At 65.8% G+C, this 88210-nt stretch carries 91 protein-coding genes and 1 tRNA gene; 46 read left to right on the top strand and 46 right to left on the bottom strand.

What is annotated here, in order from left to right:
• From Q0Q36_RS11360 to Q0Q36_RS11350, 3 genes are all read left to right on the top strand, one after another.
• Positions 1-301 (top strand): hypothetical protein (locus Q0Q36_RS11360; RefSeq protein ID WP_293798230.1); only part of this gene is annotated, 301 nt, incomplete at its 5' end.
• 28 nt (positions 302-329) lie between these two features.
• A complete protein-coding gene (locus Q0Q36_RS11355; protein WP_293798229.1) occupies positions 330-710 on the top strand; it encodes a MerR family transcriptional regulator in 381 nt (126 codons plus the stop codon).
• Positions 694-1101, top strand: a complete 408-nt coding sequence (locus Q0Q36_RS11350) for a carboxymuconolactone decarboxylase family protein (protein ID WP_293798227.1) — start codon at positions 694-696, stop codon at positions 1099-1101. Before Q0Q36_RS11355 ends, Q0Q36_RS11350 begins: the two co-directional genes overlap by 17 nt.
• 23 nt (positions 1102-1124) lie before the next feature.
• On the opposite strand, the gene Q0Q36_RS11345 is transcribed toward Q0Q36_RS11350, so the two are convergent.
• Positions 1125-1553, bottom strand: coding sequence for a PaaI family thioesterase (locus tag Q0Q36_RS11345; RefSeq protein ID WP_293798225.1), 429 nt, complete (start codon positions 1551-1553; stop codon positions 1125-1127).
• 89 nt (positions 1554-1642) lie between these two features.
• Here Q0Q36_RS11345 and Q0Q36_RS11340 point away from each other — a divergent pair, with 89 nt between their 5' ends.
• From Q0Q36_RS11340 to Q0Q36_RS11330, 3 genes are all read left to right on the top strand, one after another.
• Positions 1643-2455, top strand: coding sequence for an enoyl-CoA hydratase (locus tag Q0Q36_RS11340; protein WP_293798224.1), 813 nt, complete (start codon positions 1643-1645; stop codon positions 2453-2455).
• Between the two features lie 87 nt (positions 2456-2542).
• The gene (locus Q0Q36_RS11335) at positions 2543-3073 is read left to right on the top strand and encodes a CoA-binding protein (RefSeq protein ID WP_367187171.1); all 531 of its coding nucleotides are present in this window, start codon (positions 2543-2545) and stop codon (positions 3071-3073) included.
• A gap of 88 nt (positions 3074-3161) precedes the next feature.
• Positions 3162-4439 carry an O-acetylhomoserine aminocarboxypropyltransferase gene (locus Q0Q36_RS11330; protein WP_293798222.1) on the top strand — a complete coding sequence of 426 codons (1278 nt, stop codon included), beginning with the start codon at positions 3162-3164 and terminating at the stop codon, positions 4437-4439.
• Between the two features lie 123 nt (positions 4440-4562).
• Here Q0Q36_RS11330 and Q0Q36_RS11325 read toward each other — a convergent pair whose 3' ends face one another.
• The gene (locus Q0Q36_RS11325; protein ID WP_293798221.1) at positions 4563-5627 is read right to left on the bottom strand and encodes a COX15/CtaA family protein; all 1065 of its coding nucleotides are present in this window, start codon (positions 5625-5627) and stop codon (positions 4563-4565) included.
• A 125-nt stretch (positions 5628-5752) separates the two neighbouring features.
• Between Q0Q36_RS11325 and Q0Q36_RS11320 the strand changes: the two genes are divergently transcribed.
• Positions 5753-5959 (top strand): DUF2842 domain-containing protein, encoded by a 207-nt coding sequence (locus tag Q0Q36_RS11320; protein WP_293798219.1) that lies wholly within the window; start codon positions 5753-5755, stop codon positions 5957-5959.
• Positions 5960-6303: 344 nt separating this feature from the next.
• On the opposite strand, the gene Q0Q36_RS11315 is transcribed toward Q0Q36_RS11320, so the two are convergent.
• Positions 6304-7356 carry a polysaccharide deacetylase family protein gene (locus Q0Q36_RS11315; RefSeq protein ID WP_293798218.1) on the bottom strand — a complete coding sequence of 351 codons (1053 nt, stop codon included), beginning with the start codon at positions 7354-7356 and terminating at the stop codon, positions 6304-6306.
• 203 nt (positions 7357-7559) lie between these two features.
• On the opposite strand from Q0Q36_RS11315, the gene Q0Q36_RS11310 reads away from it, so the two are divergent.
• Positions 7560-8786, top strand: a complete 1227-nt coding sequence (locus Q0Q36_RS11310) for a GNAT family N-acetyltransferase (protein WP_293798217.1) — start codon at positions 7560-7562, stop codon at positions 8784-8786.
• A 19-nt stretch (positions 8787-8805) separates the two neighbouring features.
• On the opposite strand, the gene Q0Q36_RS11305 is transcribed toward Q0Q36_RS11310, so the two are convergent.
• Complete coding sequence (locus tag Q0Q36_RS11305; RefSeq protein ID WP_293798216.1) at positions 8806-10971, bottom strand: exopolysaccharide transport family protein; 2166 nt, start codon at positions 10969-10971, stop codon at positions 8806-8808.
• Positions 10972-11644: 673 nt separating this feature from the next.
• Between Q0Q36_RS11305 and Q0Q36_RS11300 the strand changes: the two genes are divergently transcribed.
• Both Q0Q36_RS11300 and Q0Q36_RS11295 read left to right on the top strand, forming a co-directional pair.
• Positions 11645-12205: a polysaccharide biosynthesis/export family protein gene (locus Q0Q36_RS11300; RefSeq protein WP_293798215.1), complete on the top strand. Its 561-nt coding sequence runs from the start codon at positions 11645-11647 to the stop codon at positions 12203-12205.
• Between the two features lie 14 nt (positions 12206-12219).
• Entirely contained in the window at positions 12220-13386 is a 1167-nt protein-coding gene (locus tag Q0Q36_RS11295) for a glycosyltransferase family 4 protein (protein WP_293798214.1), read from the top strand.
• Between the two features lie 8 nt (positions 13387-13394).
• Here Q0Q36_RS11295 and Q0Q36_RS11290 read toward each other — a convergent pair whose 3' ends face one another.
• Positions 13395-13730: an SMR family transporter gene (locus Q0Q36_RS11290; RefSeq protein WP_293798213.1), complete on the bottom strand. Its 336-nt coding sequence runs from the start codon at positions 13728-13730 to the stop codon at positions 13395-13397.
• Entirely contained in the window at positions 13727-14080 is a 354-nt protein-coding gene (locus tag Q0Q36_RS11285) for a multidrug efflux SMR transporter (protein ID WP_293798211.1), read from the bottom strand. Before Q0Q36_RS11285 ends, Q0Q36_RS11290 begins: the two co-directional genes overlap by 4 nt.
• A gap of 522 nt (positions 14081-14602) precedes the next feature.
• Between Q0Q36_RS11285 and Q0Q36_RS11280 the strand changes: the two genes are divergently transcribed.
• From Q0Q36_RS11280 to Q0Q36_RS11270, 3 genes are read left to right on the top strand one after another with little or no spacing between them, the layout of a single operon-like run.
• Complete coding sequence (locus tag Q0Q36_RS11280) at positions 14603-16156, top strand: undecaprenyl-phosphate glucose phosphotransferase (RefSeq protein WP_293798210.1); 1554 nt, start codon at positions 14603-14605, stop codon at positions 16154-16156.
• Entirely contained in the window at positions 16153-17397 is a 1245-nt protein-coding gene (locus Q0Q36_RS11275) for an O-antigen ligase (protein ID WP_293798209.1), read from the top strand. The genes Q0Q36_RS11280 and Q0Q36_RS11275 overlap by 4 nt, the downstream gene beginning before the upstream one ends.
• Complete coding sequence (locus tag Q0Q36_RS11270) at positions 17394-18554, top strand: acyltransferase (RefSeq protein WP_293798208.1); 1161 nt, start codon at positions 17394-17396, stop codon at positions 18552-18554. Before Q0Q36_RS11275 ends, Q0Q36_RS11270 begins: the two co-directional genes overlap by 4 nt.
• A 50-nt stretch (positions 18555-18604) precedes the next feature.
• On the opposite strand, the gene Q0Q36_RS11265 is transcribed toward Q0Q36_RS11270, so the two are convergent.
• A complete protein-coding gene (locus tag Q0Q36_RS11265; RefSeq protein WP_293798206.1) occupies positions 18605-19444 on the bottom strand; it encodes a methyltransferase domain-containing protein in 840 nt (279 codons plus the stop codon).
• Positions 19445-19715: 271 nt separating this feature from the next.
• A tRNA-Pro gene (locus Q0Q36_RS11260) sits at positions 19716-19793 on the bottom strand.
• A 792-nt stretch (positions 19794-20585) separates the two neighbouring features.
• Between Q0Q36_RS11260 and Q0Q36_RS11255 the strand changes: the two genes are divergently transcribed.
• Positions 20586-20768: a hypothetical protein gene (locus Q0Q36_RS11255; protein WP_293798205.1), complete on the top strand. Its 183-nt coding sequence runs from the start codon at positions 20586-20588 to the stop codon at positions 20766-20768.
• Between the two features lie 366 nt (positions 20769-21134).
• Here the strand turns inward: Q0Q36_RS11255 and Q0Q36_RS11250 are convergent, their stop codons facing one another.
• Both Q0Q36_RS11250 and Q0Q36_RS11245 read right to left on the bottom strand, forming a co-directional pair.
• A complete protein-coding gene (locus Q0Q36_RS11250; protein ID WP_293798203.1) occupies positions 21135-21758 on the bottom strand; it encodes an alpha/beta hydrolase in 624 nt (207 codons plus the stop codon).
• 101 nt (positions 21759-21859) lie between these two features.
• The gene (locus tag Q0Q36_RS11245; protein ID WP_293798202.1) at positions 21860-22792 is read right to left on the bottom strand and encodes a ring-cleaving dioxygenase; all 933 of its coding nucleotides are present in this window, start codon (positions 22790-22792) and stop codon (positions 21860-21862) included.
• A gap of 203 nt (positions 22793-22995) precedes the next feature.
• Between Q0Q36_RS11245 and Q0Q36_RS11240 the strand changes: the two genes are divergently transcribed.
• The 3 genes from Q0Q36_RS11240 (at position 22996) to Q0Q36_RS11230 (ending at position 24685) form a co-directional block, all read left to right on the top strand.
• Positions 22996-23421 (top strand): DoxX family protein, encoded by a 426-nt coding sequence (locus Q0Q36_RS11240; RefSeq protein WP_293798200.1) that lies wholly within the window; start codon positions 22996-22998, stop codon positions 23419-23421.
• 47 nt (positions 23422-23468) lie between these two features.
• Positions 23469-24434, top strand: coding sequence for a LysR family transcriptional regulator (locus Q0Q36_RS11235; protein WP_293798199.1), 966 nt, complete (start codon positions 23469-23471; stop codon positions 24432-24434).
• A gap of 80 nt (positions 24435-24514) precedes the next feature.
• Positions 24515-24685 carry a hypothetical protein gene (locus tag Q0Q36_RS11230; protein WP_293798197.1) on the top strand — a complete coding sequence of 57 codons (171 nt, stop codon included), beginning with the start codon at positions 24515-24517 and terminating at the stop codon, positions 24683-24685.
• Positions 24686-24695: 10 nt separating this feature from the next.
• On the opposite strand, the gene sugE is transcribed toward Q0Q36_RS11230, so the two are convergent.
• Positions 24696-25013, bottom strand: coding sequence for a quaternary ammonium compound efflux SMR transporter SugE (sugE, locus tag Q0Q36_RS11225; RefSeq protein ID WP_293798196.1), 318 nt, complete (start codon positions 25011-25013; stop codon positions 24696-24698).
• 207 nt (positions 25014-25220) lie between these two features.
• Between sugE and Q0Q36_RS11220 the strand changes: the two genes are divergently transcribed.
• Positions 25221-25700 carry a translation initiation factor 2 gene (locus Q0Q36_RS11220; RefSeq protein ID WP_293798235.1) on the top strand — a complete coding sequence of 160 codons (480 nt, stop codon included), beginning with the start codon at positions 25221-25223 and terminating at the stop codon, positions 25698-25700.
• Between the two features lie 76 nt (positions 25701-25776).
• On the opposite strand, the gene Q0Q36_RS11215 is transcribed toward Q0Q36_RS11220, so the two are convergent.
• From Q0Q36_RS11215 to Q0Q36_RS11190, 6 genes are all read right to left on the bottom strand, one after another.
• Entirely contained in the window at positions 25777-26283 is a 507-nt protein-coding gene (locus tag Q0Q36_RS11215) for a MerR family transcriptional regulator (protein ID WP_293798234.1), read from the bottom strand.
• A 35-nt stretch (positions 26284-26318) separates the two neighbouring features.
• Positions 26319-26633: an integration host factor subunit alpha gene (locus tag Q0Q36_RS11210; RefSeq protein WP_047573001.1), complete on the bottom strand. Its 315-nt coding sequence runs from the start codon at positions 26631-26633 to the stop codon at positions 26319-26321.
• A 190-nt stretch (positions 26634-26823) separates the two neighbouring features.
• The gene (locus Q0Q36_RS11205; RefSeq protein ID WP_293798192.1) at positions 26824-27801 is read right to left on the bottom strand and encodes a beta-ketoacyl-ACP synthase III; all 978 of its coding nucleotides are present in this window, start codon (positions 27799-27801) and stop codon (positions 26824-26826) included.
• A 13-nt stretch (positions 27802-27814) separates the two neighbouring features.
• Positions 27815-28873 (bottom strand): phosphate acyltransferase PlsX, encoded by a 1059-nt coding sequence (gene plsX / locus Q0Q36_RS11200; protein ID WP_293798191.1) that lies wholly within the window; start codon positions 28871-28873, stop codon positions 27815-27817.
• A 114-nt stretch (positions 28874-28987) separates the two neighbouring features.
• Positions 28988-29545 (bottom strand): DUF177 domain-containing protein, encoded by a 558-nt coding sequence (locus Q0Q36_RS11195; protein ID WP_293798190.1) that lies wholly within the window; start codon positions 29543-29545, stop codon positions 28988-28990.
• A complete protein-coding gene (locus tag Q0Q36_RS11190; protein WP_293798189.1) occupies positions 29535-30080 on the bottom strand; it encodes a ubiquinol-cytochrome C chaperone family protein in 546 nt (181 codons plus the stop codon). The genes Q0Q36_RS11195 and Q0Q36_RS11190 overlap by 11 nt, the downstream gene beginning before the upstream one ends.
• A 136-nt stretch (positions 30081-30216) precedes the next feature.
• Between Q0Q36_RS11190 and Q0Q36_RS11185 the strand changes: the two genes are divergently transcribed.
• Complete coding sequence (locus Q0Q36_RS11185; protein WP_293798187.1) at positions 30217-30711, top strand: outer membrane protein assembly factor BamE; 495 nt, start codon at positions 30217-30219, stop codon at positions 30709-30711.
• Positions 30712-30790: 79 nt separating this feature from the next.
• On the opposite strand, the gene Q0Q36_RS11180 is transcribed toward Q0Q36_RS11185, so the two are convergent.
• The 10 genes from Q0Q36_RS11180 to nrdR all read right to left on the bottom strand — a co-directional run bounded on the left by Q0Q36_RS11180 (position 30791) and on the right by nrdR (position 40677).
• Entirely contained in the window at positions 30791-31714 is a 924-nt protein-coding gene (locus Q0Q36_RS11180) for an EamA family transporter (RefSeq protein ID WP_293798186.1), read from the bottom strand.
• Between the two features lie 199 nt (positions 31715-31913).
• Entirely contained in the window at positions 31914-34070 is a 2157-nt protein-coding gene (locus Q0Q36_RS11175; protein ID WP_293798184.1) for a sodium-translocating pyrophosphatase, read from the bottom strand.
• A 209-nt stretch (positions 34071-34279) separates the two neighbouring features.
• A complete protein-coding gene (gene allE, locus Q0Q36_RS11170) occupies positions 34280-35080 on the bottom strand; it encodes a (S)-ureidoglycine aminohydrolase (RefSeq protein ID WP_293798182.1) in 801 nt (266 codons plus the stop codon).
• Between the two features lie 29 nt (positions 35081-35109).
• A complete protein-coding gene (locus Q0Q36_RS11165; RefSeq protein ID WP_293798181.1) occupies positions 35110-36312 on the bottom strand; it encodes an MFS transporter in 1203 nt (400 codons plus the stop codon).
• A 37-nt stretch (positions 36313-36349) separates the two neighbouring features.
• Positions 36350-37345: a thiamine-phosphate kinase gene (thiL, locus tag Q0Q36_RS11160; protein ID WP_293798180.1), complete on the bottom strand. Its 996-nt coding sequence runs from the start codon at positions 37343-37345 to the stop codon at positions 36350-36352.
• Positions 37345-37812 carry a transcription antitermination factor NusB gene (gene nusB, locus Q0Q36_RS11155; RefSeq protein ID WP_257731627.1) on the bottom strand — a complete coding sequence of 156 codons (468 nt, stop codon included), beginning with the start codon at positions 37810-37812 and terminating at the stop codon, positions 37345-37347. The genes thiL and nusB overlap by 1 nt, the downstream gene beginning before the upstream one ends.
• Entirely contained in the window at positions 37809-38318 is a 510-nt protein-coding gene (gene ribH / locus Q0Q36_RS11150; protein WP_293798178.1) for a 6,7-dimethyl-8-ribityllumazine synthase, read from the bottom strand. Before ribH ends, nusB begins: the two co-directional genes overlap by 4 nt.
• Before the next feature lie 34 nt (positions 38319-38352).
• Positions 38353-39000 (bottom strand): riboflavin synthase, encoded by a 648-nt coding sequence (locus tag Q0Q36_RS11145; protein ID WP_293798176.1) that lies wholly within the window; start codon positions 38998-39000, stop codon positions 38353-38355.
• Complete coding sequence (gene ribD, locus Q0Q36_RS11140; protein WP_293798175.1) at positions 39000-40097, bottom strand: bifunctional diaminohydroxyphosphoribosylaminopyrimidine deaminase/5-amino-6-(5-phosphoribosylamino)uracil reductase RibD; 1098 nt, start codon at positions 40095-40097, stop codon at positions 39000-39002. Before ribD ends, Q0Q36_RS11145 begins: the two co-directional genes overlap by 1 nt.
• Positions 40098-40182: 85 nt before the next feature.
• Positions 40183-40677: a transcriptional regulator NrdR gene (gene nrdR, locus Q0Q36_RS11135; RefSeq protein ID WP_265058865.1), complete on the bottom strand. Its 495-nt coding sequence runs from the start codon at positions 40675-40677 to the stop codon at positions 40183-40185.
• 173 nt (positions 40678-40850) lie between these two features.
• Here nrdR and Q0Q36_RS11130 point away from each other — a divergent pair, with 173 nt between their 5' ends.
• Positions 40851-41810 carry a hypothetical protein gene (locus Q0Q36_RS11130; RefSeq protein WP_293798173.1) on the top strand — a complete coding sequence of 320 codons (960 nt, stop codon included), beginning with the start codon at positions 40851-40853 and terminating at the stop codon, positions 41808-41810.
• A gap of 30 nt (positions 41811-41840) precedes the next feature.
• On the opposite strand, the gene glyA is transcribed toward Q0Q36_RS11130, so the two are convergent.
• Together glyA and Q0Q36_RS11120 are read right to left on the bottom strand one after the other, a co-directional pair.
• Entirely contained in the window at positions 41841-43139 is a 1299-nt protein-coding gene (gene glyA / locus Q0Q36_RS11125; RefSeq protein ID WP_293798171.1) for a serine hydroxymethyltransferase, read from the bottom strand.
• A gap of 118 nt (positions 43140-43257) precedes the next feature.
• Positions 43258-43725 carry a helix-turn-helix domain-containing protein gene (locus Q0Q36_RS11120; RefSeq protein ID WP_293798169.1) on the bottom strand — a complete coding sequence of 156 codons (468 nt, stop codon included), beginning with the start codon at positions 43723-43725 and terminating at the stop codon, positions 43258-43260.
• A 68-nt stretch (positions 43726-43793) separates the two neighbouring features.
• On the opposite strand from Q0Q36_RS11120, the gene Q0Q36_RS11115 reads away from it, so the two are divergent.
• Together Q0Q36_RS11115 and Q0Q36_RS11110 are read left to right on the top strand one after the other, a co-directional pair.
• The gene (locus Q0Q36_RS11115; protein ID WP_293798168.1) at positions 43794-45005 is read left to right on the top strand and encodes an MFS transporter; all 1212 of its coding nucleotides are present in this window, start codon (positions 43794-43796) and stop codon (positions 45003-45005) included.
• Between the two features lie 153 nt (positions 45006-45158).
• Entirely contained in the window at positions 45159-45509 is a 351-nt protein-coding gene (locus tag Q0Q36_RS11110) for a hypothetical protein (protein ID WP_293798166.1), read from the top strand.
• Between the two features lie 78 nt (positions 45510-45587).
• On the opposite strand, the gene Q0Q36_RS11105 is transcribed toward Q0Q36_RS11110, so the two are convergent.
• The 5 genes from Q0Q36_RS11105 to Q0Q36_RS11085 all read right to left on the bottom strand — a co-directional run bounded on the left by Q0Q36_RS11105 (position 45588) and on the right by Q0Q36_RS11085 (position 50013).
• On the bottom strand, positions 45588-46832 hold the full coding sequence (locus Q0Q36_RS11105) for a L,D-transpeptidase family protein (RefSeq protein ID WP_293798164.1): 1245 nt from the start codon (positions 46830-46832) through the stop codon (positions 45588-45590).
• A gap of 296 nt (positions 46833-47128) precedes the next feature.
• Positions 47129-47641, bottom strand: a complete 513-nt coding sequence (locus Q0Q36_RS11100) for a winged helix DNA-binding protein (protein WP_293798162.1) — start codon at positions 47639-47641, stop codon at positions 47129-47131.
• Between the two features lie 374 nt (positions 47642-48015).
• Positions 48016-48456 (bottom strand): DUF6163 family protein, encoded by a 441-nt coding sequence (locus Q0Q36_RS11095; protein WP_293798160.1) that lies wholly within the window; start codon positions 48454-48456, stop codon positions 48016-48018.
• A gap of 2 nt (positions 48457-48458) precedes the next feature.
• Complete coding sequence (locus Q0Q36_RS11090; protein WP_293798158.1) at positions 48459-49514, bottom strand: enoyl-CoA hydratase/isomerase family protein; 1056 nt, start codon at positions 49512-49514, stop codon at positions 48459-48461.
• 127 nt (positions 49515-49641) lie between these two features.
• On the bottom strand, positions 49642-50013 hold the full coding sequence (locus tag Q0Q36_RS11085; protein WP_293798157.1) for a hypothetical protein: 372 nt from the start codon (positions 50011-50013) through the stop codon (positions 49642-49644).
• 180 nt (positions 50014-50193) lie between these two features.
• On the opposite strand from Q0Q36_RS11085, the gene hemB reads away from it, so the two are divergent.
• From hemB to Q0Q36_RS11030, 11 genes are all read left to right on the top strand, one after another.
• Positions 50194-51243: a porphobilinogen synthase gene (gene hemB / locus Q0Q36_RS11080; RefSeq protein WP_293798155.1), complete on the top strand. Its 1050-nt coding sequence runs from the start codon at positions 50194-50196 to the stop codon at positions 51241-51243.
• A 222-nt stretch (positions 51244-51465) separates the two neighbouring features.
• Entirely contained in the window at positions 51466-51804 is a 339-nt protein-coding gene (locus tag Q0Q36_RS11075) for a GatB/YqeY domain-containing protein (RefSeq protein WP_293798154.1), read from the top strand.
• A 202-nt stretch (positions 51805-52006) separates the two neighbouring features.
• Entirely contained in the window at positions 52007-53347 is a 1341-nt protein-coding gene (locus tag Q0Q36_RS11070; RefSeq protein WP_293798153.1) for a branched-chain amino acid ABC transporter permease, read from the top strand.
• 39 nt (positions 53348-53386) lie between these two features.
• Positions 53387-54631 carry a threonine ammonia-lyase gene (locus tag Q0Q36_RS11065; protein WP_293798151.1) on the top strand — a complete coding sequence of 415 codons (1245 nt, stop codon included), beginning with the start codon at positions 53387-53389 and terminating at the stop codon, positions 54629-54631.
• 56 nt (positions 54632-54687) lie between these two features.
• Positions 54688-55161: an RDD family protein gene (locus Q0Q36_RS11060; RefSeq protein ID WP_265058851.1), complete on the top strand. Its 474-nt coding sequence runs from the start codon at positions 54688-54690 to the stop codon at positions 55159-55161.
• A 115-nt stretch (positions 55162-55276) separates the two neighbouring features.
• The gene (locus tag Q0Q36_RS11055) at positions 55277-56041 is read left to right on the top strand and encodes an arginyltransferase (protein ID WP_293798149.1); all 765 of its coding nucleotides are present in this window, start codon (positions 55277-55279) and stop codon (positions 56039-56041) included.
• Between the two features lie 111 nt (positions 56042-56152).
• Positions 56153-56800 carry an RraA family protein gene (locus Q0Q36_RS11050; protein ID WP_293798147.1) on the top strand — a complete coding sequence of 216 codons (648 nt, stop codon included), beginning with the start codon at positions 56153-56155 and terminating at the stop codon, positions 56798-56800.
• Between the two features lie 30 nt (positions 56801-56830).
• Entirely contained in the window at positions 56831-57145 is a 315-nt protein-coding gene (locus Q0Q36_RS11045; RefSeq protein WP_293798146.1) for a UxaA family hydrolase, read from the top strand.
• A complete protein-coding gene (locus tag Q0Q36_RS11040) occupies positions 57142-58341 on the top strand; it encodes a UxaA family hydrolase (RefSeq protein ID WP_293798145.1) in 1200 nt (399 codons plus the stop codon). The genes Q0Q36_RS11045 and Q0Q36_RS11040 overlap by 4 nt, the downstream gene beginning before the upstream one ends.
• A 214-nt stretch (positions 58342-58555) precedes the next feature.
• Positions 58556-59578 carry a DUF2336 domain-containing protein gene (locus tag Q0Q36_RS11035; RefSeq protein ID WP_293798143.1) on the top strand — a complete coding sequence of 341 codons (1023 nt, stop codon included), beginning with the start codon at positions 58556-58558 and terminating at the stop codon, positions 59576-59578.
• Positions 59579-59673: 95 nt separating this feature from the next.
• Positions 59674-60273 (top strand): hypothetical protein, encoded by a 600-nt coding sequence (locus Q0Q36_RS11030; RefSeq protein ID WP_293798141.1) that lies wholly within the window; start codon positions 59674-59676, stop codon positions 60271-60273.
• Positions 60274-60445: 172 nt separating this feature from the next.
• Here the strand turns inward: Q0Q36_RS11030 and parC are convergent, their stop codons facing one another.
• From parC to Q0Q36_RS11015, 3 genes are all read right to left on the bottom strand, one after another.
• The gene (gene parC, locus Q0Q36_RS11025; RefSeq protein ID WP_293798140.1) at positions 60446-62692 is read right to left on the bottom strand and encodes a DNA topoisomerase IV subunit A; all 2247 of its coding nucleotides are present in this window, start codon (positions 62690-62692) and stop codon (positions 60446-60448) included.
• A 122-nt stretch (positions 62693-62814) separates the two neighbouring features.
• Entirely contained in the window at positions 62815-63576 is a 762-nt protein-coding gene (gene recO / locus Q0Q36_RS11020) for a DNA repair protein RecO (protein WP_293798139.1), read from the bottom strand.
• A gap of 63 nt (positions 63577-63639) precedes the next feature.
• A complete protein-coding gene (locus Q0Q36_RS11015; RefSeq protein WP_265058842.1) occupies positions 63640-64023 on the bottom strand; it encodes a tautomerase family protein in 384 nt (127 codons plus the stop codon).
• 112 nt (positions 64024-64135) lie between these two features.
• Here Q0Q36_RS11015 and Q0Q36_RS11010 point away from each other — a divergent pair, with 112 nt between their 5' ends.
• Complete coding sequence (locus Q0Q36_RS11010; RefSeq protein ID WP_293798136.1) at positions 64136-64975, top strand: LysR family transcriptional regulator; 840 nt, start codon at positions 64136-64138, stop codon at positions 64973-64975.
• Positions 64976-65194: 219 nt separating this feature from the next.
• Here Q0Q36_RS11010 and Q0Q36_RS11005 read toward each other — a convergent pair whose 3' ends face one another.
• The 3 genes from Q0Q36_RS11005 to Q0Q36_RS10995 form a co-directional block, all read right to left on the bottom strand.
• A complete protein-coding gene (locus tag Q0Q36_RS11005) occupies positions 65195-67405 on the bottom strand; it encodes a bifunctional (p)ppGpp synthetase/guanosine-3',5'-bis(diphosphate) 3'-pyrophosphohydrolase (RefSeq protein WP_265058840.1) in 2211 nt (736 codons plus the stop codon).
• Between the two features lie 258 nt (positions 67406-67663).
• Entirely contained in the window at positions 67664-68053 is a 390-nt protein-coding gene (gene rpoZ, locus Q0Q36_RS11000; protein WP_199092769.1) for a DNA-directed RNA polymerase subunit omega, read from the bottom strand.
• Positions 68054-68150: 97 nt separating this feature from the next.
• Positions 68151-69863: a DUF87 domain-containing protein gene (locus Q0Q36_RS10995; RefSeq protein ID WP_293798131.1), complete on the bottom strand. Its 1713-nt coding sequence runs from the start codon at positions 69861-69863 to the stop codon at positions 68151-68153.
• Positions 69864-70080: 217 nt separating this feature from the next.
• Between Q0Q36_RS10995 and Q0Q36_RS10990 the strand changes: the two genes are divergently transcribed.
• Both Q0Q36_RS10990 and acpS read left to right on the top strand, forming a co-directional pair.
• Complete coding sequence (locus tag Q0Q36_RS10990) at positions 70081-70830, top strand: pyridoxine 5'-phosphate synthase (RefSeq protein ID WP_293798130.1); 750 nt, start codon at positions 70081-70083, stop codon at positions 70828-70830.
• 80 nt (positions 70831-70910) lie between these two features.
• Positions 70911-71312, top strand: coding sequence for a holo-ACP synthase (gene acpS / locus Q0Q36_RS10985; protein WP_293798128.1), 402 nt, complete (start codon positions 70911-70913; stop codon positions 71310-71312).
• 104 nt (positions 71313-71416) lie between these two features.
• On the opposite strand, the gene aqpZ is transcribed toward acpS, so the two are convergent.
• Positions 71417-72130: an aquaporin Z gene (gene aqpZ / locus Q0Q36_RS10980; RefSeq protein ID WP_293798127.1), complete on the bottom strand. Its 714-nt coding sequence runs from the start codon at positions 72128-72130 to the stop codon at positions 71417-71419.
• Between the two features lie 233 nt (positions 72131-72363).
• On the opposite strand from aqpZ, the gene lepB reads away from it, so the two are divergent.
• The 5 genes from lepB to Q0Q36_RS10955 all read left to right on the top strand — a co-directional run bounded on the left by lepB (position 72364) and on the right by Q0Q36_RS10955 (position 76101).
• Complete coding sequence (gene lepB, locus Q0Q36_RS10975) at positions 72364-73131, top strand: signal peptidase I (protein ID WP_293798126.1); 768 nt, start codon at positions 72364-72366, stop codon at positions 73129-73131.
• 5 nt (positions 73132-73136) lie between these two features.
• Positions 73137-73859, top strand: a complete 723-nt coding sequence (gene rnc, locus Q0Q36_RS10970; protein ID WP_293798232.1) for a ribonuclease III — start codon at positions 73137-73139, stop codon at positions 73857-73859.
• A complete protein-coding gene (gene era / locus Q0Q36_RS10965) occupies positions 73852-74769 on the top strand; it encodes a GTPase Era (RefSeq protein ID WP_293798125.1) in 918 nt (305 codons plus the stop codon). Before rnc ends, era begins: the two co-directional genes overlap by 8 nt.
• 17 nt (positions 74770-74786) lie before the next feature.
• A complete protein-coding gene (locus Q0Q36_RS10960) occupies positions 74787-75332 on the top strand; it encodes a sugar O-acetyltransferase (protein ID WP_293798123.1) in 546 nt (181 codons plus the stop codon).
• A gap of 139 nt (positions 75333-75471) precedes the next feature.
• A complete protein-coding gene (locus Q0Q36_RS10955) occupies positions 75472-76101 on the top strand; it encodes an NYN domain-containing protein (RefSeq protein ID WP_293798121.1) in 630 nt (209 codons plus the stop codon).
• A gap of 9 nt (positions 76102-76110) precedes the next feature.
• Here Q0Q36_RS10955 and smpB read toward each other — a convergent pair whose 3' ends face one another.
• Together smpB and dapA are read right to left on the bottom strand one after the other, a co-directional pair.
• Positions 76111-76584, bottom strand: a complete 474-nt coding sequence (smpB, locus tag Q0Q36_RS10950; protein ID WP_293798119.1) for an SsrA-binding protein SmpB — start codon at positions 76582-76584, stop codon at positions 76111-76113.
• A gap of 165 nt (positions 76585-76749) precedes the next feature.
• Positions 76750-77643, bottom strand: coding sequence for a 4-hydroxy-tetrahydrodipicolinate synthase (dapA, locus tag Q0Q36_RS10945; RefSeq protein ID WP_293798117.1), 894 nt, complete (start codon positions 77641-77643; stop codon positions 76750-76752).
• 168 nt (positions 77644-77811) lie between these two features.
• Here dapA and Q0Q36_RS10940 point away from each other — a divergent pair, with 168 nt between their 5' ends.
• From Q0Q36_RS10940 to Q0Q36_RS10920, 5 genes are all read left to right on the top strand, one after another.
• Positions 77812-79890 (top strand): lytic transglycosylase domain-containing protein, encoded by a 2079-nt coding sequence (locus tag Q0Q36_RS10940; protein ID WP_293798116.1) that lies wholly within the window; start codon positions 77812-77814, stop codon positions 79888-79890.
• Between the two features lie 242 nt (positions 79891-80132).
• A complete protein-coding gene (locus Q0Q36_RS10935; RefSeq protein ID WP_293798115.1) occupies positions 80133-81287 on the top strand; it encodes an amidohydrolase in 1155 nt (384 codons plus the stop codon).
• Positions 81284-82579 carry an MFS transporter gene (locus tag Q0Q36_RS10930; RefSeq protein WP_293798114.1) on the top strand — a complete coding sequence of 432 codons (1296 nt, stop codon included), beginning with the start codon at positions 81284-81286 and terminating at the stop codon, positions 82577-82579. The genes Q0Q36_RS10935 and Q0Q36_RS10930 overlap by 4 nt, the downstream gene beginning before the upstream one ends.
• 26 nt (positions 82580-82605) lie before the next feature.
• Complete coding sequence (locus Q0Q36_RS10925; protein WP_293798112.1) at positions 82606-83031, top strand: MarR family transcriptional regulator; 426 nt, start codon at positions 82606-82608, stop codon at positions 83029-83031.
• Between the two features lie 70 nt (positions 83032-83101).
• Complete coding sequence (locus tag Q0Q36_RS10920; RefSeq protein WP_293798110.1) at positions 83102-83992, top strand: alpha/beta hydrolase; 891 nt, start codon at positions 83102-83104, stop codon at positions 83990-83992.
• 6 nt (positions 83993-83998) lie between these two features.
• Here the strand turns inward: Q0Q36_RS10920 and Q0Q36_RS10915 are convergent, their stop codons facing one another.
• The 3 genes from Q0Q36_RS10915 to Q0Q36_RS10905 all read right to left on the bottom strand — a co-directional run.
• Positions 83999-84769: a hypothetical protein gene (locus Q0Q36_RS10915; RefSeq protein WP_293798108.1), complete on the bottom strand. Its 771-nt coding sequence runs from the start codon at positions 84767-84769 to the stop codon at positions 83999-84001.
• Between the two features lie 9 nt (positions 84770-84778).
• The gene (locus Q0Q36_RS10910) at positions 84779-87112 is read right to left on the bottom strand and encodes an OmpA family protein (RefSeq protein WP_293798105.1); all 2334 of its coding nucleotides are present in this window, start codon (positions 87110-87112) and stop codon (positions 84779-84781) included.
• Between the two features lie 267 nt (positions 87113-87379).
• On the bottom strand, positions 87380-88210 hold an 831-nt coding region (locus Q0Q36_RS10905; protein ID WP_293798102.1), incomplete at its 5' end, for a porin.

The following is an 88210-nucleotide window of genomic DNA, read 5'->3' as shown; positions in this document are numbered from 1 at the left end:
CTTCGGTTGCGTAAAAAAGGACAAGCCGCCGGAGAGCCCGGCGGCGGTGTGGCGTCGGGATAGGGGCAAGGAAGCCGGCTGTCAAGCATTCTCGGAAGAGCAGAATCCGAAAAAATTCAATTTTCTCATAGCGATGAATGAAAAGGTATCAGAATACCGCTATTTACCCCTGCGACGTTCCATCCTCCGCCCCGTCACGCGCTCGCCTCGACCGGTTCGAGCACAAGAAGTGCTGGAGACATCGCCAAACCAATGCCGCGGCCCGGCCCTTGACTTAGAGCGCACTCGAAGATGTAGCTAGGTCTGCGTCACGACGCACAAGGCGAACCATGAAGATCGGGGATCTCGCGAGGCGCACCGGGTTATCGGCGCATACGATCCGCTACTACGAGCGAATCAAGCTGCTGCCCTATGCCTCGCGCGCCTCGTCCCAGCACCGCGAATACGACGCCTCCATTCTGTCCTGGATCGACTTCATCGGCCGTCTGAAGACGACCGGGATGCCGATCCGCGACATGCTGCGCTATGCGCGCCTGCGCGAACGCGGCCCGGTCACGGAGGAGGACCGGCGCATTCTGCTGGAGGAGCATCGGGCGAAGGTCCGGGCTCATGTCACCGAGCTCCAGGCCTGCCTTGCCGTCCTCGACACCAAGATCGCCGGCTATGCCGGCTTGGACACGGTGGAGACAAACCATGACGCAGCAGCATAGCGACACGAACGAGCGTTTCGAGCGGGGCTGGCAGGCCCTGGCGGCCATTGACGGCGAAGCCGGGACCAAAGTGGTCGACCAGCTTGCCGATATCGCACCAGACTTTGCACGCTACATCGTCGAGTTCCCCTTCGGCGACATCTACACGCGCCCAGGCCTCGATCTCAGGCAGCGGGAAATCGCGACGATTGCGGCCCTGGCCGCGCTCGGCAACGCGACGCCGCAACTGAAGGTGCATATCGAGGCCGGGCTGAATGTCGGGCTCAGCCGTGACGAGATCGTAGAAGTCTTGATCCAGATGGCCGTCTATGCCGGTTTTCCGGCTGCTCTCAACGCGCTTTTCGCAGCGAGGGAGGTCTTTGCGGCGCGAGCGCTCCAGCAAGCGGCCTGAGGCGGCGGGAAAGCGATGATGGCTTACCGCGCGGCCGGGATCGAATAGGTCCCGGTCGCGTGGCAGACCATCTCGGCCTCGCCCTGCGAGTAAAGGCAGACCTCGCCGACCGCGAGCCGCCTGCCGAGCTTGAGCAGCTTGGCCTCGCCGATCAGAGCAGCCTGGCCGGGCTTGCGCAGGAAGTTGAAATTGAGGCTCGTCGTCACCGCGAGGCCGATAGGGCCGATCTGGGCGAGGATCGCCGCATAGAGCGCGAGATCGGCCAGCGCCATCATGGTCGGCCCGGAGATCGTGCCGCCGGGGCGCAGGTGCTTCTCGTGGTAGTCGCAGCGCATGCGGGCCGTCATCGGCCCGACCTCCTCGATGAAATAGGTGCGCCCGCCGTAATGGAGCTGGGGGAAGACCTCGTCGAGATAGGCATCGATCTCGGAGGCGCTCATGCGGGTCGTCATGCGGAAAACCGAAGGCTGGAACGGGCTTATCCCCTTGCAGCATGGCCGGCCGGCTCCGACAATAGGCCGAAATACGGAAGGGAAGCGTCATGAATGCCCATCATCAGCCGGAGGCCGCGCCCGTCCTGCTGCGCGAGGATGCTGGGGGCGTCGCGACCCTGACGCTGAACCGCCCGCAGGCGCGCAATCCGCTGAGCGAGGCGATGCTGGCGGCGCTGAGCGAGACCTTCACCGCCATCGCCGCCGATCGCTCGGTCAAAGCCGTTATCCTGACCGCCGCCGGACCGGTCTTCAGCGCCGGGCACGATCTCAAGGAGATGACGGCCCACCGCGCCGATGCCGACCGGGGCCGGGCCTATTTCACGGATATCCTCGGGCGCTGCTCGGCCATGATGCAGCAGATCACTGCCCTGCCCCAGCCGGTCATAGCTGCCGTCGAGGGAACGGCCACGGCCGCTGGCTGCCAGCTCGTCGCGAGCTGCGATCTCGCAGTCGCGGGCGAAGGCGCGCGCTTCTGTACGCCCGGCGTCCATATCGGGCTGTTCTGCTCGACGCCGATGGTCGCGCTGTCGCGCAACCTCTCGGCCAAGCATGCACTCGAGATGCTGCTGCTCGGCGAAATGGTGCCCGCGACGGAGGCGGCCCGCATGGGGCTGGTCAATCGTGTCGTGCCGGCTGGCGAAGCGCTGACCGGGGCACGGCGGCTTGCGGCGATCATCGCCTCGAAATCGCCGGCTGCCGTGAAGATCGGCAAGCGTGCCTTCTACGAGCAGCGCGAGATGGGATTGAAGGCGGCCTATGACCACGCCTCGGCCGTGATGGTCGAGAACATGCTCGCGCGAGATGCCGAAGAGGGGATCGGCGCCTTCATGGAGAAGCGGCAACCCATATGGGAGGGGTGATCCCGCTGCCGCAGTTGCATTCGGGATGACGCGGTCTCCCCTACATCCTATACCCTGCCCCATCGTCCTTTCGCTGAGCCCGGCATGATGAACCACGACGCCTACCCGGACAGCCTGATCCGCGACATCCTGAAATCCGTGAAGCGGATCGCGTTGGTCGGCGCCTCGGCCAACGAGGCGCGGCCAAGCTGGATCGTGACAAAATACCTGCTCGACCGCGGCTATGACGTCATTCCGGTCAATCCCGGCCTCGCCGGCCAGACGATCCTCGGCAAGACGGTCTATGCCGCGCTCAAGGACATCTCGGGCCCGATCGACATGGTCGAGATCTTCCGCAACTCGGAAGCGGCCGGACCGATCACCGACGAGGCGCTGGCGCTCGACCCGCTGCCGAAGGTGATCTGGATGCAGTTGTCGGTCCGCAACGACGAAGCCGCCGCCCGGGCCGAGGCGAAGGGCGTCACCGTCATCATGAACCGCTGCCCGAAGATCGAATACGGCCGGCTCTCCGGCGAAATCGGCTGGCAAGGCATCAATTCGCGCATCCTCTCGGCCAAGAAGCCGGTGCTCGCCGGCAAGGGCTTCCAGAAGCTGACGATCCACCGGCCGGGCACCTGACGCGGCCAACCGCGCCGAATTGACGCCTCGCGAACCGTTCGTTAAATCGAACGATCCGTTTTCGACGTCAGATTGTCAGGGAGCAGCCATGACCGACCGCGCACCGGGTTTCAGCACACTCGCCATCCACGCCGGGGCAGCCCCAGACGCGGCGACGGGCGCGCGCGCCACGCCGATCTACCAGACGACCTCCTTCGTCTTCGACGATGTCGACCATGCCGCCTCGCTGTTCGGCCTGCAGGCCTTCGGCAACATCTATACCCGCATCGGCAACCCGACGAACGCGGTGCTGGAAGAGCGCGTCGCGGCGCTGGAGGGCGGCACGGCGGCGCTCGCCGTAGCCTCGGGCCATGCGGCCGAGTTCCTCTGCTTCCACGCGCTGCTGCAGCCGGGCGACGAGTTCGTCGCGGCGCGCAAGCTCTATGGCGGCTCGATCAACCAGTTCAACCATTCCTACAAGAGCTTCGGCTGGAACGTGATCTGGGCCGATCCGGACGATGTCGAAGGCTTCGCCGCCGCCGTGACGCCGAAGACCAAGGCGATCTTCATCGAGTCGATCGCCAATCCGGGCGGCGTCATCGTCGACATTGCCGCGATCAGCGCCATCGCGAAGAAGCACAATATTCCGCTCATCGTCGACAACACGATGGCCTCGCCCTATCTGCTGCGCCCCTTCGAGCACGGCGCCGACATCGTCGTGCATTCGGCGACGAAATTCCTCGGCGGGCACGGCAATTCGATCGGCGGCCTGATCGTCGATGGCGGCTCGTTCAACTGGGTCGGCGACGACCGCTACCCGATGCTCTCCAAGCCGCGGCCGGAATATAACGGCATGGTGCTCGGCGAGACCTTCGGCAACTTCGCCTTCGCGATCGCGACCCGCGTGCTCGGCCTGCGCGATCTCGGCCCGGCGCTCTCGCCCTTCAACGCCTTCATGCTGCTGACCGGCATCGAGACGCTGCCGTTGCGCATGCAGAGGCATTGCGAGAGCACGCAGAAGGTCGCCGAGCATCTCCAGAAGCATCCGGCGGTCGAGTGGGTGAGCTATCCCGGCCTGGCCGGCGACAAGTACGAGGCCCTGGCCAAGCGCTACACGCCGAAGGGGGCCGGCGCGGTCTTCACCTTCGGGCTCAAGGGCGGCTACGACGCCGGCGTCAAGCTGGTCTCGAACCTCAAGCTGTTCTCGCATCTCGCCAATATCGGCGACACGCGCTCGCTGGTGATCCACCCGGCCTCGACCACCCATCGCCAGCTCACCGACGAGCAGAAGATCGCGTCCGGCGCCGGGCCGCAGGTGGTCCGCCTCTCGATCGGCCTCGAGGATGTCGAGGACCTGATCGCGGATCTGGATCAGGCGCTCGCCTGATCGGAACTCGCATTCTTGGAATGACAAAGGCGCCGGAGACGGCGCTTTTCTCTTTGAGAGATGTTCCGATTGTCACTCCGGGTTCTTCTCTCCGCGAAGCCCCGGAATGACAAGGGATACGCCTTATCCCCGCGCCGCTTGCTCGGTGCGGGTGAGATGGACCACGCCCATCGCCAGCACCGCGAAGCCGAGCGCCTGATGGGCAAGCCCGGCCCAAAGCGGCACGACCAGCAACAACGTGGCCACGCCGAGCGCCGATTGCGCCAGGACCAGCCCGGAGAGGGCTGTCGAACGCTTCGCACTGCCCGATCCCGGCGCGGCGCGGCGTAGTCTCAGAGCGTTCCAGAGTGCGACGGCAAAGAGGAGATAGGCGCCCAAACGGTGGTTGAACTGCACCAGCGCGACATTGTCGACGAAGTTCTCCCAGAAGGGCGATTGCGCGAAGAGCAGCGAGCCCGGCGGCACCAGCGCACCGTCCATCAAGGGCCAGGTGTTGAAGGTGAAGCCCGCCTTGGAGCCCGCGACAAGCCCGCCAAGCGCGACCTGCACGAAGAGCAGGAGCAGGAGCAGCCATGCGGTCGCCCTGCCCCGAGCCGGCTCGATCCGGCGCAAAGGCGTCAGCGTCGTCGCGAAGGCCACGACCGAAGCGAAGAACAGGCCGGCGAAGGTCAGATGCAGCGTCAGCTTCACCGGCGCGACGGCGATCATGCCTGGCTGGAGGCCGGAGGCCACCATGATCCAGCCGATCGCCCCTTGCAGGCCGAGCAGCAGGCCCATGCCGAACAAGGTCGCGATCTGCCGGGCCGGCAGCAGGCGGCGCAGCGCGACGACCAAGAAGCCGGCGAGATAGATCAGGCCGATGAAGCGGCCGAGCTGGCGATGACCCCATTCCCACCAGTAGATGAACTGAAACTCGCCGAGGCTCATGCCCTCGTTGAGGAGCTGGTATTGCGGGCTCGCACGATACTTGCCGAACTCCTCGGCCCAGGCATCGGCCGAGAGCGGCGGCATTGCACCGGTGATCGGCTTCCATTCGGTGATCGAGAGGCCGGAACCCGTGAGACGGGTCGCACCGCCAACGACGACCATCACGAAGACGAGCCCGGCCACGATCCAGAGCCAGCGGCGGATGCCGGTATGATCGGTCCTGGCGCTTTCGCCGGCAGTCTGGTTGAGAGCAAGGGTCACGGGCGGGCTTTCGGTCGCAGACGCTGGCGCTTCACAAGCGCGCTCGCCGGTGACATAGACCCGTCGCTCCGGCGCGACAACGCCCGCATTGCCGCAGCAGACAGACCTGCGCGGTGGAGAGCCCGATGAAACAACGCAACCGCAAGCTGATCGGGACCGTGCTGATCCTCGTCTTCGTCTGCGTCTACGCGCTTGTGGCGATGGCGCTGGCGCAGGGGCGGATCACCGAGGCGTCGAAGCCGGTGCAGACCATCGCCTATATCGCGCTCGGCCTCGCCTGGGTGCTGCCTCTGCTGCCGCTGATCAAGTGGATGGAGCGCAAGGACAACTAGGTACCGCCCCTGATCACCACAGCGTCGAAAATGAAAATTATGGCATATGATAATATAAAAGTTAAAACACCCGCCTTTCTATTTAGATTAAATACTATTCCTGATAAATAAAATAGAATTAATATGAACCCTATTGCCCCATTGTCTTTGTTATATCTAGCATTATTCCAATACCATCCATAAATCGCAAATGAGAATAGACCTACAAAGCAGCCGGAGATCCTCTTTAACGCGGATACATACTTTCCCGACCCATCACTCGATAGCAGCCATCCGCCTAGAAACAATATGGCCGATGCCAAAAAAATTAGCCCAAGCGGAACCATAGCGACACCCCAATCAGCCTAACCAACATCCACTTTCCGCCCCCTGCTTCGCAGCCAAAACGGCAGCCCCGACAACAGTGCCCGCAGAGCCGCCTCGTTCTGATGGAGGCCGTTGAGCGAGACGCGCGGCAAGGCGTGGAGATGGGCGGCGTGCTCCGGCAGGAGATGGCCTGGTCGCGTTGTGACGGCGCTCTCGAAGCCAGCTTCCGCAGCCAGCTCGAAATCGCGCGGCCCGGCCGAACCGGGATCGCCGACGGGGTAGGCGAAATGGCGGATCGGGATACCCAGCTCAGCCTCCAGGCGTTGCTTGCTGTCCACGATCTCGCCGCGTGCAACATCCACGCCGTGCTTCGCCAGCATCGGATGCGTCAGGGTATGGGCGCCGATGGTGACGCCTGGCGCACCAGATAAAGCCCGCAGCGTCTCCCAGGGCAGGCACTCGCGCTCGACGAGGGCAGCGGGATCAATACCGGCCTGAGCCATCAGGGCAGAAATCGTCGACAGCAGAATCGCTTCGGGGCCGCGGCGTAGACGCCAGTAGAGCTTGGCGAAAGCGCGGGCCTTCTCGGCGTCGGCTTCGGTTCGGGCGATGAAGCAGCCATCCGGCAGGGCGAGATCGAGCCGTGGCAGCGCCCGGATCGCCTCCTCCAGCTCCAGCCACCAGAGCCGCGCCGTGCGGTCGGCGAAGCCCGGCGTCACGAACAAAGTCCAGGGCGCCTCGTGCTTGGCGAGGATGGGCCAGGCTTCCTCGACATTGTCGCGATAGCCGTCGTCGAAGGTCAGCGCGACGAAGAAGCGGCCGGGCTTCGGATTGCGCAGGCGCGCCAGCGCCTCCTGTAGCGAGACGATATCGTAGCCCTCGGCCCGGATCAGACGAAGCGCGCGGTCGAGGAAGTCCGGCGTGATGTCGAGCAGAGCATTTGGCGCGAACCCGCGCCGTTCGGCCGCCCGGACATGGTGGAGCGTCAGAATCACGCCCCGCCCCTGCGCGAAGCCGCGACTCCAACGGTCGGCGCCCGTCGCCGCCATCATCCGGAATGCGGCCGCGATGGCCCTGTGACGTCCGTTCATCACCGCCAAATGCAACTGTCCCCTAGCAACCGCCCGACTTTGATTGGTCGCATTGTCTTCACGCGAACCGGCATCCACTTCGCTCGACAATGCTTTAACGCTATCGCGCGATCGCGTGGCCGGGCCGGGGGATTGTGGCCGATCCGTTCACAATGACGGGTTAAGGAAGCGCCATCAGTCCTGCTCGCATGAGCGAAGGAAACATGCCCACCGCCACCGCCTCTTCATTGGCCACGCCCGACGCCATCCCGGCCAGCCACGCCGCGTCTCGTCCCTGGGCCTCGATCGCGATCGAGACGGATATTAAGGGCCTCGCCGAAACATGGCGCGCCTTCGAGGCCAGCGCGCTGGTGACGCCTTATCAGAGCTATGACTGGATCAGGCCTTTCGTCGAGACGATCGGCGCTGCCCATGGCATGGCCTTGCGCTACGCGCTGGTGCGTGGCGCCGACGGCGCGCTCTGCGCGCTGCTGCCGTTCGTCATCACCCGGCGCACTGGCTTCCGCTTCGCTGAATTCATCGGCGGCAAGCACGCGAACTATCATATGGGGCTCTATGCTCCGGGCTTCGCTGCGCAGCTCGATACGCAACTGACGACGCAGATGCTGACCGAAATCGGCATCGCCATCGGCGGGCTGGATGCGCTGGCCTTCGTCAACCAGCCGATCGCGTGGCAAGGCATCGCTAATCCGGCTGCGCTGCTTGCCGCAGGCCCGAGCCCGAGCCGCGCCTACAAGCTTGCCCTGATCGCCGGCGACGGCGAGGCCACGCTCAAGCGTTCGATGAGCAGCCACGCCCGCAAGAAGCTCAAGAACAAGTACAGCCGGTTCAAGGATTTCGGCTCGTCGGTGCTGACGCGGGCAACGACGCCCAGCGAGATAACGCGCACCATCGACGCCTTCCTGGCGCAGAAGGCGGAGCGCTTCCGCACCATGGGCGTGCCCGATCCCTTCGCCGAGCCGGCCATGCGCACCTTCCTGGAAAGCGCGGCCATGCCGGAAGGTGGCCGACCTCCGTCGATCGAGCTCTATTCCCTCGATCTCGGCGGCCGCTCGGTCGCGACCTATGTCGGTGCGGTTCAGGGCGCGCGCTTCTCGGGGATGGCGACATCGTTCGACATGGGCAGCGAAACCGTCAAGACCAGCCCCGGCGAGTTGCTGCTGGCCGAACTGATCCGCCTGAAGGCCGGCGAAGGCGTCACGGTCTTCGATCTCGGCGTCGGCGAGGCCCGCTACAAGACGACCTTCTGCGACGAGCATGACGATCTCGTCGACAGCTTCCTGCCGCTGACCTTCAAGGGCCATGTCTTCGCGCGGATCGCCCGGACGAAACGCGAGCTCAAGCGGCGGATCAAGCGCTCTCCCCTCGCGCTGAAGCTGGCTCATCGGGCCTCGGGCTGGCTGCGGAGCAAGCGGTCCGGGGACGAGTAGGACCGCCGCTTCTCCGCGATCAGGCCTCGACCGGCGCCTCCATGCGCGCAGTCGCGGACGTCGGCACGCCGCTCTCGGCATCCAGGATCAGCGTGACCGGAGCCTCGGTCAGCTCGCTCAGGCGATAAGCCGTTTCGAGCGCATGGCCGTTGCCGACCTGCCCGCTCATGACGAGCCCGGCCTGCGCGCGGCGGGCGATCGGCGCCAGCACAGCGCCGTCGTCATTGGAGGCGGCGGCGACCAGCACCCAGTCATAGGTCTCGCAGAGGGCATCGAGCGCGACATCGACAAGATCCGGCGCAGCCAGAACAGCGGCGCGGCCGGCGTGACCAGCACCGATGCGATGCAGCCGCGAACCCGGCGCGCGCGTGATGATGTCGGAGAACAGCGCCTCTCCTGCCAGCAGCTCCGAGAAGCCGGCTTCGCCGTCGTCATGGTCCGACGACAGGTCGATGAGCACGCAGCGGCAGCGCTGGGCGAGCAACTCGGCCAGGTCCCGCGGCCGGGCGGCCTCCTCGCCGGCGCCGTCCAGCACGAGCGCCAGCGGTGCCATGCCGCGTGCCGGCTCGCGGGTCCGTTCCGCAATTTCCGCAAGCGTCAGCTCGGGCTGGTCTAGATCGAGCCGGGTCTGGCCGAGCCTTCCGGCATGGGTCAGCAGGCCGGCGACACGCGCATGGCGCGGCGTCTCGGGCACCGGGTCGGGCGTCTCGGGCTCACCCTCGGTACGCCCGGCGGAAACCCAGCGCGGCCCGCGCGGCGCGTCCGGCAAGGGCCGACCCTGACCGTTGAGCAATTCGCGCGTCACGATCGTCCCCAGCGCGATCAGAAATGTCGCGAGGGTCACGACCAGCACCACCGGCACCTTCTTCGGGAAGGATGGTTCCGTCGGCTCGACGGCGCGCGAGATGATGCGCGCATCGGCCGGTGTCGCATTCATAGTGTCGCGCGCAACCGCCTCGCGATAGCGCTGCATATACTGTTCCAGCTGGTCGCGCAGCGTGCGCGCCTCGCGTTCCAGGGCGCGGAGCTGGACTTCGCTGTCATTGGCGCTGGAGACGTTCTTCTTCTGGCCATCGAGCGCAGCCTGGAAGCTCTCGACGCGCTGGCCGGCGATCTTGGCCTCGTTCTCGAGCGTGCGCACCGTGCGCTCGGCAGCGGCGCGGAGCTGCCCTTCGAGGTCGAGGAGCTGGGCGTTGAGCTCCTTGATCCGGGGATGTTCCGGCAGGAGGCTGCGCGATTCCGCCGCGATCTGGGCGCGCAGGTTGACGCGCTGCTCGATCAATCGACGGACGAGGTCGTTGTTGGCGACGTCGGGAATCTCGAAGGTGCGTCCCTGCTTGATCGCATCACGGATCAGCCCGGCCTTGGCCTGCGCCTCGGCCTGCTGGCTGCGGGCATTCGAGAGCTGCGCCGAGAGGTCGGTGAGCTGCTGGGAGGTGATGCTGGTATTGTTGGGGCCGGCGAAGAGGCCGTTCTTCGAGCGGAAATCCTCGACTTTCGCCTCGGCCTCGACCACGCGCTTGCGCAACGGCTCGATCGTGGTCGAGAGCCAGTTCGAGGCGCTGCGGGCGTTGTCCTGCTTCGCGGCTTCCTGGAACTCCAGATAGGTCTCGGCGATGGTGTTGGCAGCCTTGGCGGCAAGCGCGGCATCCTGCGAAGTGAACTCGACGGAGACGATGCGCGAGCGGCCGACGGGGTAGACCAGGAGCCGCTCATAATATTTCTCGAGGACGCGCTCCTCCGGCGTCCGATCCGCCGGATGGCCGCCGAGCCCGATCATGACGGCGAGCTTGCGCAGAGCGCTCAGCGCGCCGACGCCTGAATCGAATTCGGCATTGCCGACGAGGCCGATCCGCTTGATCGCCTCCCGCGCGAGATCGCGCGACATGATGACCTGAACCTGGCTCTGCACAGCCTCGGAATCGAACTGACCGGCGCTATCCGGGAGCGACTGGCCGGGCATCGCGTAGAAGCTGCCGCGATTTTCCAACAACAGTCTAGCCTCGCCGGTGTAGCGGGGCGTCACGACATTCACCGCGATAAAGGACAGGCCGAGGGCTGCCACGGTCGGCCCGATGACCCAGAATTTGCGACGCTTGATCGCCGCCCAGAGGGCGGAGAGATCGAGCATATCGCCCCGGCCTTCGCCGGCGCCGTGCGCATCAATCCCTGCTTGAGCAGTCATGGGCCCACCTATCGACGCAAAACGCTCGCCCCACGGGAGGGGCGCGGGCGACATTGAACACTCGGTAAGGTTATTGCGGAGTAAACACCGGCGGCACGGCCCGCCGATGGCGCCTTTTCCGCCCTCCTACTCGACTGCGGCTGGCGCGGGCGGGTCGATTCGAGCCAAGCCGCAGATCACGTCCCTTCTAGGCTACGGACCGGCGAACACCCGACCTCGCGAGACCTCCGGAGAATACGGCGCTGCGGTATTTTGGGAAGCGAGGCCACGGCCAACCGTAAACGCAGAACCATTCCAAGAGGCGCGGATTGCGGGCCTCCACCACCGACTTGCAACGCCTTGGATCAGAAACAGCGCAACGCAGTAAGGAAGGTTAACGATGCGTTGCAGCCACTGGAGAAGATCGTTTCACCTGCGCTTCAGCCGGGTGAGCGAACCCTTTCAACCGCCCGGTCAAACGTGTCGCCATGATCGGGCCGCTGCCGATTGCTGCTACCCCACAGCCTAGCAGTCGGCAGCGTTCGCACGTCCAGCCCCCCTTTCGAGCGACGGCAATCACCCCGCTGCGATGTCCTCCACACATGATCCAGGATGCTGGCAATGGCCATCGGGAAGCTTTTGTTAACCATGTCGCGCGTAAAGATCGGGTCAGTTCTGCACGGATAAGCCTGTGATGAGTCGACGCCTCGCCTCTCTCGCCTTAGCCGCCGCCATGACTGCGGGCGCCTGCGCGCCCCGCTATCCGGCGTCGGACTATGCGCTCGCCGAGCCGGCCGGCCCCTACCGGCTCGCCAGCGGCGATCGGCTGCGCGTCATCGTCTTCGGGCAGGACAACCTCTCGAATATCTACGCGGTCGACGGCGCCGGACGTATCGCCATGCCGCTGATCGGCTCTGTCGAAGCGCAAGGCCGCACGACCCAGCAACTCGCCCAGGCGATCGAGGCCAAGCTGCGCGGCGGCTATCTGCGCGAGCCCAAGGTTTCGGTCGAGGTCGACACCTACCGGCCGTTCTTCGTGCTCGGCGAGGTCACTCAATCCGGCCAGTTCCCCTACGTGAACGGCATGACCGTGCAGACCGCCGTCGCCATCGCCGGCGGCTTCACGCCCCGCGGGCAGCGCTCCTCCGCCGAAGTGACGCGCCAGATCGACGGCCAGACCGTGACCGCAACCGTGCCGATCACCTATCCGGTCCGGCCCGGCGACACGATCGTCATCAAAGAACGCTGGTTCTGAGATCGGCCGAACCCATGACGGAGGGCCTGACGTCCCGCCCCCTGAAAATCCTGCATGTTTTCCGCGCCCCGCTTGGCGGGCTGTTCCGGCATGTCCTCGACGTGGCGCGGGGTCAGGTCGAGCGCGGGCATGATGTCGGAATCTTCTGCGATTCAAACACTGGGGGTGCGCGGGCCGACGATGTCTTTCGCGAGCTCGGCAGCCAGCTGACGCTGGGCATCACGCGCGTGCCGATGTCGCGCTATCCGAGCGCGACCGACCTCAAGGCGCAATTCTCCGAAATATCGCTGCGGCGGCGCCTCTCTCCGGACGTGGTACATTGCCACGGCTCGAAAGGGGGGGTCTATGGCCGCATCCCCGCCCTGTTCTCGCCCGGCCGGCGCTATGTCACCGCCTACACGCCCCATGGCGGCAGCTTCAACTACAAGCCCGGCGGCACAGAACATAAGATTTATATGAGCGTCGAACGCCTGCTGGAAGGCGCAACCGACATGTTCCTGTTCGAGAGCCGCTTCATCGCCGGCCGCTTCGAGGCCCATATCGGACATCTGCCGCGTACTGACCACCGCATCGTGCTCAACGGGGTTTCCGAAGCGGAGTTCGAGCCGATCGACCACAGCGCCGCGGAATTCGACCTCCTCTATCTCGGGGAATTGCGCTCGGCCAAGGGCGTCGACACGCTGATCGAGGCGCTGGCGCTGCTGCGTCGGCGGGATGGACTGACGCCGCGGATCCTCATCGTCGGCTCGGGGCCGGACGAGGAGGAGTTGCGGCAGATGACAAGCGAACACGGCATCGCCGATCAATGCACCTTCGAGCCGCCGGCACCGATCCGCAAGGCATTGGCCCGTGCGCGGGCCATGGTGATCCCGTCGCGGGCCGAATCCCTACCCTATGTCATCCTGGAAGCGGCGGCAGCCGCGCAGCCGTTGATCTCGACCGATGTCGGCGGGATCGGCGAAATCTACGGCCCGCACCATCGCCGGCGACTGATCCCGGCGAACGACCCGGCGATCCTTACCGGGGCGATCCGCGCCATGCTGGAGACGCCGGAGGCCGAGCGCCTTGCCCAGGCGGCCGACCTCGCCGGACATGTCCGGCAGAATTTCTGCCTCAACGCCATGATCGATGGCGTCATCGCGGCCTATCGCGACGCGCTCGCGACGCGGGGCCTTGCCTGAGGCTCGCCTCAAACCAGCTTGAGCGCGACGACGCCACAGACCACCAGCAGGATTCCAAGCCAGCCCACCGGCCTGATGCGCTGGCCGAAGACCAGCGCGCCGATGATCGCGGTGATGACCAGGCCCGCGCCACCCCAGACCGCATAGGCGACGGAAAGATCCATGCCCTCGATCGCCTTGGCGAGCGCGGCGAAGGCGCCCATGACGAGGAGGATGCCGCCGGCCCCCATCTTGCGACGGCTCATGCCGTCCGAGAGCTTGAGCAGATAGGTTCCGCCGATTTCGAGAGTTACGGCGAGCAGCAGCCAGAGAAACGGCGCAGCCTGCATAAGGGAGACACTCACACGAGCCTCCCGTGATCCTCGCTCCGTTCGTGCCCCACCCCGTTCTCGATGAGCAGGATGCCTGCCAGGATCGCGGCGAGACCTGCCGCACGCGCAGGGGTCAGGTGCTCGCCGAAGAGCACATGGCCGATCACCGCGATGCCGACGATGCCGAGCCCCTCCCAGACGGCATAGGCAACCGCCATGGGAATGACGCGCAGCGCGATGCTGAGCAGGATGAAGGACAGACCGATCAGGACCAGCGGCAAGGTGCCGACGAGCCACGAGGTGGAGACAGCCGACTTCAACGCGGCCGTCGCGACGATCTCGACGGCAATGGCCGCGAGCAGAACCAACCAATGAAAAGACATGTTGCACACGGGCGAAGCCGGCGCTGAACGTCACGGGGGCGACGCAGGGACAGCCAAGCAATCGTTAGAGTTTTAAAGCGATAGTTCCGAAAAGAAGACTTTGCCGGAGCATTACTCCAGCAGCCGACGCCATAGGCAAAAACACCTGTCGGGGCGCGGCGCTCATCTAGAGCGATATATGTTTCTCAGACACTCATCGATAGCCAATATGCCGACCCAACCTCGTTCTGTCAACTCGCGATCACTTGCAATAACAATCACTTGCGGGAATCCGTGCAATTTTCGGCGGCTTTAAACCTGCGTCAAAGCACTGGTCGGCCAAGACAAAATCCACTTTTTCGCCATCGCGTTTTGAGAGCGTCCGCAGAGCGCCCAGCGAGCGTCTTTACCCGGCCCCGAGGGTTTACGAATCCACGAAAACAGCAAGCGGTCGGATTAAATGTTCCGTGAGCAATTTCGGATAGAGCCGAACCGGGATCGCTGCACCCGTGCGCGGCGCTCCGAGTTGAGGGTGTAAGGGTCATGGGGACTTTCGACGTCCGCGATATGATGAAGGCGGATGCGGCCGCCTCGGCGACTTCGGGCATGCTCGGCGGCGCCGAGAAGGGCCAGACGCGGCGCTTCCATCCACTTGCCGAACGCATCGCCGCCATTCCCGTCAAACCGACGCTCTCCCCCGTGATGATCGAAGGCGTGGCGAGGCTGCTCGACATGACCGCCGTGCTCGGAGCGGGCGGGCTGGTCTATTGGCTCTATGCAGCGGGCCAGGTTGAATACACCCTGCCCTACCAGGTGACGATCGGCGCGCTCGCCATCGGCGCGCTCGCGCTGTTCCAGGCCTTGCAACTCTACCCGATCGGCGCCCTGCGCCACATCATCGGCAGCGCGGTGCGGCTGCTTGCCGGCTGGACCATGCTGTTCCTCGTCGCGCTGGCGGCCTTCTTCTTCCTAAAGATCGGCGATCAAGTCTCGCGCGTCTGGCTGATCGGCTTCTACTTTTCCGGCGCCGGCGGCCTGCTGGCCGGGCGCATCGTCATGGCGCTGGGCGTGCGCCATCTCACCCGCACGGGCCGGCTGGAACGGCGCACAGCGATCGTCGGCGGCGGCGAGGCCGGCGAAGCCCTCATCCGCGCCCTGGAAAGCCAGAAGGATACAGGCCTGCAGATCTGCGGCGTGTTCGACGACCGCAATGACGAACGTTCGCCCGATCTCGTCGCCGGCTATCCCAAGCTCGGCACGATCGACGACCTCGTCGAATTCGCGCGCCGCACCAAGCTCGACCTGGTGATCTTCACCCTGCCGATCTCGGCCGAGGCACGGCTCCTGACGATGCTGCGCAAGCTCTGGGTGCTGCCGATCGACATCCGCCTCTCGGCCCATCTATCGAAGCTGCGCCTGCGGCCGCGCTCCTATTCCTATTTCGGCGCCGTCCCGGTGCTCGACGTCTTCGACCGGCCGATCGCCGACTGGGACATCGTCGTCAAATGGGCCTTCGACAAGCTCGTCGGCACGCTCGCCCTGATCGCGCTCTCGCCGGTGATGCTGGCGGCGGCCATCGCGATCAAGCTCGATTCCAAGGGGCCGGTGTTCTTTCGCCAGAAGCGCTACGGCTTCAACAACGAGACCGTCGATGTCCTGAAGTTCCGCTCGCTGCGCCACGACATGGCCGACCACACCGCGTCCAAGCAGGTCACCAGGGACGATCCGCGCGTGACGCGCGTCGGCCGCTTCATCCGCAAGACCTCGATCGACGAGTTGCCGCAGCTTCTGAACGTCGTCTTCAAGGGCGATCTCTCGCTGGTCGGGCCGCGCCCGCACGCGATCCACGCCCACACCTCGAACCGCGCCTACGAGCAGGTCGTGGACGGCTATTTCGCCCGCCACAAGGTCAAGCCCGGCATCACCGGCTGGGCCCAGATCAACGGCTGGCGCGGCGAGACCGATACCGACGAGAAGATCCAGCGGCGCGTCGAGCACGATCTCTACTATATCGAGAACTGGTCGGTGCTGCTCGACCTCTACATCCTCGTCAAGACGCCGTTCTCGCTTCTGACCAAGAACGAGAACGCCTATTGAGCGCGCTGGCGCAAAACCCGCCGCAGGAAGGCAAGGCTCCGCGCCTGAGGGTGTCCTATGGCGCGGTCAAGCGCGGCACCCTATGGCTGCTCGGCGCCTCCAGCGGGCTCGCCCTGGTCGAGCCCTCGCCCTATGAAATCGCCTTCCTGCTGACGTTGTTCGTCTTCGCGCTGACGGGCATCCGCTTTTCGCAGAAGCTGCTGCCGCTGGCCGTGCTGCTGCTCGGCTACAATCTCGGCGGCATCTTCTCCCTCATCCCCTGGATGAGCGACGGCGATTCCGTGCGCTTCACCGCCGTTTCGGTCTATCTGATGATCACGGCGGTCTTCATCGCCGGCATCATGTCCCAGGACGCGGCCGGCCGGCTCGAGACGCTGCGCCGCGGCTATCTCTTCGCCGCCTGGGTCGCGGGTTTCGCAGCCATTCTCGGCTATTTCGATATCGCCGGGCTCGGCTCGGTCTTCACGCTCTACGGGCGCGCCTCCGGCACGTTCAAGGATCCCAACGTGCTGGGCCCCTATCTGGTGCTGCCGATCGTCTACGTGCTGCAGCGCATCCTGACCGGACAGGCCGGCATGATGCGCGGCCTGATCACGCTCAGCATTCCGCTCGCAGCGCTATTCCTCGGCTTCTCCCGCGGCGCCTGGGGCGTGCTCGTCGTCTCGACGGCGATGATGATCGCCCTCACCTTCCTGACCGCGCCGAACGCCTCAAGCCGGGGCCGTATCGTCGCGATGTCCCTGATCGCCCTCGTCGCGATGATCGCCGCGCTCCTGGTCGCTCTGTCGTTCGAGGACATCCGCAACGTCTTCGATACGCGCGCCAGCCTCGACCAGGACTATGACCAGGGCGTCACCGGCCGCTTCGGCAACCAGCTGCGCGCCATCCCAATGCTGTTGGACGCGCCCAACGGCTTCGGGCCGCTGCAATTCCGCTGGATCTTCAACCAGGCCGACCCACACAACGTCTATATCAACGCCTTCGCCTCCTATGGCTGGCTCGGCGGCCTGTCATGGATCAGCCTGATGGTGGCGACCTGCTATGTGGGGTGGCGGCTGGTGTTTCGGCCGGGGCCGACTCAGCTGCACGCGATCGCAATCTGGTCCGTGCTCTTCGTCACCATCCTGCAAGGCTTCCAGATCGACAGCGACCATTGGCGGCATCTCTACCTCATGTTGGGCCTCGTCTGGGGCCTGGCAGCGCTGGGACCGCAGGACGGCGCGGCCGAGGATCGCCCATGACGGCGGCATCGCCACCGGCCGCCGGCCCGGCGGCGACCGGCCAGATCGCGAGCATCCAGGCCTTGCGCGCCGTTGCGGCGCTCCTGGTCGTCTTCGCCCATGCCGCGCATGAGACGGAGGCCATCGGCCCGCGCGTCGGCCTCAGCGCCATCGATCCCTCCTTCATGCAGGGAGGGATCGGTGTCGACATCTTCTTCGTGATCTCCGGCTTCATCATGGTCCACAGCTCGGCCAATCTGTTCGGGCAGCCGGGCGCCTGGCGGATTTTCCTGGCTCGGCGCATCGCCAGGATCGTGCCGCTCTATTGGCTCCTGACCAGCGTCCTGCTGATCGGCGGCCTCTTCGCGCCGAAGCTGCTGAACGTCCCGATGGGCGACTGGCAGCACATCCTCAAATCCTATCTTTTCATTCCCAGCCTGCGCGACGGCGACGAGATCCGGCCGGTGATGGCGCTGGGCTGGACGCTCAACCTGGAAATGTTCTTCTACCTGCTGTTCGCCGGAGCGCTGCTGCTGCCCCTGCGGCGCGGCATGATCGCGCTTGCGCTGGCGATCAGCGGCTTCGCGCTCGCCGGCATTCTCCTTCAGCCGATGCAGGTGCAGCTCGCCTTCTGGACGCAGCAGATCATCCTCGAATTCCTGTTCGGCTGCCTGCTGGCGCTGCTCTACCGCCAAGGCGTCAGGCTACCGGGTGCGATCGCCGCGCTGATGGTCGCGCTCGGCTTCGCCGGGATGTTCAGGTTTCATGGCCTTGACGCGGCAGCGACGGTCGCACCCGCGCTGCGCTGGGGCGGCCCCGCCGTGCTGATCGTCGGCGGCGCGGCGCTCTACCGTGGCGCGCCTCCACGCGTGGCTTTGCTTCTCACCGGGCTCGGCAACGCGTCCTACAGCCTCTACCTCTTCCACCCGTTCGTCTTACGACCGCTCCGGGAGCTCTGGATCAGGCTGGTCGGCGGAGCGCTGCCGCTGGAGATCTACATCGCCGTCGCGATGATCGTCGCCGCCCTTGCGTCCATCCTGCTCTATCGCTGGATCGAGCGCCCGCTCGGGGGCTGGCTGCGGCTTTCATCGGCGCGCGAGACCTCACGCGCAACCGGCCCCTCGCCCGACGGATCGCATTGGCGAGAGGGCCAGGAAGCCGGCCATATTGCCAGCTAGCAGTTCGAGGGCTAGTGCGGCCCAGCGGACAGGCTTCCGCGAAGTCTTGATCAGCCCCGGCCCTTGCGCACCACGACATAGGCATAGGTCGTGACGAAGCTCCAGCCGATCCGAGCCGCCAAGGCGTTGAAGGCGTGATCGACCTGCTTCAGGCCCGGCATCCGGTCGAAATAGCCGTGCCCCCAGAAGCGCTGGACATGGGTTTCGGCGAAGCCCGCCCGCTTCAGCATCGGCTCGAGCAAGGCGGGATTGCCCCGGCACCAGTCATAGAGCGCCGGGAATTTCGGATCGCCACCGCCATCGCGGCGCGCCGGGAACAGGGCATGGACGATGGCATGCGAGACCTTCTCCGGCAGGATATGGTTCAGCGCGAACACCGGGGCCCACAACGTCGGGAAGAAGGCCAGGGCCACGCCGCCGGGTGCCAGCAATTCATGGATGTTTGCCCAGGCCCGCTCGACGCCATCGACGTGTTCGAAGACCATGCGCGACACCATCATGTCGTAACTGCCGCGCCGGACATCCGGCTCGCTCAGATCGCCGGCGATGTCGAAACGCGCTGTCCTGAGCCCGCGCCCGGTCAGGGCGAGCTCGCCGGCATCGATGTCGTTGACGATGAGCTCGATGCCGTTGCGGCTGGCCTCTTCCTGCGTGAACAGCGGATCGCGACCGCCACCGATCTCGCAGACGCTACGCAGGCCGAACTGGTGCGCCAATCCCAGGATGGTCGCTTCATAGTGGTCCCAGGCCCATTGCGAATGCCAATCGGGAGCGACTTCGTCGAAGAAGCCGGCAAGCGAGCCGGCCGGCTGCGCCGACCCAAGGCGGTTGGGCCCGGCACCCGAGATCGTAAGGCCCGCCATGGACATGATCGCTTTCGCCTTCTGCATTCCTTACCACCCGTGATCACATTGGCCCTGCGCCGCTACGGCCGCAACAGCGCGGTTGTTTGAGGGTAAACGGGAAATGGCGGCGTAAACCGCAGGCTGCAGCGGCTCGTGAGGCGAATCGAAACGTGCCGCAGAACGTCCGGCGAACATCGGTGGGGACTTGGGCGGGGACCTTTGCGCCGATCCGTGCGGATTCGCGGTGTTGCGCGAGAGATCATTGCGCCGCAGCTCAAACCGCGAACGCCGCAACCTATTGATTTTTGAGGATTTATGGTCGGAGCGAGAGGATTCGAACCTCCGACCCCTTGTCCCCCAGACAAGTGCGCTAACCGGGCTGCGCTACGCTCCGACGGCTCGGCTTATAGTGGTGGGGCCGCGCAGATGCAATGCGCTTCGACACGATCTTGCACAATCCATCCGAGCGCCCCTGCGGACCCTCGGCCCACCGGACGATACTTGGTCCCAAGGCCCAGCGACGGTGCCCCGCCGCGCTGTCGCGCGCATCCCTCCCAAATGGGAGATGCGTCGGCGCCTGAACTGCGCTTCGGTCCCGGCATTCGAATGAGGGCCACATGCTCGACAGGGACGAAGATCCAGCGATGGCCGCCGGAATCGCCGTGCCGCACTGGCTGCTGTCGGCGATCAACGGGGTCGCGGCACTGATCTTGCTGCTCGCGATCTGACCTTTTTTGAAGTTCGCGCGCGTTTGCAGCCGTTTACCCCAAATGGGGGGTGCGTACTTCCTCCGCTGGGGAGATGATGGGACCGCGGCTACGGGTAATTCGATCATGAAACATAGGCATCAGATGTCGCTCATTGCGCGACGCGCTCAAATTCGCCGTGCCGCTGCTTTGCGGAAGGAAGCCGTTTCGGCCCTGCCGACCGGCCGGCCCGTTCTTCGCCTGGTCACTTCAACCGCCGATGAAGTCGATCAGGATCAGCTTGCCGATCGTCGCGAACCGGCCGCGTGCGCCAACTAGGCGCCGCTTCCGATCCTGAACCGCGCATTCAGCCCATAGTCATCTGCAATGGCCCTTGATGCCGGCGCGGCAAGTATATTGCCGTAACGTCATCGGCGAGCACGGATGGTATCGCGTTGAGGCAAGACGGGTTTCATTGTGGGGATTGCGGTTCGCCGGGCGTGTCGGTTCCGCACGCGCTGAGCGATGCGAGTGTCGTTTCCTGCGCCAATTGCGGCTTGAGCCTCGGTTCCTGGGCTGAGTATCGCCACCGGATCGACCAGGCTCTGATGGCCGAGCAAGTCAGCAGGGCCCGCCGCGTCATCGTGGCGGATCCGATCGGAAGCGCGATGATCGACGCCTGAGCTCCCTGGGCGCGGGCGCCACCTCGCGGAAACCTCCCGGCATCCGTGTCGCGGCTCCGCAGGCGTGACGATCACGACGAGCAGAGTTGTCCACTGCCCGGCATCTTCAGCCGGCTTGCCAGATGCATCATCTGGTCTCACGATCCCCTGACGTAGCGTCGCTTGGGAGGTCGAGGATGCGTGCTCTGTCGCGTTCAGTGGATGTTCCGATTTCGAGCCAGCGCGCCGTTCTGTTGCGCGTGATCTTGCTTCTGGCCATCACGATGGCCGTCCTGATGCCCCTGATCGACTAGGGATATTCAGCAAACCCCGGCTTGCGCGCCGGATGCGGCAGCGCGGAGCGATCTCCGCGCTGCCGCTATTCCTTCAGCGGCGGGCCAGCCAATCCTTGAGCAGGCCGATATCGGTCTGGCCGAGGCCATGCCCTGCCGGCAGCACCCTATGCTCGACAGCCGCGCCGCTTTCGCCGAGTTGCCGCGCCAGCGCCTCGGCATTCGCCTTCGATACGATCGGATCGAGCGCTCCCGAGAGGATCAGCACCGGCTTGCCCGCGAGGTTGGCACGCGGCGGTTCCGCGAAGGGCACCATCGCGCGCAACAGAGCGGCACCGCCGAGAATCTCGGGCCGCTGCATCAGCATCGCCGCCGCGATATTGGCTCCATTTGAGAAGCCCAGCGCGATCGGCGCCGGCAGGCCGTAACGTTCCCGCGCACTCATCACGAAACCCGCCAGTTCATCGGCGCGGCGCTTCAGATCGGCCTCGTCGAAGACGCCCTCGGCAAGGCGGCGGAAGAAGCGTGGCGCCGAGCCTTCCAGCACCTTGCCGCGCGGCGAAAGCAGGCTCGCTCCCGGCGCGACGGTGCGGCCGAGCGAGAGCAGGTCGCTCTCATCGCCACCCGTGCCGTGCAGGAGCAATAGCGGCCGGCGCGCCGGATCACTGCCCGGCTCGAAGACATGGATGAAATCGGTATCGGCAGTCGTGGCGGCCATGATCTGTCTCCCTTGATCAAGCGGAACCGCCCTGCCCCTTACGACAAGCGGACAGGGCGTCGCCTACGCCGCCCGCCTGTGCGGGCGAGCGGCGGGTTTCGTCAGCCAAGATCGGGCAGGACCGCCTCGATCTCCTTGCGATGTGCCTCGTACTGAGACGGCAGCTTCAGCGAGCGGCCGAGCTCGGCCGGAGGCTCGTCGACCGCGAAGCCCGGGATATCGGTCGCGATCTCGAACAGGACGTGGCCGGGCTCGCGGAAATAGACCGAGCGGAAATAGTTCCGGTCGCGCTGTTCCGTGGGGCTGATGCCATGGTTCTGAACGAGACGGCGCACCATCTCCTGCTGCGCGGCGTCGTCCGCCGCCCGGAAGGCGATGTGGTGGACCGAGCCCGCGCCCTGCCGAGCCGGCAGGAAGCCGCCGGCGACGCGCAGGTCGACGACCCCGCCAACCGTCGTGCCCTTCGCGGCATAGCGGATCAGCGTGTCCTCGCGGCCGATCTCCGTGAAGCCGAAGACGTCGCTGAGGATGGCGCCTGTCGGCGCGGCCTCGGCAAGCAGCAGGCTGACGCTGTGGAAGCCGCGCAGCGCATGCTCGGCGGGAATGCCGCCGTCAGTCCAGGCCGGCTCCTTCTCGACACCCGGCAAGCCGACGAGGGCGAGCCTCATGCCGTCGGGATCACGGAAGCTCAGCACGGTCTCGCCGAAGCGCTTGGTGGGCGCCTCATGCGGCACGCCCTGCTCGACGAAGCGATGCGCCCAGAAGCCGATCGAACCTTCCGGAACCCGGAAGACCGTCTCCTGAGTCTCGCCGACACCGAGCCGGCCGGGGGCGGCGTGCTCCCAGGGGAAGAAGGTCAGGATCGAGCCGGGCGCGGCATCCGCATCGCCGAAATAGAGGTGATAGGTGCCGGGATCGTCGAAATTGACCGTCTTCTTCACGAGGCGCAGGCCGAGCACGCGGGCATAGAAATTGAGATTGCGGCGCGCGGGACCGGAGATGGCGGTGACGTGGTGAAGGCCGTTGATCTGCATGGTTTGGGTCCTCCGTTTTCCTGATCACGATGAGCGGACACCCGCTCCGTTGACCGGAAGATCGGCATGGAAGCAGCCAAACGCCAGAGGCACTTCATTGCGTTAATGCAATGTAACAAACGCCAATTGACAATTTGATTTGCGAATTGAGCCGATCGATCTTCTGCCCCGAGACCAACCGGTCCCGTTTCAGGAGACTTCCCATGATCGACAATCGCTTCGCCCCTTACGGTGCTCTCGGCCTTCGCGTCGCGCTCGGCGTGATGTTCATCGCCCATGCCTATCTCAAGCTCGTCATCTTCACGCCGGCCGGCTTCACCGGCTTCCTCGGACAGGTCGGGTTGCCCAGCTTCCTCGCCTGGCCGATCATGCTGGCCGAGCTTCTCGGCGGCCTTGCCATCCTCGTCGGCTTCCATGGCCGCTATGTCTCGCTGGCGCTGATCCCGATCCTGCTCGGCGCGCTCTCGGTCCACGCCGGCAATGGCTGGGTCTTCAACGCTCCGAATGGCGGCTGGGAATATCCCGCCTTCCTCGCTCTGACCGCCTTCGCACATGTCCTGATCGGCGACGGTGCGCTTGCCGTCACCGGCTCACGCTCTTCGGCTGCTGCCAAGCCGGCCTTGGCGTAACGCGAACCCGCCTTGAAGGGGCTCGCGCCTTGGTCGACATTGAGCGGATGAATCAAGCCGCGAAGCCCCTGGCCTGGGACGATTTCCGCCTGATCAAGGCGATCGCCGACAAACGAGCGCTGCCGGCAGCCGCGGCAGCGCTCGGCGTCAACCACTCGACGGTGTTCCGACGCCTCGGCCAGATCGAGGAGGCGCTCGGCACCCGCCTGTTCGAGCGTCATCGCAGCGGCTACGTCGCGACGCCGGCCGGCGAGGAGATGATCCAGCTCGCGGCCCGCGTCGACGACGACATCACCGCCTTCGCCCGGAAGCTCGCCGGGCAGGAGATCAAGCCGGCCGGCGAATTGCGCGTCGCCACCAACGATTCCCTACTGGTCGACCTGCTGACGCCGCTCTTCGCTCGTTTCCTCGGGCAATGCCCGGATATCCGGCTCGACATCCTGATCGGCAACCAGGCGGCCAATCTCTCCAAGCGCGATGCCGATGTCGCGATCCGCGCGACCGACAACCCGCCGGAGACGCTTGTCGGCCGCAAGCCCGCCCGGATCGCCTGGGCGCTCTATGGCCGCGCCGCCGATTTCCCCGAAGCCGAGCCGCCGACGCGCGAAAGCCTGTGGGAGCGCAGCTGGGTCTCGCTCGGCGACCAGTTCACCATGCTGAGCGCCGTGCGCTATCTCGCTCGCCATGTCGCGCCGGAGCGCGTCGTCTACCGGCTCAATACGGTGCTCGGCCTTGCCGAGGCGGTCGAGGCCGGGATCGGCGTCGGCTTCCTGCCCTGCTTCATCGGCGACACGCGCCCTGCCCTGAGGCGCTTTGGCGACCCCGATCCCGATCTTGCCGCCGACCTCTGGCTGCTCACCCATCCGGACATGCGCCACACGCCGCGCGTCAGACTCTTCCTCGATTTCCTTGCGGTCGAACTCGGGCGACTGAAGCCGCTGGTCGAGGGCGATCGTCCGATCGGTGGGGCCGCGGGTCCGGCGAGCCTACCCACGGATGTCGCGCTTCCTTAAGTCGCGGCGCAGCCTTGCGGACAAGCGACAGGCCGAGCCAGCGATTGCAGCGCCCCCGAGACGCAGGTTAGGCTCTCGCCATGGAAATCGTCATTCCCCTGATCATCGGCCTCAGCCTGATCTGGCTGATCGGCCGCGGCGTGCCCTGGAACGCGAAGCTGATGACCATCGTGGTCACGCTGGCGATCATCGTCCTGATCGTGCTGCTGGAGCGCGGCGGCTACTGGCCGGCATCCTGGCGCAGAAGCTAAGCCTCGGCTTTCACGCCGAGACCAGCTTGAGCCCGACAATGCCGACAACGATCAGGCCGATGCAGGCCAGGCGTAGCGCGCCCGCGGGCTCACCGAGCAAGGCGATGCCGAGGATCGCCGTACCGATCGTGCCGATGCCGGTCCAGACCGCATAGGCCGTGCCGACAGGCAGCGATTTCAGGGCAAGCCCGAGCAGGCCCAGGCTCACGACCATGCTGATGCCGGTGAACAGCGTCGGGACGAGGCGGGTGAAGCCTTGCGTGTATTTCAGGCCAATAGCCCAACCGACTTCGAACAGCCCCGCGACGAACAGATAGAGCCAAGCCATGCCGGCGCTCCTCAATGGGTCAGGCGCAGCGGCTCGCGCCCAAAAAGCCCGAGATCCCTCTCGGCGCCTTCGTAGCTATGTGGCGAGATTGGGACATCAAGGCTGCCAATCTGGCACGCGTGCAAGTTGTACACAGCTCACACGCATGCCCGCCTTGCTCTTTTGCCACGACAGAATCTAGCTAGCCCTTGGGGAAAGGGGCTTAACATGTTGATAATACGAGTTCTCGGCGCGGCTGCATTGGCCGCGACGCTGGGTGGATGCGCGACCGTCACGCGCGGAACAACCAATCAGATCACGATCAGCAGCGAGCCCGGAGGTGCCGAGGCCCGCTCGTCGCTGGGGCATGCGTGCACGGCCACGCCTTGCACTTGGGAAGTCAGCCGCAAATCGGAATTCGTCGTCACCTTCTCGAAAGAGGGGTACGCCGAGATGCAGGTGCCGGTCTCGACACGCATTGCCGGAGCCGGCGCGGCCGGTTTCGCCGGAAACATTCTGATCGGTGGTGTCGTCGGCATGGGGGTCGACGCCGCCACGGGCTCGACGCTCGAGCATTTTCCCAATCCGGTGCTCGCCAGTCTCGTGCCGCTGAAGAAGGCTGGCCCGCTTGGCCGCGGGAAACACAAGCCTGCCATCCGCCGCGAGCGAGCCCCGCGCGTTGAAGCCGATGAAGCACCGCAGAGCTGACCGGCGGCGCACGCCCTCAACGAGTTAGCTGGAACATGAGAGACGGAGCGCGGCAGAGCCGCGGCTCCGTCTTCTATCAGGCCGCGTCAGGCGCAGGTTGCAAGGCTTGTTCGAGGATGCGTCGGCACTCGCCGAGCTCCTTCATCACCGCCGTCAGGATGGAGACGTCGTCGAGCCCCTCGGGAACGGCCTGCCGGTAAGGCTGCCGCGGCTCCGTCGGACCGTCGGCAAAATCGTCGGGCATAGCCGCCTGACCACCGGGCGTGGGTGCGCCGGCCGCGGCAGCACCGCTCATGGCCCCGATCGGCGCTCCGCGCCCGATCGCCTGGACATGGCGCGGTCCCTGTTCCTTCAGGATGCGCTGCAGGCCCTTGATCGTATAGCCTTCGCCATAGAGCAGGCGCCTTATGCCCTTGAGCAGGGCGACGTCATCAGGCCGGTAGTAGCGGCGCCCGCCGCCACGTTTCAGCGGCTTGATCTGATTGAAGCGGGTCTCCCAGAACCGCAGCACGTGCTGAGGTATGTCGAGGTCTTCGGCGACCTCGCTGATGGTCCGGAAGGCATCTGGGCTCTTGGTGTCCAATTCGGCCTCGGTATCGCCGGCGTGGAACTCCAGGTTCACTCAGTCTCACCCTCACCCGTCTGCCCGTTGATGCGGGCCTTCATCACGTTCGAGGGTTTGAACACCATCACGCGACGCGGCTCGATGGGCACCTCAACGCCAGTTTTGGGATTACGCCCGATTCGTTCGCCTTTGTCTCGTACGACGAAAGAACCGAACGAGGACAATTTCACATTCTCGCCGCGCGCGACCGCGTCGCAGATCTCGTCGAGCACCGCTTCGACGAGCTTCGACGACTCCGTCCGCGACAAGCCGATCTTCTGGTAGACAGCCTCGCACAGGTCCGCGCGAGTGACCGTTTGCCCCGCCATTCATATCCTCCAAGGCGCATTGCAGGCAGCGGCGGAAAACCGCCGGCCTTTCGCCATTACGGACGGCGGACGCTAGGCCCCCCCGTCGCGCGGGTCAATCCTCAAGCGCGGCTAATGTGCCGTGCTAGGCCGAATTTGACCCAAAATAGCGATGTTTCATGACAATTTTCGCGAATTCTCTACCGCAAGGTCACCAGCGGATCAGGGCCGAGCCCCAGGTGAATCCGCCACCCATCGCCTCGATCAGGACGAGTTGCCCGCGCCTGATGCGACCATCGGCATGGGCCTCCGCCAGAGCGAGCGGGATCGACGCCGCCGAGGTGTTGCCGTGGCGGTCGACCGTGACGACGACATGGTCGTGGCTGATGCCGAGCTTGTCGGCGGTGGCATCGATGATGCGGCGGTTGGCCTGATGCGGCACGAACCAGTCGATATCGGCGCCGGACAGGCCCGTCTGCTCGAAAGTGTGGCGCACTGTCTCGGCGAGATTGGTGACGGCGTGGCGGAAGACCTCCTTGCCCTCCATCCGCAGGAAGCCGACCGTCTTGGTCGAGCCTGCGCCGCCGTCGACATAGAGCTTGTCCTTGTAGCGGCCATCCGACCGGATATGGGTGGTGAGAATGCCGCGATCGGCCAACGTGCCCTCGCCCGGCACTGCCTTCAGCACCACCGCACCGGCACCGTCGCCGAACAGCACGCAGGTGGCGCGATCCTCCCAGTCGAGGATGCGCGAGAAGGTCTCGGCGCCGATGACGAGGGCCGCGCGAGCGCCGCCCGTGGTCAGGAACTTGTCGGCCGTCGCCAGCGCGAAGACGAAGCCGGAGCAGACAGCCTGCACGTCGAAAGCCGCACCGCCATTGATGCCCAGCGCCGCCTGGATCTGCGTCGCGGTTGCGGGAAAGGTGTGGTCCGGCGTCGCGGTCGCCACGATGATCAGGTCGATCTCGGTGGGGTCGATGCCGGCATCGGCGATCGCCGCCTGCGCTGCCTTGAGGCCGACGATGGAAGTCGGCTCGTCATCGGCCGCGACATGGCGCTGGCGGATGCCGGTGCGCTGGACGATCCACTCGTCGCTGGTGTCGACGCGCGCGGCGAGCTCGGCATTGGTGACGATGCGCGCGGGCAGATAGGAGCCGCAGCCGACGACTTGAGAGCGCAGGATGGACAAAGGAGGCTGTTCCTTACTCGGTCTCGGCAGGCTGCGCGACCGTCAGCTCCGGACGCGTGCTCGCGGCGACCATTTCGCGGACCTTAGCCATCAGGTCCTCGCGTGCCATTTCATAACCCAATTCGGCGGCGCTGGCGAAGCCGATCGCGTCCGTGCCGCCATGGCTCTTGACGACGATGCCTTCCAGACCGAGAAAGACGCCGCCGTTCGACTTGCGCGGATCGAGCTTGTCCTTCAACGCCGCGAAGGCGCCGCGGGCGAAAACATAGCCGATTTTCGACATCAGCGAACGGCCCATCGCGGCGCGCAGATATTCGGCGATCTGCTTGGCGGTGCCTTCGGCGGTCTTGAGCGCGATATTGCCGGTGAAGCCCTCGGTGACGACGACGTCGACCGTGCCCTTGCCGAGATCGTCGCCCTCGACGAAGCCGTGATAGGCGAGATGCGGCAGGTTGCTTTCGCGCAGGATGCGGCCGGCTTCCTTGACCGCCTCGACGCCCTTGATCTCCTCGACGCCGACATTGAGCAGGCCGACGGTCGGCCGATCGAGATCGAGCACGACGCGGGCCATGGCCGCGCCCATCACCGCGAGATCGACGAGATGACGCGCATCCGCGCCGATCGTGGCGCCGAGATCGAGCACGATGCTTTCGCCGCGCGCGGTCGGCCACAGGCCGGCGAGCGCCGGCCGATCGACCTGCGGCATCGACTTCAGGCAGAATTTCGACATCGCCATCAGCGCGCCGGTATTGCCGGCGGAGACGGTGACATGCGCCTCTCCGGTCTTGGTGGCGTCGATCGCGCGCCACATCGAGGACTTGTAGCGGCCATAGCGGAGCGCCTGGCTCGGCTTGTCGTCCATCTTCACCGAGACTTCGGTGTGGTGGAAGGTCGTGACGGCCTTGAGCTTGGGATGCTGGTCGATCAGCGGCAGCACCTGCTTCTCGTCTCCGAAGATGACGAAGCGCGCGTCCGGGCGACGCTCAAGCATTAGGGCGGCGCCGGGAATGACGACGGAAGGGCCGTGATCCCCGCCCATCGCATCGAGCGCGATTGTAACCGGTCTTGTCATGGAATTCTGGCGTGTCCCGGGAATGGCCGACCTTCGATCCGGGACGGCTCAGTGCCGGCCGGACAATAGCGACTTGGACCGTAGCCGCAAGCAGCGCAAGAGCCGGAGGACGCTTCAGTCACCGCGTTTCAACTTTGCGAGCGCCGCGAAAGGCGATTCCGTGCCGCTGTCGCCTGCCGACGACTCGAAGCTGGCGCCGGGCTTGCGCGGGTAGGGATCGAGCGCCAGCGCCAAGAACTCCAGCGTGATGCCGCCGAGATCGATGATTCCGTCGATGATCGGCTCGGGCGGATCTTGCTCGTTCAGCAGCACTTCGATGTCGATCTCGGCATCGTCGCGATCGTTGCGCCGCGCGAAGGCCGCGATGTCCTCTTCGGGCGCGAAATCGAGCTGCACGGGCACGTCGAGCTGAACCGGGAACGGATCGAGCGTCACGATGCAGGCCTGGTGCAGGCGGGCCGCGATGCGGCCATCGAGCTTCACGCGGTCGCCGTTGCGCGTGAGGGTATAGCGCCCCTCCAACGCCTCGATGGAGACGAGGCCAAGCATCGTCGCAATGCCCGGCAATTGCCCCGCTTCCGCCCGGACCACGACCTCGGTGCCGCGCGGGCGGATCGACTCGACACGGACCGGATGCTTGAGCGGCGAAGCCGGCTGATGATCATGCGCCATGGGCAGCCTCCCGGATCGCGAAGGCGGGAAAGAGTGCTTCCCGATTCATGATGTCGTCGAGATCGGCGGTCGCGAGCGCTTCCTGCGCGGCCCGAACATAAGCCGCCAGCGCAGGCGCCGCCTCCGGCTTGCAAGCATTGCGCCCCAGCGCCTCGGCCAATGCGTCGAGGCCCGGCGCCGCCAGCGCGGCCTCATAGGCCTGCACGCGGCCATAGAACATCTGGCCGATCTTCTTCATCTTCTTGGGCACGGCGATGTCGCTGATGCCGCCATTGCGGAAGCCCAGCTCCAGATAGGCGAAGCAGGCATCCACCAACTCCTGCGCCAATTCGGCGGCCGGCGGCGGCAGCTCGCGCAGACGGCGCAGCACCAGCAGGACATGCAGGGTCAGCGATTCGAAACGGCCCTCGAAGCTGTCGGGAATCCCGCCACCGACATAGAGCGCGGGCAGGCGCGAAGCCTCGGCCACCCGCCCGAACAGCGTGTCCACAGGAGAGCGTCGATTGCTGCGCTTGCCGAACAACCCGAAAATCAACTCTTTACTCCCGCCCGCTCCTGCACGGGGCGCCCTCGCCTTGCCAAAGCCATCCTCGGGCGTTACGCCAACCCTTACCCTTTTGACAAGCGGCTTGGATCGTCCCGGCCGTGCTCGCCTTTCGGATCGTGCCCGCATGACCCAGATCACCCGCCGCACGGCTCTGCTCGGAGCCCTCGCGACCACCTCCCTTGTGCTGGCCGGCTGCGGCCCGGATGTCGGCGGCTTCGTGCTGCCAACCTCCGCGGGCATCAACGAGGAATTCAAGCGCGGCTTCGTGATGGACGAAGGGCTGATCGCGCAGGTCAAGGTCGGGATGGACGTGCAGGCCGTGCTGACCACGCTCGGCACGCCCTCGACCACTTCGACGGTCGGCAATCGCACCTTCTACTATATCAGCCAGACGATGCGGCGCCGATTCCAGTTCCAGGACCCGGCGGTCATCGACCAGCAGGTACTGGTCGTCTATTTCAACAAGAGCTTCAAGGTCGAGCGCATCGCCCATTACGGGCTGCAGGACGGCGTGATCTTCGACTTCATCAGCCGTACCACGCCAACGGGCGGCGAGGAGCAGAGCTTCCTGCGCAACCTGTTCCGCGGGGTCACCAAGTTCAACCCGCTCGGCTCGTAAGCGGGCACGACGACGTTCGGAAGACGACGAACCCCACGGCGTCGCCGCGGGGTTTTGCTTTTTCAGGCCGGTGCAGGTTTCAATTCGCCGCGCTTTTCCGCTCCGGGAGCGTCATCGACAGGACGCCCAGCACGACCAGCGCAAGCCCGATCCAGGCCGTCGGTTGCAGGCGCTCGCCCAGAAAGACGAAGCCGATCGCGACGCCAACCGGCACGCGCAAATAAGATACTGCCGTCGTCCCTACTGACCCCAGCGTCCGGATGAGCCGGAAATAGATGGCGAAGGCGAGCGCCGTCGAGACGACCGATAGGGCGAGCAGCGCCAGCACGGATTCCTGCGAGGGCGCCAGCGTCCAGGGCCTGTCGACGATGAGCGCGGCCGGAATCAGCAGGGCCGTGCCGGTCAACATCGAGCCAGCGGCCGGCAGCAAGGGGTCCATGCCGGTGAAATGCCGGCCGAACAGCGCCGCGAAGGCGTAGGCGACGGTCGCGGCGACGATGGCCAGTTGCGGCATCGCTTGCGAGCCCAGTCCCGAGAAGGCGTCGACACCGACGATCAGGCTGATGCCGGCGACGCCGGCCGCGACGCCCAGCCCCTTGCGCCAATCGGGCCGGCGCTTGGGCATCAGCGCGAGCGAGATCAGGAAGACGAAGACCGGCGTGGTACCGTTGAGGATCGAGGCGAGGCCGGCATCGACGCTGCGCTCAGCCCAGGCGATCAGCGTGAACGGCACGACGCTGTTCAGCAGGGCTTGGGTGAAAAAGCGTCGCCAGGACACGAGGTCGCGCGGCAGGCGCAGGCCGCGCCAGCGAATGACCGCGAGCAGGATCAGCCCGGCAATGAGGGTGCGTGCCGCGATCAGCGTCAGCGGCGGGATCGTCTCCACGCCGATCTTGATGAAGCTGTAGGAGCCGCCCCAGAGCGTGGCGAGCACCAGAAGCAGGACGATTTCAGTAGCGCGGTTCGGGGCCGCCGATGCGGTGTCGAGCGTTTGTATGGACATGGTCACTCCTTGGTCGAGCGGGACCATGCCAGCACTTTCACCTGACGGCATGCGGCAACACTACGCTCCCGGCCGTAGCTTGCGAGCTTGATTCAACAGCCTGCCGGCTTGATTCAAGTCGCAGGCGCAAACCGTTGCCCGACAAGAAAAACCCGCGGCTTTTGCCGCGGGTTCGTGATGGCCTCGACCAGGCTTGCGATCAGGAATGCGCCAGGATCGCCAGCAGCAGCAGGGCGATGATGTTGGTGATCTTGATCGCCGGGTTCACGGCGGGGCCCGCCGTGTCCTTGTAGGGGTCGCCGACGGTGTCGCCGGTCACCGAGGCCTTGTGCGCGTCGGAGCCCTTGAGATGGCGCACGCCGTCCTTATCGACGAAGCCGTCCTCGAAGCTCTTCTTGGCATTGTCCCAGGCGCCGCCGCCCGAGGTCATCGAGATCGCGACGAAGATGCCGGTGACGATCACGCCCATCAGCATGGCGCCGACGGCCGCGAAGGCGTTGTTCTTGCCGGCGATCCAGTAGATCACGAAATAGGTCACGATCGGCGCCAGCACCGGCAGGAGCGAGGGCACGACCATTTCCTTGATAGCGGCGCGGGTCAGCATGTCGACGGCGCGGCCGTAATCGGGCCGGTCCTTGCCTTCCATGATGCCGGGCTTCTCGCGGAACTGCCGGCGGACTTCCTCGACGACGGAGCCCGCCGCGCGCCCGACCGCCGTCATGCCCATGCCGCCGAAGAGGAAGGGGATGAGGCCGCCGAGCAGCAGGCCGACGACGACGTAGGGGTTGGACAGCGAGAAATCGACGGTGACGCCCTTGAAGTACTGGAACGCCGTGCCGCCGGCCTTGTTGGCCTCGGAGATGAAGAAGTTCAGGTCCGAGGTATAGGCAGCGAAGAGCACGAGCGCGCCGAGGCCGGCCGAGCCGATCGCGTAGCCCTTGGTGACCGCCTTGGTGGTGTTGCCGACCGCGTCCAGCGCGTCGGTGGAGTGACGGACCTCCTTGGGCAGGCCCGCCATTTCGGCGATGCCGCCGGCATTGTCGGTGACCGGGCCGAAGGCGTCGAGCGCCACGACCACGCCGGCCAGCGCCAGCATGGCGGTGGTAGCGATGGCGATGCCGAACAGGCCGGCGAGGCTGTAGGTGACGATGATGCCGGCGATGATGACGATCGTCGGCAGCGCCGTCGATTCCAAGGATACTGCGAGGCCCTGGATGACGTTGGTGCCGTGGCCGGTCACCGAGGCCTGGGCGATCGAGACGACCGGGCGCTTGCCGGTGCCGGTATAGTATTCGGTGATGACGACGATGCAGAGCGTGACGGCAAGGCCGACCAGCGCGCAGCCGAAGAGCGCGCCCGAGGTGAAGCTGACGCCCTGCGCCGTCTTGAAGGCGGCGGAGAAGCCGCCGAACATCACGTAGTTCACGGCCGCAATCGCGCCGACCGAGAGCACGCCAGCGGCGATGAAGCCCTTGTAGAGCGCCCCCATGATCGACTGGTTGGCGCCGAGCTTCACGAAGAAGGTGCCGATGATCGAGGTGACGATGCAGGCCGCGCCGATCGCCATCGGGTAGAGCATCATCGTGCCGAGTACGGGCTGGCCGGCGAAGAAGATCGCGGCGAGCACCATGGTTGCGACCAGCGTCACCGCATAGGTCTCGAACAGGTCGGCAGCCATGCCGGCGCAGTCGCCGACGTTGTCACCGACGTTGTCGGCGATGGTCGCGGGGTTGCGCGGATCATCCTCGGGGATGCCGGCCTCGACCTTGCCGACGAGGTCGGCGCCGACATCGGCGCCCTTGGTGAAGATGCCGCCGCCGAGACGGGCGAAGATCGAGATCAGCGAGGCGCCGAAGCCGAGCGCCACCAGCGAATCGATCACCGTGCGGCTGGACGCCTCGAAGCCGAGGAAGGAGGTCAGGACGCCGTAATAGACGGCAACGCCGAGCAGCGCGAGGCCGGCGACGAGCATGCCGGTGACGGCGCCCGCCTTGAAGGCCACGTCGAGGCCCTCGCCCAGCGACTGCATCGCGGCCTGTGCCGTGCGGACGTTGGCGCGTACCGAGACGTTCATGCCGATGAATCCGGCCATGCCCGAGAGCACCGCGCCGATCAGGAAGCCGATCGCCACCCATTTGCCGAGCAGCCAGGCGAGCGCGACGAAAAGCACGACGCCGACCATCGAAATGGTCATGTACTGGCGCTTCAGATAGGCCTGAGCGCCTTCGGCGACCGCACCGGAAATCTCCTGCATGCGCTGGTTGCCGGCATCGCGCTTCATCACATCGCCATAGGCCCAGACGCCGTAGGCTATGGAAAGCGCACTCAATATGATGATGAGAAGCAGAGCTGACATTCGATTTCCTGACCTTGAGCTTCCAGCCGTGGGAGCGTGATCGCTCCTCTTTGCAGCGTTGGACGTCAGGCAGCGAAAAAACGGGCCCTAAAGACTCAAGGCCCGCCTCGCGTCGCCAGTGTCAGGCGAATTTGTGGCAAGTTTCGGCGAGGAGCGCAAACGCCCCGGCTTACAAATTTGGTCGAATGTCAGGCAGAACGGCGAAAGCTCTAAAGCGCGAGATCGCGATTGACGTTCTTGTAGAGCAGATAGCAGGCGTCGCCATAGCCCGTCGGATAGAATTGCTGCGGGCAGAAACCGCCCATCCAGATGAAATCCCGCTCCCAGATCTCGTGCCAGTCGGCACCGAGAAGATAGAGCCCCTGCCCTTCCAGCATGTAGAGCCCGTGCTCCATAACATGGGTCTCGACCGCCGGAAAGCAGACGCCCGGCTTGAACCACATCAGGTTCATCTCGAAATCGAAGCGCATGTCGCCATAAGGCAGCAGGAACTGGAAGCCGCGCCCCTCCATGCCGGTGTGATTCGCCATCGGCACGGCGTCCTGATGCGAGACGATCGGCTCCGGCGTGGCCAGACCCGGCGCCGGCTCATAGCGCTTGCGCAGCGCGAGCACGCGGATGCCCTGAGCCGATTCGTTGCGCAAAGTGAAGGCGGTCGCCGGCGGCAGATAGGCGAAGCCTCCGGCCGTGAGTGCCTGCGCCGCACCGCCCGCGACCGCAATCCGTGCTTCGCCCGAGAGGACGTAGAAGAAATGCTGGATGCCGTCCTCGCTGAAGGCGGCCGGCGTGCCGCCGCCGGGCGCGATCTCGAGCACGTATTGGGCGAAGGCAGCGCCCATGACCGGCCCCGTGAGAACGCGGGCGATCGTGTCGCGATATTGCGGCAGGCGGCTGACCAGCACGCCCTCGGGCGGCATGAAGGCGTAGTTGGACTTGATGACACCGCGGTTATGCCCGATGGCGCCGGGCGGAACCTGGCCGGTCGCAGGCGGGAAGGCGCGGTTGTTCATCGATCTGCTCCGATTGCCGGTTCTGCCACTCAGGCCGTGGCAGGCCGCTGGAAGCGCTGCCAAGCGACCAACATGAGGGCAATCGCGACGGGCGGGAAGACCAGCCAGTTCACGGCGTTCCAGCCGCCATGGCTGAGCAGGCCGCCGGACGAGAAGGAAGCGATGGCGACCGAACCGAAGACGAGGAAGTCGTTGGCGGCCTGGACCTTCACCCGCTCCTCCGGCCGGTAGCAATCGGTCACCAGCGCGGTCGCGCCGATGAAGCCGAAATTCCAGCCGACGCCGAGCAGGATCAAAGCCAGCCAGAAATGGCCGACGCTGAGGCCGGTCAGGCCGACGACAGCGGCGAGCGCCGTCAGGCCAAGCCCGACGACCGTCACCGTGCCCTTGCCGAAACGGGCGATCAGCCGCCCGGTGAAGAAGCTGGGCCCGAACATCGAGAGGACGTGCCACTGGATGCCCAGCGCAGCGTCACCGACCGAATGGCCGCAGGCGACCATCGCCATCGGCGCAGCGGTCATCACGAAGCTCATCAGGCCGTAGGCGACGAGCGAAGCCGTGACCGAGGCGATGAACTTGGGCTGGCGCATGATCACGCCCAGGGGACGCCCCCCGCCGGAGCGGATGGCAGCAGGCGGCGGCGGGCGCAGTTGCGAGACGATAGCGATCGCCAGCAGCGCCAGCACGCCCTGAGCGAGGAAGCTGGCGGCAAAGGGCGTGGCAGGCGTCAGATCGCGCGTCCAATAGACGGATTGCGGCCCGATGACACCGGCAACGAGGCCGCCGATCATCACCCAGGAAATCGCACGAGGGCGGAAGTCGTTGCTCGCGGTATCGGCCGCGGCGAAGCGATAGCTCTGGACGAAGGAGCCATAGAGCCCGCAGACGAAGGTGCCCAAGCAGAACAGCCAGAACAGGCGCAGCGTGACGCCGCCTGCGGCAAGGCTAGCCCCTGCAGCGCCGACAAGCGCGCCGATCAGATAGCCGCTACGCCGCCCGAGCTTGCGCATGATCATCGCGGCCGGAATGACGCCCGACGCGATGCCGAGCTGGAGCAGGCTGACAGGCACTGTGGCGAACGCCTTGTCGGCGACAAGCTGGGCGCCGACAAGGCCACCGAGCGAGACGATGATCGCCGGGTTGGCGCCGCCGAGAGCCTGGGCGCCGGCAAGGACCAGGGCGTTGCGCTTTGCGAGCCTGTCGCCGTCGAGAGCCGAGAAATGCTGATCCATCACAACGCCGCCCCGCGGTCGCCGTGATGCGCCGCCGTCAGAAATGGGAGAAGGAACCCTGCGCGAAGCTCTGCGCCCCACCCTTCCCGCGATAAGTCACCACGCCGGCCTCATCCGAGACCCGCCCGATCGGCGTCAACAGAAGCATTGCTCCTTCCGCTGCCGCAACCAGAGCAGGATATTCCCTTTCCGAGGCCGTGCAGAGAATTTCGTAGTCGTCCCCGCCGGTCCAGGCCAGTTCCGCCAATGCGGGAGCAGCCATGAGCGCGGCGCGGGCCGGACCCGAGAGCGGAACCGCGTCGAGATCGATCTCGGCGCCCACGCCGGAGGCCTTCAGGAGCTTGGCGAGATCGCCGACGAGGCCGTCGGATATGTCCATGGCTGCCGAGGCATGGCGCTGCAATGCATCGGCCAGGGCATGGCGCGGCTGCGGATGCAGGTAGCGATCGGCAAGAAAGGCACGGTCCTCGGCGCCGAGCGCAGCGACCCAGTCCGGCTTGTCCGGGCCATGGACCTTGAGCCCGAGCGCGCCGTCGCCGATGCTGCCGGAGACGAGCACGACATTGCCCGGCTTAGCACCGGAACGCCGGACCATCCGCCCGGCCGGGACGGTGCCAAAGGCGGTAATCGAGAGTGTGAGCGGCCCCGAGGTCGAGACGGTGTCGCCGCCGATGAGCGGGCAGCCCGCGGCCTCGGCCATGCGGGCGAGGCCCGCGGCGAAATCGGCAAGCCAACCTTCCGTCCAGCCGCGCGGCAGGGCGAGCGTCAGGACGAAGCCCTCGGGCTTCGCGCCCTTGGCGGCGAGATCGGAGAGATTGACGGCAAGCGCCTTCCAACCGATCGCAGCCGGCGGATCGTCGGGGAAAAAGTGGACCCCGGCGACCAAGGCGTCGGCCGTGACCACGACCTCATAGCCGCGGCCCGGCCGCAGCAGGCCGGCATCATCAAGGAGGCCAAGCCCGCCCGGCCCGGCGATCGGCGCGAAGTAGCGGGCGATCAGCTCGAATTCGCCGGGGCGGGACGGTTCGGTCATCAGGCGCTGGCGGGGTCGAACTCGTCGGCGCGGAAGTCGCGGGCCATGCGATCGAGCACGGCGTTGACCATGCCGATCTCGTCGCCCTCGTAGAAAGCGCGCGCGACCGCGACATATTCGGAGATCACGGCGCGGGCCGGCACGTCCTTACGGAAGGCGAGCTCATAGGCGCCGGCGCGCAGGATCGCGCGGACCACCGCCTCGACGCGCTTCAGCGGCCAGTCCTTGGCCAGCAATTCGTCGACGGTGCGGTCGACAAGACGCTGCTCGCGGACGACGCCGCCGAGGATGTCGCGGAAGAAGGCGATCTCCGCCTCCGGCAGTTCGATCTCCTCGACCTCCTTGCCGATCCAGAAATGCTCGAACTCGGCCATCGCCTCGACGACGCCACGGCCGCCGATTTCCATCTCGTAGAGCGCCTGCACGACCGAGAGCCGCGCCCCGCGCCGCTTCTCGGCGCGGCTCATTGGGACGGCTCCACCAGCGAGCGCTTGTAGCGCAGCACGGCGAGCGCGGCTTCGGCAGCGCCGCCGCCCTTGTTCATGTCCTCGCGATTGGCGCGGGCCCAGGCCTGCGCCTCGTTCTCGACGGTCAGGATGCCGTTGCCGAGCGGCAGCGCGAAGGCGACCGAGAGATCCATCAGCGCGCGCGAGCTTTCGCCCGCGACGATGTCGTAATGGCCGGTCTCGCCGCGGATGACGGTGCCGAGCGCGACGACCGCCTCATAGGGGTCGACGGCCTCGTCTGCAGCGCGCAGGCCGATGACGATCGCCGAGGGGATTTCGAGCGCACCGGGAACGGTGACGACGTCGACACGGCATCCAGCCTCCTCCAGCGCAGCCATCGCGCCCGCCAGCAATTCGTCGGCGTACTTGTCATAGAAGCGTGCCTCGACCACGAGGACGCGGGCGCCGTCGATCTCGACGGCAGGAGTTGCGGCCTTGTCGGCCGAGGTCTGCCGGGGTCCGGCCATTTCTTCTGTCCTTCTTGGAATGTGATCGGGCTGGTTACCCTTGCGGGCGCGCCTCCGCAAGCCGCGCGGCATACCGTGCCATCAGATCGACCTCGACATGAACGGAGTCTCCCTCCTTACGCTCCCCCCAGGTGGTGACCGCGAAGGAGTGCGGAATCAGCAGGACGGTAAAGACATCGTCCTCGACCGTGTTGATGGTGAGCGAGGTGCCATCGAGGCAGATCGAGCCCTTGGTCGCGATGAAGCGCTCCAGCCCTTGCGGGGCGCGAATGTGGAAGCGCGCCGTCGCACCCCAGGGCTCGTCGGGATCGGGCTCGATCGCGTCGATCTTCAGGATGCGGCCGGGACCGTCGACATGGCCGACGACGAGATGGCCGCCGAGCTCGTCGCCAACCTTGAGCGAGCGCTCGAGATTGATGCGCGTGCCCGGCTCCCAATCGCCGACCAGCGTCTTCGCCAGCGTCTCGGCGGCAGCCTCGACCTGGAAGATGCAGCCGGGCTCGCCATCCGTCCGCGGTCGCAGCGCGGTCACGGTCAGGCAGACGCCGGCGCAAGCGATCGAGGCGCCGATGGCGATGCCCTCGGCCTCATAGGGGCAGGCGATGGCGAGACGCTTGAGGCTCGGCCCCTTGCGCTCTGCCTCCACGACCTCGCCGATGGCGGTGACGATGCCGGTGAACATCAGCCTCTCCTCGTAAAATGCTCGAAACGGTCCTGACCGATCAGGCCGGTCTCGACAAGGGCGTATAGATCGGGGTCCGCCAACTGCGCGGCAAGCCCCGGACGCACCGCAAGGATGCCAGGCTGCCCCAGCGTTTTCGGGGAGGTCGAGACGATGACCTCGTCGGCAAGGCCCGCCAGCGCGAGCTTCTCGCCGATGCGCGGCCCGCCTTCCGAGAAAACACGGTTGATGCCGCGCGTGCCGAGCAAGGTCAGCGCTTCGGCGAGGTCGAGATGGCCGTCGGACCCCAGCGAGACCCGCATGACCTCGACGCCGGCCGCGACCAGAGCCTGCTCCGGCTCGATGAGCGCGGTCTCGGCCGCGATCACCCAGACGGGGACCTCATGGGCCGTGCGGACGAGCTTCGAGGCCAGAGGCAGGCGCAGATGCGTGTCGAGGATGACGCGGATCGGCGAACGATCCGCCATGCCCGGCAGGCGCACCGTGAGTTGCGGGTCGTCCGCAAGGACCGAACCGATGCCGAGCATGATGACGTCGTGATGGGCGCGCTGGAGATGGACCCAGCCGCCGGCAACCGGCCCTGAGACGGCGAGCGGCGTGCCCCCGGCCCCGCCGGCATAGCCATCGGCGGTGCGGGCGATCTTGAAGGTCACCATCGGGCGGCCCTGCGTGATGCGCGTGAGATAGCCGCGATGGCTGCGCCGCGCCTCCTCCTCCAGCACGCCGACCGTGACTTCGATGCCGGCCGTGCGCAGCAGCGCATGGCCGAGCCCGGCGATGAAGGGGTTGGGGTCGGACATCGCCGAGACGACGCGCTTCACGCCCGAGAGGATGGTGTGCTCGACGCAAGGGATGCCGCCGCGCACCGAGCGATGCGAGCAGGGTTCGAGCGTGACATAGAGCGTGCCGCCCATCGAGGCCGCGCCGGCCCGCGAGAAGGCATGCGCCTCGCCATGCGGGCGGCCGCCGGGTTGGGTATGGCCACGCGCGACGACCACGGGACCATCAGGCGTGTCGCGCGTGACGATGGCGCCGACCGATGGATTGGTTCCGGTCGTACCGAGGCCGCGGGCGCCATAGGCCAGCGCCTGACGCATGAAGGCGCGATCAATCGCTTGCTGTCGGTCCGACGCATTGTCTTCACGCGAAGCGATGGCCGCTTCGTGTGAAGAAGCCCTGGGATCAATCATCGGCGCGGCGCGGCGGGGCGGAGACGCCCTCCTCCTCGATCGTGCCGAGCTGGCCGAGCAATTCCTCGAAATCCTTGGCCTCGCGGAAATTCTTGTAGACCGAGGCGAAGCGGACATAGGCGACGTCGTCGAGCCCCTTGAGCCCCTCCATCACCAATTCGCCGATGGCCGAGCTCTGGATTTCCGCCTCGCCGGAGCTTTCGAGCTGGCGGACGATGCCGTTGACCATGCGCTCGATCCGCTCCGGCGCGACCGGGCGCTTGCGCAGGGCATGCGCGATCGAGGTCTCCAGCTTGTCGCGGTCAAAGGGCGTGCGCCGGCCCGAGCGCTTCACGACCGTCAGTTCGCGCAACTGCACGCGCTCGAAGGTGGTGAAGCGGCCGCCGCAATCCGGGCAGACCCGGCGGCGGCGGATCGAAGCGTGATCGTCGGTGGGACGGGAATCCTTCACCTGCGTATCGAGGGAGCTGCAATAGGGGCAGCGCATGCGCGAATCCTTGCCTGACGAGCGAAACGCCCGACGCTTCTTTGCCCCAGCGCCGGTTTTCGCGCCAGACGTCAAGGCGCCGCTGCTGCTATGCTGCGCGGGGCGATGAACCTCGAAGCGCAACACGACGACGAAGACGAGACCTTCACAGCGAGCGCGGCGGAGCTTCTATCATGGCAGAAAATAGCGGCAATATGGGCGAAGCGTTCGGCGGCCTGGTGCTGCTGGCCTTTGATCTCGTGGATTCCGAGATCGCCCGGTCCCCGGAACGCCTCATCCAGACTTTCAAGAACCCGACGCTGCTCAAGGCGGCCGAAAATGCGGTCCTGAACTTCGCGAAGTCCCGCAACCCGACCGCCAGCTCGCAATTGACGCCGGAAGAGATCGGCAAGCTGCAGTCCTCCGTGATCGACGGCGTGAAAACCGCCGCGACCGACGCCTATCTCAAGCAGATCAAGGACTCGTCGAAGTTCAAGGCGCTGGAGAAGCAGCTCAAGAACTTCGAAGATGCGGCGAAATCATCGGCGATCGGCGTCTGGGTCGATCACAACAAGGGCATTCTCTATGTGGTCGGCGCCGTGCTCGCGGTCGGTTCCGGCGTGGCGCTCTACATCACCAAGCCCACCGGCACGCTCTACGGCATGGGCATCCGGGAGCTGGAGAAGCTGAAATTCGAGGTGCTCAAGGTCGGCGCGCTGAAGCTCAGCGTCGGCAACATCATCTTCGACCCCACCGCCGAGCGCTACGGCGGGAAGGTGACCGGCAAGCTGGAATGGGAGCAGCTCAAGATCGACCTGTCGCTGCAGATCGTCACGGCCAACCTGAAGGCGCCCGAGATCACCAGCGAGGTCGGGGTCAAATATGGCGTGATCAACCTGACGGCGACCAACAAGGTCGACCTGACGAAGCCCAAGGTCGACCTGACGCTGAAACTCAGCGCCAACAAGGATCGCTTCGGGCTCTCCGTTGCCGCCAATATCAAGGACGACAACCTCACCGGCAGCGCCTCGGCCTCCTATCAGATCGCGGAAAGCCTGAAGCTGGGCGTGGACCTCAGCCGCAAGAACCGCCCCGACAGGGGGAACCAGAGCGAAAACATGATCATGTTCGAGCTCAGGGGCACATTCCCCTGAGCTCGAAACAGCATGACCTGCGGATGCAGCTCAGTAGATCGGGAAGCGCGCCGTCAGCGCCTTGACCTTGGCGGTGACCGCCTGCTCGATCGCTGCATTGCCTTCGTCGCCATGGGCTGCGAGACCGTCCAGCACCTCGGCGATCAACTCGCCGACCTGCTTGAACTCGGCGATGCCGAAGCCGCGCGAAGTCGCCGCCGGGGTGCCCAAGCGGATGCCCGAGGTGGTCATCGGCTTCTCGGGGTCGAAGGGGATGCCATTCTTGTTGCAGGTGATGTGAGCGCGACCGAGCGCAGCCTCCGCAGCCTTGCCGGTCAACTTCTTCGAGCGCAGATCGACCAGCATCAGGTGGTTGTCGGTGCCGCCGGTGACGAGGTCGAAGCCCTTCGACTTCAGCGTCTCGGCCAGCGCCTTGGCGTTGGCGACGACGGCATGGGCGTAGGTCTTGAACTCCGGCTGCAGCGCTTCATGGAACGAGACCGCCTTGGCGGCGATGACATGCATCAGCGGGCCACCCTGGATGCCCGGGAAGATCGCCGAATTGACCTTCTTCGCGATCGCCTCGTCATTGGTCAGGATCATGCCTCCGCGCGGGCCGCGCAGCGTCTTGTGCGTCGTGGTGGTGACGACATGGGCATGCGGGAACGGCGAGGGGTGCGCGCCGCCGGCCACAAGCCCGGCGAAATGGGCGATATCGACCATGAAATAAGCACCGACCTTGTCGGCGATCTCGCGGAAGCGGGCGAAGTCCCAGTGCCGGGCATAGGCCGAGCCACCGGCGACGATGACCTTCGGCTTGTGCTCGACGGCAAGGCGCTCCATCGCGTCGTAGTCGATCATCTGGTCGACGACGCAGACGCCGTAGGAAACGACGTTGAACCACTTGCCGGACTGGTTGACCGGCGCGCCATGGGTCAGGTGCCCGCCGGCAGCAAGGTCGAGGCCCATAAAGGTGTCGCCGGGCTGCATCAGGGCCATGAAGACGCCCTGGTTGGCCTGCGAGCCGGAGTTCGGCTGGACATTGGCATAGGCGCAGCCAAAGAGCCGCGTGGCACGCTCGATCGCGAGCTTCTCGGCGATGTCGACGAACTGGCAACCGCCATAGTAGCGCCGGCCCGGATAACCCTCGGCGTATTTGTTGGTCATCACCGAGCCCTGCGCCTCGAGCACGGCGCGGGAGACGATGTTCTCGGAGGCAATCAGCTCGATCTCGTCGCGCTGGCGACCGAGCTCCAGGTCGATCGCGCGGGCGATCTCGGGATCGGCATCATGCAGCGAGGCGCCGAAGAAGGAGTTGGAAAGGTGCTTGTTCAGCGCGGCGTCGGTCATGTCCGGCTCCTGAAGTTCAACGGCCGGTGGGCGCCCGGCTCCGTCGCGGCTCCCCTATCATGCGGCGGGGGGCTGTCCAAGCGATAGATGACCATCCGGCGACAGCGGCGCCCCTACGTCATCGATCGCCCCGCTTTCGGCGCTTCGGCAGCAAATTCTTCTCCACTTCCGGGCGGGACGGCGCGTAGGCGAGCGGACGGCGCGACGCCGTCTTCAACAGCGCCCGGAAACTCGGGCATTCCAGGTGAGTCGGCGCCCGGCAATCCGCGACATGGCGCAGCGCATCGCGCAGCGTCCTGAGCCCGATCATCTGCCGCTGCAATTCGTCCGCCCGCGCCCGCAACTGTTCGCGCGGAATGTTCGGCTGCCCGTCCGCGCCGAACATCGCGGCGATCTCGTCCAGCGAGAAGCCAGCCGTCTTGCCGAGCCCGATCAGCGACAGCCTGAGCAGCACGTCCGGATCGTATTGCCGCCGCAACCCGCGCCGCGCCTCCGAGCGGATCAGGCCGATCTCCTCGTAGTAGCGCAGGGCCGAGGCCGGCACGCCGGAGCGTTCCGCGACCTCTCCGATATCCAGAAGCAGCATGCTTGACCTCAAGTCGACTTGAATTCGTAGGCTCTGCCGAACGGATCAATTCGACAAGAGGTAAAATCATGGAAAGCCTTGCTGCAACACGAGAAAGGCCGATCTGGCAGAAGCCGCACGCCGTCGCGTTGCTGATGGCGGCATCGCTCACCACGATGGCGAATGCGACGATCAGCCCGGCGTTGCCCGGCATCGAGCGTCTGTTCACTGAGGACCCGAACGCCGCGCTGCTGACGCGCCTGCTGGTGCCCGCGCCGTCGCTGAGCGTCGCGCTGCTTGCGCCGCTGGCAGGCTTCGCGGCCGATCGCATCGGCCGACGCGTCATGCTGCTGGCTGGCGTCGTGCTGTTCGTGATCGCAGGCTGTGCCGGGCTTGTCCTGCCCGACCTGCCATCAATTTTCACGAGCCGTCTCGTGCTCGGTATCGCCGTTGCCCTAATCATGACCGCGCAGACCGCGCTGGTCGGCGATTATTTCACCGGCGACGACCGCAATGCGTTGACCGGCCTGCAGATCTCGGCGCGGAATTTCGGCGGGCTCGTCTTCATCTCGCTGGCAGGCTGGGCGGCGACCCTGTCGCCTCGCCTGCCCTTCGCGATCTACGGGCTCGCCGCCCTCACCCTGCCATTGATGTGGCTGGCGATCGTCGAGCCGCCGCGCATCTCAACTCGACCAGGCGCCGCGTCCGCGAAGGACCAGGAGGAACGTCCGTCCTGGCGCAGCCTGCTCGCCGTGCTGGTCCTGCTGCAAGGCGTAACGAACATGGTCTTTTTCCTGATGCCCACGCAGATCTCGTTCTTCCTGGAGGCCCGGGGCTACGATAGCGCGGTCATGACGGGATCGGTCCTCGGGCTGCTGATGATCGCGGGCGGTGGTTCCGCCCTGCTCTACCGGCGCACCCAGCGGGCGATCGGCTCAGCCGGCATCTTCGCGGCCGGCTATGGCGCGATGGCACTGGGCTTCCTGCTTCTGTCCCGCTCCGCGTCGCCCCAATCGCTCTTTGCGGCCGCCCTCTTCATCGGTGCCGGCTATGCACTGGTCTCGCCCAGCTTCGTGGCGATGGCGCTCGAGCTCGCGCCTCGGCGCTCCCGAGGCCTGGCCGGAGGCATCCTGACCGCCTCGATCTTCATCGGCCAGTTCTGCTCGCCGCTGGCCAGCACGCCTCTCATCGCCGCCCATGGCTACGACGGATTGTATGGCGGAACAGCCTGGCTGCTGGCGACCATGGCGCTGGTGGCCGCTCTGGCATTCTTCCGCAGGCTTTCACAATCGCGAAACTGATCGACCGAGAACGCGGCCCGGACACGTCTCACGCACGCCCCCGTGCCGATAGCGGGCCGTGCAGCGAGAACGCCGCGCCGCCGCCTTTATGGTTAACAATTTATGGCTTGCAGCTTGCTGCGTCCGACCTAACGCAATGCTGGATGCCTCCCGATGACACAGAACGCCCCAAAACAGAACGCGTCTCGCGTTCCAGATTCGGCCCCAGCCATCTCGAGGCGGGTCAAGCAGGCTTTTCTTGGCGGCGCGAGCGTCTTCGTGCTGTCGATGCCGTTGATGAGCCAGGAGGCCGCCGCCGAGGGATGGCAACTCAACCGGCAATACTATCCGGGCGGGTCTGTGGCTGTGCTTCGCCAGATTCCTGACGGAAACGGACGAATCGCGAAGCTCAACAATCCCGCTCCCGGAAACAACTGCCCGGTGCCCGCCTTCGAGGTGATGAATCCGGGGCCGGGGGAAGCGCGCTGCGTAGGCTATGTCATGCCATCCTGGCTGACGCGCTGAGGTCACTCCGCGTTCCAGCCAAGAAAAAAGCCCACCGGAAACTGGCGGGCTTTTCGAAACGCATGTGAAGCGGAAGCGTCAGATGTCCTGATCGCCCTGTAGGGCAGCGACGGGCTCGGGGCCGAGGCCGTCCTTATTGTAGATGTCGTCGCGGAACTGCACGCCGCCATCGGGCGTCGCCCAGGCGGTGATATAGACCCAGTAGCACGCCACCGGATCGGCGATACGAGCGTTGACGCGCTGGCCGGAATTGATGGTCTCGTCGATCTTGGCTCGGTCCCAGCCGGGCGTGTTCTTCAGGAGCCAGGCGACATAGTCGCGCACGTTCTGGACACGCATGCAGCCCGAAGAGACGAAACGGTAATCGTCGCCGAAGATTCCCTTCGACGGTGTGTCGTGCATGTAGACCCCGTAAGGGCTCGGGATGTTGATGCGCACGAAGCCGAGAGAATTGAAATCGCCGCCCGGATCCTGCCGGAAGGTATAGCGTGTCGCCTCGTCCGAATTCCAGTTGACGCTGGCCGGCGAAATCTCGCCGCCGCTGGGCGAGATGATGCGGATCTTGTTCTCGGTCAGGTAACCCGGCTCCTTCCTCATCTTCGGGATGAGGTCCTTCTTGATGATCGAAGCGGGAACCGTCCAGGTCGGGTTGAAATTGACCTCGGGGATCTTGGTCTGCAGCAGCGGCGACTGGCGATCGATCTTGCCGACGCCGGCGGCGTGGCGCGTCGCGACATGGCCGTTCTCGACCGTCTCCACCATCGCGGCTGGAATATTGGCGACGACATAGCGGCCGCCGAGATTGCCCGACCAGGTACGCAGCCGAACGACATTGGTCTCAAGCTGGCGGATTCGGCGGTCGATCGGCACGTTGAGAGCGACGACGGTGGCGCGGTTGATCGCACCCGTGGTCGACAGGCCGACGCGCGACTGGAAGCGGCGCACGCCCGCCTCGACATAGGAATCGTAGATGGCGCTTTCGCCGGCGGAAGCATCGAGATCGCCGGTGACGATCAGGCGGCGGCGCAGAGCCACGACGCCCGGTCCCTTGGCGCCGACGCTCATGCGATCGGGCAACTGAACCTGCGGCCAGCCACCACGCGCGGCGAGGTCGCGATAGGCCACGATCGCCTGCTCGGTCGCCTGCAGCGCCTCGGCCGACAGCATCGGGGTCGAGGACCGCGCCACGGCGTTGCGGGCGCCGGCATCGTAGCTCTGGCGCCACTCGGCCTGCTGGGCGAGCGCCGGTGCGGCGGCAGCCGTGGCGACACCCGACAGCAGGGCCAGCACGGTTTCGCGGCGGGTCAGGCTCAATTGCGACATCTCTTCCCTCTTCACGACTTCACGCATGCATAAAGGCCACAAGAAAACGCCGCCTGAACGGGCGACGCTGACGACGCAATGACGACGGACGACCTCTCGATGCTCGACGGTGTCCTAGCACAGTTAACGAGGCGTGATGACAGAGGCGAATTTAGGGCATGGCAACGTTTTGCCGCATGCATGGCAGCAAAACCACAGTCGAGATCGCAGCTCGACAAAGCCGTATAGGCACGACCGGGATGATATCCCTGTCGTGCCCCTGCCAGGCGGGCAGTCGCCGGAAACCGGCTGATATCTCAGAGCTTGTAGCGGATCTGGTCGGTCCAGAAGCGCTCCAGGCGCAGCAGGGCGTTGTTCATCCGCTCGAAGTCGTCGGCCGCGATGCCGCCGATCTGCTCGACCGTGCGGACATGCTTGTCGTAGACGCCCTTCACGATATCGTGCACGGCAGCGCCCTTTTCGGTGAGGCTGATCCGCACCGAGCGGCGGTCGATGCGTGACCGGGCATGGTGGAGATAGCCGAGCTCGACCAGCTTCTTCACGTTGTAGGAGACGTTCGAGCCGAGGTAATAGCCGCGGGTACGCAGCTCGCTGGCCGACAGCTCGGCATCGCCGATATTGTAGAGCAGCAGGGCCTGCACGCTGTTGACGTCGTCGCGGCCGCGGCGCTCGAACTCGTCCTTGATGACGTCGAGCAGACGGCGATGCAGACGCTCCACCAGCGTGAGGGACTCAAGATAAAGAGGCTTCACGTTGAGTTCTGCTTCGCTCGTCTTGGCAAATTCCGAAGTCTTGACACTCGCTTTCATGGTATATCCCGCCTGTTGTGTGTCGGCCAGGATTTATCTCCCGGTCCGCTTCTGAAACACACCATATGATGGCTCCGATGAAAACGAGTTTAAATATCAGGATGAATCAGGGATTTACCCCTTTGGGTGAATCGTAAGTGAAGCCAGAAACGCTTAAGCTAAAGCGATTCTTACCATGACTCGGCGCAATCGAGAGGCTCGGCGGCTAACCCGCACTGTCATCCCGTGCGCGGCGCAGCGCGCAGCGGTGCGCCGCAGACACGGGACCGCGTGACGAGAAAGGCGCCCTTTTCGGATGACGGTCCCGCATCTGCGCAGCGGCATTGCACGCCGCAGCGCGTGCGGGAAGACACCTTCTGCCGGCGAGCCGCCAGCTATTCGGCCTCGTTCTCGGCCGCCCAGGTCGCCAGGAAATAGACGGCGATCAGTGCGATATAGAGGCCGACGAGCCAGGCCGTCATCGGCACGAAGCGTGGGAAGAAGAAACCCAGCAGCATCTGGCTGATCGCAGCCAGCAGCCAGAGCACTCCGCCCCAGGTCGAAGTCAGCCAGAGGCCGACAGCGGCGACGAGATCGATCACCGCGAAATAGACGATGATCGCCTGGTAGCTCAGCAGGCGGTTCTCGAAGGGCGGCTGCGGATTGCCGGGCAGGCCGAATATCACCATCCAGGCCGTCAGCCCCTTTGCGAGCCAGAAGGCCGAGAGCAGACGCAGAAACCAGACGAGGAGCACCCGCCAGCGGTTCGCCTGCTTGCCTTCGTCCTCACCCGCCCGGGCGCCGCGCAGGGCCTCGCCGTCTCCGCCCAGGCCCAAGCTCAACCCTCCAGCTTCAGTTCGTCGGCGCCGAGCGGCGCGAAATAGGCGTCGATATCGGCCTGCCGGACCTCGTCCAGCGTGGCCGGCTGCCAGCGCGGCGCCTGGTCCTTGTCGATCACCACGGCGCGCACGCCCTCATAGAAGTCGTGCCCCCGAGCAATCCGCGAGACGACGCGGTATTCCGTGCGCATCGCCTCGGCGAAATCGAGACCGGCGCCGCGCCGCATCTGCTCGAAGGCGATGGCGACGCTGGTCGGCGACTTCACCATGAGGGTCTGCAGCAGCTTGCCAGCGAAGGCGCTGCCCTTTTCGGCAGCCCGGCGCAGGCGCGCGATCACCTCCGGCAGGGCTGCCGCGGTGAAGGTCTCTGCCATCATCGCCCTCTCTGCGTGCAAGGGGCCGGGGCCGCGCTGTAAGGTGAAGCCGGCGAGGATGTCGTCGATGGAGCCGGGCTTCGTCAGTGCATCGGCCAGCTCGTCCATGCGTTCGCTGGGGACGCCATGGGTTGCGAGTCCGGCTGCCAGCGCATCGGCCGCGCCGACCCGCTCGCCGGTGAGCGCAAGGAAGCTGCCGAAGCCGCCATCGAGGCGGGGCAGCGCATAGGTCGCACCGACATCCGGGAAGAAGCCGATGCCGACTTCCGGCATGGCGAAGAGATAGCGGTCGCCGGCGATGCGATGGCTGCCATGCAAGGATATGCCGACGCCGCCGCCCATGACGATGCCGTCGATCAACGCGATATAGGGCTTGGGATAAGTCTTGATGCGGTGGTTTAGGATGTACTCCTCGCCCCAGAAGGCGAGCATCTCGTCATGGCGGCCGGCCTTGCCGCAATCATGCAGCCAACGAATGTCGCCACCGGCCGAAAAAGCCTTTTCGCTCGTGCTCACGACGACGACGCGCGTGACCTGCGGATCGTTCTCCCAGGCATCGAGGGCGCGGGCGAGCTCGCGCACCATGCCGAGGCTCAGCGCGTTCAGCGCCTTCGGCCGGTTGAGCACGACGACGCCGGCGGCGCCGCGAATCTCGCAGATGATCTCGCGATCCTCAGTCATGGTCCGATCCCGCTTCCGTAGGCAGCGGTTCTGGAAGGCGGGGGATGGCTTGTCAACGCGAGGTGCGTGTCGATGTGGATGTGAGCTTGGGTCGAAAGCGGAAGCCCGCGCGTTCAGAAAGTCCCGGCTAGTCGCCTTCCATCGGTGGCTTCCAGCGATTTGAAGTCTCAATCGACGAAGGCTTCTTTTGAGGCAATAGCGACCTCGCCATGAACCACGCCATCATTACAACAGTCAGGCCCGCAAAAAACGCCAACGGCCAAACAATAACTTCCCACCAAGCATCTGGGGGATAACCAAGTTCGCGTTGTAGGTCGGCTAATAGCGGCCTGCGCCCATGAATGTCAGGATATTGCAGCGCTAAACCGGCCAGCGCCAATGCTGTAGCTGTAGCGATCCAAAGTAACGATGGACGCATCAGGCCCCTCTTCCGATACGCACTTTTCAGGGCATTGCTAAAACTGGCGTAGCCAGTCTCGACGCTCAGCTGGTCGATCATCGTCTCACGAGTAACGAGCGGCTGCTAGAGGTCGAGAGCGGCACTACGGAGTGACGCCGGCAAAGTTGCGACCATGCGCCCTGTTTTGGAATCGTTCCGATGTGATAAAGAAGCGATCGGTCGGTTTCGCCCGCATGACGACAACCGCGCCTGTACCGTTCATCGCTTGAGGCAGTTGCCATGGAATCCCCGGTCGTGCGGCCTTTCCCGACCCCGAAATCCCGCCATGAAGACGTACCGTCGCTCGGCCTGACGCGCCGCATGCGCCGCAACCGCAAGGCGGAATGGTCGCGCCGGTTGGTGCGGGAATCGGCACTGACGACCGACGACCTGATCTGGCCGATCTTCCTGATGGATTCCAGCGAAGCCCGCTCGCCGGTGGAATGGATGCCCGGCGTCGACCGGCTCAATATCGAGGAAGCCGTGCGCCAGGCGGCCGAGGCAGCCGCTCTCGGCATCCCTGCCATCGCGCCCTTCCCCTATGTCGACAAAGCGCTACGCGATCCGACCGGCTCCGAGGCGCTCAATACCGGCAACCTGATGTGCCGCGCCGTGCGCGCGATCAAGCGCGAGGTGCCGGAGATCGGCATCATCTGCGATGCGGCGCTCGATCCCTATACCTCGCATGGCCATGACGGCGTGATGGAGGGCGAGCGCGTCCTCAACGACGCCAGCGTGCAGATTCTCGTCGGGCAGGCCTTGGCGCTGGCCGATGCCGGGGCCGACGTCATCGCCCCCTCCGACATGATGGACGGGCGCGTCGGCGCGATCCGGGCGGCGCTCGACGGCGACGGCCATGAGGACGTGCAGATCATGGCCTATGCGGCCAAATACGCCTCGGCCTTCTACGGCCCGTTCCGCGACGCGATCGGCACCAATGCCACCCTCGTCGGCGACAAGCGCACCTATCAGATGGATCCGGCCAATTCCGACGAGGCGATCGCGGAAGTGATGCTCGACCTCGAAGAGGGCGCCGACATGGTGATGATCAAGCCCGGCCTGCCCTATCTCGACGTGGTGGCGCGGGTGAAGGACCATTTTCGCGTGCCGACCTTCGCCTATCAGGTCTCCGGCGAGTACGCGATGATCATGGCCGCGGCGAATAATGGCTGGCTCGACGGCGACAAGGCGATGCTGGAGAGCCTGCTCGCCTTCAAGCGTGCCGGCGCCGACGGGGTGCTGACCTATTTCGCGCCGCGCGTGGCGAAAAAGCTGAAGGCCGGCGCGTAAGCGAAGGCATCTTAGCAGACGGTGTCATCCTGCACGCGCTGCGGCACGATAGCGCTGCTGCGCAGATGCGGGATCGCCTTCCGGAAAAGGCGCCTTCTTGTCACACGGTCCCGTGTCTGCGGCGCATCGCTGCGCGGTGCACCGCGCACGGGACGACAGCGCGCTCCCAGGAACATCTATGGTCTCGATATGACGACGGATGAAAGCCAGGGTTTCCTGGCCATGCTGAAGGCCGATCTGCGGATAGCGATGCGCGATCGAAAGACCGCCGAGGTGACGACCCTGCGCGGACTGATCTCCGCGATCGACAATGCGCAGGCCGTCCCGGTCGGAGACCGGCATGACAAGTATGTCTTTCATGCCTTCGGCGACAGCGCCGTCGAGGTTCCGCGCCAGGCGCTGAGCCGTGACGATATTCGTGAACTGATCGAGGCCGAAATCCGGGCCCAAAACGATGCGGCGGAGGACTATCGACGTCTCGGCCGCGCCGACAAGGCTCAGGAACTGGCGGAGGAGGCTCAGATCCTGGGTCGCTACCTCAACGCGGGCAGTTCGGACTAATCGATCGGTCCGTCGCCGATACGCCAGCCGAAAGGTCATCCCGCACGCGCTGCGACATGCAATGTCGCTGCGCAGATGCGGGATCGTGCTCCGAAAAAGGCGCCTTTTTCTGCAGACGGTCCCGTGTCTGCGGCGCACCGCTTCGCGCCGCACCGCGCACGGGATGACAGCGCGGCCCCGCAGGCGCTACCGTTGCGCTCGCATGCGCCCGCTCCTCCTGTCGATTCTGGCCGTCGTCACACTCGCCCTCGCGGGCTGCGGTGCCGATTTCGATACGGACCAGATGCGGCTCTGCCGGCAGGCCATCCCGCCGCTCAATCCGCCGAATGCCCATATCGAGATCGAACGGACCACCAAGGGGCCGGTGCCGCGCGCCCTCAGGCTGCTCTACCGGGTCCAGCTCGGCGACGGCCTGTCGCGCCACCGCAGCATCGACTGCCTGTTCGCCAGCGAAGGCACGGGGCCGAGCCGCGGAGCACTCGTCGGCATCGCCTCGGACGGGCGGCCGATGGGCGATGCGAGCTTCTACCTGCTGCGGCGCTTCTATCTGGAGGACCGGGCCTCGCCGCCGCCCGACCCGGCAGAACCTTCGGCCGAGACCTTGCCGGCGATCCCGGCCAGCCTCGCCTATGGCCTGCAGCAGGGCTTGGGCGCCCTGCCCTCGGCGGCGATCTACGGCATGCTCGCGGCGGCCTATGCCCTGGTCTACGGCCTGACCGGACGGATCATCCTGAGCTTCGGCGAATTCGCGGCGCTGGGGGCGCTCGCTTCGGTCGTCGGCGTGGCGCTGCTGCTTTCGCTTTCGGTCTCGACGCCAATCTCGGGCCTGGTCGTCGCCTTCACCGTCGCGATCGCCGTCTGCGCCTTGCACGGCTTCGCCATGGGCCGTTTCGTGCTGCGCCATCTCGAACGCGCCACCGGCCAGCAGATGCTGATCGCTACGATCGGGCTCGCCATCGCGATGTCGGAATATCTCCGGCTGGCGCAAGGGCCGGAACTGCGCTGGCTGCCGCCCGTCTTCAACACGCCGATCGCGCTCGCTCATGCCGGCAATTTCGTGGTCACGCTGAACCCGCTCGCATTGGCGTTGGCGCTGATCGGGCTCGGCACAACCCTCGGCGTCGTCATGCTGATCCGACGCACGGCCTATGGCCGCGCCTGGCGGGCGGTGTCTGATGATGCCAAGACCGCAGCGCTGTTCGGCGTCGATGCCCGCGCGGTCCATGACGTCGCCGTCATCATCGCCTGCGCGGCCTGCGGCATCGCCGGCGTCATCGTCACCGTGATCTATGGCGGCATGGGCTTCGCCGGCGGCTTCTCACTCGGCCTGAAGGCGCTCGTCGCGGCGATCCTCGGCGGCATCGGCTCGGTCAGCGGCGCGGCTTTGGGCGGCCTCTTCATCGCCGCCTTCGAAGCCGTCTGGTCGGCGACGCTGCCGATCGAGCAGCGCGACCTCGCCGTCTATTCGCTGCTCGCGATCGTGCTGATCTGGCGCCCCGGCGGCTTTTTCGGCGACGGCGAATTGACGCCACGTCGCGTGTGAGGCCCTCTCCTTCGCCTCCCGACGGAATCGAGACTGAGCATGAGCGAAAGCTTCGCGATTACCCCCGAGGATATCGACGCCGCGGCCGGGCGGATCGCCGGACATGTGCTGCGTACGCCGCTGGTACCGGCGCCACGTCTGTCCGAATTGACCGGCGCGACCGTGCTGGTGAAGCACGAGAACATGCAGGCGACCGCCTCCTTCAAGGAGCGCGGCGCGGTCAACAAGCTGCTGACGCTGAGCGAGGTCGAGCGGGCGCGGGGCGTCGTCGCGATGTCGGCCGGCAATCACGCCCAGGCTGTCGCCTATCACGCGAAACGCTTCGGCATTCCCGCGACGATCGTGATGCCCGAGACGACGCCGCTGGTGAAGGTCGAGAACACGCGCGCCCATGGCGCCCGCGTCGTGCTCCATGGAGAGACGCTGTCGGAAGCCAGCCAGAAGGCGCATGAACTCGCCGGAGCCGAACAGCTCACCTTCGTCCATCCTTATGACGATGCGGCCGTGATGGCCGGACAAGGCACGCTGGCGCGCGAGATGCTGGCCGATGCGCCCGATCTCGACACGCTCATCATCCCGCTCGGCGGCGGTGGATTGATGGCCGGCAACGCCGTCGCAGCCAAGGCGATCAAGCCGGGCATCGAGCTGATCGGCGTCGAAGCCGCGCTCTATCCCTCCTTCTTCAATGCCGTGCGGATGGAAGACCAGCCGATCGGCGGCCCGACGCTCGCAGAAGGCATCGCAGTGAAGACCGTCGGCCAGCTCACCTTGCCGGTGATCGCGAGGCTCGTCGGCGACATCGTGCTCGTCGGCGAGGACCTGATCGAGCGCGCCGTGAACGCTTATGCCAGTCTTCAGCACAGCCTTGCGGAAGGGGCCGGCGCGACCGGCCTCGCCGCCATGCTGAAGGAGCCCGAGCGCTATGCCGGCCGCAAGGTCGGACTCGTGCTCACCGGCGGCAATATCGACACCCGCCTGCTCGCCGCGATCATGGTGCGCGAACTGGAGCGCGACGACCGCATCGTCGCCTTCCGCCTGACCACCAGCGACCGGCCGGGCCTGCTCGGCCGCATCGCCAGCCTGCTCGGCGAGGAAGGCGCCAATATCCTCGAGGTCAGCCATGGCCGGCTCTTCCTTGATGTGCCCGCCAAGGGTGTGACGCTCGACGTCACCGTGGAAACGCGCGGTGCGGCGCATTCGCGCGCGATCGAGGATGCGCTCGCCAGGAACGGCTTCGCGCCGCGGCGGATTCTCCCCCGAGGTCTTGCGGAACCGGCCCGCTGATCAAACATTATCTCCCGGCGCCAGTTTCCGCGCGCCGATGGAGGATCGAAGTTCCGATGAGCGATACCCGTTATGGCCAGCCGCCGATCACGGCACTGGAGCCGCGTCCCTACCAGAACGTCAGCGGCGTTCTTGGATCGCGGCTGTTCGCCTGGCTCGTCGACATCGTCGTGCTGTTCTTCCTGGGCTGGCTGGTCCTGGTTCTGTTGGCCGTGCTCGGCGTCGTCACCTTCGGCGCGACATGGCTTCTGATCCCGGTCGCCACCGTGGCGACCGCGCTCGGCTATGCTGCGCTGACGATCGGCGGGCGCAAGCAATCGACCTGGGGCATGCGCGTCGCGGGCCTCAAGGTCGAGACCGCCAGCGGCGGGCGCCCCGATGGACTGGCCGCCGCGGTGCATGCGCTGCTGTTCTATGTCGCGGCCGGCACGTTCCTGCTCTGGCTCGTCGACGTCGCCTGCGGCTTCGCCCGCGAGGACCGGCGCATGGGCCATGACCTGCTGACGGGGCTCGTGGTCGTTCGCGCCTGACGGGTTGAGCCAGGTCAAAAGACCGCGAATCTACCTCTGATCGGCCGCGCCATGCTTGTTGCTGGTGCGGCCGATGTTACATTGAGAGTCGGAAGCTTCCGGGGAGCCAGCCGACGTGACGCGCCCATTGCGGGATGCCCCGCAATTCTACCTGACCTCACCGACCACGTGCCCCTATCTGCCGGGGCGCGAGGAGCGGAAAGTGTTCACGCATCTCGTCGGCTCGCGAGCGCGCGAACTCAATGATGTGCTCTCACAGGGTGGCTTCCGACGCTCGCAAAGCATCGCCTATCGCCCGGCCTGCGAAATTTGCCGTGCCTGCGTTTCGGTTCGCGTCTGCGTCGACGGTTTCAGGATGTCGCGCGGCTTCCGCCGGGTGCTCGCCCGCAACAGCGACCTGATCGGCGAGGCCCTGCCGCCGCGGCCGCGCTCGGAGCACTATTCTCTGTTCCGCTCCTATCTCGACGAACGCCACCCCGATGGCGGCATGGCGACGATGTCGGCGCTCGATTTCGCGATGATGGTCGAGGACACCCATGTCGAGACCAGCCTGATCGAATATCGCCGCCGCGGCCCCGATTCCGGCTTCACCGGGCGGGGCCAGGGCGATCTCTTCGCCATGGCCCTGACCGATACGCTCAAGGACGGGCTCTCCATGGTCTATTCGGTCTATGATCCCGGGCTGGAATTGCGCTCGCTCGGCACCTTCATGGTGCTGGACCATGTCGCCCGGGCGCGGCGCCTCGGCTTGCCCTATGTCTATCTCGGCTACTGGGTCGATGGTTCGCCGAAGATGGCCTACAAATCGCGCTTCCTGCCGCAGGAGCGCCTGATGCCGCAAGGCTGGGAGCGCGTCGACCGGAACGATTCAACCGATTGAAACGCATCCGCGACGCGCAGAAAACGCGCTTGCCGCACTCCTCTCCGCCCGACACTCTGGCAGCAACGGCCATGGCGGCGGAGCCGCAACAGAGGCCGAAGCGGAGGAATGATGAGCCAGGAACTGACCGACAGGCTGGAGCGCTGCTATACCGGCATCATCCACGACACGATGCGGGCGATGGGCCTGACGGACTTCGTCCTGCCGCCGGAATTGCGCCCCCTCCTGCCCGGCCAGAAGCTGGCTGGCCCCGCCTTCACGGTCGAGGGCAAGACCGGCGAATTCGACGCGCATGAGACGCTGCTGGGCTGGACCGGCCTGCTCTCCGCCGCCAAGCCCGGCCATGTCTGGGTCTGCCAGCCGAACACCAACGAGATCGCGCTGATGGGCGAGCTCTCGGCCGAGACGCTGAAGAACAAGGGCGTGCGCGGCTGCGTCATCGACGGGCTCTCGCGCGACACCGAGTTCATGGTCGAGATGGGCTTCCAGGCCTATTTCAAGGCCTATACGCCGCGCGACATCGTCGGCGCCTGGCTGCCCAAGGCGGTCGACGAGCCGATCAAGATCGGCGAGGTCTGGATCCGTCCGGGCGACTATATCCTGGCCGATCGCGACGGCGTCGTCCGCATCCCCGTGGAGATCATCGAGGAGGTCCTCGACAAGTCGGAGACGGCGATCTCAGCCGAGAACAAGGTCCGCACCGCGATCCTCGCCGGCACCGACCCGCAGAAGGCCTATCTGCAGTACGGCAAGTTCTGACGTGATCCCTCCTTCGAAGGGCGGCTCATCATGACCCACGATCCGCGCCTCATCCTGCTCGATCCGCGCGATAACGTCCTCGTCGCGCGGGTTCGCCTCAAAGCCGGCGAGACGATCGAGACCGGCACCGGTCCGGCGGTGCTCGATCGCGACATCGCGCTCGCCCATAAGGTCGCGCGGCGCGTCATCGCGGCCGGCGAGAAAATCCTGAAATACGGCGCGCCGATCGGCGTCGCGACCGAGGCGATCGCGCCCGCCGCGCATGTCCATGTTCACAACATGCGCAGCGACTACACGCCGACCTATCATCTCGAAGACGAACGCAAGGCGGGAGCCTCGGCATGAGCACGATGCGCGGCTATCTCCGGTCCGACGGGCGCAAGGGCATCCGCAACACCGTCGCGGTCGCCTATCTCGTCGAATGCGCCCACCATGTCGCGCGCGAGATCGCCCTGCCCTGGCGCGAGGAAGGCGTCCACGCCATCGGCTTTCCCGGCTGCTATCCGAACCCTTATGCCGAGCGGATGATGGAGCAGCTCTGCACCCATCCGAATGTCGGGGCGGTGCTGCTGGTCTCGCTCGGCTGCGAGAGCTTCAACAAATACGCGTTGGAGCGGGCGGTGCGCGCTACGGGCCGGCCGGTGAAGACGCTCATCATCCAGGGCACCGGCGGCACCCGCGCCTCGATCCGCGAGGGCCGCGCCTGGGTCGAGGAGCAGCGCGCCCTGCTCGACGCGCAGGAGACGGTGCCGATGGCGGTGTCCGAACTCGTGGTCGGCACGGTCTGCGGCGGCTCGGACGGCACCTCCGGCATCACCGGAAATCCGGCAGCCGGTCGCGCATTCGACCAGCTCATCGCTGAGGGCGCCGCCTGCATCTTCGAGGAAACCGGCGAACTGATCGGCTGCGAGCACATCATGGCGGCGCGCGCGATCACGCCCGAGCTTGGCCTGGAGTTGGAGAAATCCGTGGCCAAGGCGGCGCGCTATTACGCGACGCTGGGCTATGGCTCCTTCGCCGCGGGCAATGCCGAAGGCGGGCTTTCGACCATCGAGGAGAAATCGATGGGCGCCTATGCCAAATCGGGCGCCTCGCCGATCTCCGGCCTGATCAAGCCCGGCGACGTGCCGCCGCATGGCGGGCTCTATCTGCTCGACGTTGTCCCGGATGGCGAGGTCCGCTTCGGCTTCCCGAACATCAACGACAATGCCGAGATCGCGGAGCTGATCGCCTGTGGGGCGCATTGCGTGCTGTTCGTGACGGGACGCGGCTCGGTCGTCGGCTCGGCGATCTCGCCGGTGGTGAAGATCTGCGCGAACCCCGAGACCTATCGCCGGATGTCCGAGGACATGGATGTCGATGCCGGGCGCATCCTCGAAGGACGCGCCGGGCTCGACGAGGTCGGCATGGAAATCCGCGACCTCGTCGTCTCGCTTGGCCAGGGCGGCCGGACGAAGTCGGAAGAGCTCGGCCATCAGGAATTCATCCTGACCTATAAGAGCTTCGAGCCGCTCGGACCCGCCTGCCTGCCGGCGGCTTGAGCAAACGAAGCGCAATCCGGCAGGCGGCGGTAAGAAAATAACAACCTTTAGTTGCATAATCTACATCACTTGCCGCTAACGAGCAGCAAGTCCACCACGGGCTGAACAACGGGGCGCCATCGCCCCGTTGTTCAGAGTCGAACGCTGCCGCCTTAAGAGTAAATCAAGCCGTATCTGCACAGAGTGCCACCACTGCTTTGCCGTGGGGGGCCTCATGCTGCGTAATCTGACCCGAATGCCGGCTGACATGTCGTCGGATTCGCGCCGGCAGCTCCTCCATGCCGTCACGGACCTGTTCCTGCTCGATCACGACCCGAACGAGGCCGTGAAGGAGCATTACGGGGAAATCGCGGCCGGCTCGCTCAGCCATCTCGGCGACGAGGATCGCAAGGGCTATGCCGCCCGCGTCGCCACCCTGCCGACCCTGCCGCATAATGTTGCCGTCACGCTCGGCGGCGATGGTAATGCCGAGGTGGCGCGGCTGGTTCTGTCGCTCTCGCCGGTCCTGACCGATACCGATCTCGCCGCCATCGCGGTCAGCCAGTCGCAGCAGCATCTCGTCGCCATCGCCGAGCGTGCGCGCCTGTCCGAAAGCGTCACCGACATCCTCGTCGAGCGCGGCGACCAAAAGGTTCTACACACCGTCAGCGCCAATGAAGGAGCGGCCTTCTCGGATCGCGGCTTCGACCGGCTGCTCGAGCGCGGCGAGGGCGATGCCGCCATCACCGACGCGCTCGCCCGTCGTTCCGACCTCGCTCCGAACCGGGCGCAGCGCGTGCTGCGTATCGTCGAGCAGTTCTCCGACGGCGGCGGTTCCGCTCCCGCCACCGAAGCGAGCGTCTCGCTCGCTCGGCAGGCCCGCCAGCAGCGTCTCGAGGTCAAGCTGCTGCTCTCCGACCTTGCCGCGAAGGTGCGCGAGGTTGACGACGTGCTCACCATGCTCGCTGACGAGGATCGCGCCTATCACCTCTCGCAAGTGCTGGCGGAGATCGCCGGCATCTCGATCGAGCAGGCGTTGCGCGTGCTGATGCAGCGCGATTCCAGCGGCATTGCCGTCGCCTGCCGCTCGCTCGGCATCGGCGCCACGGCCTTCCGCGCCATCCTGCAATTGCGGGCGCGGCGCCTCTATTTCTCCTCGCGCGACGTCGACGACGATGTCGACGCCTACGAGAAGCTCGATCTCGCGACGGCAGAGCGGACGCTGCGCTTCCTCAAGCTCAGGACCAAGATCTCCTGAGCAGCGGCGGCGGCCGACGCGCCACAAAACCGCGACATTCGCCACGCTCCATGCTAGCTTCCGACGGGGCACGCTGTCGCGAGGACGCTTTCGACGTGAGACTTCCGCTTCTTTCCGCCGCGACGCTCGCCGCTCTCATGGGCGCGGGCGCATCGGCGCAGGCACAGGCCTTCCTGCCCCTGTCCGGCTTCGCGCCGCTGCCTTCCTTCGCCTGGGACGCCCCCAGCCTTTCGCCGAAATGGGAGGGGTCCTATGCCCGGATTTCCTCTGGTTTCCAGGTCACCAGCGGCAAGCATATGCGCACCAGCGCCGGCCCGACGATCGGGCTGGAGGCCGGAACGATGCGACGTGAGGGCAATTTCGTCTACGGCATCGCCGGCGCGATCGACTATGCGCCTGCCGTCGGCGGCTACGGCTATCCAAGCTTCGGCAACGCCGCCTTCACGCGCGACCTCGCCGGCGCCTTCAGGGTTCAGGCCGGAGTTCTTGTGACGCCCGACGTCATGCTCTACACCTCGGCAGGATTGAGCGCAGCCAACGAGACCTGGCGCTATGGCGCCACCAATGTCTCCTCGCCCTTCAGCCGCAGCGATATCGCCGTGCGGCCCGAGGCGCGCGCCGGCGTGCTCTGGGCCGTCACCGACAAGCTCACGATCGGCCTCGAAGCCAGCGTCGTCGGGCAGCAGATCCGCTGAGGGTTTGATTCAAGCGGTTGCGGGATTGATTCCGGTTTCGCGCGCAAGCCGTTGATCTGGCGTCGTTCTCGGGCGAAACGTTCCAATTTTCCAGCGCGGGAAACCCCTCTCCTGTAAGGAGAGGGTTTCTCCGTCGCAGTTCGCGCTGCCTTGTCAGCAAGCCCGAGCGGCGTCACCCCCCGAACGTATTGCTCTTCGGGAAGCCCTTGGGCGGCAGGCGGCCGGCTTCGGCGCGGTGGCCGAGCCATTCCAGAAGATCGGCCTGCGTCACCGTCCAGGTCCGACCGGAGGTGTCGAGCCAGGTCAGGCCATCAGCGAGGTTGAAGGTCTTGGCGTCGGAGAGACCGCCATCCTTGTAGCGCTGCAGGCGCACGCCCTTGCCGCGACCCATCTCCGCCACTTCCGAGATCGGGAAGCAGAGCAGCTTGCGGTTCTCGCCGATGATCGCGACATGGTCGCCATCGGCCGGCACGGCCAGCATCGCGACATGGGTGCCATCGACATTGAGCACCTGCCGTCCTTTGCGGGTATTGGCGACGACATCGTCGGCCGGCGCCACGAAGCCCCTGCCCTCGCTCGTCACCATCAGCAGCTTCGAGGCGGGCTTGTAGGGGAAGGCGGAGACGATCTCGGCCGTCTCCTCCAGCTCGATCATCAGGCGGATCGGATCGCCGAAGCCGCGCCCACCGGGGAGCTTGGACGCATCCAGCGTGAAGACCTTGCCGTTCGAGGCGAGCACCAGCACCTTCGCCGTCGTCTCGGTGAAGAAGGCGGTCTGGAGCGCGTCGTCGCCCTTGAAGGAGAAGCTCGACTTGTCCTGAACATGGCCCTTCAGGGCGCGAATCCAGCCCTTCTTCGAGATCACGACCGTGATCGGCTCGCGCTCGACCATGGCCTGGGTCAGGTCGATATCGGCGGTCTCCGGCATATCCGCGAAATCGGTGCGGCGCTTGCCGATCGCGGTTTCCGGGCCGAAGGTCTTCTTCACCTGCCGGATGTCCCAGGCGATGGTCTTCCACTGCGTCGCCTCGGAGCCGAGCAGCGTCTCGATCTGCTCCTTCTCCTTGGTCAATTCGTCGAGCTCGGTCTTGAGCTGCATCTCCTCGAGCTTGCGCAAGGCGCGCAGGCGCGTGTCGAGGATGGCGTTGGCCTGGATCTCCGTGAGGTCGAATACCTTCATCAGCTCGATCTTGGGTTCGTCCTCCTCGCGGATGATTTTGATCACCCGGTCGAGATCGAGATAGACGATCAGCAGGCCGCGCAGGATTTCGAGGCGCTTGTCGATCTGGCCGAGCCGGAAGCGCGAGCGCCGCTGCAAGACCTCGCGGCGATGGTCGAGCCAGGCGCGCAGAGCCTCGGCGAGGCCGAGCACGCGCGGCACCAGCCCGCCGGTCAGCACGTTCATATTCATGGAAATGCGCGCTTCGAGCTCGGACAGCCGGAACAGCGATTCCATCATCAGGTTGGGATCGACATTGCGGGCGCGCGGCTCGATGACGATGCGGATGTCCTCGGCCGACTCGTCGCGCAGATCCGCGACCAGCGGCAGCTTCTTGTCGTTGAGCAGCTCAGCGATCTTCTCGATCAACCGGCCCTTCGAGACCATGTAGGGAATCTCGGTGACGACCGCGAGCCAGGTGCCGCGGCCCTGGTCCTCGACATGCCAGCGCGCGCGGGTGCGGAAGGCGCCGCGGCCGGTGCGGTAGGTCTCCGCCATCGAGGCCCGGCTCTCGACGATGATGCCGCCGGTCGGGAAATCCGGGCCGGGCACGAAGGTCATGAGCTGCTCGGAGGAGGTCTCCGGGTGCTGGATCAGGTAGAGCGCAGCGTCGCAGAGCTCAGCCGCATTATGCGGCGGGATCGAGGTCGCCATGCCGACCGCGATGCCTTGCGAGCCGTTGGCGAGCAGGTTCGGGAAGGCGGCCGGGAGCACGACCGGCTCCTCGTCCTCGCCATTATAGGTCTCGCGGAAATCGACCGCGTCCTCGTCGATGCCATCGAGCAGGAGGCGCGCGACCTCAGTCATCCGCGCTTCAGTGTAACGATAGGCGGCGGCGTTATCGCCGTCGATATTGCCGAAATTGCCCTGCCCGTCGACGAGTGGGTAGCGCTGGGCGAAATCCTGCGCGAGGCGGACCAGCGCGTCATAGACCGACTGATCGCCATGCGGGTGGAACTTGCCGATGACGTCGCCGACGATGCGGGCGCATTTCTTGTGGACCTGACCGGGATCGAGCCGGAGCAGCCGCATGGCATGCAGGATGCGGCGATGGACCGGCTTCAGGCCGTCGCGCGCATCCGGCAGGGCGCGGTGCATGATCGTGGAGAGCGCATAGGCGAGATAGCGCTCTTCGAGCGCCGATTTCAGATCGATGCGCTCGGACTCGTCTTCCGGCGGCGGATCGACCGGTTTGCCCATGCTGCGTCAGCCCTCGTGCTGTCCAAAATTCGCGCCTGCTCTATGGCACGTCGCGAATCGGCCCGCCAGAACAATGCAGGTACGAAGCCCCCCGCGCAAACGCAGGGGCGGCCTTTTCGCGCTTAGCCGGTGGATGATTCGGCTGGCGGCGCATTCGCCGCGGCCCGCGTCGCCATTTCAACCAGTCGCGCCCGCTCAGGAGGCTCGCGCAGGCCGCGCGGATCGAGGATATGGCGGCGCAGGAAGAAGCCCGTGAGGGCGAAGCCCGAGAGGATATCGGCGGGTGACGGCCGGCGCCCGCCCTGCCCTTCGACGAGAAACGAGGGCAGCTTCAGCAGGCGGTCCAGATAGGGCTGCGCAGCCTTCCGACTGACCGCCTTGCCGGATTTCGGCGAGACATGGCTGAGATCGTCGGGCGAGCCGGTGACGGCGCAGCGTGCGAGATCGAGCCCGAAGCCCAGCTCCGTCAGCATCGCCAGTTCGAAGCGGATGATCAGGGCCGGCGCCATCTCCGCCTCGTCGAGATGGGCAACGAGGACGGACAGCCCTTCATAGAGGCCGGGATGCGGATCGCGCTCAGGCAGCAGGCGCAGCAGGCCGGCGATGGTGCCGAGCCCGTAGAGCGCGACCGGCGCGGCGATCAGGCGGGCGGCATGGGAGGTCAGCAATTCGACCTTGTACTCGCCGAGATGCTCGTCGAGCCGGGCGCGCCAGGTCAGCGAGACATTGTTGCCGGGCTGGAGCGAGGCCTGGGCCTTGGCGGAGCGCCCGGCCCTGACGAGGCCGAGATGGCGGCCATGCTCGCGCGTCATCGCCTCCAGGATCACGGCGCTTTCGCCATGAGCCTTGAGGCCGATGATCGTGCCCTCGTCGGTCCATTCCATGAAGACAGGATTTAGGACAGGAGCGCTCGGGAGGAAACTGCGTGCCTGCGCGCCCCACGCGCCTCACGCCACGTATTGCGCGATGCCGCCGCCGAAGGACCAGTCCTCGCGCTTGACCTCGACGAGGTTGATGAAGATGTCGTCCGGCTTCAGGCCGGGCTCCTTCATGAGGTTCTCGACGATCGCGGCGTAGAGCTTCTTCTTCTGCGTGACGCCGCGCGTATTGGCGACGGTGAGCTGAATGATCACCAGCCTGTCGCTGCGGTTGAAGCCGAAATAATTGGCGTCGAAGACGAACTCGTCGGCATCGTGCTGGTGGACGACGGCGAAGAGGTCTTTCTCCGGCACCTCGAAAGTCTCGCGCAGCGCCTTGTAGACGCCGTCGATGATGGCGGCCGGCTCGGAAGCCGGGCGGCCACGGCGCATGGAAATCCTGATGAGGGGCATGGTCTCTCTCCGTGTCGAGGCGCAACCGCGCCTTTCGAAGAACACCATAGGTCGCTTCCGATAAGTTGATAATCATATCTATGCTGATATCAATGATATGGTATCATGATTTATGAGCACTCTGGACATCGACGCGGTCGCCTCCTTCCTGCGTGCGGCCGAGCTGAAGAGCTTCACCCGCGCCGCCGAGGCACTCGGCACGACGCAATCGCTGGTCAGCACGCGGGTCAAACGCCTCGAAGAAGGGCTCGGCCGAATGCTGCTGCAGCGACATCCCCGCCTTGTTCGTCTGACTGCGGAGGGCGAGCGCTTCCTGCCGGCCGCGCGTGAGTTGCTGGCGGCGCATGGCAAGGCGCTCGCGGCCTTTGCGGTCACGCCGGAGCATATCGCGGTCGGCATCAGCGAGCAGGCTGTCGGGGCCGAGGTTCCCGCGGTGCTGGCACGCCTGACGGCCCATGACCCCGGCATCGTCATCAATCTGCGGATCGAGCCGTCGCGGATGCTGGAAGAAGCTTTGGAACGTGGCGAACTCGATGTCGTGATCGTCCGCCGGCTCGCGGCCGGACGGACCGGAGAGGTCCTGCGCGACGATCCGGTCGGCTGGTTCGCGGCGCCTGGTCTCGTTCGGCAGGCCGATGCGCCCGTGCCACTCGTCAGCCTCGTCGCCGAATGCCGTTTGCGCCGGCACAGCATGGATACATTGGATCGTGCCGGCATCGCCTGGCGCGAAGCCTTCGTCGGCGGCGGCATGGCGGCAGTTGCGGCGGCCGTTCAGGTCGGGCTCGGTGTCTCGCCACTGGCCACGCGAATCGCACCAGCAGGCACGATCGATATCGGTCCCGCATGGAACCTGCCGTCGCTCGGCGGATCACAGGTCGTGCTTCGGAGCAATGTCGCGTCGCCGCGCGCGGGCGCTTTCGTGCGGGAGCTTGCGGCGGCGTTCCGGGGGTAGTGGCTGGTCGCTCCTGCGCTGAGACCGCACCCTTTGTCATTCCGGGGCGCGCCACAGGCGCGAGCCCGGAACCCACGACCGGGTGAGACATCCCATGCCGCATGAAGAGCCGCTCGCCCAGCCGTGGGTTCCGGGTTCTTCGCTACGCGAAGCCCCGGAATGACAAAGGTGATTTCGGGGTCAGGCCTACGGCCGGCCCGGCATAATGGCTGGCTTGCCCTACCCGACCACGCGCTCCACCCTGCTGATCACCCGCTTCTCGCGCAACTCGCTGATGATCGCCGAAAGGTGCTTCAGGTCCCAGACCGTGAGGTCGATAGTGACGTCGGTGAAGTCCTGGTTCGGTCGGTTCATCGAGACGGAATCGATGTTCCCGTCATGCTCGGCGATCGTGGTGGTGATCTGGGCGAGCGAGCCGGGCTCGTTGATCGATTTCAGGGCGATGCGCGCCGGGAAGCGCTGCGGCACCTTGTCGTCGAGGTCCCAGCGGACATCGAGCCAGCGATCCGGCTCGTTGTCGAAGGCAGCGAGCGCCGGCGACTGGATCGGGTAGATCGTCACGCCCTCGCCCGGCGTCAGGATGCCGACGATGCGGTCGCCCGGCACGGCGCCGCCATGCGGTGCGAAGCGTACCGGCAGGTCGCCGCCAAGGCCCCGGATCGGGATCGCCGTGTCCGGCTCCTCTCCAGGCAGCTTGAACTTGAGGTTCTCGCCCTGGCGCAATTCGAACCAGCCCTTGCCATTGGCAGCCGCGCCCGGCTTACCGTCGGAGGAGCCACGCTTCTCGGGTTCGAGATCCGGATAGACCGCCTTGACCACGTCGCCGGAATACATCTCGCCGCGCCCGACGGCCGCGAGCACGTCGTCGACCGTGTTGCGGGCAAGGCGCTTCAGTGCCGCCTTGAGCTTGTCGTCGGAGAAGGCGCGCTCGGCACGGGAGAAGGCCCGCTCGAGAATCTGGCGACCGAGGCCGGCATACTGGCGGCGCACCGCGGCGCGGGTGGCGCGGCGGATCGCGGCGCGGGCCTTGCCGGTGACGACGAGCGATTCCCAAGCGGCCGGCGGCGCCTGCCCATCGGCACGGGTGATCTCGACCTCGTCGCCGTTCTGCAATTCCGTCAGAAGCGGCGCGATGCGGCCATTGATCTTGGCGCCGACGGCGCTGTTGCCGACATCGGTATGGACGGCATAGGCGAAATCGATCGGCGTCGCGCCGCGCGGCAGGGCGATGAGCCGCCCCTTCGGCGTGAAGCAGAAGACCTGGTCGTGGAAGAGCTCGAGCTTGGTGTGTTCGAGGAACTCCTCGGGACTGTCGCCCTCGGCCAGCAGGTCGACGGTGCGGCGCAGCCATTGATAGGCGCGGCTCTCATCGGCGAGGCCGATCGGCTGGCCGGCCCGGCCATCCTTGTAATGGGCGTGGGCGGCAATGCCGTATTCGGCGATGCGGTCCATGTTGTCTGTGCGGATCTGTAGTTCGACGCGGCTATGGCCGGGGCCGACGACCGTCGTATGGATCGACCGATAGTCGTTCTGCTTGGGCGTCGAGATGTAATCCTTGTAGCGGCCCGGTACCATTGGCCAGGTCATATGGACGATGCCGAGCACCCGGTAGCAATCCTCCGGCTTCTCGACGATGACGCGGAAGCCGAAGATGTCGGAGAGCTGCTCGAAGGAGACCGACTTGCGCTCCATCTTCTTCCAGATCGAATAAGGCCGCTTGCGCCGCCCGAAGACCTCGGCCTGGATGCCGCTGGCGGCGAGCTTGCCCTTCAGATCCTCCTCGATCTCGCCGATGACCTTGCCTTCCCGCGCGGTCACTTCCTCCAGCCGCTTGGTCACGGTGGCGTGGGCCTCGGGCTTGATATGACGGAAGGAAAGCTCCTCCAGCTCCTCGCGCAGTTCCTGCATGCCCATGCGGCCAGCGAGCGGCGCATAGATCTCGATCGTCTCCTCGGCGATGCGCAGGCGCTTCTCGGGCGGGACGAAATGGAGCGTCCGCATATTGTGCAGGCGATCCGCGAGCTTCACCAGCAGGACACGGATATCGTCGGCGATGGCGAGCAGAAGCTTGCGGAAGTTCTCGCCCTGCGCCGCCTTCTTCGAGACGAGGTCGAGCTTCTTGATCTTGGTGAGGCCGTCGACGAGCCGGCGGATATCCGGCCCGAACATGGTCTCGATCTCTTCCAGCGTCGCGGCCGTGTCCTCAACCGTATCATGCAGGACGGCGGCGACGATGGTGGCATCGTCAAGCTTGAGATCGGTCAGGATCGCCGCGACTTCGAGCGGATGCGCGAAGAACGGATCGCCGGAGGCGCGCTTCTGCGTGCCATGCGCGCGCATGGCGTAGACATAGGCCCGGTTGAGCAGGTCCTCGTCGGTATTCGGGTTATAGCTCCTGACCCGATCGACGAGTTCATATTGCCGCATCATGCCCATACGGGCCCCAATCCTATCCTGCGATCATTGCAACGCATTATTATTTGCACAGGCATCGGCGGCAGCAAGGCGTTTTCCGGATGAGGGCCATGAAAAAAGCCCGGCACTGCCGGGCTTTACTGGGAAACGGTGAACAATCGATTCACATCCGATCGAAGTCACGAACTTCTCAGCCCGATACTCGGGCTCTTTGGTTTTGCATCGGCTTTGTCCGAAAACCGCGTACCACTTTTCGGGCCGATGCTTTGAGGATCAATCCTCGTCGTCGGCGCTCTCGGTCGGCGGCACGAGGCCGTCGAGGCCGCGCAGCAGATCCTCTTCGCTCATGCGGTCGAACTGGACTTCGCTGTCGGGCGTCGCGGCGCTCGTGGGGCTGGCGAGCAGCGGAACGGTCTCCTGCTCCGGCTCGTCGACCTCGACATGCTTCTGCAGTGAGTGGATCAGGTCTTCCTTGAGATCCTCGGGCTTGAGCTTCTCGTCGGCGATCTCGCGCAGCGCGACGACGGGGTTCTTGTCGTTGTCGCGAGCGACGAGGATCGACGAGCCCGACTGGATCATCCGCGCGCGGTGGCTGGCGAGCAGCACCAGCTCGAAGCGGTTCTCGACCTTGTCGATGCAGTCTTCAACGGTAACGCGAGCCATGGCCGGCTTCTTCCGATCTCAGCGATGCAGGGAAATGGATTGAGCACGGCCTTACAGGCAAAGCCACCGCGATGCAAGAAATTCGCAGGCCGCCCCCTCAGGCACGCATCCGCCTGACCATATCGTCCAGCGTCGGCTCCAGCCGGCCCACGACCTCGCCGCCGCGCGCGCCCATCGCCGGCAATTCGTGCGGCTTGAGCTCGGCGAAGCGCATCCGCATCGTCGTGGCGACGCCCTCGCCGAAGGCGATCGCCTCGCGATTGCCGATCGAGGACAGGAAGTTGATCGTGCTGGCGGAGGCGTCGGAAATCGCCGAGCGGATGATCTGCTGATCGCGCTCGTTGGCCAGCCGCATCGCGAAGATTGTCGAGCATTGCGACAGGATGGTCGAATCGAGTTCGCCCGGGCGTTGCGTCACGATGCCGAGATAGGCGCCGTATTTGCGTCCCTCCTTGGCGATACGGGCAAGCGCCTGCCGCGTCGGGGCGAAACCCAGCTTGGGATCGGAGGGCACATAGCGATGCGCCTCCTCGCAGAGCACCAGGATCTCGCAGGCGCCCAGGCTCGCGCTCGCAAGATCGAAGGCCAAGCGCGACAGCACCGAAGCCACCGCGTTCACGACTTCTCCCGGCAGGCCGCCGAGTTGGAAGGCCGTGATCGGCCGGCCATGCATCGGGATGCGGAAGACCTGTGCCAGGATCGGCGCGACCGTCTCGTACATGTTGGCGCGGCCGAACATGAAGCGGTAGCGCGGATCGGCATGCAGCGATTCCAGCCGCACCTTGAGCGAGCGCAGGGCGGCGCGAGGCCAGCGCTGCTCGTGCAGGCCGATCATCTCGTCGATGACCGCGAATGCGTCCTTGAGGCGATAGGGTGTCGCCGCATCGACGGCGCCGCCCGCTTGCTGAGGTTCCTGCGACTGGCGCGAGATGCCGAGGTCGAGCGGGCGCTTCAAGAGACTGGAGCCGAGATCGCGCGCCAGCTCCTGCCCGCTGGGCATGCGGTAGCGCGCCCGCGCCGCCGCCACGACCTCTCGCAGGATATCCGGCTCGTCGTCGAGGACGGCACGCCCGCGGAACACGACCTCGGCCAGCTCCTCCTGCTTGAACATCCAGAAAGGCAGATCGAGGCTCTCGCCGTCGATGGTCAGGGCGAGGTCCGGAAAGGCGCTGGAATACTCGTTATGCGGATCGAGGATGAGCACGCGCAGCCGCGGGCGCACGGAAACGGCACGGCGCAGCAGCAGCGCGACCGCACTCGACTTGCCGACGCCGGTGGTCCCGACCAGGGCGAAATGGCGCGAGAGCATGTCCTGGACGCTGACGGTGGCCGGAATGCTCACATCCTGCGACACATGGCCGATCTCGACGCCGGAGCGCTCCCCCAGATCATGAACGAGCGACAGGTCCCCCGCCCTGATGCGATGGGCGATCGCGCCGATCGGCGGAAAGGTGCTGATGCCGCTCTGAAAGCGCGTGCGGCCATCGGCGCTTTCCAACACCTCGCCGAGGAATTCCACCTCGACCTGGATCGGGTTCTCCTCGGCCTCGCTCCAGGCCGGCTCGACGGCGTGCAGCTTGTAGACCAGCGCGACGATGCGGCTCGAACCCAGATTGATCGAGACCATCCGACCAATGGCCCAGGCATCGCCGGCCAGCCAGTTTCCGGTGGAAACCGCGCTGAGAATCGTGGCCCGCGAGCCGTCGCAGGCAATAACGCGGCCGAGCGCCCGCTCCGGCGGCTGGTTTGCCTCGCGCCTGTCCGGAAGGACATCGCTCTGGAAAGCCGCATTCTTCAAGGGGAGTTGCATCGGCCAACTGAAACTCTGTGATGTCCTCAGTCGACGTTACGGAGTTTCGGTTACGATTACCTTCACAACACGCAGCCATTCCGCTTCAACGAATCGTAATGGCTTCGCGGCTTGCGGGCACCGATCACAATTCGTGGGCCCGGCATCACAATCCCTGCATTGAGCCGAGATGCCGCTTTCGTTTAAGCAGGTCTCGAACGAACAGGGGGAATGCGCCATGGCCGATCGGCTTCGTCTGGGCGTCAACATCGACCATGTCGCCACGGTGCGGAACGCGCGCGGCGGCGCCCTGCCCGATCCGGTCCGCGCAGCGCATCTCGCCATCGCCTCCGGCGCCGACGGCATCACAGCCCATCTGCGCGAAGACCGCCGCCATATCCGCGACGCTGATATGGAGCGCCTGGCCAGCGAATTGACCAAGCCGCTCAATTTCGAGATGGGCGCGACCGAGGAAATGATCGCACTGGCGGAACGGCTCAAGCCGCATGCGGCCTGCCTCGTGCCGGAAAAGCGCGAGGAACGCACCACCGAGGGCGGCCTCGATGTCGTCGGGCAGGAAAGCCATCTGAAACCCGCCATTGCCCGCCTGAAAGCGGCTGGCAGCCGCGTCTCGCTGTTCATCGAGCCGGACGAGGCGCCGATCGCGATGGCCGCCAAGCTCGGAGCGCCGGTCATCGAACTGCATACCGGCAGTTGGTGCCATGCCCTCATCGACGGCGAGACGGCCAAGGCGGAGGCTGAGTTCCAGCGGCTGGCGAGCGGCGCGGCGCTGGGCACCAAGCTCGGGCTGGAAGTTCATGCCGGGCACGGCCTCGACTACGACACGGCGCGCACGCTCGCCCGCGTGCCGGCCTTCGTCGAGTTCAATATCGGCCATTTCCTGGTTGGCGAAGCCATCTTCATCGGCCTCGAAGAAGCGATCCGCCGGATGCGGCAGGCCATGGACGAGGGCCGCAGCGGGCGCTGAGCTCTCATTCGGCCTCAGGTAACCCGATCCGATTTCGGGAAGCTGTTCCTGTCCGGCGAAAAGCACGCTACATCGCCAGCATGATCCTCGGCATCGGCTCCGACCTCTGCGACATCACCCGGATCGAGCGTTCGCTCGAGCGTTTCGGCGAACGCTTCACGCATCGCGTCTTCACCGAAGGCGAGCGTAAGAAATCGGATCGCCGCGCGACCCGCGCGGCTTCCTATGCGCGTCGCTTCGCGGCGAAGGAGGCCTGCTCGAAGGCGCTGGGCACCGGCATGAGCCACGGCGTCTTCTGGCGCGACATGGAGGTCGTCAACCTGCCGGGTGGGCGTCCGACCATGCGATTGACTGGCGGCGCCGCAGAGCGGCTGAAGGCCATGACGCCGCCCGGCCATGAGGCCGTCGTCCATATCTCGCTGACGGACGATCCGCCGCTGGCGCAGGCATTCGTGGTGATCGAGGCGCGGCCGGTCGGCTGAGGCTCTTCCTCTGCAAACGCAAACCGCCGCCATTCCGGGGCACCACTTTGGCGATGCACCGGAACGGCGGCGGCTTTTGGAGCGCTAATGGCCTGCCCGGCCGCTCAGCGGCCGGTGACCTCGCCGGTCGGCTCGTCGCTCAGCCAGCGATAGGTCACGCCGCCGAGCACGCCGCCGAGCAGCGGCGCCACCCAGAACAGCCAGAGCTGCTGGATGGCCCAACCACCGACGAAGAGTGCCGGGCCGGTGCTGCGGGCCGGATTCACCGAGGTATTCGTCACGGGAATGCTGACGAGATGGATCAGGCATAGGCCGAGGCCGATCGCGAGCGGCGCGAAGCCGGCCGGCGCCTTGCCATGGGTCGAGCCCATGATGATGAAGAGGAACATCATGGTCATCACGACTTCCATCAGGAAGGCCGAGACGAGGTTGTACTTGCCGGGCGAATGTTCGGCGTAGCCGTTCGAGGCGAAGCCACCGGCGAGATCGAAACCCGGCGCGCCGCGTGCAATGAGATAGAGGACGCCCGCAGCGACGATGGCGCCGATCACCTGCGCCACGATGTAAGGAACGACCTGCCCCGCCGGGAAACGCCCGCCGGCTGCGAGGCCGACCGTCACCGCCGGATTGAGATGGCAGCCGGAGATATGGCCGATGGCATAGGCCATCGTCACGACCGTCAGGCCGAACGCGAGCGAAACGCCGAGCAACCCGATACCCACATTTGGAAATCCTGCGGCGATCACAGCACTGCCGCAACCCGCAAAGGTCAACCAGAACGTGCCGATGGCTTCGGCGACGAGCTTCTTCGTACTCATGAGTGATTCCCCCAAAGTGTCGCGCCAAACGATGCTGTTGACGAAAATGTGGGCCGTCAATCTGTCTCTGGGGTGAGAATCGCCCTGATGCTGCCGCTTTCCCGTTCTGGAGTCGCGTTTGCCATCTCTTCGCCAATCGATTGGCGCCCTTCCCCCTTACCGCTCTTGCGCGTTGTCGCAGGCGCGATAGTCGGCTAGACCGCGCGCTGGATCGCAGCCTCAGGAGCGCCCGCGTGGCCAACGACGTCGACAGCAAAAGCAAGGCGGCCAAGGAAGAAGGCGGCGTCTTCGAGACGATCAAGGTCGTCGTCCAGGCGCTGCTCATTGCGCTGGTCATCCGCACCCTGCTGTTCCAGCCCTTCAACATCCCCTCGGGCTCGCTGATCCCGACGCTGCTGATCGGCGACTACCTGTTCGTGTCGAAATACACCTACGGCTATTCGAAGCATTCGATCCCGTTCAGCCCGCCGCTGTTCTCAGGGAGGATTTGGGCGGCCGAGCCGAAGCGCGGCGATATCGCCGTATTCAAGCTGCCGAGCGACGGGTCGACCGATTATATCAAGCGCGTCATCGGCCTGCCGGGTGACCGCATCCAGATGATCGACGGCATCCTGCACATCAACAACCAGCCGGTGAAGCGCGAGCGCATCGCCGACTATGTGACCAGCGACAATTGGGGCCGCAGCGTCCCGGTGATCCGCTATATCGAAACGCTGCCGAACGGCGTCAGCCATGAGATCATCGAGCGCGAGGGCGATACCGGCACCTTCGACAACACGCAGGTCTTCGTCGTGCCACCCGGCCATTTCTTCATGATGGGCGACAACCGCGACAACTCGCTGGACTCGCGCGACCGCAGCGTCGGCTACGTGCCTTTCGAGAATTTCGTCGGGCGGGCCGAGATCATCTTCTTCTCGATCGAGGACGGCGCCTCGGCCTGGAAGATCTGGGAATGGCCTTACACGGTTCGCTGGAACCGTCTGTTCAGCACCATCAAGTGAGCAAGGTGGGCGACGGCGGGCGCAAGGCCCCGGACACGGCGCGGCTCGAAGCCGCGCTCGGGCACCGTTTCTCGGACCCGAGCCTTCTCGCGACCGCTCTCACCCATATGAGCGCCGAGGGTTCGCGCCTCGCCAGCTACCAGCGACTCGAATTCCTCGGCGATCGCGTGCTCGGCCTGTCGGTGGCCGACCTGCTATTCCGCCAGTTCCCGCAGTCGGAGGAAGGCAATCTCTCACGCCGGCTCGCCGATCTCGTTCGCAAGGAGACCTGCGCCGAGGTCGCTCTCGGCTGGAATCTCGGCCAGTTCATGCGGCTGGGCGAAGGCGAGATCCTGGGCGGCGCCCGCAAGAACAAGGCGATCCTGGCCGATGCCTGCGAGGCGATCATCGGGGCCGTCTTCATCGACGGCGGCTATGACGCTGCCCGCGCGCTGGTCGAGCGCGCCTTCGGCGAGCGCATGCTGAAGCCGGTCCGCCCCTTACGCGACGCCAAGACGGCGCTGCAGGAATGGGCGCAGGGACGCGGCTACCCAACGCCGACCTATAGCGAGCGCGGCCGCTCCGGCCCCGACCACGCACCGGTCTTCGTCGTTGCCGCCAGGATCACGGGGCTTGCCGACGCCGAGGCGCGCGGCCCATCCAAGCGGCTGGCCGAACAGGCCGCGGCCGAAACGTTCCTCAAGCGCGAAGGCCTGTGGAACGAGAACCCGGAAGGCGAGAATGTCTGAAACCGATCAAGCCACGCGCTGCGGCTTCGTCGCGCTGATCGGCGCGCCGAACGCCGGCAAGTCGACGCTGCTGAACCAGCTCGTCGGCGCCAAGATCTCGATCGTCTCGCGCAAGGTCCAGACGACGCGGACGCAGGTACGCGGCATCGCCCTTTCGGGCACGGCGCAGATCATTTTCGTCGATACACCCGGCATCTTCGCGCCCAAGCGCCGGCTCGACCGCGCGATGGTCACGAGCGCCTGGGGCGGTGCCACCGATGCCGACCTGATCGGCGTGCTCGTCGATGTCGCGCGCTTCGACCATGAGGAGAACACGGCGCTGTTCGAGAAGCTCGCCGAGCTGAAGCAGCCGAAATTCCTGATCCTGAACAAGATCGACACGGTGCCGAAAGAGAAGCTGCTCGATATCACCGCCAAGGTGAACGAGCGCGGCAGCTTCGAGACGACCTTCATGGTCGCAGCGCTGACCGGCTATGGCGTCAAGGACATCCTGGCCTGGCTGGAGAAGCGCCTGCCGCTCGGCCCCTGGCTCTATCCGGAAGACCAGATCTCGGACGCGCCCTTGCGCTTCCTCGCCGCCGAGATCACCCGCGAGAAGATGTTCGAGCGGCTGCATGATGAGCTGCCCTATCGCTCGACGGTCGAAACCGAGAGCTGGCAGCAGAAGCCGGACGGCTCCGTCCGCATCGAGCAGACGATCTATGTCGAGCGCGAAGGCCAGCGGAAGATCGTGCTCGGCGAAGGCGGCCAGACGATCAAGGCGATCGGCCAGAGAGCCCGCGTCGAGATCGCCGAGGCGGCCGAGGCCAAGGTCCATCTCTTCCTCTTCGTGAAGGTGCGCGAGAACTGGAGCGACGATCCGGAGCGCTATCGCGAGATGGGGCTGGAGTTCCCCAAGGGCAAAGCCTGAGCGGCGCGGACAACGCGATGCGCAGCGAGAAGGACAAGATGCTGGCCGGCGAGCTCTACCGGGCCGACAGCCCCGAGCTTATCGCCGATAACCGTCGCATCAGCGCCTGGATGGAGCGCTTCAATGCGACCGGCGCGACGCCGGAACAGCGGCCGGCGCTGTTGCGCGAAGCCTTCGGCCATGTCGGGCGGGACGTCGTCATCCGCCCACCCTTCCATTGCGACTACGGCTACAACATCAGCCTCGGCGATGGCGTCTTCCTCAACTTCAACTGCATCATCCTCGATGTCGTCGCGGTCACGATCGGCGACGGCACGCAGATCGGCCCCAGCGTGCAGATTCTGACCGCCGACCATCCGCGCGATCCCGAACAGCGCCGGCAGATGCTGGAATTCGGGCGCCGGGTCGTGATCGGGCGCAATGTCTGGATCGGCGGCGGCGCCATCATCCTGCCCGGAGTGACGATCGGCGACGACGCCATCATAGGCGCGGGCAGCGTGGTCACGCGCGACGTGCCTACCGGCCGCACCGCAGTCGGCAACCCGGCCCGCCTGCGGGCCTGACGCAGAGGTACCGTCACGCTGCGTCAAGGTGACACGGCCAACGCTTGTAACTTGTCAAATTTCAGTCGCGAAAGACATTGTTCGAACGCGTTTTGCTTCCATTTTCACGCCTTAAGATATTTCAGCAGGAGTGATTGCCATGAGCGGCGCACCGCGCATCGCGCTTTTCATCGATGGCGCCAATCTCTACGCCACCTCGAAGCAGCTTGGCTTCGACATGGACTACCGGCGCCTGCTGCGGGAGTTCCAGGGGCGCGGCAACCTGATCCGCGCCTTCTATTTCACCACGCTGGTGGAGAGCGAGGAATACTCCTCGATCCGGCCGCTGGTCGACTGGCTCGACTATAACGGCTACCGCGTCATCACCAAGGCGGCGAAGGAGTTCACGGACGCCACCGGCCGGCGCCGCGTCAAGGGCAACATGGATATCGAGCTGGCGATCGAGATGCTCGAGCTCGCGCCGCATCTCGACCAGATCTACCTGTTCTCCGGCGACGGCGATTTCCGGCCGCTGGTCGAGGCGGTGCAGCGCAAGGGCGTCAAGGTCTCGGTCGTCTCGACGATCTCGACCAATCCGCCGATGGTTTCGGACGAGTTGCGCCGGCAATGCGACGAGTTCGTCGATCTCGCCCAGCTCATGCAGAAGATCGGCCGCGACCCCGCCGAGCGCGCCAGCCGCAGCGGTACCGCCGCGCCGGGAACGCCCGCCAATCCGTCGCTGGAGCGCCGCTACGGCATCCGCCAGGGCGACGAGCCGGCGGAGGGGTAGGCCGCAGCCCTACCCACCCGTCTTCAGCAAGCGCTGCTTATCGCGGTTCCAGTCGCGCTCTTTCTCGGTCTCGCGCTTGTCGTGAAGCTTCTTGCCCTTGCCGAGGCCGAGTTCAACCTTCGCCCTGCCCCTGTCGTTGAAGTAGACCTTGAGCGGGATCAGGGCCATGCCATCGCGCTGGACCGCGCCCATCAGCTTGTTGATCTCCCGCCTGTGAAGCAGGAGCTTCCGCGGCCGACGGACCTCGTGATTGAAGCGGTTCGCCTCGAGATATTCCGGGATATGGGCGTTGAACAGAAACAGCTCCGTCCCCATCGGGCCGGCATAGCTCTCTCCAATCGTCGCCTTGCCGCCGCGCAGCGACTTGATCTCGGTCCCCTGCAGGGCGATGCCCGCCTCCACGGTTTCCTTGATCTCGTAGTTGAAGCGCGCCTTGCGGTTATCCGCGGCGAGACGATAGCGCTCCGGATCGGGTTTCTTCATGCCGTTCCGCTGAATCCATGCTGCTCGACCGGCCCTGCCAGAGCTTGAGAATCCGATTCGGAATCGGCGCCCAAGCCCTTGAAAATACCGGTCTTGTCATTCTTCCGTCCACCCCGGCGGGGCGGGCGAATGGCCGTGCCTATCCAGATCGGCCATTCGCCCTACTTAAGCATTCAACAGCCCGGCGAAAACCATGGCTTCGCGAATGACCTTGCCCGTCGCCGGGGTCACTGGCAGCAGAGGCAGGCGAACTTCCTCCTCGATGCGGCCGAGCAGGGCCAGACCGTGCTTGGCGCCGGCGAGACCGGGCTCCTTGAAGATAGCGTCATGGAGTGGCACCAGCCGGTCCTGCACCTTCAGCGCACCGGCATAGTCGCCCTTCTGGACCGCTTCCATCAGGTCGGCGCAAAGGCGCGGCGCGACATTGGCGACGACCGAGATGCAGCCATGGCCGCCGGCCGCCATATAGGCGAGCGCGGTCATATCCTCGCCGGAGAGCTGGATAAAATCCGGCCCCATGGCGTGGCGCTGCTGCGAGACGCGGGCGAGATTGGCGGTAGCATCCTTCACGCCGGCGATGTTCTTGAGCTCGTACAGCCGGGTCATCGTCTCGACCGACATATCCACCACCGAGCGCGGCGGGATGTTGTAGATGATGATCGGGATGCCGATCGCATCGTTCACCGCCTTGAAGTGCTGGTACATGCCTTCCTGGGTCGGCTTGTTGTAGTAGGGCGTGACCACGAGCACGGCATCGGCGCCGGCCTTCTCGGCATGAACCGCGAGATCGACCGCCTCGATCGTGTTGTTCGAGCCGGCACCGGCGATGACCGGGACGCGACCCTTGTTCTGATCGATGACGATCTCGACGACGCGCTTGTGCTCGTCATGCGACAGCGTCGGGCTTTCGCCGGTGGTGCCGACGGGCACGAGCCCGGTCGAGCCGTTGTCGATCTGCCATTCGACCAGCGCGCGCAGCGCCTGCTCGTCGACCTTGCCGGATTTGAACGGTGTGACCAGAGCGGGCATCGAGCCGGCGAAGGCAATGTGCTTGGTCATGAGGACGATCCTAGGGCGAAAAGCGAGTTGCAGGGCCGCCACACATAAACCGTCGTTCCGCCAAGGCAAAGCCGGCAAGCCATGAAAATGCGTGGCCTCATAGTTAAGCCTCTGTAAACTGCCTTCCCCGACCATTCCCCGATGACCATCCGAGCCTGGAGTTCCGCCATGGCCTCGCCTGCTGCCGTGAGGAGACTGATCGGCCTGCTGCTGCCTGCCATGCTCTCGGCGTCATCGACGCTCGCGGGCGATGACGGCATGCTCGCGAGCCAGCGCAAGCTCGCCATGCTCGGCGATGTCGAGACCACCAGTGCGCTGCCGCCCTATCCCACCAACGCCTTACGCGGCGAGACGCCCATCAACGTGGAGGCCGTGAAGGCGGTCGTCGCCGCCTATCGCCGCGGCGCGCTGACCGAAGGCGACGAACTCGCCGCGCGCATCGACGATCGTTCGACTCGCTCGCTGCTCGAATGGGTCGCGATCCATGCCAATGCTGGCGCGGTGCCCTTCCTGCGGATCGACGCCTTCCTGCGCGATCACCCGAACTATCCCGCCACGACCCGTTTTCGACGCCGCGCCGAAGAAGCGCTGATCGCTGAGAAAAAGAGCCCGGCGATCGTGCGCGCCTTCTTCCATGGCCAGCAGCCGGTCTCGCCGGCCGGGCGGGTTGCGCTGGCGCTCGCACTCCAGGATGAAGGCAAGGTCGAGGAGGCTGCCACCCTTATCCGCCGGACCTGGCGCAAGGACCCGTTCGGGCAATCGCTGGAAAAGATCGCGCTCGGCGCCTTCGAGGCGGTGCTGACCAAGGACGATCATCGCCTGCGCACCGAGCGTTTCCTGTTCCGCGAGAATGGCGAGGCGGCCCTGCGCAACGCCGCCCGCGTCTCGGCCGATTATGTCGTGCTGGCCAAGGCGCGGCTGGCCAGCGCCAAGGCGCGCCGGCCGATTGCCGAGAAGCTGATTTCAGCCGTGCCGGCCTCGCTGCGCGGCGATGTCTCCTTCGCCTTCCTGCAAGCGCAGCAAGCGCGCCGCAGCGACAAGCTCGACGACGCCGTGAAGGCGTTGACTGCGATTCCCCGCGACCCATCCTTGCTCGGCGACGGCGATGGCTGGTGGGAGGAGCGGCGCATCATCGCGCGCAAACTCCTCGATGCCGGCCAAGCGCAGAAGGCCTATGAGGTCGCGTCCGGCCATGGCGCGGAGGATGCGGCCGAGCGGATCGAGGCCGAATGGCATGCCGGCTTCATCGCGCTGCGCTTCCTCAAGAAGCCGGATGTCGCGCTCAAGCATTTTGATGCGGCGGCGGGTATCGCCGAGACGCCGATCTCGATCGCACGCGCAGCCTATTGGCAGGGCCGCGCCTATGAAGACCTCGGCAAGCCCGATGAGGCCAAGGCCGCCTTCGGCAAGGCCGCGGAGCAGCCGGTCGCCTATTACGGGCAACTGGCGCGGGCGAAGCTCGGGCTCTCCGGCCTGCCGCTGCGACGGACGGTGGCGGCCGGGCTCGACACCCTGCCGGGGCATCGCGCCGTGCGCCTGCTCTACCGCATCGGCGAGCGCGATCTCGCCACGCTGATGCTGAACGACCTGGCGCAGCGTCTGCACACGACCGAGGCGCTGGAGGCGATCGCCGCCATCGCCAGGCGCGAGACCGATGCGCGCGCGCAGGTCGGCATCGGCAAGGCTGCGCTGCAACGTGGCTTTCCGCTCGACATGACCGCCTATCCGATCAACGGCATCCCGAGCTTCGACGTGCTCGGCGACCCAATGGAGCGAGCCATCGTCCATGCCATCGCCCGCCAGGAGAGCGCCTTCGACCCGGCCGCGATGTCCGGCGCCGGCGCGCGCGGGCTGATGCAGATGATGCCCGCAACGGCCCGCGAGACGGCAAGGCGCGCCGGCCTGCCCTTCGACTGGGACAAGCTGGGGCAGGACCCTCTCTATGCGGCGCGGATGGGCGCAGCCCATCTCAACGACCTGCTCAAGGAGTGGCGCGGCTCCTATATCCTGACCTTCGCCGCCTATAACGCCGGCTCGCCCAATGTGAAGAAATGGATCGCGGCCTATGGCGACCCACGCGATCCGGAGGTCGACGCCGTCGACTGGGTCGAACGCATCCCCTTCTCCGAGACGCGCAACTACGTTCAGCGCGTGATGGAGAACCTGCAGGTCTATCGCGAGCGCCTGAACCAGCGCACCGCCTACCTGATCGATTACGACCTGAAGCGCGGCGGCAAGCGGGACTGAGGCCATCAAACCACCCTTGTCATTCCGGGGCTTCGCGTAGCGAAGAACCCGGAACCCACGACCGGGAGCCGCCTGCAAATCGACATCCATTGTTTCACCCAGTCGTGGGCTCCGGGTTCGCGCCTGCGGCGCGCCCCGGAATGACAACCGTGGCGGTTCCAAACGTTCCTACGACGACCTTCCCCGTCGATTGCAATATTTGAAACTTTCAATTACTTTCTGCCGGCAGCGGAGGAATTTCGATGCTGCAGGACATTGCCGATTTCGCGCCCACGCTTGAGGCCTGGCGCCGCGACCTTCACGCCCATCCCGAAATCGCCTTCCAGGAATTCCGAACCTCGGACTTCGTCGCCAAGACGCTCGCCTCCTTCGGCATCGAGGTGCATCGCGGACTCGGCGGCACCGGGCTCGTCGGCGTCATCAAGGGCGCGGCGGAAGGACCGACCATCGGCCTGCGCGCCGACATGGACGCGCTGGCCATGGAGGAGGATACCGGGCTCGATTACCGTTCCACCACCAAGAACCAGTTCCATGGCTGCGGCCATGACGGTCATACGGTCATGCTGCTGGCCGCGGCGCGCCATCTCGCCGCCAACCCGCCAAAGCGCGGCAAAGTCCATCTGATCTTCCAGCCGGCCGAGGAGATCGGCCAGGGCGCCGAGCGGATGATCGCGGACGGGCTGTTCGAGCGCTTCCCCTGCTCCGAGGTCTACGCGCTTCACACCATCCCGCTCTACGAGGAAGGCACGGCCGCCGTCCGCCCGGGTCCGACGCTGAGCGGCACGACCGTGTTCGAGATCACGATCAAGGGCAAGGGCGGCCATGGCGCGGCACCCCATACCACAAACGACCCGTTGCAGGTCGCGGCGCGGCTCGCGACCGAGATCTCCTCGATGGTCGGGCGACATGTCGACCCGATGCAGCCGGCGGTGATCAGCCTCGGCAAGCTCATCGCCGGCACGGCCTCCAACATCATCCCCGACTCGGCCGAGCTCAGCGGCACGATCCGCACGTATAACCCCGAGACGGAGGCCCGCATCATCGACAAACTCGATGTCGCCTGCCGCGGCTTCGCGCTGATGTCGGGCTGCACGATCACCTGCACGAAGAAGGCGAGCTGCCCGCCCTGCCTCAACGATCCCCGCGCCGCCGCAGCGGCGGCCGCTGCGGCGGGTCAGGTGCTCGGCGAGGCCAATGTGCAGGCCGATCTGACGCCTCTGCCCTTCTCCGACGATTTTGCACTGATGCTGCGGCAATGGCCGGGCGCCTATATATTCCTCGGCCAGCCCGGCGCGATGTGCCACCATCCGACCTTCGATTTCGACGACCGGCTGATCCCGGTCGGCGCCAGCATCCTGTGCCGCCTCGTCGAGCGCCAGACCGGAGCCAACGCATGACCGCCGCCGCGATCCCGAGCGCCGAGCCGCGCTCCTCCGCTATGATCCGCCGCGCCGTGATCTCCTCGGTGATCGGCAACGGCCTCGAATGGTACGATTTCCTGGTCTACGGCTTCTTCGCCACGATCATCGCGCAGGTCTTCTTCCCGACCTCCGATCCGCTGGTCTCGACGCTGCTGACGGCGGCGACCTTCGCGATCTCCTTCCTCGTCCGGCCGGTCGGCGGCGTGCTGCTCTCGACCTATGCCGACCGCTTCGGCCGCAAGCCGATCCTGACGGTAATGATCCTGATCATGGGATTCTCGACCGTGCTGATCGGCCTGACGCCGGGCTACGCGACGATCGGTATCCTCGCGCCGATCCTCGTTATCCTCGCGCGCATCCTGCAGGGCATCTCGGTCGGCGCCGAATTCGCTTCGGCCACCGCCATGCTGGTCGAATACGCCCCGCCCGGCCGCAAGATGATGTTCGGCAGCTTCCAGATGTGCTCGCAGGCGCTCGCGCTCGCGCTGGCAGCCTTCTCCGGCTATGCGCTGGCGACGCTGCTGACGCCTCAGGACCTGCAAGGCTGGGGCTGGCGCATTCCCTTCCTGCTGGGCTCGCTGATCACGCCGCTCGGCTTCTATATCCGCCGCTTCGTCGACGAATCCCCGGAATACGAGAAGGACAGCGGACAAAGCGAAGGGCATACGCCGTTCCGCGCCGTGCTCGCCGAGCACCGCAACGCGCTGCTGCGCTGTTTCGGCATCATGATCCCCGGCACGGCCTCGAACTATGTCTGGTTCATCTTCCTGCCGGGCTATGTCATCCGCCAGCTCAAACTGCCCTTCACCAGCGCCATGCTGAGCTCGCTGATCGGCGGCATTCTGCTCTTCATCTTCGTGCCGATCATGGGGCATCTCGCCGATCGCTGGAGCGCCTTCCGCGTCTGGCTGCTTGGCATGTTGAGCTTCGCGCTGCTCTCCTATCCGCTGCTGGCCTATGTCGTGGCGCAGCCGAGCTTCGAGCGCCTGCTCGCAGCGCAGGCGATCTGCGCGCTCTCGATCGCCGCGATCTGGGCGCCGACGCCCGGCCTGCTCGCCGGCATGTTCCCGACCCAGGTGCGCTCGACCGGCATGTCGATCGCCTACAATGTCGTGGTGCTGCTGTTCGGCGGGCTCGCGCCCTTCACCCTGACCTGGCTTGTGGCGCAGACGGGCTCGGACATGGTGCCGTCCTACTATCTCATCGCCTGCACGGCAGTCTCGCTGCTCGCGCTGAGCCTGGCCAGCAGGACACGCGCGCAAAACTGATCCACAAGCCTCGCCAAGGGAGCCCGATGGCCCGCGACCCCTTCCTGACCTTCCGGCTCGACCAGTTGAGCCAGACCGCGATGGCGAAGGCCTCGCAGGTCTACAAGGAACGGCTCGGCCTCAATATCCGCGAGTTACGGGTCTTGCGCGCCATCGGCGATCAGCCGGGGCTGTCGTCCCGGACCCTGTCGGAAGCGACCTTCATCGAGCAGACGCTGGTCTCCAAGCACCTGCGCAAGCTGGTCGATGCCGGCCTCGTCCAGCGCGAGTTGGAAAGCGCCGATGCGCGACGCGTCGCCCTGCATCTGACCATGCAGGGTGAAGCGATCCGGCAAGAGGCCGACAGACTGGGCGAGGAGATGGAGCGCGATTTCCTGTCGGTTCTGACGCCGGAGGAACTCGCCCAGTTCAATCGATGCATCGACAAGCTGCGCCGCTGGGGCGCTTCCTGAGCCGAAAGCCGGCTTCCGCAGTCGCCGACGCCATGGTTAGGTGCGTCCCCCTGCATGTTTCGAGTCCCCGATGCCCGAATCCGGTTTCACCTCCCGCTTCGTCAGCGCCAGCGACGGGCTCAAGCTGCACTATCGCGATTACGGTCCGCTCGCAGCAACCGCACTGCCCGTCATCTGCCTGCCCGGCCTTGCTCGCACCGCAGCCGATTTCCACGAGCTGGCGCTCGCCCTCGCGCAGGATGAGGACAAGCCGCGCCGTGTGCTGGCGCTCGACTATCGCGGCCGGGGCCTGTCCGAATACGACAAGAACTGGAAGAACTACGATATCCGCATCGAACTCGACGACCTCGTCCAAGTGCTGGTTGCGGCCGGCATCGACCAGGCGGTCTTCGTCGGCACCTCGCGCGGCGGCCTCCTGACGATGGCGCTGGCGGCGGCGCGGCCCGCCCTCATCCGCGGCGTCGCCTTCAACGATGTCGGCCCGGTGATCGATGCGCGCGGCCTGCTGCGCATCCGTGGCTATGTCGGCAAGCTGCCGGTGCCGCGCAGCTTCCAGGAAGGCGCCGAGATCCTGAAGCGGCTCTCCGACCAGCAGTTCCCGGCGCTGGGCGAAGCGGAATGGGAGATGATGGCGCATCGCACCTGGACGGATCGCGACGGTGCGCTCCGGCCCGATTATGACGTCAAGCTGATGAAGGTGCTGGAGGAGCTCGATCTCGAGGCGCCGCTGCCGGTGCTCTGGACCTATTTCGATGCACTCAAGGCCGTGCCGATGCTGGCGATACGCGGTGCCAATTCCGACCTCCTGGCGGAGAAGACCCTGGAGGAGATGGCGGAGCGCCATCCCGATTGCGAGATCTACACCGCGCCCGGCCAGGGCCATGCCCCGCTGCTCGGCACCAAAGACATGATCCGGCGGATCGCCAAGCTGATCGGGCGCGCGGAGCGGCGCGCAGCCTGATCCGGGTCAGGATTTCGGGTGCTTGACCTCGGCCTTGCCCTCGACAACCTCCGCGATATTCTCCTGCCCGGCCGTGCCGTCGTCGCGCGAGGTCTCGACCTCCCCGGCCTTGGCCCGCCTGGCGAACTCGGTCTCGCTCCCGGCCGCCAGGAGCTTGGCCTGGCCGACCCAGTCTTCGCGCTCGATTCGGCCGGGGAAGGCGAGATAGCCGCCAACCCACTCGACATTCTCGGCCGTCCAATTGGCGATCTGCTCGAAATGCCAGATGCCGAGGCCGTGCAACCGGCCTTCGTTCTGCCGGCCGATGCCCTTGATCAGCTTCAGATCGTCGGCCTTGTCGTCGCGGGCCGCCACGAGCCCGGCCGGGCGCTGGCCGGGCAGCTCCGCTTCGTTCTCGACCGGTGGAAGTTGCGGTTGCGCGAGCGATGCAATGGAAGAAGAAGCCTCAGCGGTAGCCGGCGCGAGAATGGCCACGGCAGCCGAACCAGCCTGCGCAACTCCCGCTGTAGCCGTCCTGCGAAGGAGGGTCGCGCCGACACAGCCCGCCCAGTAGACTGCCGTGAACAGCAACGCCGTCTCGACCCAGGTCGCCGCCAGGCCGTTCAAAAGCTGAACCCAGGTCAGGGCAGCTCCGGCAATCCAGAGCGCGGCCAGCACGCTCCAGGCCCCGCTCCAGAGGCGGGACTTGCCGCCATCATGGCTGATCCAGCCCATGGCGAAGCCGAGGCCGAAGGCGGCGAGCAGGAACCAGGCGAATTGGCTGGCGAGATAGAGCATCTCTGTCTCCTATTTCGCCACAGTGAACTGGACACGGCGGTTCATCGCGCGGGCTTCCGGCGCCTCATGCGGCACGAGCGGGCGGGTGCTGCCGTAGCCCTTGACGGCGAGCTTGCCGGGATCGATGCCGCGCCGGGCCAGCTCGTCGCGCACGCGCAGGGCGCGGCGCAGCGACAGATCCACATTGTCGAAGCCGCGCCTTTCGCCGTCCCGGTTGGCATGGCCCTCGATCACGACCGGAGAACCTGGGCATTTCTTCAGGATGGCGGCAGCCTCGCTGATCACCCGTTCGGTCGTGGCGTCGAGTTCGACGACCGAGGTTCCCTGGCCGAACAGGACCGTGTTGCGCTTCGTCAGCCCGTCCAGATCGTTCTGGCAGCTCGCCGGCGGATCGACCACGCAGCCGGTCTGGCGCAACCCCACCACCGCATCGGCCTTGAAGCCCGGTGGCAGTCCAGTCGCTGCACTGGTTTCGATCTCGCTCTTGATCAGGTCGCGGCAGGTCAATCCGCGCAGCGTGACATGGCCGTCCACCACCGATGCCGATCCAAGGTCGAGGCGCAGGAGATCGGCAAGTACCGTGCGAGCCGCTTCGGCGAAACCGGCCGGCGCCCCGGGAACCAGCGTCGCCGCATCCTCGTATCGATCCTTGAGCGGCGAATCCGTCACCAGTGCACGCAGCGATGCTTGCGTCGCCTGATCAGGCAGGTAGCCGGAGAGGCGCAGGCCGGTCCGATCCGCCGAGAGCGACAGGCCATAGGGCCGCACGACGACGTTGTCCGGCATGGCGGCGACTTCCAGGCCAGTGGGGGCCTTGTGGGCGAGGAGATCCTGCAGTGCCGCCAAGCTCGCAACATCGGCGACTTCGCCCGCAACGGCGAAGGTCTTCTCGCGAATGCTGACCGATCCCGCCTTCAGTTTGGCCAAGGCCTCCAGCGCAAAGGCGGTCGACGCCGGCAGGTCGAGCTCAGATCGCAGCCCCGGCTCCACGACCATGCGATCGTCGACAGCCGCCTGGCCGAAGAGATTGCGGATCATGGCCAGGATGGCCGCGCGAGCCGCCTCATCCGGCAGCTTTCCGTTCAGGCGCAGGCCACTTTCGCTGCGCACAGCGCTCCATTCCAGCGGCACAAGTGCAACCGCGCGCGGTGCCACCACCGACGTGCTGGCCGAGGGCGTGAGATTTGAGCCCTGCGGTGCCGGAACGTCCGGTGCCGGAGGCGGCGCAGGATTCTCCGGCCTCGGCGAAGCCGGCAGGACATCATCCAGGATCAAGCCCGGCACCTCGGGCATCGGCACGACGACCGGCACCGGAGGGCAGGCGATCGTGGCGCGCGCGACCGAATCCGGGCCATCCATCTGGGCGATTTGCAGACGCAAAGCCTGGCAGGCTTCATAGGTCTCAGGCCCCTTTCCGCTCAGCGCATAGTCGTCGCCATCGATCTCGGCCTTTCCTTCCCGCAGCCGCGCCAGATCGCCGAGCGCGCGCGTCACCTTCGCAAGGAAAGCCGAGGGCGCCCCAAGCGCTGGCTTCATCCCATCGCGGACAGCCGCGCCCGCTCCGAACGCCTGGCGCGCCGCAGCCAGAATCTGCCCGCGAACGTCCCGATCCGGATAAAGGCCGCGCATCACCACTCCGCCACCGGCCTCATGCTCGGCGCTCCAGCGATAGGGCGTAACGGTCGGCGGCTCGATATCGCATTTGACCGCACGAAAACCCGGCCGCTCAGCTTGCGGCGCCGCGGCTTCGAGAGCGAGGAACGCATCCGAGCTGACAGCTTTCCCTTCGATGCAGAACCGGCCGTCATCGAGCGCGACGCGTCCAGAAGCCAGTTTCGGCAACTCGGCGAGCATCGCCACGGCCATCGCCGCAAAACCTTCCGGCGCTCCGAAGGCTACGGTCTGGCGGTCATCGATCCGCGAGCCGGGCAAGGCTGCCGCAGCTACTGCCATATTGGCCGCGGCCGTATCGAGATCCGGCACGAAGCCGCCGATCGTCACTCCGTCCGACTGGCGGCTCGCGAACCAGGAATAAGGCTTCTGGGCGACAACCTGTGACAAGCCACCGAGCGTGCGGCGCACGCCGAACTCGCCATGCAGGCGGGCCATGGCCTTGTTCGCTCCGTCCGAGGACAAGACTTCGCCGCCGATCGTAACGTCTCGGCCATCGACCTGGGCAACGACCGGGCGCGCCCCCGGCGCCGTGCCAGCCACCGCCGCGACAGCTTGCTCGGCGCGCTGGCCGACATCGCGCTGGAGCGCGGCATCGAGCGCGAGATTTGCAACTCCCCACAGCAGGCCCAGCGGGACCAGCCCCCAGAGCCAACGCGCCGGTTGAGACATGCACAGCCCCCTGCCCGCGCAGACCACAAGGTTCCGCGCAGCCCCCATTATCGGGAACGCTCCCGTTTTTTTCAAAGGCTTATTGAGCGATCCGCAGATATCGATTCAGCGAATGCCAAGCGCCCCCGAGTGGAACGGACGCCGGAGCATTCGTGCGCGATCATGGCCGCGAGCAATGGTGGCCCGTCAACAGCGTGGCCGGACAACCCACATAAAAAAGAAGCCCCGGGTTTCCCCAGGGCTTCCTGACTAGAGATCGGAAACCGATCAGAAGTCGCGCTGGATGCGCAGACGGCCCTGGAAGGAGTCGTCCGACTTGGTCAGCACGCCGGCCGGGCGGCCAGCCGCCTGGACGAAGTTCTTGACCTTGGCGTTGGCGTAGAGAACCTCGACGCCGATGTCGAGACCAGCAACCGGCGACCAGATCAGGTTCGAACCGACGCGCCACTCAACCGGATCCAGGCCAACGTTGCCCAGAGCGCCGATGTTGTTCGAGTAGTCGAGCTTCGAGTACGAACCATACACGGCCTGACGGATCGTGGGGGTCCAGTAGTGCAGGAAGCCGGCGGTCAGGGCGTAGCCCTTGGTCAGCTTGACCGAACCGAAGACGTCGGCGTTGACGTCAGAGTTCGTGACCAGCAGACGACCGACGTTGGTGTTGGCACCCCAGGCCGCGCCGGCGCCATTGCCGCCGTAGCCGAGGTAGGAGAGACCGCCTTCGGCGTAAGCAGCCTGCAGCCAGAGCTCGTCGCCAGCGGCGAGCATCGGCAGGCTGATCTTCACGCCAGCCTGCAGGGCGAAGCCGGTCTTGTCACCCGAGCCGACGCCGACGCTGGCGACGGTCTTGCGCTGGAACACGGCACCCGACAGCTGAGCGGAGCCCCAGCCCTGCGTGACGTTCAACGAACCGACGAGATCCGGATAGTCCGAACCGCCCTGGACGAAGTTGCCGTTGGCAACGCGATGCTCGTTGGAGTCTTCGAGGGCGATCGTCGCCGAGAAGCCGCTGCCGAAGGTGGCGGTGTAGGCGAGCAGGTTGACGACGTTGTCCGAGCCACGGATCGGGCCGTAGTTCAGAGCGTCAGCGTAGAAGTCGAA

It is taken from the genome of uncultured Allobosea sp. (genome assembly GCF_945957345.1).
Lineage (GTDB): Bacteria > Pseudomonadota > Alphaproteobacteria > Rhizobiales > Beijerinckiaceae > Allobosea.
Note: the sequence above shows the minus strand (reverse complement) of the source record. Positions and strands in the feature narration are given on the sequence as shown.

What these genes read in the sequence shown, in the direction of transcription:
- Q0Q36_RS11050 (WP_293798147.1), top strand. Translation starts at nt 56,153, where the DNA reads ATGAGCCAGGAACTGACCGACAGGCTGGAGCGCTGCTATACCGGCATC.
- Q0Q36_RS11240 (WP_293798200.1), top strand. Translation starts at nt 22,996, where the DNA reads ATGATCGACAATCGCTTCGCCCCTTACGGTGCTCTCGGCCTTCGCGTC.
- Q0Q36_RS10920 (WP_293798110.1), top strand. Translation starts at nt 83,102, where the DNA reads ATGCCCGAATCCGGTTTCACCTCCCGCTTCGTCAGCGCCAGCGACGGG.
- Q0Q36_RS11250 (WP_293798203.1), bottom strand. Translation starts at nt 21,758, where the DNA reads ATGGCCGCCACGACTGCCGATACCGATTTCATCCATGTCTTCGAGCCG.
- Q0Q36_RS11320 (WP_293798219.1), top strand. Translation starts at nt 5,753, where the DNA reads ATGAAACAACGCAACCGCAAGCTGATCGGGACCGTGCTGATCCTCGTC.
- Q0Q36_RS10930 (WP_293798114.1), top strand. Translation starts at nt 81,284, where the DNA reads ATGACCGCCGCCGCGATCCCGAGCGCCGAGCCGCGCTCCTCCGCTATG.
- Q0Q36_RS11295 (WP_293798214.1), top strand. Translation starts at nt 12,220, where the DNA reads ATGACGGAGGGCCTGACGTCCCGCCCCCTGAAAATCCTGCATGTTTTC.
- Q0Q36_RS11310 (WP_293798217.1), top strand. Translation starts at nt 7,560, where the DNA reads ATGCCCACCGCCACCGCCTCTTCATTGGCCACGCCCGACGCCATCCCG.
- Q0Q36_RS11105 (WP_293798164.1), bottom strand. Translation starts at nt 46,832, where the DNA reads ATGTCGCAATTGAGCCTGACCCGCCGCGAAACCGTGCTGGCCCTGCTG.
- Q0Q36_RS11185 (WP_293798187.1), top strand. Translation starts at nt 30,217, where the DNA reads ATGACCCAGATCACCCGCCGCACGGCTCTGCTCGGAGCCCTCGCGACC.
- Q0Q36_RS10990 (WP_293798130.1), top strand. Translation starts at nt 70,081, where the DNA reads ATGGCCGATCGGCTTCGTCTGGGCGTCAACATCGACCATGTCGCCACG.
- Q0Q36_RS11220 (WP_293798235.1), top strand. Translation starts at nt 25,221, where the DNA reads ATGTTGATAATACGAGTTCTCGGCGCGGCTGCATTGGCCGCGACGCTG.
- Q0Q36_RS11285 (WP_293798211.1), bottom strand. Translation starts at nt 14,080, where the DNA reads ATGTCTTTTCATTGGTTGGTTCTGCTCGCGGCCATTGCCGTCGAGATC.
- acpS (WP_293798128.1), top strand. Translation starts at nt 70,911, where the DNA reads ATGATCCTCGGCATCGGCTCCGACCTCTGCGACATCACCCGGATCGAG.
- thiL (WP_293798180.1), bottom strand. Translation starts at nt 37,345, where the DNA reads ATGACCGAACCGTCCCGCCCCGGCGAATTCGAGCTGATCGCCCGCTAC.
- Q0Q36_RS11085 (WP_293798157.1), bottom strand. Translation starts at nt 50,013, where the DNA reads ATGATCGACCAGCTGAGCGTCGAGACTGGCTACGCCAGTTTTAGCAAT.
- glyA (WP_293798171.1), bottom strand. Translation starts at nt 43,139, where the DNA reads ATGACCGACGCCGCGCTGAACAAGCACCTTTCCAACTCCTTCTTCGGC.
- Q0Q36_RS11010 (WP_293798136.1), top strand. Translation starts at nt 64,136, where the DNA reads ATGAGCACTCTGGACATCGACGCGGTCGCCTCCTTCCTGCGTGCGGCC.
- Q0Q36_RS10925 (WP_293798112.1), top strand. Translation starts at nt 82,606, where the DNA reads ATGGCCCGCGACCCCTTCCTGACCTTCCGGCTCGACCAGTTGAGCCAG.
- Q0Q36_RS11210 (WP_047573001.1), bottom strand. Translation starts at nt 26,633, where the DNA reads ATGGCGGGGCAAACGGTCACTCGCGCGGACCTGTGCGAGGCTGTCTAC.
- Q0Q36_RS10960 (WP_293798123.1), top strand. Translation starts at nt 74,787, where the DNA reads ATGCGCAGCGAGAAGGACAAGATGCTGGCCGGCGAGCTCTACCGGGCC.
- nusB (WP_257731627.1), bottom strand. Translation starts at nt 37,812, where the DNA reads ATGAGCCGCGCCGAGAAGCGGCGCGGGGCGCGGCTCTCGGTCGTGCAG.
- Q0Q36_RS11130 (WP_293798173.1), top strand. Translation starts at nt 40,851, where the DNA reads ATGGCAGAAAATAGCGGCAATATGGGCGAAGCGTTCGGCGGCCTGGTG.
- Q0Q36_RS11270 (WP_293798208.1), top strand. Translation starts at nt 17,394, where the DNA reads ATGACGGCGGCATCGCCACCGGCCGCCGGCCCGGCGGCGACCGGCCAG.
- Q0Q36_RS10995 (WP_293798131.1), bottom strand. Translation starts at nt 69,863, where the DNA reads ATGCAACTCCCCTTGAAGAATGCGGCTTTCCAGAGCGATGTCCTTCCG.
- allE (WP_293798182.1), bottom strand. Translation starts at nt 35,080, where the DNA reads ATGAACAACCGCGCCTTCCCGCCTGCGACCGGCCAGGTTCCGCCCGGC.
- Q0Q36_RS11100 (WP_293798162.1), bottom strand. Translation starts at nt 47,641, where the DNA reads ATGAAAGCGAGTGTCAAGACTTCGGAATTTGCCAAGACGAGCGAAGCA.
- smpB (WP_293798119.1), bottom strand. Translation starts at nt 76,584, where the DNA reads ATGAAGAAACCCGATCCGGAGCGCTATCGTCTCGCCGCGGATAACCGC.
- Q0Q36_RS11330 (WP_293798222.1), top strand. Translation starts at nt 3,162, where the DNA reads ATGACCGACCGCGCACCGGGTTTCAGCACACTCGCCATCCACGCCGGG.
- rpoZ (WP_199092769.1), bottom strand. Translation starts at nt 68,053, where the DNA reads ATGGCTCGCGTTACCGTTGAAGACTGCATCGACAAGGTCGAGAACCGC.
- Q0Q36_RS10915 (WP_293798108.1), bottom strand. Translation starts at nt 84,769, where the DNA reads ATGCTCTATCTCGCCAGCCAATTCGCCTGGTTCCTGCTCGCCGCCTTC.
- Q0Q36_RS11300 (WP_293798215.1), top strand. Translation starts at nt 11,645, where the DNA reads ATGAGTCGACGCCTCGCCTCTCTCGCCTTAGCCGCCGCCATGACTGCG.
- Q0Q36_RS10940 (WP_293798116.1), top strand. Translation starts at nt 77,812, where the DNA reads ATGGCCTCGCCTGCTGCCGTGAGGAGACTGATCGGCCTGCTGCTGCCT.
- sugE (WP_293798196.1), bottom strand. Translation starts at nt 25,013, where the DNA reads ATGGCTTGGCTCTATCTGTTCGTCGCGGGGCTGTTCGAAGTCGGTTGG.
- Q0Q36_RS11065 (WP_293798151.1), top strand. Translation starts at nt 53,387, where the DNA reads ATGAGCGAAAGCTTCGCGATTACCCCCGAGGATATCGACGCCGCGGCC.
- Q0Q36_RS11035 (WP_293798143.1), top strand. Translation starts at nt 58,556, where the DNA reads ATGCTGCGTAATCTGACCCGAATGCCGGCTGACATGTCGTCGGATTCG.
- nrdR (WP_265058865.1), bottom strand. Translation starts at nt 40,677, where the DNA reads ATGCGCTGCCCCTATTGCAGCTCCCTCGATACGCAGGTGAAGGATTCC.
- Q0Q36_RS11115 (WP_293798168.1), top strand. Translation starts at nt 43,794, where the DNA reads ATGGAAAGCCTTGCTGCAACACGAGAAAGGCCGATCTGGCAGAAGCCG.
- Q0Q36_RS11235 (WP_293798199.1), top strand. Translation starts at nt 23,469, where the DNA reads ATGAATCAAGCCGCGAAGCCCCTGGCCTGGGACGATTTCCGCCTGATC.
- Q0Q36_RS11245 (WP_293798202.1), bottom strand. Translation starts at nt 22,792, where the DNA reads ATGCAGATCAACGGCCTTCACCACGTCACCGCCATCTCCGGTCCCGCG.
- Q0Q36_RS11120 (WP_293798169.1), bottom strand. Translation starts at nt 43,725, where the DNA reads ATGCTGCTTCTGGATATCGGAGAGGTCGCGGAACGCTCCGGCGTGCCG.
- Q0Q36_RS11145 (WP_293798176.1), bottom strand. Translation starts at nt 39,000, where the DNA reads ATGTTCACCGGCATCGTCACCGCCATCGGCGAGGTCGTGGAGGCAGAG.
- Q0Q36_RS11345 (WP_293798225.1), bottom strand. Translation starts at nt 1,553, where the DNA reads ATGACGACCCGCATGAGCGCCTCCGAGATCGATGCCTATCTCGACGAG.
- Q0Q36_RS11060 (WP_265058851.1), top strand. Translation starts at nt 54,688, where the DNA reads ATGAGCGATACCCGTTATGGCCAGCCGCCGATCACGGCACTGGAGCCG.
- dapA (WP_293798117.1), bottom strand. Translation starts at nt 77,643, where the DNA reads ATGACCAAGCACATTGCCTTCGCCGGCTCGATGCCCGCTCTGGTCACA.
- Q0Q36_RS10935 (WP_293798115.1), top strand. Translation starts at nt 80,133, where the DNA reads ATGCTGCAGGACATTGCCGATTTCGCGCCCACGCTTGAGGCCTGGCGC.
- Q0Q36_RS11315 (WP_293798218.1), bottom strand. Translation starts at nt 7,356, where the DNA reads ATGAACGGACGTCACAGGGCCATCGCGGCCGCATTCCGGATGATGGCG.
- Q0Q36_RS11090 (WP_293798158.1), bottom strand. Translation starts at nt 49,514, where the DNA reads ATGACTGAGGATCGCGAGATCATCTGCGAGATTCGCGGCGCCGCCGGC.
- Q0Q36_RS11070 (WP_293798153.1), top strand. Translation starts at nt 52,007, where the DNA reads ATGCGCCCGCTCCTCCTGTCGATTCTGGCCGTCGTCACACTCGCCCTC.
- Q0Q36_RS11355 (WP_293798229.1), top strand. Translation starts at nt 330, where the DNA reads ATGAAGATCGGGGATCTCGCGAGGCGCACCGGGTTATCGGCGCATACG.
- Q0Q36_RS11045 (WP_293798146.1), top strand. Translation starts at nt 56,831, where the DNA reads ATGACCCACGATCCGCGCCTCATCCTGCTCGATCCGCGCGATAACGTC.
- parC (WP_293798140.1), bottom strand. Translation starts at nt 62,692, where the DNA reads ATGGGCAAACCGGTCGATCCGCCGCCGGAAGACGAGTCCGAGCGCATC.
- Q0Q36_RS11015 (WP_265058842.1), bottom strand. Translation starts at nt 64,023, where the DNA reads ATGCCCCTCATCAGGATTTCCATGCGCCGTGGCCGCCCGGCTTCCGAG.
- Q0Q36_RS11075 (WP_293798154.1), top strand. Translation starts at nt 51,466, where the DNA reads ATGCTGAAGGCCGATCTGCGGATAGCGATGCGCGATCGAAAGACCGCC.
- Q0Q36_RS11265 (WP_293798206.1), bottom strand. Translation starts at nt 19,444, where the DNA reads ATGCAGAAGGCGAAAGCGATCATGTCCATGGCGGGCCTTACGATCTCG.
- Q0Q36_RS11165 (WP_293798181.1), bottom strand. Translation starts at nt 36,312, where the DNA reads ATGGATCAGCATTTCTCGGCTCTCGACGGCGACAGGCTCGCAAAGCGC.
- Q0Q36_RS11280 (WP_293798210.1), top strand. Translation starts at nt 14,603, where the DNA reads ATGGGGACTTTCGACGTCCGCGATATGATGAAGGCGGATGCGGCCGCC.
- Q0Q36_RS11335 (WP_367187171.1), top strand. Translation starts at nt 2,543, where the DNA reads ATGAACCACGACGCCTACCCGGACAGCCTGATCCGCGACATCCTGAAA.
- Q0Q36_RS11040 (WP_293798145.1), top strand. Translation starts at nt 57,142, where the DNA reads ATGAGCACGATGCGCGGCTATCTCCGGTCCGACGGGCGCAAGGGCATC.
- hemB (WP_293798155.1), top strand. Translation starts at nt 50,194, where the DNA reads ATGGAATCCCCGGTCGTGCGGCCTTTCCCGACCCCGAAATCCCGCCAT.
- ribH (WP_293798178.1), bottom strand. Translation starts at nt 38,318, where the DNA reads ATGGCCGGACCCCGGCAGACCTCGGCCGACAAGGCCGCAACTCCTGCC.
- Q0Q36_RS10955 (WP_293798121.1), top strand. Translation starts at nt 75,472, where the DNA reads ATGAGCGGCGCACCGCGCATCGCGCTTTTCATCGATGGCGCCAATCTC.
- Q0Q36_RS11305 (WP_293798216.1), bottom strand. Translation starts at nt 10,971, where the DNA reads ATGACTGCTCAAGCAGGGATTGATGCGCACGGCGCCGGCGAAGGCCGG.
- Q0Q36_RS11350 (WP_293798227.1), top strand. Translation starts at nt 694, where the DNA reads ATGACGCAGCAGCATAGCGACACGAACGAGCGTTTCGAGCGGGGCTGG.
- ribD (WP_293798175.1), bottom strand. Translation starts at nt 40,097, where the DNA reads ATGCGTCAGGCGCTGGCCTATGGCGCCCGCGGCCTCGGTACGACCGGA.
- Q0Q36_RS11340 (WP_293798224.1), top strand. Translation starts at nt 1,643, where the DNA reads ATGAATGCCCATCATCAGCCGGAGGCCGCGCCCGTCCTGCTGCGCGAG.
- aqpZ (WP_293798127.1), bottom strand. Translation starts at nt 72,130, where the DNA reads ATGAGTACGAAGAAGCTCGTCGCCGAAGCCATCGGCACGTTCTGGTTG.
- plsX (WP_293798191.1), bottom strand. Translation starts at nt 28,873, where the DNA reads ATGACAAGACCGGTTACAATCGCGCTCGATGCGATGGGCGGGGATCAC.
- Q0Q36_RS11195 (WP_293798190.1), bottom strand. Translation starts at nt 29,545, where the DNA reads ATGGCGCATGATCATCAGCCGGCTTCGCCGCTCAAGCATCCGGTCCGT.
- Q0Q36_RS11175 (WP_293798184.1), bottom strand. Translation starts at nt 34,070, where the DNA reads ATGTCAGCTCTGCTTCTCATCATCATATTGAGTGCGCTTTCCATAGCC.
- Q0Q36_RS11230 (WP_293798197.1), top strand. Translation starts at nt 24,515, where the DNA reads ATGGAAATCGTCATTCCCCTGATCATCGGCCTCAGCCTGATCTGGCTG.
- Q0Q36_RS11180 (WP_293798186.1), bottom strand. Translation starts at nt 31,714, where the DNA reads ATGTCCATACAAACGCTCGACACCGCATCGGCGGCCCCGAACCGCGCT.
- Q0Q36_RS11005 (WP_265058840.1), bottom strand. Translation starts at nt 67,405, where the DNA reads ATGATGCGGCAATATGAACTCGTCGATCGGGTCAGGAGCTATAACCCG.
- Q0Q36_RS11110 (WP_293798166.1), top strand. Translation starts at nt 45,159, where the DNA reads ATGACACAGAACGCCCCAAAACAGAACGCGTCTCGCGTTCCAGATTCG.
- Q0Q36_RS10910 (WP_293798105.1), bottom strand. Translation starts at nt 87,112, where the DNA reads ATGTCTCAACCGGCGCGTTGGCTCTGGGGGCTGGTCCCGCTGGGCCTG.
- recO (WP_293798139.1), bottom strand. Translation starts at nt 63,576, where the DNA reads ATGGAATGGACCGACGAGGGCACGATCATCGGCCTCAAGGCTCATGGC.
- era (WP_293798125.1), top strand. Translation starts at nt 73,852, where the DNA reads ATGTCTGAAACCGATCAAGCCACGCGCTGCGGCTTCGTCGCGCTGATC.